Origin of the sequence: Chitinophaga pollutisoli (assembly GCF_038396755.1) — a bacterium.
Classification (GTDB): domain Bacteria; phylum Bacteroidota; class Bacteroidia; order Chitinophagales; family Chitinophagaceae; genus Chitinophaga; species Chitinophaga pollutisoli.
Genome location: NZ_CP149822.1, coordinates 230,044 through 345,386, shown reverse-complemented (window position 1 = coordinate 345,386; position 115,343 = coordinate 230,044). Strand labels below are relative to the sequence as shown.

The 115,343-nt window shown below is 54.1% G+C and carries 104 protein-coding genes and 1 tRNA gene (2 of these 105 only partly in view); 58 read left to right on the top strand and 47 right to left on the bottom strand.

Annotated elements, in window-relative coordinates:
- The 5 genes from WJU16_RS01395 to WJU16_RS01375 form a co-directional block, all read left to right on the top strand.
- On the top strand, positions 1 to 1,718 hold the final stretch of the coding sequence (locus tag WJU16_RS01395; protein WP_341836540.1) for a two-component regulator propeller domain-containing protein. It extends 2,341 nt beyond the left edge of the window; only the last 1,718 of its 4,059 coding nucleotides appear in the window; its start codon lies off the left edge, out of view; it ends in the stop codon at positions 1,716 to 1,718.
- A gap of 198 nt (positions 1,719 to 1,916) precedes the next feature.
- Positions 1,917 to 5,114, top strand: coding sequence for a TonB-dependent receptor (locus tag WJU16_RS01390; RefSeq protein ID WP_341836539.1), 3,198 nt, complete (start codon positions 1,917 to 1,919; stop codon positions 5,112 to 5,114).
- A 19-nt stretch (positions 5,115 to 5,133) separates the two neighbouring features.
- A complete protein-coding gene (locus WJU16_RS01385) occupies positions 5,134 to 6,792 on the top strand; it encodes a RagB/SusD family nutrient uptake outer membrane protein (protein ID WP_341836538.1) in 1,659 nt (552 codons plus the stop codon).
- A 22-nt stretch (positions 6,793 to 6,814) separates the two neighbouring features.
- Positions 6,815 to 8,044: a glycan-binding surface protein gene (locus tag WJU16_RS01380; protein WP_341836537.1), complete on the top strand. Its 1,230-nt coding sequence runs from the start codon at positions 6,815 to 6,817 to the stop codon at positions 8,042 to 8,044.
- A 2-nt stretch (positions 8,045 to 8,046) separates the two neighbouring features.
- A complete protein-coding gene (locus WJU16_RS01375; protein WP_341836536.1) occupies positions 8,047 to 9,798 on the top strand; it encodes an alpha-L-arabinofuranosidase in 1,752 nt (583 codons plus the stop codon).
- Between the two features lie 45 nt (positions 9,799 to 9,843).
- Here WJU16_RS01375 and WJU16_RS01370 read toward each other — a convergent pair whose 3' ends face one another.
- The 8 genes from WJU16_RS01370 to sufB all read right to left on the bottom strand — a co-directional run bounded on the left by WJU16_RS01370 (position 9,844) and on the right by sufB (position 16,789).
- Positions 9,844 to 10,521 (bottom strand): hypothetical protein, encoded by a 678-nt coding sequence (locus WJU16_RS01370; RefSeq protein ID WP_341836535.1) that lies wholly within the window; start codon positions 10,519 to 10,521, stop codon positions 9,844 to 9,846.
- Positions 10,522 to 10,688: 167 nt separating this feature from the next.
- Positions 10,689 to 11,165 (bottom strand): GAF domain-containing protein, encoded by a 477-nt coding sequence (locus WJU16_RS01365; RefSeq protein ID WP_341836534.1) that lies wholly within the window; start codon positions 11,163 to 11,165, stop codon positions 10,689 to 10,691.
- A 55-nt stretch (positions 11,166 to 11,220) separates the two neighbouring features.
- Positions 11,221 to 11,529, bottom strand: coding sequence for an SUF system Fe-S cluster assembly protein (locus WJU16_RS01360; protein WP_341836533.1), 309 nt, complete (start codon positions 11,527 to 11,529; stop codon positions 11,221 to 11,223).
- A 6-nt stretch (positions 11,530 to 11,535) separates the two neighbouring features.
- A complete protein-coding gene (locus WJU16_RS01355) occupies positions 11,536 to 11,964 on the bottom strand; it encodes a SufE family protein (protein ID WP_341836532.1) in 429 nt (142 codons plus the stop codon).
- Positions 11,965 to 11,975: 11 nt separating this feature from the next.
- A complete protein-coding gene (locus tag WJU16_RS01350; protein ID WP_341836531.1) occupies positions 11,976 to 13,220 on the bottom strand; it encodes a cysteine desulfurase in 1,245 nt (414 codons plus the stop codon).
- Between the two features lie 27 nt (positions 13,221 to 13,247).
- A complete protein-coding gene (gene sufD, locus WJU16_RS01345) occupies positions 13,248 to 14,555 on the bottom strand; it encodes a Fe-S cluster assembly protein SufD (protein WP_341836530.1) in 1,308 nt (435 codons plus the stop codon).
- Positions 14,556 to 14,558: 3 nt separating this feature from the next.
- Positions 14,559 to 15,326 carry a Fe-S cluster assembly ATPase SufC gene (gene sufC, locus WJU16_RS01340; RefSeq protein ID WP_298708904.1) on the bottom strand — a complete coding sequence of 256 codons (768 nt, stop codon included), beginning with the start codon at positions 15,324 to 15,326 and terminating at the stop codon, positions 14,559 to 14,561.
- A gap of 17 nt (positions 15,327 to 15,343) precedes the next feature.
- Positions 15,344 to 16,789, bottom strand: a complete 1,446-nt coding sequence (gene sufB, locus WJU16_RS01335; RefSeq protein ID WP_341836529.1) for a Fe-S cluster assembly protein SufB — start codon at positions 16,787 to 16,789, stop codon at positions 15,344 to 15,346.
- 172 nt (positions 16,790 to 16,961) lie between these two features.
- Between sufB and WJU16_RS01330 the strand changes: the two genes are divergently transcribed.
- A complete protein-coding gene (locus tag WJU16_RS01330; protein ID WP_341836528.1) occupies positions 16,962 to 17,618 on the top strand; it encodes a metalloregulator ArsR/SmtB family transcription factor in 657 nt (218 codons plus the stop codon).
- Positions 17,619 to 17,679: 61 nt separating this feature from the next.
- Here WJU16_RS01330 and WJU16_RS01325 read toward each other — a convergent pair whose 3' ends face one another.
- Together WJU16_RS01325 and WJU16_RS01320 are read right to left on the bottom strand one after the other, a co-directional pair.
- Complete coding sequence (locus WJU16_RS01325) at positions 17,680 to 17,871, bottom strand: hypothetical protein (protein ID WP_341836527.1); 192 nt, start codon at positions 17,869 to 17,871, stop codon at positions 17,680 to 17,682.
- A 187-nt stretch (positions 17,872 to 18,058) separates the two neighbouring features.
- Positions 18,059 to 18,643, bottom strand: a complete 585-nt coding sequence (locus tag WJU16_RS01320; RefSeq protein WP_341836526.1) for an MCP four helix bundle domain-containing protein — start codon at positions 18,641 to 18,643, stop codon at positions 18,059 to 18,061.
- Between the two features lie 81 nt (positions 18,644 to 18,724).
- Here WJU16_RS01320 and WJU16_RS01315 point away from each other — a divergent pair, with 81 nt between their 5' ends.
- On the top strand, positions 18,725 to 20,455 hold the full coding sequence (locus WJU16_RS01315) for a glycoside hydrolase family 9 protein (protein ID WP_341836525.1): 1,731 nt from the start codon (positions 18,725 to 18,727) through the stop codon (positions 20,453 to 20,455).
- Between the two features lie 106 nt (positions 20,456 to 20,561).
- On the opposite strand, the gene WJU16_RS01310 is transcribed toward WJU16_RS01315, so the two are convergent.
- The 3 genes from WJU16_RS01310 to WJU16_RS01300 form a co-directional block, all read right to left on the bottom strand.
- The gene (locus WJU16_RS01310) at positions 20,562 to 21,584 is read right to left on the bottom strand and encodes a phytase (protein WP_341836524.1); all 1,023 of its coding nucleotides are present in this window, start codon (positions 21,582 to 21,584) and stop codon (positions 20,562 to 20,564) included.
- Positions 21,585 to 21,600: 16 nt separating this feature from the next.
- The gene (locus WJU16_RS01305) at positions 21,601 to 24,414 is read right to left on the bottom strand and encodes a TonB-dependent receptor (RefSeq protein WP_341836523.1); all 2,814 of its coding nucleotides are present in this window, start codon (positions 24,412 to 24,414) and stop codon (positions 21,601 to 21,603) included.
- A 253-nt stretch (positions 24,415 to 24,667) separates the two neighbouring features.
- Entirely contained in the window at positions 24,668 to 26,245 is a 1,578-nt protein-coding gene (locus WJU16_RS01300) for a tetratricopeptide repeat protein (RefSeq protein ID WP_341836522.1), read from the bottom strand.
- A gap of 97 nt (positions 26,246 to 26,342) precedes the next feature.
- Here WJU16_RS01300 and WJU16_RS01295 point away from each other — a divergent pair, with 97 nt between their 5' ends.
- Positions 26,343 to 27,227, top strand: a complete 885-nt coding sequence (locus tag WJU16_RS01295; protein WP_341836521.1) for a retropepsin-like aspartic protease — start codon at positions 26,343 to 26,345, stop codon at positions 27,225 to 27,227.
- Positions 27,228 to 27,364: 137 nt separating this feature from the next.
- On the top strand, positions 27,365 to 27,868 hold the full coding sequence (locus tag WJU16_RS01290; RefSeq protein ID WP_341836520.1) for a hypothetical protein: 504 nt from the start codon (positions 27,365 to 27,367) through the stop codon (positions 27,866 to 27,868).
- A 78-nt stretch (positions 27,869 to 27,946) separates the two neighbouring features.
- Here the strand turns inward: WJU16_RS01290 and WJU16_RS01285 are convergent, their stop codons facing one another.
- Positions 27,947 to 28,729 (bottom strand): hypothetical protein, encoded by a 783-nt coding sequence (locus tag WJU16_RS01285; RefSeq protein WP_341836519.1) that lies wholly within the window; start codon positions 28,727 to 28,729, stop codon positions 27,947 to 27,949.
- A 166-nt stretch (positions 28,730 to 28,895) separates the two neighbouring features.
- Entirely contained in the window at positions 28,896 to 29,342 is a 447-nt protein-coding gene (locus WJU16_RS01280; protein ID WP_341836518.1) for a GNAT family N-acetyltransferase, read from the bottom strand.
- Between the two features lie 15 nt (positions 29,343 to 29,357).
- On the opposite strand from WJU16_RS01280, the gene WJU16_RS01275 reads away from it, so the two are divergent.
- From WJU16_RS01275 to WJU16_RS01230, 10 genes are all read left to right on the top strand, one after another.
- Positions 29,358 to 29,597 carry a hypothetical protein gene (locus WJU16_RS01275; RefSeq protein WP_341836517.1) on the top strand — a complete coding sequence of 80 codons (240 nt, stop codon included), beginning with the start codon at positions 29,358 to 29,360 and terminating at the stop codon, positions 29,595 to 29,597.
- A gap of 124 nt (positions 29,598 to 29,721) precedes the next feature.
- Entirely contained in the window at positions 29,722 to 30,207 is a 486-nt protein-coding gene (locus WJU16_RS01270) for a Crp/Fnr family transcriptional regulator (RefSeq protein ID WP_341836516.1), read from the top strand.
- Positions 30,208 to 30,359: 152 nt separating this feature from the next.
- Positions 30,360 to 30,767 carry a RidA family protein gene (locus WJU16_RS01265; RefSeq protein ID WP_341836515.1) on the top strand — a complete coding sequence of 136 codons (408 nt, stop codon included), beginning with the start codon at positions 30,360 to 30,362 and terminating at the stop codon, positions 30,765 to 30,767.
- 396 nt (positions 30,768 to 31,163) lie between these two features.
- Entirely contained in the window at positions 31,164 to 31,802 is a 639-nt protein-coding gene (locus WJU16_RS01260) for a hypothetical protein (protein ID WP_341836514.1), read from the top strand.
- A gap of 31 nt (positions 31,803 to 31,833) precedes the next feature.
- A complete protein-coding gene (locus WJU16_RS01255) occupies positions 31,834 to 32,286 on the top strand; it encodes a DoxX family protein (RefSeq protein ID WP_341836513.1) in 453 nt (150 codons plus the stop codon).
- 12 nt (positions 32,287 to 32,298) lie between these two features.
- Positions 32,299 to 32,463 carry a hypothetical protein gene (locus WJU16_RS01250; RefSeq protein WP_341836512.1) on the top strand — a complete coding sequence of 55 codons (165 nt, stop codon included), beginning with the start codon at positions 32,299 to 32,301 and terminating at the stop codon, positions 32,461 to 32,463.
- A gap of 11 nt (positions 32,464 to 32,474) precedes the next feature.
- Positions 32,475 to 32,912 (top strand): antibiotic biosynthesis monooxygenase, encoded by a 438-nt coding sequence (locus tag WJU16_RS01245; protein WP_341836511.1) that lies wholly within the window; start codon positions 32,475 to 32,477, stop codon positions 32,910 to 32,912.
- A gap of 58 nt (positions 32,913 to 32,970) precedes the next feature.
- On the top strand, positions 32,971 to 33,819 hold the full coding sequence (locus WJU16_RS01240) for a sigma-70 family RNA polymerase sigma factor (RefSeq protein WP_341836510.1): 849 nt from the start codon (positions 32,971 to 32,973) through the stop codon (positions 33,817 to 33,819).
- A gap of 35 nt (positions 33,820 to 33,854) precedes the next feature.
- Positions 33,855 to 34,439: an NAD(P)H-dependent oxidoreductase gene (locus WJU16_RS01235; protein WP_341836509.1), complete on the top strand. Its 585-nt coding sequence runs from the start codon at positions 33,855 to 33,857 to the stop codon at positions 34,437 to 34,439.
- A gap of 2 nt (positions 34,440 to 34,441) precedes the next feature.
- Complete coding sequence (locus WJU16_RS01230; RefSeq protein ID WP_341836508.1) at positions 34,442 to 34,798, top strand: nuclear transport factor 2 family protein; 357 nt, start codon at positions 34,442 to 34,444, stop codon at positions 34,796 to 34,798.
- 122 nt (positions 34,799 to 34,920) lie between these two features.
- Here WJU16_RS01230 and WJU16_RS01225 read toward each other — a convergent pair.
- Positions 34,921 to 34,993 (bottom strand) — tRNA-Lys (locus tag WJU16_RS01225).
- 141 nt (positions 34,994 to 35,134) lie between these two features.
- Here WJU16_RS01225 and WJU16_RS01220 point away from each other — a divergent pair.
- A complete protein-coding gene (locus tag WJU16_RS01220) occupies positions 35,135 to 36,328 on the top strand; it encodes a sialidase family protein (protein ID WP_341836507.1) in 1,194 nt (397 codons plus the stop codon).
- Between the two features lie 73 nt (positions 36,329 to 36,401).
- Here the strand turns inward: WJU16_RS01220 and WJU16_RS01215 are convergent, their stop codons facing one another.
- The 6 genes from WJU16_RS01215 to WJU16_RS01190 all read right to left on the bottom strand — a co-directional run bounded on the left by WJU16_RS01215 (position 36,402) and on the right by WJU16_RS01190 (position 45,758).
- Positions 36,402 to 38,471: a S8 family serine peptidase gene (locus tag WJU16_RS01215; protein ID WP_341836506.1), complete on the bottom strand. Its 2,070-nt coding sequence runs from the start codon at positions 38,469 to 38,471 to the stop codon at positions 36,402 to 36,404.
- Between the two features lie 228 nt (positions 38,472 to 38,699).
- A complete protein-coding gene (locus WJU16_RS01210; protein WP_341836505.1) occupies positions 38,700 to 39,638 on the bottom strand; it encodes a PQQ-dependent sugar dehydrogenase in 939 nt (312 codons plus the stop codon).
- A gap of 20 nt (positions 39,639 to 39,658) precedes the next feature.
- Positions 39,659 to 39,961, bottom strand: coding sequence for a hypothetical protein (locus WJU16_RS01205; protein WP_341836504.1), 303 nt, complete (start codon positions 39,959 to 39,961; stop codon positions 39,659 to 39,661).
- A gap of 79 nt (positions 39,962 to 40,040) precedes the next feature.
- Positions 40,041 to 43,445, bottom strand: a complete 3,405-nt coding sequence (locus tag WJU16_RS01200) for a PVC-type heme-binding CxxCH protein (RefSeq protein ID WP_341836503.1) — start codon at positions 43,443 to 43,445, stop codon at positions 40,041 to 40,043.
- 150 nt (positions 43,446 to 43,595) lie between these two features.
- Positions 43,596 to 45,158: an SPFH domain-containing protein gene (locus WJU16_RS01195; protein WP_341836502.1), complete on the bottom strand. Its 1,563-nt coding sequence runs from the start codon at positions 45,156 to 45,158 to the stop codon at positions 43,596 to 43,598.
- Positions 45,159 to 45,161: 3 nt separating this feature from the next.
- Positions 45,162 to 45,758, bottom strand: a complete 597-nt coding sequence (locus WJU16_RS01190; RefSeq protein ID WP_341836501.1) for a hypothetical protein — start codon at positions 45,756 to 45,758, stop codon at positions 45,162 to 45,164.
- Positions 45,759 to 45,856: 98 nt separating this feature from the next.
- Between WJU16_RS01190 and WJU16_RS01185 the strand changes: the two genes are divergently transcribed.
- From WJU16_RS01185 to WJU16_RS01175, 3 genes are read left to right on the top strand one after another with little or no spacing between them, the layout of a single operon-like run.
- On the top strand, positions 45,857 to 46,042 hold the full coding sequence (locus WJU16_RS01185) for a hypothetical protein (RefSeq protein ID WP_341836500.1): 186 nt from the start codon (positions 45,857 to 45,859) through the stop codon (positions 46,040 to 46,042).
- A gap of 44 nt (positions 46,043 to 46,086) precedes the next feature.
- Positions 46,087 to 46,497, top strand: a complete 411-nt coding sequence (locus tag WJU16_RS01180; RefSeq protein ID WP_341836499.1) for a hypothetical protein — start codon at positions 46,087 to 46,089, stop codon at positions 46,495 to 46,497.
- Positions 46,498 to 46,509: 12 nt separating this feature from the next.
- The gene (locus tag WJU16_RS01175; protein ID WP_341838636.1) at positions 46,510 to 46,950 is read left to right on the top strand and encodes a sulfatase-like hydrolase/transferase; all 441 of its coding nucleotides are present in this window, start codon (positions 46,510 to 46,512) and stop codon (positions 46,948 to 46,950) included.
- Here WJU16_RS01175 and WJU16_RS01170 read toward each other — a convergent pair.
- Positions 46,947 to 48,407, bottom strand: coding sequence for a hypothetical protein (locus WJU16_RS01170; protein ID WP_341836498.1), 1,461 nt, complete (start codon positions 48,405 to 48,407; stop codon positions 46,947 to 46,949). The genes WJU16_RS01175 and WJU16_RS01170 overlap by 4 nt on opposite strands.
- Before the next feature lie 217 nt (positions 48,408 to 48,624).
- Between WJU16_RS01170 and WJU16_RS01165 the strand changes: the two genes are divergently transcribed.
- From WJU16_RS01165 to WJU16_RS01150, 4 genes are all read left to right on the top strand, one after another.
- Positions 48,625 to 48,846, top strand: a complete 222-nt coding sequence (locus tag WJU16_RS01165) for a hypothetical protein (RefSeq protein ID WP_341836497.1) — start codon at positions 48,625 to 48,627, stop codon at positions 48,844 to 48,846.
- A gap of 44 nt (positions 48,847 to 48,890) precedes the next feature.
- Positions 48,891 to 49,646: a YgaP-like transmembrane domain gene (locus tag WJU16_RS01160; protein ID WP_341836496.1), complete on the top strand. Its 756-nt coding sequence runs from the start codon at positions 48,891 to 48,893 to the stop codon at positions 49,644 to 49,646.
- A gap of 39 nt (positions 49,647 to 49,685) precedes the next feature.
- The gene (locus tag WJU16_RS01155) at positions 49,686 to 50,462 is read left to right on the top strand and encodes an SDR family oxidoreductase (protein WP_341836495.1); all 777 of its coding nucleotides are present in this window, start codon (positions 49,686 to 49,688) and stop codon (positions 50,460 to 50,462) included.
- Between the two features lie 140 nt (positions 50,463 to 50,602).
- Positions 50,603 to 52,795 carry a hypothetical protein gene (locus WJU16_RS01150; protein ID WP_341836494.1) on the top strand — a complete coding sequence of 731 codons (2,193 nt, stop codon included), beginning with the start codon at positions 50,603 to 50,605 and terminating at the stop codon, positions 52,793 to 52,795.
- Here WJU16_RS01150 and WJU16_RS01145 read toward each other — a convergent pair.
- Positions 52,773 to 53,672: an AraC family transcriptional regulator gene (locus WJU16_RS01145; protein WP_341836493.1), complete on the bottom strand. Its 900-nt coding sequence runs from the start codon at positions 53,670 to 53,672 to the stop codon at positions 52,773 to 52,775. The genes WJU16_RS01150 and WJU16_RS01145 overlap by 23 nt on opposite strands.
- Before the next feature lie 128 nt (positions 53,673 to 53,800).
- On the opposite strand from WJU16_RS01145, the gene WJU16_RS01140 reads away from it, so the two are divergent.
- The 8 genes from WJU16_RS01140 (at position 53,801) to WJU16_RS01105 (ending at position 61,923) form a co-directional block, all read left to right on the top strand.
- Entirely contained in the window at positions 53,801 to 57,232 is a 3,432-nt protein-coding gene (locus WJU16_RS01140) for a PVC-type heme-binding CxxCH protein (protein WP_341836492.1), read from the top strand.
- A 170-nt stretch (positions 57,233 to 57,402) separates the two neighbouring features.
- Positions 57,403 to 58,188, top strand: coding sequence for a sugar phosphate isomerase/epimerase family protein (locus WJU16_RS01135; RefSeq protein WP_341836491.1), 786 nt, complete (start codon positions 57,403 to 57,405; stop codon positions 58,186 to 58,188).
- 3 nt (positions 58,189 to 58,191) lie between these two features.
- A complete protein-coding gene (locus WJU16_RS01130; RefSeq protein ID WP_341836490.1) occupies positions 58,192 to 58,554 on the top strand; it encodes a Gfo/Idh/MocA family oxidoreductase in 363 nt (120 codons plus the stop codon).
- The gene (locus WJU16_RS01125; RefSeq protein ID WP_341836489.1) at positions 58,551 to 59,321 is read left to right on the top strand and encodes a hypothetical protein; all 771 of its coding nucleotides are present in this window, start codon (positions 58,551 to 58,553) and stop codon (positions 59,319 to 59,321) included. Before WJU16_RS01130 ends, WJU16_RS01125 begins: the two co-directional genes overlap by 4 nt.
- 618 nt (positions 59,322 to 59,939) lie before the next feature.
- On the top strand, positions 59,940 to 60,563 hold the full coding sequence (locus WJU16_RS01120) for a hypothetical protein (protein ID WP_341836488.1): 624 nt from the start codon (positions 59,940 to 59,942) through the stop codon (positions 60,561 to 60,563).
- Between the two features lie 56 nt (positions 60,564 to 60,619).
- A complete protein-coding gene (locus tag WJU16_RS01115; protein WP_341836487.1) occupies positions 60,620 to 61,036 on the top strand; it encodes a YciI family protein in 417 nt (138 codons plus the stop codon).
- A gap of 171 nt (positions 61,037 to 61,207) precedes the next feature.
- On the top strand, positions 61,208 to 61,675 hold the full coding sequence (locus WJU16_RS01110) for a hypothetical protein (RefSeq protein ID WP_341836486.1): 468 nt from the start codon (positions 61,208 to 61,210) through the stop codon (positions 61,673 to 61,675).
- Positions 61,676 to 61,686: 11 nt separating this feature from the next.
- Complete coding sequence (locus tag WJU16_RS01105) at positions 61,687 to 61,923, top strand: hypothetical protein (RefSeq protein ID WP_341836485.1); 237 nt, start codon at positions 61,687 to 61,689, stop codon at positions 61,921 to 61,923.
- 107 nt (positions 61,924 to 62,030) lie between these two features.
- On the opposite strand, the gene WJU16_RS01100 is transcribed toward WJU16_RS01105, so the two are convergent.
- Positions 62,031 to 62,468 carry a DUF2147 domain-containing protein gene (locus tag WJU16_RS01100; protein ID WP_341836484.1) on the bottom strand — a complete coding sequence of 146 codons (438 nt, stop codon included), beginning with the start codon at positions 62,466 to 62,468 and terminating at the stop codon, positions 62,031 to 62,033.
- 127 nt (positions 62,469 to 62,595) lie between these two features.
- Here WJU16_RS01100 and WJU16_RS01095 point away from each other — a divergent pair, with 127 nt between their 5' ends.
- Positions 62,596 to 65,331: a glycoside hydrolase family 78 protein gene (locus WJU16_RS01095; protein ID WP_341836483.1), complete on the top strand. Its 2,736-nt coding sequence runs from the start codon at positions 62,596 to 62,598 to the stop codon at positions 65,329 to 65,331.
- A 68-nt stretch (positions 65,332 to 65,399) separates the two neighbouring features.
- Here WJU16_RS01095 and WJU16_RS01090 read toward each other — a convergent pair whose 3' ends face one another.
- The 3 genes from WJU16_RS01090 to WJU16_RS01080 all read right to left on the bottom strand — a co-directional run bounded on the left by WJU16_RS01090 (position 65,400) and on the right by WJU16_RS01080 (position 67,772).
- A complete protein-coding gene (locus WJU16_RS01090; RefSeq protein ID WP_341836482.1) occupies positions 65,400 to 65,609 on the bottom strand; it encodes a helix-turn-helix transcriptional regulator in 210 nt (69 codons plus the stop codon).
- Complete coding sequence (locus tag WJU16_RS01085; RefSeq protein WP_341836481.1) at positions 65,609 to 66,223, bottom strand: DUF2975 domain-containing protein; 615 nt, start codon at positions 66,221 to 66,223, stop codon at positions 65,609 to 65,611. Before WJU16_RS01085 ends, WJU16_RS01090 begins: the two co-directional genes overlap by 1 nt.
- 358 nt (positions 66,224 to 66,581) lie before the next feature.
- The gene (locus WJU16_RS01080) at positions 66,582 to 67,772 is read right to left on the bottom strand and encodes a hypothetical protein (protein ID WP_341836480.1); all 1,191 of its coding nucleotides are present in this window, start codon (positions 67,770 to 67,772) and stop codon (positions 66,582 to 66,584) included.
- A gap of 216 nt (positions 67,773 to 67,988) precedes the next feature.
- On the opposite strand from WJU16_RS01080, the gene WJU16_RS01075 reads away from it, so the two are divergent.
- On the top strand, positions 67,989 to 68,387 hold the full coding sequence (locus WJU16_RS01075) for a hotdog domain-containing protein (protein ID WP_341836479.1): 399 nt from the start codon (positions 67,989 to 67,991) through the stop codon (positions 68,385 to 68,387).
- On the opposite strand, the gene WJU16_RS01070 is transcribed toward WJU16_RS01075, so the two are convergent.
- Positions 68,351 to 68,596, bottom strand: a complete 246-nt coding sequence (locus WJU16_RS01070) for a hypothetical protein (RefSeq protein WP_341836478.1) — start codon at positions 68,594 to 68,596, stop codon at positions 68,351 to 68,353. The genes WJU16_RS01075 and WJU16_RS01070 overlap by 37 nt on opposite strands.
- A 213-nt stretch (positions 68,597 to 68,809) precedes the next feature.
- Here WJU16_RS01070 and WJU16_RS01065 point away from each other — a divergent pair, with 213 nt between their 5' ends.
- Positions 68,810 to 70,675 carry a heparinase II/III family protein gene (locus WJU16_RS01065; protein WP_341836477.1) on the top strand — a complete coding sequence of 622 codons (1,866 nt, stop codon included), beginning with the start codon at positions 68,810 to 68,812 and terminating at the stop codon, positions 70,673 to 70,675.
- A gap of 370 nt (positions 70,676 to 71,045) precedes the next feature.
- Here the strand turns inward: WJU16_RS01065 and WJU16_RS01060 are convergent, their stop codons facing one another.
- On the bottom strand, positions 71,046 to 71,780 hold the full coding sequence (locus WJU16_RS01060) for a class I SAM-dependent methyltransferase (RefSeq protein ID WP_341836476.1): 735 nt from the start codon (positions 71,778 to 71,780) through the stop codon (positions 71,046 to 71,048).
- Positions 71,781 to 71,903: 123 nt separating this feature from the next.
- Here WJU16_RS01060 and WJU16_RS01055 point away from each other — a divergent pair, with 123 nt between their 5' ends.
- Entirely contained in the window at positions 71,904 to 72,965 is a 1,062-nt protein-coding gene (locus WJU16_RS01055) for a nitronate monooxygenase (protein WP_341836475.1), read from the top strand.
- A 91-nt stretch (positions 72,966 to 73,056) separates the two neighbouring features.
- Here the strand turns inward: WJU16_RS01055 and WJU16_RS01050 are convergent, their stop codons facing one another.
- Positions 73,057 to 74,046 carry an alpha/beta hydrolase gene (locus WJU16_RS01050; protein ID WP_341836474.1) on the bottom strand — a complete coding sequence of 330 codons (990 nt, stop codon included), beginning with the start codon at positions 74,044 to 74,046 and terminating at the stop codon, positions 73,057 to 73,059.
- 222 nt (positions 74,047 to 74,268) lie between these two features.
- On the opposite strand from WJU16_RS01050, the gene WJU16_RS01045 reads away from it, so the two are divergent.
- The 6 genes from WJU16_RS01045 to WJU16_RS01020 all read left to right on the top strand — a co-directional run bounded on the left by WJU16_RS01045 (position 74,269) and on the right by WJU16_RS01020 (position 85,445).
- A complete protein-coding gene (locus WJU16_RS01045) occupies positions 74,269 to 75,903 on the top strand; it encodes a hypothetical protein (RefSeq protein ID WP_341836473.1) in 1,635 nt (544 codons plus the stop codon).
- A 287-nt stretch (positions 75,904 to 76,190) separates the two neighbouring features.
- Entirely contained in the window at positions 76,191 to 76,460 is a 270-nt protein-coding gene (locus WJU16_RS01040) for a hypothetical protein (protein ID WP_341836472.1), read from the top strand.
- 66 nt (positions 76,461 to 76,526) lie between these two features.
- Positions 76,527 to 79,031: an excinuclease ABC subunit UvrA gene (uvrA, locus tag WJU16_RS01035; RefSeq protein WP_341836471.1), complete on the top strand. Its 2,505-nt coding sequence runs from the start codon at positions 76,527 to 76,529 to the stop codon at positions 79,029 to 79,031.
- A 201-nt stretch (positions 79,032 to 79,232) separates the two neighbouring features.
- A complete protein-coding gene (locus WJU16_RS01030) occupies positions 79,233 to 79,628 on the top strand; it encodes a hypothetical protein (protein WP_341836470.1) in 396 nt (131 codons plus the stop codon).
- A 124-nt stretch (positions 79,629 to 79,752) separates the two neighbouring features.
- A complete protein-coding gene (locus tag WJU16_RS01025; RefSeq protein WP_341836469.1) occupies positions 79,753 to 80,868 on the top strand; it encodes an efflux RND transporter periplasmic adaptor subunit in 1,116 nt (371 codons plus the stop codon).
- Positions 80,869 to 80,900: 32 nt separating this feature from the next.
- Complete coding sequence (locus WJU16_RS01020; protein WP_341836468.1) at positions 80,901 to 85,445, top strand: efflux RND transporter permease subunit; 4,545 nt, start codon at positions 80,901 to 80,903, stop codon at positions 85,443 to 85,445.
- Between the two features lie 57 nt (positions 85,446 to 85,502).
- Here WJU16_RS01020 and WJU16_RS01015 read toward each other — a convergent pair whose 3' ends face one another.
- The 9 genes from WJU16_RS01015 to WJU16_RS00975 all read right to left on the bottom strand — a co-directional run bounded on the left by WJU16_RS01015 (position 85,503) and on the right by WJU16_RS00975 (position 94,226).
- Positions 85,503 to 86,180 (bottom strand): hypothetical protein, encoded by a 678-nt coding sequence (locus WJU16_RS01015; RefSeq protein WP_341836467.1) that lies wholly within the window; start codon positions 86,178 to 86,180, stop codon positions 85,503 to 85,505.
- A 43-nt stretch (positions 86,181 to 86,223) separates the two neighbouring features.
- Positions 86,224 to 86,832, bottom strand: coding sequence for a hypothetical protein (locus tag WJU16_RS01010; RefSeq protein WP_341836466.1), 609 nt, complete (start codon positions 86,830 to 86,832; stop codon positions 86,224 to 86,226).
- A gap of 60 nt (positions 86,833 to 86,892) precedes the next feature.
- Positions 86,893 to 87,105, bottom strand: a complete 213-nt coding sequence (locus WJU16_RS01005; RefSeq protein ID WP_341836465.1) for a hypothetical protein — start codon at positions 87,103 to 87,105, stop codon at positions 86,893 to 86,895.
- A gap of 56 nt (positions 87,106 to 87,161) precedes the next feature.
- Entirely contained in the window at positions 87,162 to 87,431 is a 270-nt protein-coding gene (locus WJU16_RS01000) for a UBP-type zinc finger domain-containing protein (protein WP_341836464.1), read from the bottom strand.
- Positions 87,432 to 87,453: 22 nt separating this feature from the next.
- Positions 87,454 to 89,115, bottom strand: a complete 1,662-nt coding sequence (locus tag WJU16_RS00995; RefSeq protein WP_341836463.1) for an FAD-dependent oxidoreductase — start codon at positions 89,113 to 89,115, stop codon at positions 87,454 to 87,456.
- 7 nt (positions 89,116 to 89,122) lie between these two features.
- Entirely contained in the window at positions 89,123 to 90,523 is a 1,401-nt protein-coding gene (locus WJU16_RS00990; protein WP_341836462.1) for an ATP-binding protein, read from the bottom strand.
- 91 nt (positions 90,524 to 90,614) lie between these two features.
- Positions 90,615 to 91,853, bottom strand: a complete 1,239-nt coding sequence (locus WJU16_RS00985) for an ATP-binding protein (protein ID WP_341836461.1) — start codon at positions 91,851 to 91,853, stop codon at positions 90,615 to 90,617.
- Positions 91,837 to 93,213, bottom strand: coding sequence for a sigma-54 dependent transcriptional regulator (locus tag WJU16_RS00980; protein ID WP_341836460.1), 1,377 nt, complete (start codon positions 93,211 to 93,213; stop codon positions 91,837 to 91,839). The genes WJU16_RS00985 and WJU16_RS00980 overlap by 17 nt, the downstream gene beginning before the upstream one ends.
- 35 nt (positions 93,214 to 93,248) lie before the next feature.
- The gene (locus tag WJU16_RS00975) at positions 93,249 to 94,226 is read right to left on the bottom strand and encodes a helix-turn-helix domain-containing protein (RefSeq protein WP_341836459.1); all 978 of its coding nucleotides are present in this window, start codon (positions 94,224 to 94,226) and stop codon (positions 93,249 to 93,251) included.
- Between the two features lie 139 nt (positions 94,227 to 94,365).
- Between WJU16_RS00975 and WJU16_RS00970 the strand changes: the two genes are divergently transcribed.
- Genes WJU16_RS00970 through WJU16_RS00960 form a run of 3 tightly spaced genes read left to right on the top strand, consistent with a single transcriptional unit; the run spans position 94,366 to position 95,607 of the window.
- Positions 94,366 to 94,770, top strand: coding sequence for a VOC family protein (locus WJU16_RS00970; protein WP_341836458.1), 405 nt, complete (start codon positions 94,366 to 94,368; stop codon positions 94,768 to 94,770).
- A 2-nt stretch (positions 94,771 to 94,772) separates the two neighbouring features.
- The gene (locus WJU16_RS00965) at positions 94,773 to 95,174 is read left to right on the top strand and encodes a hypothetical protein (RefSeq protein ID WP_341836457.1); all 402 of its coding nucleotides are present in this window, start codon (positions 94,773 to 94,775) and stop codon (positions 95,172 to 95,174) included.
- 16 nt (positions 95,175 to 95,190) lie between these two features.
- On the top strand, positions 95,191 to 95,607 hold the full coding sequence (locus WJU16_RS00960; RefSeq protein ID WP_341836456.1) for a DoxX family protein: 417 nt from the start codon (positions 95,191 to 95,193) through the stop codon (positions 95,605 to 95,607).
- Between the two features lie 63 nt (positions 95,608 to 95,670).
- Here WJU16_RS00960 and WJU16_RS00955 read toward each other — a convergent pair whose 3' ends face one another.
- The 5 genes from WJU16_RS00955 to WJU16_RS00935 are packed head-to-tail and all read right to left on the bottom strand — an operon-like array spanning position 95,671 to position 101,459.
- On the bottom strand, positions 95,671 to 96,831 hold the full coding sequence (locus tag WJU16_RS00955) for an FtsX-like permease family protein (RefSeq protein ID WP_341836455.1): 1,161 nt from the start codon (positions 96,829 to 96,831) through the stop codon (positions 95,671 to 95,673).
- A 9-nt stretch (positions 96,832 to 96,840) separates the two neighbouring features.
- Positions 96,841 to 98,079: an ABC transporter permease gene (locus WJU16_RS00950; RefSeq protein WP_341836454.1), complete on the bottom strand. Its 1,239-nt coding sequence runs from the start codon at positions 98,077 to 98,079 to the stop codon at positions 96,841 to 96,843.
- Positions 98,080 to 98,099: 20 nt separating this feature from the next.
- Positions 98,100 to 98,765, bottom strand: a complete 666-nt coding sequence (locus tag WJU16_RS00945; RefSeq protein ID WP_341836453.1) for an ABC transporter ATP-binding protein — start codon at positions 98,763 to 98,765, stop codon at positions 98,100 to 98,102.
- On the bottom strand, positions 98,743 to 100,218 hold the full coding sequence (locus WJU16_RS00940; RefSeq protein ID WP_341836452.1) for a TolC family protein: 1,476 nt from the start codon (positions 100,216 to 100,218) through the stop codon (positions 98,743 to 98,745). Before WJU16_RS00940 ends, WJU16_RS00945 begins: the two co-directional genes overlap by 23 nt.
- Positions 100,215 to 101,459: an HlyD family efflux transporter periplasmic adaptor subunit gene (locus WJU16_RS00935; protein ID WP_341836451.1), complete on the bottom strand. Its 1,245-nt coding sequence runs from the start codon at positions 101,457 to 101,459 to the stop codon at positions 100,215 to 100,217. Before WJU16_RS00935 ends, WJU16_RS00940 begins: the two co-directional genes overlap by 4 nt.
- 205 nt (positions 101,460 to 101,664) lie before the next feature.
- On the opposite strand from WJU16_RS00935, the gene WJU16_RS00930 reads away from it, so the two are divergent.
- From WJU16_RS00930 to WJU16_RS00915, 4 genes are all read left to right on the top strand, one after another.
- Positions 101,665 to 103,395 carry a cellulase family glycosylhydrolase gene (locus tag WJU16_RS00930; protein ID WP_341836450.1) on the top strand — a complete coding sequence of 577 codons (1,731 nt, stop codon included), beginning with the start codon at positions 101,665 to 101,667 and terminating at the stop codon, positions 103,393 to 103,395.
- 58 nt (positions 103,396 to 103,453) lie between these two features.
- On the top strand, positions 103,454 to 104,083 hold the full coding sequence (locus WJU16_RS00925) for a hypothetical protein (RefSeq protein WP_341836449.1): 630 nt from the start codon (positions 103,454 to 103,456) through the stop codon (positions 104,081 to 104,083).
- 18 nt (positions 104,084 to 104,101) lie between these two features.
- The gene (locus WJU16_RS00920; RefSeq protein WP_341836448.1) at positions 104,102 to 104,566 is read left to right on the top strand and encodes a hypothetical protein; all 465 of its coding nucleotides are present in this window, start codon (positions 104,102 to 104,104) and stop codon (positions 104,564 to 104,566) included.
- A 122-nt stretch (positions 104,567 to 104,688) separates the two neighbouring features.
- Complete coding sequence (locus tag WJU16_RS00915; RefSeq protein ID WP_341836447.1) at positions 104,689 to 105,159, top strand: hypothetical protein; 471 nt, start codon at positions 104,689 to 104,691, stop codon at positions 105,157 to 105,159.
- Between the two features lie 81 nt (positions 105,160 to 105,240).
- Here the strand turns inward: WJU16_RS00915 and ggpS are convergent, their stop codons facing one another.
- Positions 105,241 to 107,499, bottom strand: coding sequence for a glucosylglycerol-phosphate synthase (ggpS, locus tag WJU16_RS00910; RefSeq protein WP_341836446.1), 2,259 nt, complete (start codon positions 107,497 to 107,499; stop codon positions 105,241 to 105,243).
- 259 nt (positions 107,500 to 107,758) lie between these two features.
- Here ggpS and WJU16_RS00905 point away from each other — a divergent pair, with 259 nt between their 5' ends.
- The 6 genes from WJU16_RS00905 (at position 107,759) to WJU16_RS00880 (ending at position 115,129) form a co-directional block, all read left to right on the top strand.
- Entirely contained in the window at positions 107,759 to 109,486 is a 1,728-nt protein-coding gene (locus tag WJU16_RS00905; protein WP_341836445.1) for a long-chain fatty acid--CoA ligase, read from the top strand.
- 83 nt (positions 109,487 to 109,569) lie between these two features.
- Positions 109,570 to 110,133 (top strand): GNAT family N-acetyltransferase, encoded by a 564-nt coding sequence (locus WJU16_RS00900; protein WP_341836444.1) that lies wholly within the window; start codon positions 109,570 to 109,572, stop codon positions 110,131 to 110,133.
- A gap of 48 nt (positions 110,134 to 110,181) precedes the next feature.
- Positions 110,182 to 110,868 (top strand): DUF1349 domain-containing protein, encoded by a 687-nt coding sequence (locus WJU16_RS00895; protein ID WP_341836443.1) that lies wholly within the window; start codon positions 110,182 to 110,184, stop codon positions 110,866 to 110,868.
- Between the two features lie 110 nt (positions 110,869 to 110,978).
- Positions 110,979 to 113,417, top strand: a complete 2,439-nt coding sequence (locus tag WJU16_RS00890; protein WP_341836442.1) for a TonB-dependent receptor domain-containing protein — start codon at positions 110,979 to 110,981, stop codon at positions 113,415 to 113,417.
- Between the two features lie 124 nt (positions 113,418 to 113,541).
- Positions 113,542 to 113,970, top strand: a complete 429-nt coding sequence (locus WJU16_RS00885) for a JAB domain-containing protein (RefSeq protein ID WP_341836441.1) — start codon at positions 113,542 to 113,544, stop codon at positions 113,968 to 113,970.
- 97 nt (positions 113,971 to 114,067) lie between these two features.
- Positions 114,068 to 115,129, top strand: a complete 1,062-nt coding sequence (locus WJU16_RS00880; RefSeq protein WP_341836440.1) for a fatty acid desaturase — start codon at positions 114,068 to 114,070, stop codon at positions 115,127 to 115,129.
- Between the two features lie 192 nt (positions 115,130 to 115,321).
- Here the strand turns inward: WJU16_RS00880 and WJU16_RS00875 are convergent, their stop codons facing one another.
- Positions 115,322 to 115,343, bottom strand: partial view of an RNA polymerase alpha subunit C-terminal domain-containing protein gene (locus tag WJU16_RS00875; RefSeq protein ID WP_341836439.1) — the end only. Its footprint extends 269 nt past the window's final position; 22 of the gene's 291 nt are visible here — the last part of the coding sequence; its start codon lies beyond the right edge, outside the window — the gene reads right to left on this strand; its stop codon occupies positions 115,322 to 115,324.

Genomic DNA, 115,343 nt, shown 5'->3' with positions numbered 1-115,343 from the left:
CGGGCGGAGGGATCTCGTTGCTGATCCGCATCCTGCCGCCATGGTGGGCTACCGGTTGGGCATACACAGCGTATGTGCTGCTCCTGCTGGCCGCGCTGTACCTGGGGCGGAGGGCCATTATCCGCCGGGCGCACCGCCGGTTTGCATTGCAAAACGAAAGAAAGGAAGCGCAACGGCTGCATGAACTGGATATGATGAAAATCAAGTTGCTGACCAATGTGAGCCACGAACTGCGGACCCCCGTTTCCCTCATCCTTTCCCCCATCGAAGATTTCATCCGGCGGACGGATGACGAAAGCGAGCGCCGCCAGTTCCAGCTCATCCGGCGCAATGCGCGGCGGCTTCTCAACCTGGTGAACCAGTTGATGGATTTCCGGAAGATGGAAATGCGCGAACTGCGGACGGACCCCGTGCCGGGGGAGCTCATGGGCTTCCTCCGCGAATCCGTGCAGTCGTTCTCCGATCTGGCCGAACGAAAGGGCGTGACGCTGGAGTATTCCGCCGGTACAAAACCTATCAACGCCTGCTTCGACCACGATAAACTGGAACGCATCATTTTCAACCTGTTGTCCAACGCGTTTAAATTCACACCCGCCGGTGGAAAGGTCAGGGTAACATCCGGAGTAAATATAGAACAGGAGCGCGCCTGGCTCGAAATAAAAATCAGCGATACGGGGATCGGTATCGCGCCCGATCGCATTGGGAAGATATTCGAGCGCTACTTCCAGGCCGATCAGCGCAGTGCGTTCGTGAGCCCGGGCAGCGGCATCGGACTGGCCATCACCCGCGAGTTTGTGACTATGCAGCAGGGCACCATTGATGTGGATAGTGCGCCCGGACAAGGGAGCACCTTTATCGTCCGGATTCCTTATGATTTGGTTTCCGGTGATGGTAAGGCCGCGCCGGTCGCGCCCTTCGTTCCCGTCCCTGTGAAATCGCCCGACGACCGCGCCGCCCGGAAAGGCAAACGCAAACCCACGATCCTGCTGGTGGAAGACACGGAAGATTTTCGCTTCTACCTGAAAGAAAACCTCCAGGAGCATTACCACGTACTGGAAGCCGCCAGCGGCGACGCCGGCTGGCAGGCGGCACTGTCTGCCCAGCCCGATCTCGTGGTAAGCGATATCAATATGCCGGGGATGGATGGGCTGGCACTCTGCCGCAAGATCCGTAGCAACGCCCGTACGCGCCAGATCCCCGTGATCCTGCTCACCGCCATGGGAGAGGAGGCCGTTCAGCTTGAAGGGCTCGATGCCGGGGCGGACGATTATCTGGTCAAACCCTTCAGCTTCGAAATCATGCTTTCACGTGTGCGCAACCTGCTAGAAAGAAAGGCGCCCGTTCAATACCTCATTCCGAAAGATGCCGAGCCGGCGCAGCTGTCGGCCGACGAAAAATTCATGCAGCGCGCCCTCGAAATCGTGGAAACGCATTTGTCCGACGCCGATTTCTCGGTGGAAGCCCTCAGCCGGGAGCTGCACATGAACAGGGTTTCTGTTTACAAAAGGGTTTACGCAATTACCGGCCAGCCGCCCATCGAATTCATCCGTTCGGTGCGTTTGCGCAAGGCCGCCGACCTGCTTTTAAAAACGGAAATGAATATCGCCGAGGTGGCCTATGAAGTCGGATTCAACAACCCGAAATATTTCACGCGATATTTCAAGATGGCATACCACATGCTGCCATCAGCCTATGCCACAGCCATGCGCAAGGAGTGAAGGCAACAATTTATACCTATGGAATTAACATTTTGACCCTCCTGCGGCAACATTCCTTACCTGTAATTTAAACAATGCGCTACCCTATGTCTGGGGTAATCGGGATACTTTTATCCCGGGCTTGCGTAATGGAGCCCTGTTTACAAAGTCAACCAAAAGTGTAACGCGCATTTCATTCCACAAACTAACATTCTACGTATGAAAAAAATCAGTTTAGCGGGCAAGTCCGGCCCGGCCTGGTGGATGTTCCTCTGCCTATGGCTGGCGCAGGCTACGGTGCTTGCCCAGAATCCCCCTGACCAACGGCGAACCATCACCGGCATCGTGACCGACCAGGAATCGCGGCAACCTATACCCGGCGCCACCGTGGCCATCAAGGGAAGCTCCCAGGGCGTAGCCACCGATCACCAGGGGAAATACTCCATCCAGGCGAAAGCGGGAGATATCATCGGTATCTCTTTCGTAGGTATGACGTCCCAGGAAATCAGGGTAGGCAATGCTTCTGTTTATAACGTATCCCTCGTTGTTGACAGCAGAACGCTGAGCGACGTGGTGGTGGTGGGTTATGGCAAGATGAAGAAAACCGACCAGAGCAGTGCCCAGGTGTCTGTTTCGGCGGCGGATATCGGGCGGACGGTCAACACCACCATCGACCAGGCGCTCCAGGGGCGTGCGGCTGGTGTGTACGTAACGCAGAACTCCGGCCAGCCCGGCGGCGGTGTATCCGTGGTGATCCGCGGGGTAAATACCCTTAGCGGCACCAACGAACCGCTGTATGTGATCGACGGGGTGCAAATCCAGCCGGCCACCGTTTCTTATGGCAATACAAGTTCCATGAACCCGCTGGCGGGGATCAACTCCAATGACATCGAATCCATGGAAATCCTGCAGGGGCCTTCCGCTACGGCCATTTACGGCTCCCGCGCCACCAACGGCGTAGTGCTGGTAACTACCAAACGCGGCAGGCAGGGGCAGATGAAAGTAGGATATAATTATTTATATACACTACAAGACAAACCGAAGGAAGTGTCGGTACTAAGCCTGCAACAATATGCGATCATGAACAATGAAATCGCAGCGTTGCTGAACCGTACGCCAACGGCGGAATTCAAGAATCTTCCGGTATTGGGGCAGGGAACGCAGTGGCAGCGCGAACTGTTTAAGACCGCGCCATTGCAGCGCCATCAGCTCACGGTGAGCGGCGGCACGGAGCGCACGGGTTATTATCTCTCCGGTGAATATTTCGACCAGGACGGTGTGGCCGTAGGGTCCAACTTCAAACGGTATAGTTTCCGGCTGAATATGGACAACAAATTGTTCAAATGGCTCACGCTCAATTCCAACGTCAACTTTTATCAGACCAAGGAAAAACTGTCTTCCACCAGCGAAGACGTGATCCGCAATGCCATCAACCTGGCTCCTAACATCGCGGTGAAGAACCCCGACGGCAGTTGGGCCGGCGCTACCACCAACGAATATGGCAGCAACGCAAGATATGCACCCCTCAATCCCGTGGCCATCGCCAATCTGATCGACAACGATCTGAAAAGAACGGGCGGTATGGGCGGCCTGACGGCGGAAGTTACCATCCTGAAAGGGCTGACGTTCCGCACGAGCTTTAACGGCAACTTCGAATTCTCCGATGGCAAGAAGTTTACGCCTACCTATCAACTCGGTTTCCTTTCCAACGAAAAAGCAAGCCTGAACGTCTCCAACAACAGGAATTTTTACTGGAACCTGAACGAGTTGCTGCAATACAATACCAACCTCGGTAAGCTCGCGCTCAATGTGATGGCGAGCCACGAAGCCCAGGCCTGGAACTACGAAGGATCGAACATCACCCGCATCGGGTTTGCCAGTAATGATATCCCTTCCATCAATCTCGGCGACGTGCAGGGGCAGACCACTGGCGGCTCCAAAGGCTCCGGCGCACTGGAATCCTGGCTGGGCCGCGCGATCCTGACCTGGGACGAAAAGTATATCCTGCAAATAGCCGGCCGGGCCGACGGCTCATCCAACTTCGGCGTCAACAACCGCTGGGCTTATTATCCCTCTGTTTCAGCCGCATGGCGTGTTTCGAGCGAGCCATGGATGCATCAGTTCGACCAGGTCAGCGACCTGAAATTGCGGGCGGAAGTGGGGTATACCGGGAACAGCGGCAACAGCGGCGGGCAATACAGCAACCTCGTTTCAGTGACAACACCCTGGGGCGCGGGTTTCCGCACCGGGCAATACGGCAATGCCGACCTGAAATGGGAAAACACGCTGACCCAAAACATCGGCTTGAATCTCGGGTTGCTGAAAGACAGGATCCAGCTGGAAGTAGATTACTACATCCGCAAAACCAACAACCTGCTCATGCCCAACCCACTGCCCGCTTACATGGGTACCCAGGGCGAAGGCGCCATCAGCGCGCCGACCGTCAATATCGGCAAGCTGGAAAACCGCGGCTTTGGCATCACGCTTAACACCACCAATATCACCCGTAACGGTTTCACCTGGAAAACCAACTTCAATATTTCTTCCTTCAAAACGGAAATCACCAAATTCTATTCCGACGCTGCATTCCTGAGCCGCAGCGCATGGTACATGGATAATTTCACTTCCCGCTCCGCCCTCCACCAGGCGCCCTGGATGTTCTGGGGATATGTTTCGGATGGAATTTTCGAGTCGGAAGCTGAAATCCGTAAAAGTGCCATCCCTACACAATCCGACGGCAGCCCGTTGCCGATTGCGAGAGACGGTGGCGTTTGGGTAGGCGACATTAAATACAAAGACCTCAACAGCGATGGCAAAATCGATTCCCGCGACCAGACGTTCATCGGCAACCCCTGGCCCAAATTGACCTTCGGGCTTACCAATACCGTTTCCTGGAAAGGGTTTGACCTGAGCGTACTGCTGACCGGCGCTTCCGGGAACGATATCTACAATTACGTCCGCTACAATAACTCCAATCCCAACAACATCAACCTGGGGCGCAACCTGATGTCCGACGCATTTGAATATGCGCGTATCCGGAAAGATGCCAACGGAAACGATGTGCTGGCCAATCCCGGGACCAAAGTGCCGCGGATCGTGGGCACGGATGTGAATGGAAACGGTAACCGCTTCACGGATGTGTTTGTGGAGGACGGTTCCTACATCCGCATCAAAAACGTATCGCTGGGGTACATGGTACCGGCGGAATGGATCAGCCGCCAGCGGGTGGTGCGTGCAGTCCGTTTGACGTTCGGCGCGCAGAACCTGCACACCTTCACTAAATACAGCGGCTTCGATCCGGAAGTAGGCGCGTACCTCGGGAAAGAAGTACAACTCAGCAGCCAGGTGATCGCCGTCGACGCGGGCCGTTATCCGCTTACCCGCATGTATAACGCTGCCGTACAGGTGGATTTCTAAGCACATTAAATTCCGAATTATGAAAAAGCAATCCTTCATCCGAAATATATTACTCCTTTGCTGCGGTGCCCTCCTGGCATCATGCAGTAAAGATTTCCTGAACCGTCCGCCCGAAGATGCGATTGTGGACGTCAACTTCTACCAGTCCAGAGAACAGGTGCTCGCATCCACGGCGCCTTTATACAACATCGTTTGGTTCGCCTACAACGACAAGGCTTCCCACGGCATCGGCGACGGGCGCGCGGGCATCCTCATGTCGGGCTCTTACCAGGTGGAGAATATCCGCCTGCAAACCACGGACGTAACTCCCGAAGTGTACAGTTCCTGGACGGCGTTCTTCAACGTGGTGGCGCAAGCCAACATGGTGATTTACAATGTTGAGAAGTATACCGGTCCTGCCGTACCCGCGAACGTTAAACAAATGGCCCTGGCGGAAGGGCGGTTTATGCGGGGGATGGCCTATTACTACCTCGTGCAAAACTGGGGAGCCGTTCCGATTATCACCAATAACAACGTATTGCTGACTGATACGACCATCACCCGGAACACCGTGGAAAGCGTGTGGGAGTTTATCGTGCGGGAGTTCCAGTTTGCGGTAGACAACCTGCCGCCGTCGCCCGCGCAGAAAGGGCGGTTGACGAGCTGGGCGGCCAAAGGCATGCTGGCGAAGGCATACCTTACCCGTTCGGGACTTGGCGGCACGGGGCAGCGCAAGCAGGAAGACCTGGATAAAGCCAAGGCGCTGGCGCTCGATGTCATCACCAACAGCGGCGCGCAACTCATGCCAAATTACGAGGACCTTTTCCTCATGAAGAACAATAACAACACCGAAAGCCTGTTTGCCCTGCAATGGAAATACGACGGCGACTGGGGAACCCAGAACAGCGTGCAGGCGTTCCTGGCCTACGGTAGCGAGATCACTGGTTTCGGTGACGGCTGGGGCGGCGACCTCGGTGCGTCGGTGGATCAGCTGAGATTATATGCTCCCGGCGACAAACGCCTGAAAGCGACCTTCATGCTGCCCGGCATGCATTATTCCTACATCCACCAGGCGATCGACGATCCGAACAACCCCGGCAGAAAAATCATCCAGGAGCTGCAGGTGCCCTGGAACTGGGTTAACCGGGATTTAAACGAGCGCTGGAATACGCGGGCATGGGTAAAGAAATACGTGGTAGGTAGACCGGAAGACAATGAAGGGAAGGTAACACAGCAACATACGGAGATGAATACCTACATGCTCCGGCTGGCGGATATCTACCTGGTTTATGCAGAGGCTGTGCTGGGGAACAATGCGTCCACGGCAGATGGTACCGCATTGCAATACTTCAATGCCATCCGCAGGAGAGCGGATGTCCCGGAGAAGCAGGTAATCACAGCGGATGATATTTATGTAGAACGCAGGTTGGAACTGGCGATGGAAGGGCAGGCATGGTACGACCTGGTGCGGATGTATTACCATTCTCCCGCCAAAACCAAAGCTCTGATTTCAGACCAGAACCGCGGCAATTACCGTATAATCCCCAATGCCGAACGCTTTGCTTCGCAATGGGCGATTGCGGCCGTAGACACGATCAAGTATTCCGTGACCGACGGTAACTTCTTCCTGCCAATTCCGGCAGTGGAAATGTCGGCCGCACCGAATCTACGGAAAACGCCTGTTCCTTATACCTTCTAATCATCCCAAAAAACGCAAACTCATGATTAAAAATATCCGATTGCTGCTGGCGGGAATGCTCCTGGTGCTGGCGGCGGCATGCAGCAAAGATGACGGAGTATCCGGCCCGCCGGTAATCCACCGCGTCACCCTGCTGGACTCCTCGAAAATGGACAGCGCCTTCACGCGCGCCTATCCCGGCATCATGATCCTGATTACGGGCGAAAACCTGGCAGGCGCCACACGCATCACGTTCAACAATTTCAATGCTTACTTCAATCCCGCTTACAATACCAACACGCACATTATCATGAATATCCCGGGAGACGCTACCACCGAGGCAACGGACCCGGATGTGCCAAATGAGCTGCGCATCAAAACGGACAGGGGCGATGCGGTGCACCAGTTCGTCCTTGACATCCCACCGCCGTCCATTTCATGGATTGAGAACGAAAATGCACTGGCGGGAGATTCCATGGTGATTTACGGATCGGCGCTCTGGCTGGTGAATAAGATCACCTTGCCTGGCGGCCGGGATATCACGGAATATAAAGGCAACCTCGAAGGAGACCGCCTGGCATTCGTGATGCCGGATCTGCAGGGCGATACAGGCAGGCTCGCCGTTGTTGCCAAATACGGCACAGCTTACAGTGTTGGCCCGCTGAACGACCATGAAAGCGGGGATGTGATCAGCAATCTCACCAATGCAGGCGAAACAGGCGAAGCGCCCCGCTTCAACTGGCAGTGGTGGGGGGCAGACCGCTCCAACGACGCTGCGCGGTTCCCCGGCACCAGGGGACATTATCTCATCAGCGTGTTCGGCGCAGTGCCCGCGGGTGACGGTGCCTGGTGGAATAGCGGGCGCTCCGGCCAGTTCGACGACGTGCAGCTCTTCGACCCCGCCGTGCGTTCACGGCCCACAGACCAATATGCATTGAAATTCGAATTCAATACCAAAGAGCCCTGGACCGCCGGCGTGCTGCTGCTGCGCTTCAACAACGGTTATTCCATCCGCTGGACGCCCTTCAAGGATACGGAAAGCCAGGCGTTCCATACCAACAACAAATGGATAACCGTCACCTTCCCGCTCAATGCCGTGCGGCAGACCGGCGACGAGGGCGATGGTACAGGGCCTTCCATTATGTCGATGGGCGACCTCGTATTGGCAGACGGGAAAGTGCCGTTCAAATATTGGTTCATTGCCGAGGAGGAAATTCCCATCGATATTTTCCACGCAGCATTCGACAATTTCAGGATCGTCAAGATAAAATAGGAATGAAAAAAACGGTAAGAGGGATCTGTTTACTGAGCATGATCGTTTGCGCGCTGATAGGCTGCAACAAGAAATCCGGCGACCGTGTGAACGGAGACGGTGACGGGAATGGCGGCGATACTACCGGTCCGGTGGTATCGCCGCAGGACCCGGCCACAGCGGCAACCATAGGATTTTTTATGGATGGATGGAAGGAAAAGACGTTCGTGGCCCCGGCTTTCGACGAGAAGGCTCCGCCTGCTTCCGCGCAGGTGACCATCACGGCGGATGCGTCTAAAATCCTCACGAAAATTCCACCCACGCTGCTGGGCAACAACACCAATATTTACATGACGCAAATGGTGACGGAACCGAAGCTGCTGCAACAAATTCAGCAACTACAGCCGCGCCTGCTGCGATTTCCCGGAGGCAACCTCAGCAGCATTTTCTTCTGGAATGCAGCACCCGGCAATGCTCCGGCCGACGCTCCGCCGCAACTAATAGACGCAGACGGCAAAACCAACCCTGCGGGATATTGGTTCGGCGGCAATACCGACGGCTGGACGATGAGCACCGCCAATTACTACAACATGCTCCGGCAAACCGGTACCGAAGGCGTGATCACGGTGAATTACGCATATGCGCGCTATGGTACCGGTCCTGATCCCGTAGCCGCCGCGGCACACCTGGCGGCGGAGTGGGTCCGGCACGACAAGGGCAGGACGCGGTATTGGGAAATCGGTAATGAAAGTAACGGCACGTGGCAGGCGGGGTATCGCATCGATCCTTCCGCCAACCGCGACGGGCAGCCAGAATTCATTACCGGGGAATTGTATGGCCGCCACTGGCGCGTTTTCGCCGATTCTATGCGAAAAGCGGCGGCGGAAACAGGGCATAACATTCAAATCGGCGCCCAATTGCTGGAGCACGATCCGCCCACCTGGGCCACGGCTACGGATAAGGGATGGAATGCCGGTGTATTGAAAGAAGCAGGTGCTTCGGCAGATTTCTATATCGTACACAGTTATTTCACGCCGTACAACACGAATTCCAATCCACCTGAAGTGCTCGCTTCCGCGGAAGCCGTTTCCAAAGCGATGATGGAGTACCTCAGAACGACGGTGCAGCGCAACGGCGGCACCATGAAGCCTGTCGCGTTAACGGAATGGAACATTTTCGCGGTGGGATCGCAACAGATGGTTTCGCAGGTAGCGGGCATGCATGCCGTGCTCGTGATCGGGGAGTTGCTCAAAAATGGATTTGGGATGGCTTGCCGCTGGGATCTCGCGAATGCGTGGGAGAACGGGAACGATCATGGATTGTTCAGCCAGGGTGAAGGGGCTTCCGGCGAGGATAAATGGAATGCGCGGCCGGCGTTTTTCTACCTGTATTATTTGCAGCAATGCATGGGCAACCGGTTGGTGGAATCTACACTGCCGGCCTCGAATCATAATTTGAATGCTTACACCACCACGTTCAGCAGCGGTCATGCCGGCATAGCGTTGGTTAACCGCGCCGCCTCCGCGCAAACGGTTTCGCTGAACCTGAAGAACTTCCGGGCGGGGGAGCGGTATTACTGGTACGAGCTGACGGGCGGAGATGGTGTCAGTCATTTTTCCCGGAAAGTATTTGTCAATGGCAACGGCCCTTCCGGCATAGCCGGCGGACCGGCGGACCTGGGGCGCGTTCGGGCCTTCTCCGCCAAAACGAAGGACGGACTTCGCTTTACGTTGCCGCCGATGTCTGTAGTGTTCATCGTGGTTGAGCGTCAGTAGTATAACTTGATGCTACGTGTTATGTAATCATATACGCCGCTGTTTTCAGCGGCGTTTTGATTTACTGGTTACCAGCTTCCGGATGATCGGCAGCATTACCAATAATGATGATGTTTGAATTAGAGAGTTCAATATATAATTCCAGTGCCAATTGTTATCTACTACAGGTATGTTACTGCAAAGCAACATTACAACGACGCCTGATATCAACAATATCAAACTGATTATGGGAATATAGTAGCGACTGGAAATGGGTACTTCATGATTTTTGAAAAATAGCATGAGGAAAGTTATGAATGCTGAAATAAAGTATATTCCCGCCGAAGATGATATAAACAACATCTGGTTTTTTATGGAAGTAGTTTCAGTATTGTTTATCGTTGCTACAACACTGGGATTCTTTTGGTGGTTTTTTATGTGGGAAGATGAGTCTCCCGCCAAAAAATCCAACAATATCAAGGAATAAGGCTTTCTTTCCATTATTTCTTTTCTCAGGCTGATGGCTATACTTCTGCTCATACTGTCGGTTTCCGGCGAACTGATGATAGTGGTCAATTGGCTGAAGTGCTCGGTTTTCCGGTGCATGACGTAGTAATAACCGAGCCCTAGTGCATCATTCACTAATACCAGGATTGAAATGACAAACAGGACAACGATAGTTCTTTGTTGTACAGTTCTTTCCGGGCTGAATAGCCATTCTGCAAAATGATTGTAGTAACTCATGTAGAAAAGATTTGGGTTAACAAATGAAATCCATTGTGAAGGTGTATCCCCGATGAAATTTCTCCAATACGGGAATAGCCAAATGAAAAAATGCGGTTGGAATCATGAAATCATTCATTATTCCAACCGCATTCAATGTACGGAAAAGAAGTACGTAAAAATTTTTATCAGGATGCGAAAATCCAGTTGGAAATTTCTTCGAGATAACGTTTGTCGGTTTCGTCGAAAGTATTGAGATCGGTGCTGTCGACGTCCAGTACGCCTTGCACTTCTCCGTTATGGAAGAGCGGAACAACGATCTCCGAACGGGAGAGGCTGCTGCAGGCGATGTGCCCGGGAAAAGCCTCCACATCCGCGACCACCAGCGTTTCCGCCCGTTCCCAGGCCGCACCGCAAACACCGCGCCCTTTCCGGATGCGCGTACAAGCCACCGGCCCCTGGAAAGGCCCCAGCACCAGTTCTCCGTTTTTCACCAGGTAAAATCCCACCCAGAGCCATCCGAATTGTTCTTTCAAAGCAGCGGCGATATTCGCCAGGTTAGCCGTCTGGTCCGGCTCTCCGGTAATCAGCGCCTTGATCTGCGGAAGGAGCGCTTCGTATTGTTCGGCTTTCGTACCTTTGATGATTGCTAAGTCTTCTGCCATATGCTTCAGGTATTAAAAAAAGACGCCGCTTTGCAGGGGCGTCTTTCAACATTTTTTACAAAAATCCTAATTCGAGTTTCGCTTCTTCGCTCATCATGTCCTTCGTCCAGGGGGGATCGAAAGTCAGGCGCACATCCGCGTCCGTAACTCCGGGAATAGCGGATACTTTTTGATTCACCTCTTCCATGATGGAGCCTGCCACGGGGCATCCGGGAGCGGTAAGGGTCATTACCACCAGCACTTTGCCTTCGTCCTTCACCTCGATCTGGTATACCAGCCCAAGGTCGAAAATGTTCACGGGGATCTCGGGATCATACACCGTGCGCAGCGCTTCCTCCACCTGGTCTCTCATCGTTATTTCCATGTTGCATCAGTTTTGCATTGATTTCGCCTGAAAGGCAACGGCATACAATTTTATCTGTTTCAGCATCGACAGCAGCCCGTTGGAGCGTGTAGGGGAGAGGTGGCTGGTTAAACCGATGGCGTCGATGAAGTAGATGTCCGCTTCCGCGATGTCTTTCGGTGCATGGCCGCTCAATACCTGTACCACCAGGCTCACGAGCCCTTTGGTGATCACGGCGTCGCTGTCGGCTGTAAATACGAGTTTGCCGTCCTTCAGCTCCGCGTGAAGCCAAACTTTACTCTGGCATCCGCGGATCAGGTTGTCGTCTGTCTTATACTGCGGGTCAATGAGCGGCAGGTCTTTGCCTAACTGAATGATGTACTCGTACTTCTCCATCCAGTCGCCAAACACTTCGAAATCTTCAATGATCCTGTCCTGTTGCTCTTTGATTGTCATGTCGTCTTGATTTATCCCAGCAAAGTTACGGCTTTCCGCACACCTTCCACCAGCTTGTCGATATCTGCGGTGATATTGTACACGGCCAGCGATGCGCGTACCGTTCCGGGTATGCCGAAGCGGTCGCAAAGCGGCTGGGTGCAATGGTGCCCTGTCCGCACGGCGATGCCCTGCTGGTCGAGCAGTACGCCTACATCTGAAGGATGGGTGTCGCCCACCAGGAACGAGATGGCGCCGCTGCGGTGCCTGGCTTCGCCGATAAAGCGGATGCCTTCCACTTGTTTCAACGCGGCCACTGCGTATTCCGTCAGCTGGTGTTCGTATGCCTGGATCTTATGGATACCGATCTTGTTTACCCAGGCAACGGCGGCGCCGAGACCGATGGCTTCACAGATGGCGGGGGTTCCGGCCTCGAATTTCAGGGGAACGTCGGCATAAGTCGTTTTATCGAAAGTAACTTGTTTGATCATATCGCCGCCGCCCTGGTAGGGAGGCAGTTTTTCCAGCCAGCTTTCTTTTCCGTAAAGGATGCCGATGCCGGTAGGGCCAAAAAGTTTGTGGCCCGACAGTGCGAGAAAATCCACGTCCAGCTCATGCACTTTAATGGGAATGTGCGCGGCGGCCTGCGCGGCGTCGAGCAACACGGGGATGCCCTGTTCGTGCGCGAGGGAGATAATCTCTTTTACGGGGTTCACGGTACCCATGGTGTTGGACACCCAGGTGATGGACACCAGTTTCACCCGGCCGTTCAGCAGGGAGCGGAAGGCGTCCATATCGAGTTCGCCTTTGTCGGTAACGGGCACCACTTTCAGTTTTGCGCCTTTTTCCTCGCAAATGAGTTGCCAGGGTACGATGTTGGAATGGTGCTCCATGCCGGAGATAATGATCTCGTCGCCCTCTTTCAGGATAGCCTTGCGGAAGCCGTTGGCCACCAGGTTGATGGCGTCCGTTGTGCCTTTGGTGAACACCACTTCGTGGTGGTGCGCGCCGATAAAGGCGGCCACGGCGTGACGGGCGGCTTCGTAGGCCGAAGTGGCCTGCTGGCTCAGCGTATGCACCCCGCGGTGCACATTGCTGTTGTATTGGGTATAATATTCCTGCATGGAACGGATCACCGAAACGGGCTTCTGCGTGGTGGCACCATTGTCCAGGTACACGAGGGGCCGCCCGTTCACAGTTTGCTGGAGAATCGGGAATTCATTCCGGATCAGTTCCACTTCGGGCCATAAAATATCTTGTGCAGTAGCTGTTCCCATGATCCTTCCGGGTTTTAAGGGTGAAGGCTAGGCGTTCAGGTATTGTGAAGCGATCTGCTCCACATGCTTGCGCACAGCCGGGATGGTCACCTTGGCGGTGATATCGAATGCGAACGCTTTCACCAGCAGGTTCCGGGCTTCGGCTTCACCGATACCGCGGGCGCGGAGGTAAAAGAGTGCGTCTTCACTCACTTGTCCGATCGTACAACCGTGGCTGCACTTCACGTCGTCCGCAAAAATTTCCAGCTGCGGCTTAGTGAACAGGGTTGCTTCCGGGCTGATCACCAGGTTGTTGTTCTGCTGGAAGGCGTTGGTCTTCTGCGCATCTTCATGCACATAGATCTTGCCGTTGAACACGCCGGTGGCCTTGTCCAGGAGCACGCCGCGGTACAGCTCGTTGCTCTCGCAGTGGGGCATGCGGTGGTCTACGGATGTGTGGTTGTCGATCACCTGTGTGCCTGCGGCGATGTAGAAGCCGTACATATGCGTTTCCGTGCGTTCTTCGTCCAGCGAAATGTTAAGGTTGTTGCGGACGAAGTCGGAATCGGTGAGGGTAAAAGTGTAGTTGTTATAGAGGCTTTTGCCTTTCTGTTCCACCAGGTTCTGGTTGATGAAACGGAGTTGGTTGCCGCCTGTCTGTAATTGGTATTGGCTGAGCTGCGCGCGTTCCGCCACAATAGATTCGGTCACGCTGTTGATGACAACGGTTTCAGTTAAACCGAGTCCTGCGGCGGATTCCACGATCTGCACGCTGGCGCCTTCATTCACTACCACCAGGTGACGGGGATTGAAGAGGCGGGTTTGGCCCGCGGCGTAGAGGTGGATCACCTGGATGGGTTGCTCCACGATCGCTTTGGCTTTCACTTCGATGAACAGGCCGTCGTTAAACAGGGCAGCGTTCAGCTGCGCGAAATGGTGCTCACCGATCTTCGGGCTTTGGTTGAAGTACAGTTCCACGGCGGGTTGTGTACCAGCTTCGCTCAGCCTGCTCACCGTCACCTGAGTGGCGGGGGGCAGTTGGGAAAGGTGCTGCTGGAGCACGCCGTTCACCAGTACGAGGCGATAGGCGTCGGGGAGGAGCATAGCGGCGGCTTCGAGCTGCGCTGCGGTTACCTCCGGTACTTCGGGCAGGGAGATCTGGATGTCGTTCTTGAAGAACGGCACCACATTGGTGTATTTCCAGTCTTCCACTTTTACGGTGGGGATGCCACCGAGGGCGAGGAACTGCTGCAGCGCCGCTTCCCGGCCGGCGAACCAGCCATTGGCGGAGAACTGCGCGCCAAAAAGCGCGGGCAATGCCTCGTTAAATGATATATGCTTCGTTACTGTCGTCATGAGTTATTGTACAGGTTCTTCTAAACGGATGTCTTCTTTCAGCCAGTCGTAGCCTTTCTCTTCCAGTTCCAGCGCCAGTTCCTTGGTGCCGGATTTCACGATGCGGCCGTTGTAGAGCACGTGTACAAAGTCGGGAACGATGTATTCCAGCAGGCGCTGGTAGTGGGTGATGATGACGAATGCGTTGTCTTTGCTGCGCAGCTTGTTCACGCCGGCGGAAACGATGCGGAGCGCGTCGATGTCGAGGCCGGAGTCGGTTTCGTCCATGATCGCGAGCTTGGGCTCGAGCATGGCCATCTGGAAGATGTCGTTGCGTTTCTTCTCACCGCCGGAAAAACCTTCGTTGAGGGAACGGTTCATGAGATTGGCATCGAATTCCATGAGTTTCTGTTTGCTTTTCAGCATATCCAGGAAAGCCTTGGCCTGCATGGGAGGTTCGCCATGGTAGGCGCGGATCTCGTTAACAGCCGTTTTGAGGAAGTTGATGTTGGAAACGCCGGGGATTTCCACCGGGTACTGGAAGGCGAGGAACAGCCCTTCACGCGCGCGCACTTCGGGGCTCATGTCGAGCAGGTCTTTACCCAGGAAGTCCACCGAGCCATCGGTTACTTCGTAGGATTCGCGGCCGGCCAGCACAGAGGCGAGAGAAGATTTGCCGGAGCCGTTGGGGCCCATGATGGCGTGTACTTCGCCCGGTTTCACGGTCAGATTAATGCCTTTCAGAATAGCATTTCCTTCTACTGCAGCATGCAGGTTTTTGATATCTAGCATCTCTTTATTTTTATAGGTTATCCTACACTGCCTTCCAGCGTGATGGATAATAATTTTTGCGCTTCCACGGCAAATTCCATGGGCAGCTGGTTCAATACTTCTTTTGCGTATCCGTTCACAATCATATTCACGGCCTGTTCGTTGTCGATCCCGCGCTGGTTCAGGTAAAACACCTGGTCTTCCCCGATCTTGGACGTGGTGGCTTCGTGCTCCACCATCGCCGAATTGTTCTTGGATTCGATGTAAGGGAAGGTGTGCGCGCCGCAACGGTCGCCGATCAGGAGCGAATCGCACTGCGTGAAGTTACGGGCATTGGTGGCGTTGGGGCCTACCTTCACCAGTCCGCGGTAGGTATTATGCCCATGGCCGGCGGAGATACCTTTGGAAATGATGCGGCTCTTGGTGTTTTTCCCGATATGGACCATCTTGGTACCGGTATCCGCCACCTGTTTGTTGGCGGTAACGGCCACGGAATAAAATTCACCGATGGAATTATCGCCCTGCAGGATTACGCCGGGATATTTCCAGGTGATGGCCGAACCGGTTTCCACCTGCGTCCAGGAGATCTTGGAGTTTTTACCCTTGCAGATCCCCCGTTTGGTCACGAAGTTGTAGATACCGCCCTTGCCGTCTTTATCACCGGGGTACCAGTTTTGTACGGTAGAGTATTTGATTTCCGCGTTGTCCAGCGCGATGAGCTCCACCACCGCGGCGTGCAGCTGGTTCTCGTCGCGCATGGGGGCAGTGCAGCCCTCGAGGTAGCTGACATACGAACTTTCGTCGGCGATGATGAGCGTGCGCTCGAACTGGCCGGTATTTTTCGCGTTGATGCGGAAATAGGTGGAAAGCTCCATGGGGCAGCGAACACCCTTGGGAATATATACAAAAGACCCGTCCGAAAACACGGCGGAGTTCAGGGCGGCGTAAATGTTATCGGATTGCGGAACCACCGTACCCAGGTACTTCTTCACCAGCTCGGGGTGCTCCTGAACGGCTTCGCCGAAAGAACAGAAGATGATCCCCAGCTCATGCAGCTGCGCCTTGAAGGTGGTGGCCACGGAGATGGAGTCAAACACCGCGTCTACCGCCACGCCGGACAGCATTTTCTGCTCTTCCAGCGGAATGCCCAGCTTCTCGAAGGTACGGAGGAGCTCGGGGTCCACTTCGTCAAGACTGTTATATTTCACCTTGTTCTTCGGTGCGGCATAATAGGAAACTCCCTGGAAGTCCACTTCCGGGAGATCGAAATTCTGCCAGTTGGGCATAGTCAGTTTCTGGAAAAGCTGGTACCCCTTCAGCCGCCATTCCAGCAGCCATTCCGGCTCCTGCTTCTTGGCGGAAATGAAGCGGATGATGTCCTCGTTAAGGCCCGGGGGCGCAATATCCATTTCGATCTGCGTCTCAAACCCGAACTCGTACTCCCGGCCCGCCAGTTCCTGTAATATGTCTTGTTCTGCGCTCATAAATAATTATATACTCTACTAATCGTTTATCTCGTTGCGTAAACCAGCTACAAAGATAGCGCGCTAAATGCGGTAAATCCATATCGCCGGCCCTATTTTCAAGCCTGTTTTCGAATTACTTGCTTGAAATCCGGACAAAGTTACGATATTTGCGAATAAAGCAAGTGTAAACTTGGAAAATTATAAAGCACATCATACCTCTTCTGTCGACCGGCTGTTACTGCTGCTCAAAACGAAAGGCCCCCTCACCACGGGCGCCGTTTCCGTAGAGCTGGGCATCACCGCCGAAGGCGCGCGCCAGCAGCTTCAGCGGCTGGCCGAAGAAGGCTGGGTGCTCTTCGAATCCATCTCCCGCGGCGTGGGCCGCCCCTCCCTCGTCTGGAGCGTCTCCGATAAAGGCAACCGCCGCTTCCCCGACTCCCACGCAGAACTCACTGTCCAACTTATAGATACAATTCGTGATGTGTTAGGTGCTGAAGCCCTTAATAATGTGATCTCCGCACGGGAATACAAGGTCTTATTAAGATATTACGATATATTAAAAGAAGAAGAAGGCCTCGAAGCCAAAGTCCGCAAGTTTGCCGAGCTCCGCTCGCGCGACGGCTACCTGGCCGAATACCGTAAGGAAGGAGAGGGCTTTATCATGATCGAGAACCATTGCCCCATCTGCGCCGCCGCCACCGCCTGCCACGATATCTGCAAAGTGGAGCTTCAGACTTTCCAGGAAATCTTCCGGGAATGGGGCACCATCGAACGCCTGGACCACGTCCTGGAAGGCGCCCGCCATTGCGCGTACCGCATCAGCCCCGCTGTACGCCGGGAATCCTGATTTTTATCGTTGTTTATTGAAGGAATGACAAGTCGAACCGGAGCTCCGCCGATCCGCCACATTATTGCCGCGGTGTTTGTTTTTGCAGCATCATGAACATCATCCCCAGCAGGCTGCCACCGAACACGGGCCATACGTAAATGCCGATGGTCATCAGCAGATCGGCCTCGGGCCAGTGGTTGATTTTGAAAAGAATGCTGGTGCCCAGGAGGAGGGAAGACAAAATCAGTAAGGAAACAATGACTTTTTTCATAGCCGCAAGGAAATTGTAACAGGATAAATGTACGGTTTATTGCCCGGTAACTGTAGTCACCTTACCGTTTCTGCATGGCGGAATCCTGCCAGAAAATCCGCAATCCGCAACAGTAATGGTTTTTAAACGGGAACTACCTCTTTACCGCATTGTTGTTTGATCCGGAAGAATTGTAGTAAAGGAATGACTAATTCAGGCTTTGATGATCCGCGGGATTGAAAGCCTTATCCGACAAGCCGAGCAATACGATCGCCAGCACGCCGAGTATGATCAATAGTGTCAGCTCCAGCTGGGAGCTGAGCGAAGATCCGCTTATGATGTCCATGGAGTCGGATTGCAGGATTTTACCTTCCCCGATCTGGATACTGCTGAGTGCGTTGAGGTTGGTGACAGTTTCCTGGAATTGATGCAGCATGGCCAGCGTGTCTCCTGCAATGGCCAGTTGCCGGTAGGCTGACAAATGTGATTTGAATGAAGTCCATTGCTTTTTCTCGTCCGGCGTGAGGTAGGTCGTTTCGTAAGTAGTAATCAGGCTATCGATTGCTTCGGCATGTCCGTCGTTTCCTTTCAGCCTTTGCTCGTACAAATGGTTGGCGATGCCGTAAAGGTAAGTGGCTGGCAACAGGCGATCGTTGTAAATGGAGGTTACAGATTGCTCAAGCCGGTTGATATTTCTCCGTTCCCGGAGGTTGTTGAGCAGCACCAAAACTATAATCACAATAAAAACGCAACATACCTTGAACTTCGTCTTGAGTTGAAAAAAGCGTTTCATTCACGGAATTTACCTTAATATATCACTTTTTGGGGAATAAACAGATCAACAATACTATCTTGTCTTGTAAATTCCACTGTCATGAGAACCATCGCGTGCCTCATCCTTCTCCTGCTCCCAGTCATTGCAAGCCGCGCGCAGGAAAGCCCTGTCCGCCTGAATCAGACGGGTTTTTACACCGCCGGTCCCAAGCGCGCCGCCGTTACGGGGCCCGTTGCTTCCGGCCTGTTTTTCATCACTACGCCGGACGGCAAAGACACCGTGTTCCGAAGCACCCTTCAACCCGAAAAATCTTCCCGATGGTCCAAAACCATCGTACGCATGGCCGATTTCAGCGCCCTGGAAAGGAAGGGGCGCTTCGTACTCCGCGTTCCCGGCCTTCCGCCGTCGTTCCCATTCGAAATTGGCGATGCGCCCTTCCGCGACCTGGCAGCCGCTGCATTAAAAGGGTATTACTTCCAAAGGGCTTCCATGCCGCTGGAAGCTCGGTTTGCCGGCAAATGGAAACGCCCCGCCGGCCACCCGGACACGCGAGTACTGGTACACGCTTCCGCGGCCGACGCCAAACGCCCTGAAGGAACAGTGATTGCTTCGCCCGGTGGTTGGTACGATGCCGGCGACTACAATAAATACATCGTCAATTCCGGGATCACCATGTACATGCTGCTGGCGGCGTACGAAGACTTTCCCGCCTATTTCGATAAATTCGATATCAACATTCCCGAAAGCGGCAACGGCGTCCCCGATATTCTCGACGAAGTGCTGTACAACCTCCGCTGGATGCTCACCATGCAGGACCCCAACGATGGCGGCGTGTACCACAAATGCACCAATGCCGATTTCGATAAGATGGTCATGCCCCACGAAGCGTCAAAATCCCCGCGCTATGTTGTCCAGAAAAGCCTGACCGCCGCATACGATTTCGCGGCGGTGATGGCCATGAGCGCCAGGATCTACGGTAAATTCAGTAAAGCCTTCCCCGGATTGGCCGACAGCTGCCGGCAGGCGGCCGTCCGTGCCTGGGAATGGACTGAACTTCACCCGGACGTGCAAAACGGTTACAGCCAGAAAGCCATCAACGCATGGGTCAAACCACCCATCACGACAGGCGAATATGGCGACAGGGATGCCTCCGACGAAAGAAACTGGGCGATCACCGAACTCTACCTCACTTTACGCAGCGGGAAATTCCAAAACCTCCTGTCGAAGGTTCCAGACGACGCCACCCTGCCCACCTGGTCGAAAGTAGGGATGTTGGGCGGATGGAGCCGCTTCAGGCTGGCATCCACACCCGCATTAAAAACATCCCGCGTGCAACTGGCCGACGCCCTGCTGGATAAGATCGGTGAAAACGCATTCGGCACCGTGATGGGCCGCGCTGCGGGCGACTTCAACTGGGGCGGTAACGCCAACGCCGCCAACCAGGGCGTGATGCTCGTGTACGCGTACATGGCCACCCAAAACCGGAAATATCTCGATCACGCCCTGTCCAACCTCGATTACCTGCTGGGCCGCAACGCCACCGGGTACTGCTTCGTTACCGGCTTCGGCGGCAAATCTCCCATGCATCCCCATCACCGGCCCTCCATCGCCGATGGCGTGAAGGACCCTGTGCCGGGGCTCCTCGCAGGCGGACCGAATATTAAAATGCAGGACAACTGCGACTATCCCTTCAAAGAAATCGAAACCGCGTATGTGGACCACGACTGCTCCTACGCTTCCAACGAAATTGCCATCAACTGGAACGCCCCGTTGGTGTACCTTGTCAATGCCCTGGAGGCGTTGAAAAAAGAAGCAGGTTATGTGAACTGACGACGCGCTATCCTGGGCTGGACAGGATACGTGGGAGAAAAAAGATGATACAATAAGAAACGGCTGACAAATCATGCCAGCCGTTTCAGCGAATTACTTAACCAATTTATTTCAACCGCACAAACAGATCCTGCCAGGCGTAATAGTGGAACACCCGGCCGTTGCTCATCGCCACGAATAATCCCCCCGGGAATTTACCCCCGAAAGTCACCGGCGTGATTTCCGAGCCGTCGCTTTCAATCGTGGAAACAGGCACTTTCCCCAAAAAGTCATTCTTCCCTTCCCGGCGGAAAACCATGAACGAATTCGCCTGCTGGTTGGAAACGATGATATATCCCGTGCTGTCGCCCGTCGGATACACCGAAATCCCCTCGTGATCGGAAGCAAAACCCTCCTGGCCGAAGAACCCCAGCTCCGAATCGTCGTGCTTGTCCGGATCGGCGAAGTACTTCTTCACACCCACCGTTTCATCGGAATAATATACATGCCCCAGCTGGTTGTCGACCGCGATCGCCTCGATCTCCTTCTTGCCGCTGTATTTCCCGAACTTCCGCACCAGCTCCGCTTTTACCTGGCCTTTACCGTCGTCCGACAGCCGGTATTGCCAAAGGTAACCATCGGCAGGACCTTCCTTCCTGCCCACGATCACGAAGATGGCGGAGTCGTGCGGACGGGTATACAACGCCACGCCCATCGGGTCGGCCAGCGCCTCGCTTTCGAAGACGGGAATGCCGCCGTTGTCGATGGGCTGGAGGCCGGGGAGGCGGAAGATGCGGATCTTTTTGGTTTCGCGCTCCGTTGCCACCGCAATGTCGGCCAGCTGGCCGGAAAGCGGCAGGTTATAAGCGATATCCACGTTGTTGGGCCGTTTGAGCGGCTCCGACCTTCCAACGATCTTCCCGTCGAGGTCAAAGGCGTAGAGCGCGCCGTCGGAATCTTTATCGGTACCGATGACGAGGCTTTTAAGCGTATCCGCCCGGTTGATCCAGATGGCGGGATCGTCGGTGTCGTGTTGTGTTGGCTGGGTCACTACCCGGGGTTTGACGGCATTTTCCGCCACTGGCGCAAGCCCTTTGCACGCGGCGCCGCCCAATGCCAGGGCTATGCTGAGTATCGTTAATTGATGCATGATTGAATTGTTCAGGTTACAGATCGAATTTGAAGCCGAAGTTGAAACGCGGGCGATAGAACTCGGCTTGCATGGTTCGCTCGCGGATGCCCTGGTAGTAACGTAACGGCTGGTTGGTCAGATTGTTCGCCTCGCCGAATACGCGCAGCTGGCGGGTCAGCTTCACGGAAGCGTTGGCGTCCAGGAAAAACTGGCGGTCGTAGAAACGGTCTTCGAAATCGTCGCCGCCCAGCTCATCGAGGTAAGCCGCGGCGTAGTTGCCTGACAGGCGGGCGGAGAAGATCTTGTTCTCGAAAGAAAGCGATGCGTTGAACATGTGGGGCGCGGTGCCGGGTAGCGTTACGCCGTTACGCTTCTCGCCGTCGCCGTTGTACACCCCGTCGGCTTTGGATCTGGTGAATGTGTAGTTCAGGTACACGCCAAACCCTTTTGCGAAGCCGGGGAGGAAGTCGAGCTGGCGTTGCAGCGCTGCTTCAAACCCGTATACCTTCACTTTGTTGCCGTTGCGCGCCTGGGTATACGACCAGCTTTCATCAACGGGAATGGGATTGGTCTGCCCGGGGAAATCAGCCGCAAACGCGGCGGTGTTGTACTGTTCGTTCCGGTAGGTGTAGATGAAATCTTTGATGTTTTTGTAAAACACGCCCCCCGACAAAATACCCACCGATTTGAAATATTGCTCCGCCATGAAGTCGAAGTTGGTGGCGTAAGCTGCTTTCAGTGCGGGGTTGCCGGCGCTGATTTCCTCGTCTTCCTGTACGATGTTCAGGTATGGCGCAATGTCGTAATAGTTCGGGCGCGCCAGGGAAGTGGTAGCGGCGAGGCGCAGCACGAGATCTTCCGTGGCGTTATATTTGAAAGTCAGGCCCGGCAGGATGTTGAGATAGCTGTTTTTGATGCTGCGCTTGCCGGTGAGGGTTTCTTCTTCCTCCACCACGTTTCCTTCGTATTTAGTGCTGGTGTTTTCAAAACGGATGCCGGCGATAAACGAAAGCCTTGAGGTGATATCCTGGTCCCAGCGCAGATATCCCGCGACGATCGATTCCCTGGCTTTGTAATTCACGGCGAGGAACTCTGATGGATCCGCCGTTTTTTCGAACAGGGTGGGGTCGCCCAGGTCCAGCCCGCCGAGGAATTCAGGGGCGATGAAGCGGCCGGGAACGTATTGGTTGCCGGGCTGGAAGGGTTGTTTGTTCCATTGGAAACCCGGCATTTTGTCCAGGTGTGCAAATTCGTTGAGAGGCTCGTATTCGAAGAAATCGTTTTCCCGTTCTTTATCTTTCAAACGAAGACGGCCACCCACGCGCATACGCCCTTTCTGCCCGGGTACCACGCTCAGCGGGAAGCGCAGGTTCACCTTCATGCCCAACTCGCTTTCTTTCGTGAAATCATTGTTTTCCGTCAGCGTAGCAAGGCTGTAATCGCCGTCTGTAGCGCCGGGCGCCGTAACGAGCGGGCGACGGGGATTGGTGATGTCCATCGTCAGGGGAACATCTTCATATTCGTATTCGATGTACCGTTCCCGGTCTTTCTTTTCGCTGGCGGTTGACCACGACGCGCCCCAGTTCAGGTCTACCTTCGGGCTCAGCAGGTGATCGCCGCGGAGGGAGTAGTTCTGCACGCGCTGCGTTTCCAGCCTTCTGTTTTTGCCGCGGTTGCCACCCACACCGCCTTTGTTTTCACGGGTAAGTGTGCCGGTGTAGCCGGTGATGTTGTCGTTGGCGTCGTATTCCGGCTCGATGTCTTTGGCGTTGAAGGCGAAACGGTTCTCGCGGTCGTCGCGCCAGGTATACATCGCATTGAAATAAAGGGTGTTGCCGGGATTGATTTTGTAATCCAGCGCAGCGGAAGCATTCCTGCGGACGCGTTGCACAAAGTATTGGCGGATACCCAATTCTTCGAGGTACACATTCCCGAAATCGTCTTTCTTCCAGGTAGGTTCGATGTTATCCGACCCGTAATCGTTGTTGTTGTAGGATGCGCTGAGGATGGCGCCGAGTTTGGAGTGGAAGAAGCGGTTCCCCAGCACGAGGGCGCCGTTATAGATTGGCTTCTCACGGATAGGGTTGTAGCCGGACGACAGCGTGGCAGACACGCGCGGACCATTCGGCGCGGCGCGGGTCATCAGGTTCACCGATCCGCCGATAGCGTCGGCGTCCATGTCGGGCGTGAGGGTTTTATTCAGCTCGATGGTCTGAACCATATCACTGGGGATAAGGTCCATCTGCACGTTGCGGTTATCGCCTTCGGCGGAAGGGATGCGGTCTCCGTTGAGGGTAACGGAATTCAGCTGAGGCGCCAGCCCGCGGATGATGATATTGCGCGCCTCGCCCTGGTCGTTCTGCATGGTAACGCCGGGGATGCGTTTGATGGCGTCGCCGATATTGCCGTCGGGGAAGCGCCCGATCTGGTCGGCGCTCACCACGTTGGTCACATTGGGATTGTTTTTCTGCTGATTGAGGGCTTTCGCCTGTCCGCGGAGCCTGTCGCCCACTACGAGCACTTCTTTCCCTGCGATGCCGCCGGCTTCCAGGGCGAGCGATTGCTCAGGATTGCGCCCGGCGGTAATATGCACATCCTTCGAAATTTTACCGTAGCCGATGTAGGTCACCTCCAGCCGGTAAGCGCCGGCAGGCACGTTGAGGAACTCGAAACGGCCCTGCTGGTCGCTGATGGTATAGTGATTGCCGGGGCTCAGCCGGAGCGTGGCGCCGGGGAGGGAGAGCCGCTGGTTTTTATCCATAATATGGCCGGTCAGTAAACCGGTTTCCTGTGCAAATGCCCAAATGCTGCAACAGCAAAGGATCATTACAGACAGCAATTTTTTCATGGTATCTTTTTTAAGTTTTGCTTGCACCCGGAAGAAAGCGGCCGTCTTTTTTCCAGGCACCCAAAGATGCGCATGAACCCTCCGCCACAGCAAATTTCTACCGTAAACAAAAAGGAAACAGCGTTAACAGGCACGTAAACAATCCGGCAACAGCGTGAACAAATTCCATATAAGTATTTGATTATCAGTTTAAATTACCGTAACAAAATGGCTGTTAAGGAATTATTACCGTAACATGAAGGACGTGTTAACCTCAAATCGATTGTATGAAAGTGGTCAGGTTTTCCCCCTGGCGGAGTTGCAGTTTTTTGCGAAGCCGGTACCTTACCACGCGGAGGCTATCCTGTGAGATCCCCAGCAACACGGCGATGTCGGCCGAGCTGAGGTTCATTTTCAGGAGCGCGACCAGGCGGAGGTCGCCGGGCGTGAGCGACTGGCAATATTCCCTGATCTTATCAAAGAATGATTGGTGGATCTGTTCGAAGGTGCTCCGGAACTCGTCCCAATGTTGGTCGTGGTTGAAATTCTGGTGGATGAGTTGCTGGAGTTGTTTGAGTTGTTTTTTCTGGTCGCGGCGTTCGTCATTGACCATATCCAGTAGTTTCTGCTGGATATCTTCCAGCAATTGGTTTTTCTGGATGATGTGAAGGGTATGGGCGCTGAGGACTTTCGAGCGGGTTTCGAGTTCCTGTTTCAGGCTTTCTTCCTGGTGTTGCAGTAATTCGGTGCGGGTTTTGAATTGCTGCTGCTCCTGCATCCGGAGGAGGGCGGCGTTGCGGATGCGCAACCGTTGCCGGGAAATCACCAGCGCGCCGAGGGTAACGAGCAGGAGCGCGCCGATCACGAGGAAGATGGCGGTGTTGCGGGCGTTCCGGAGGCGGACGATCTCCAGGTCTTTTTTCCCGGTATCGTACATGGCCTGGATGACGGAAAGTTGTTTGCCGCTTTCGCGGGAATAGATATTCAGGAGGCTTTCGCGGCTGAGCTCGCCGTAATGGAAGGCGCTGTCGTTGCGGCCCATCAGGTGATAGGCGCGGGCCATATCGCGGTAGGCGCTGCTGAGCTGGTATTCTTCCCGGGTGGCAAGCGCCAGTTCCAGCGCGTTGCGGGTATAGGCAAGGCTTTCGGCGAAACGGTTGGTTTTGCGGAGGATGTCGCCCAGGTTGTTGTAAATCTCGATGGTGGCGAGGCGGTCCTGGATATGGAGATTGAGCGCCAGGGATTTGTTGAAGTAATGATAGGCGGAGTCGTATTGTTCGAGGTCTTCGTGGATGCTGCCCAGGTTTTCGTATATCTTGGCGATGCCCTGTTGGTCAGCCGTGCGGGTAAAGAGGGCGAGGGCTTTGTGCTGGTAAAACGCGGCGGAATCGTAATCTTCGCGTTTTTCGCAGAGGTGGCCGACGCGGCCGATAGTTTGGGCCATGCCGTTGAAGTTGCCGGCGCGGGTATAAAGGGCGAGGGCTTCATCGTATTGGCGGCGGGCTTCCTGTGGTTGGCGGCTGTAATAATATAAGGTGCCGATGTCGTTGAGGTTTTGGGCGAGCGATGTCCACTGCTGCTCTTTGCGGTAAAGCTTCCCGGCCTGCAGGTGGTAGTCGAGGGCCTGGGGGTAGTACCCGAGGTGATAGCAGGCGTCGCCCATCCGGCTGAGGATCCCTGCGGCGGCGATAGGATCTTTGCGGGAAAGGGCTTGTTCCAGGGAATCCTTCAGTGCAGGGAAGCCAGGTGTGGCGCCGGGTGCCGGCATAACAACGGCCTCGCCCGGTGTTTGTGGCCAGGCGGAAAGGGGAGCGGCGGCAAATAGCATCCCAATCAGGAAGATGTATTTCATCCTGCAAAGGAAATCGTCCCATATTACCGCAATGTTAAGTCCAGGCTCATGCCCCCGTTTTCTACATTTCCTTATCTTCACGCAAATTTTTTAGCTTATGAAACCGTGCTTCCTGGCGTTCCTCTTCGCCTGTGTATTCATTTCGGCCAAAGCCCTACCCGCCGCCAATGAAATTCCCTTCCAATTGCTCGAATCCGGCCATTTGCTCGTGAAAGCCAAAGTAGATGGGATAGAAGGCAATTTTATCTTCGATACCGGCGCGGGGCTGACCGTCTTTACCAAAACCTTTTTCGACAAGCTGAAAAATACCAGGAAGGAAGACGGCGGATACACCGGGTTCAGGGCCACCGGCGAACGGCTCGATATCGACCTGTATGAAGTCCGGAATTTTGAGTTCGGGCCGTTGAAAAACGCCGTGCAGGAAGTGAGCTTCCTGGATGCGAACCTCGGCGGGATCGACGGTATCATCGCTATAAAAGTGCTGGAGCACCAACCGTTCACGATCGATTTCCCAGCGAAAGTGATCCGTTTCGAGGATAAGCAGTCGCTCGCAGGCATTCGCAGGCAGGCAAAATCCATCCCTTTGCAGCTGGAACAATCCCGGAATAAGTCACTGACGATATTCGCCTATTTTATGGTGAACGACAGCCTGCGCCTGCAATGCTCGCTGGACAGCGGCGCGGGCAAGGATGTTTTCCGGCTGAATGCGAAGCATTTGCCGCGCCTGGGTGTGGATGTGCGCGATACGGTGAATGTGCGGAAGATTGAACGGAAAAGCGAATTCAACGAACAATTCAAATCATCAATCTACATCACGAAGTTGCGGAAACTCTCCCCCGACGGCGCCCCTTCCATCCAATCCGGCCCTTTCCCCGTGCAATTCGTGGAAGGGTTGATATATGACGGGATCATGTGGATCAACTGGCTGGGGCAACGCCTCACGTTCGACCTGGATGCGCCGGTCTTGTTGGTGCGGGAGTAGGATGGTAATGCAGGATTTGGTAGAAACGGGAGAAATAATTATTTTCCATGTATGCCGGCGAACGGATCGCCGGCCACAGTGAACGCAGACAATAACCCTTTTTTCACCCTTATTCTCTTACCCTAATTTTTTCAGTTATGAAAAGACTATTCCTGTTGACCTGTTTCAGCATGTGCTGCCTGGGATTGCATGCCCAATTATTGACGCCCGCCCCGGATCCCGGCAAAGCGGCGGTTTGTCCGGTTCCTTCCACAGAGGGAATAAAAGTCATCAAGAACGGTGCTTGCGAATCCGGTACCACCTTCGACGTAGGACTGGCGGATTATTACGCTACAAGTCCCACCAGCGCCTGCAGCATCCTGGCTGCGCGGAGCATCACGGAAGTGGAGTGGCAGGTGTACCCTCCCGGATCGGCGACGTATTCCATCACCTGGAACACGGGGTATTTCGTGTGCAGTGGCGTGAGCAACGCGGGTTTCCGGTTAACGTACAACCCGGCGGACCCCAACCTGCCGATTTCCTTCCTGTTCAGGATTAAAAACAGCTGCGGGCAATGGAGCGACTGGAGCGCGGGATTTGCCGTATTTAAGAATCGTTGCGGCAGCGGCGGATGGGAGCTGGTGGCGGCGGACGCAAAATGAATTACCGGTGATGGCAAAAATGGCCTGTCTTCGGACAGGCCATTTTTTTATACGGTTATCCGTGATGGAAGGTCAATGTCAAAACACCTCTAAAATTTTCGCCGAGCCGTTTTTCTTCATCAGTTCCATCTCCCCAAACCGGTCGGGCCGGCCGGTTTCGATGCCGATACCGAGCACCAGGGACACTTGCTCGGGGATGCCGGGGGCGAGTTGAAGCGGGATCGTGGCGGCATCTGCGGAGTCTTCCATATGCAGCCAGGGGGTGTGGTGATGCGTCATTTGGTATCGATCCTGGCGATGGGGTGTTTTGCCCGAATAAACGACATCGCCCACGGTGGATAGCGTGATAACGAAGCGGGTGAACAATCCTTTTCCTGACAGGAAGAGGTTGACGTCCGGTATTAACGCGGGGATGATGATATTGGCGGAAGCATTGGCCCGGTCGGTTTGTACGGTTACAGGATGTCGCAGGATGCCATCGAAGGGGCGTTCCTGGTGGAGGCTGCATCCTGTCAGCATATGCCGGTGGCGGGACAGGAAAATATTCCGCTCGCCCCGGATCCCTTCGGTATCCAGCGTTTGTATTTTCTTGGCGAGTTTATTCAGCGCGCCCGTGAAATTGGCATCGCCGAGATGCTTCAGGGGGAATATCGCCCTGCGGATGCCCGCGGTCAGCATGGTGCAGGCCCTGAACTCATTGTTGAGCTCCCGGGTCACCTGGAAAGCCGGCGCATGGAGGATTTGCTTCCGGGTAGGCCCGCTGGCCTGGCGCAGATAGGTTTTGCCCGTGCCGTTCCGCTTGAACGCCGTAACATTTCCAATAGTGCCGGTAAAGTCAATCAATGAGTGTAAGGTCGCCATGATAGATAGATTTATGTATTATGAATAAACAATAAACCGGTATCTCACCGTTTAAAAGGCATGCAGGAGCTACCTCCTATATAAGGAGGCTCATAGGTGGCTAAAGGGTGACTAAGAGGTAGGATAGAGGTGGCTTAATTGACAGTAGTGTGACAGGAAGGCCGGTTTATTTCCACCAATAATAGTAGTTATGCGCCCCATCATATTCGAAGCCGCAGCGGGGATAAAGCTTGTTACCGATGTCGTTCGTTTTTTCGGTTTCCAGCATCAGCCCGCAGGCGCCGGTTTCATCGCACCATTGCTTGGCCCGGTCGATCAGCGCCACAGAAAGCCCCCTCCCGCGGAAATCGGGGTGAACGAACAGATCGCTGAGCAACCATTGCTTTCCAAGCCTGATATAATGATAAAGCTCGTACAGCTGGACGAACCCGGCCGGCCGGCCTTCCACGTATACCAAAAAGATATGCGACTGTTCCTGCCGCAAACGGTCATGGATAAATGCTTTACATGTCTCGTAATCCGGCGCCTGGCGGTAGAAAACGCGGTACTGGTTGAATAAATCCGCAGCTATGCCGACATCTTTCAACATAGCTTTTTCGATCTTGAAATCCATAAAATGAACGTATTAATGAACCGCAAAGCTATCGTAAAGTTGGACCAGCTATATCATCCAGAATGTATTAAAATGGGTAGTCCAGGTTGTCGGCGTTTACACGCCGGCTGGAAAAATTTTGAAACCGGAGCCAACAATGTGAAGCAGGTCATGGAAGCCAATTTCAGGCAGTTGACAGATAAAGCATTTGAAAAAGATGGGCAAGATGTAGTGAGCGATTTGAAATCTTTAAAAAAAATACTTGAAGAGCAGTAACGACTTATTAATTGATATTTTGCAAACGAAAAAGGAATGCTTATATGGTCGAAAGTGCTTTATTAGAAAACATATCGAAATATATAAAACTTACGCATGATGAAATCTCAACTTTCGAAGGTTTTTGGACGAAGAAAACATTAGAAAAAGGAGACTATCTCTTACGTACGGCGATACCTGTCGATATGATAGTTATGTCGTTTCGGGTGCCTTGAAAGCATTTTACATCAATACAGACAATGGCAAGGAGGAAATCCTGTTTTTTGCTATCGACGACTGGTGGGCTTCTGACCTGGATAGCTTTTCCAAACAGAAGCCATCCATATACAACATACAAGCCATAGAAAGAACGACCGTTTTACAGATTAGCCATTATGCTTTTCAGCAATTACTGGCTGAACTTCCCTGTTTGGAACGGTACTTTCGGTTAATATTGGAGAGTTATCTGGGCGTATTGCAAAAGAGAATTATCTATAACAATGTGTATGATGCCGAAAGCAGATATGTTGCCTTTTTGGAAAATTACCCAACCATAGCTTCTAAAGTACCCCAATATCTGATTGCCTCCTATTTGGGTGTGTCTGCTGAATTTATAAGCCGCATTAATTAAAAAAAATAAATCGTCTTGACCTAGGTCAATTTTTTCTCCATCAATTACCGTCAACTTTGCTTCATAATATCAAGAAGCAAGGAAACATCATCCTATTTTCCAGAACGCCATTACATGGCAAAGGGAATGCTTATAACTTCAAATAAATAAAAATGAATATTTCACAAATTAAAATTACGCCGGACGCTTATGAACCATTCCGTCTGGCACAGGGACACCGTGTAGGTGATTTATTGTTTATTTCGGGGCAGACCGCTATTGGTAAGGACGGAAAGCTGACAGGCATAGGCGACTTTGATGCCCAGGCACAAATGGCTTTTGAAAACCTGGACAAGGTATTGAAAGCTGGAGGTTCAAGTTTGAAGAACGTGGTTAAGGTCACTATCATGCTCCGGGATATGAAGAACTTTGAGAAGATTGTCGGATTGAGAGGCAAATACTTTACCCCACCATATCCGGCGGATACTATTTTTGAAGTATCCTCATTGTTTTCACCGGATGCATTGATTGAGATAGAAGCCATTGCTGTCGCTGATGCGGCGGCAGATTGGGAGAAGTAATACGAAAATAAAATCCCTCAGAATAAGAAGTGGATAAGTGGTATGTGCTCCCGCGAAGCATCCTATAGGTTGCGTCGCATCTTTCGCGGGCATTCAGAAGCTACGAAGGTCGGCTCCCCGCCGCGTTCAAAAAGACGGTTGAAAATCCTACGTAATTTGTTGATTCTGAATCAAGATAAGATATCGCTATCGGGATGGTAAATGCTATCCTACATGCCGTTTCGCAGCATATCAGTGTTTCTTTCGTTACGAAAAAACAGGACAAATCACCTACGTTATAAAAATATCCTGAATGGTTTGTCACGTTTTCAGCACCTCATGTGTCAATATAGTGAATAGTGGTTGGCTGTAATAATTTTCCGGCCAGAGACTGGCAAAAAATGAAATCTGAAAAGAATGATGAAAGAAACAACGATAATAAAACACTTGTTGGCCTGGTTGTTTATCAATATATGGCACTTGCATAGCCGGGCGCAGATACCTGTTGAAATCAGTGCGGGACATGCCGGGTATTATTATCAGCATTCGTTCGCTACAAGGTTCGATCCCGAGAAATCCCTCGGGTTCTTTCATACCTCGTCGGTTCTTATACCTTATGATAAAAAGCGGGGAAATGAAATCATGAGCCAGTCTTACATTTCCTATGCGATGAGTCAACGATGGACATCAGGAGTTGGAACCATCTTCACGCCCGTGAACCGGGTAAGACCATCTGTATTTTTCCAGTATTTCCATAAAGGGAAAACAACATCTGTGCTGGTTTACCCGAGGATGGATATATGGTCTGACCCCAATCTCGAACTGATGGGCTTTATTGAATATCATGGAGCCGCCAACAGGCCTGTAAACCTATACGCCCGATTTCAATATATGACCACATGGAACCGGGACGGACATAGCCGCAGCTATCAATATGCAAGGGCAGGGATAGATACCGGAAGCAAACAGTTTGGCTTGGCCGCAAATTTTGACCAGTACGGACGTTTTGCCACAAACTACAGCAACTTTGGACTTTTCATGAGAAAAGTATTTTGAATAATGGTAGCATTAAATAACGAAAGAAATCATGAAACATCAAATTTTCAATACGCACAACGATTATACAGGTCTGATTATTCGCCTGACCATAGGCATCGTTATGTTTCCACACGGAGCGCAGGCTATGTTAGGCTGGTTTGGCGGCTTTGGGTTTACCCATACTTTGGAGGGTTTGCAACAGATGGGACACCCATGGCTTGTTGGATTATTAGTTATTTTAATAGAGTTCTTTGCACCCATTTTTATAATAACAGGCTTTGCCTCCCGTTTTTGGGCAATTGCAATGGGAGGCCTTTTTATTGGGATAATTTTATTTGCAGGACATCTTGAGCATGGCTTTTTTATGAACTGGTTTGGCGATAAGGAGGGTGAGGGATTCGAATATCACTTGCTGATGATCGGCTTATGCCTGGCACTATTTATTCAGGGCAGCGGAAAATATTCACTGGACAATCTGATATCCAAGAAAATCAATGCTTAAATTTAAATAGCGATGAATGCTATTCATGAGCTTTTATGGCTTGCTGTAGCAGCTTTTCTGATGTTGATGAGCCCGGGGCCGAATATGATTTATCTTATCATCATGGCAGTTGTTACTCTGGGCAACCCGTCTATCGAAATGTTCGATAAAAACGGTAAACTGAGATGGAAACAATAATTACAAGTTGTATGAAGCAAATATTAAAAACCATAATCCTTATCATGCCTATCCTTATGGCGATGAAAGCATTTGGTCAACATAAAAATCAATTCAAAATGGAACAAAAAAACAGAGAAGAGCGCATTGTTTCAGAACAGGTGGCCGTTATTGATAAAATCAGCATTCCCCAAAAAGCTATTGCGGCGTATGCTGAAAAATCGCTTTTCATCAGGAATACGCTCCGGCAGCAGCCTGGCTTTGTAAAATATGAAATTTTTCAACAGACAGATGATAGTGGAGACCTTCAGGTTATTACGGTTGCCACCTGGGAACACCGACAGCGCATGGAGGATGCCAGCGTAGTCATAAGGGAGGCGATGCAAAGGGCAGGGATTAATTTGCCGGCCTTTTTAGCGCAACATGCTATTACGATGGAAAGGGGTATCTATCAGACGGTCGAGGAGTAATTTAAACCTGCTATCTGCAAACGAGGAAGCGGGTAACTTCAATAAAATTTTAAAGCCAATGCAAAGGTACTATAATAAACTCCTGACCTATGCCTATAATATTGTCGGTTCTTACGAAGATGCAAAGGATTTGGTACAGGATGTACTGGAAAAATACATTACGTTGGATAAATCAAACATTCGCCACGAATCCAACTTTTTGATTAAAAGCACGATTAATCATGCCATAAATTTTAAGACCCGCCAAAGTAAAAAAGAAGTTTTCGGCGAATGGCTCCCCGAACCTGTTTCATTTGAAAATGCCGATGCAAAACTCATAAAAGAGGAGACCGCCACTTATACCATGCTCGTGCTGCTGGAGTACCTGAATCCAAAAGAAAGGGCGGCTTTCATTTTGAAAGAGGGCTTCGATTATTCACATGCAGAGATTGCCGAACTGCTTGAAATAACCATGGAAAATTCACGTCAACTGTTAAGCAGGGCCAATAAACAATTAAAAAATAGTAAATACGCAAGTTATAGCCCACATTCGGATCAATCATTCGAGACCTTGGGCAGGTATCAGAAAGCATTGGCTCAGGCTGACATCGTAGAATTGCAGAACTTATTGGTAAACGATATAAAACTAAGTGCGGACGGGGGCTCTAAAGTGCAGGTAGTGAGCGGTTCGGAGATAGGAAAGACAGCTACGGCCACTTTATTGGTGTATGTACAGCAGCACTTTCTGATGGGAAAAACATTCACCTTTCAATTTTTCAATCATCAGCCTGCTATCTGTTTTTGGGAGCATGAAAAGCTCCATAACTGTCATATCCTCCAATTAAATAAAGATGGATTAATCGAGGAAATATACTCCATTGTAGACCCGGATAAGTTAAGAAATATTACCAGGCTGTCACATATTTAGTACGCAAACTGTCTTCCATAGAAAGCGTAAAAAAGATGAAGACATTATTGAGAATTGACAGCAGCTTACGCCTGAAAAACTCCTATTCCCGCAGTGCGGGAGACAATTTTGTACAGGCATGGAAAGAGCTGAATCCGGGTGGAAGCGTCAATATACGCGAAGTCGGCACCTCGCTCATTCCCCATCTCGAGCAGGAAGTACTTGGGGCATTCTATGCTGCCGGGGATAATTCAGACCGCCTGCAATTGTCTGACCGGTTGATAGCTGAATTATTCGGATGCGATGAAATCCTTATCACGGTTCCTATGTACAATTTTGGTATCCCTTCCTCGCTGAAAGCCTATTTTGACCTGGTGTTGCGCACAGGTAAAACTTTCAGGTACCAGGAGGACGAAGCAATCGGATTACTGCAAAACAAAAAAGCTTACATTCTATCCACGATGGGGGAACTCCAATCAGATATGCCCAATCTGGTAGAAACGCATTTGCAGCAGATGCTGAATTTTATAGGCATAAAGGAGATTTACTGTTATTTATTGGACGGAACGGAAGATAAAGCATATGTCCAACAACAACTAAATCATCAGAAAGAACTATTTACAAACATCTTAAACAAATAAAAATGGAACAGGCAGAGAAAGCAATCGAGGCATTTGTAAAGGCGGGCGACAATCGTGATGTGGCAGCATTGGAAAACATCTTACATCCCTGCTTTCAGAATATACAGGACGGGTTTTTCGATGAAAAGGGGATTTTTGTATTCTCAAAATCTGACTATATCGATCTCATCCGTACCAAGCGGTTCGGAGGCAGCCCAAGGAGCCTGGTCATAAACAGCATGGAACAATCAGGAAATATGGCTATTGCACAAACGACGTTGGAAAGCGCGTATCTTATCTTTCACTCATTGATAATATGCATTCGGGATACTGGAGATTGGAAGATAATAAATAACACCCCTACAATCCAGGTGAAGTAGCCTTCACGGATGGCTGGATATTATTAAGCCATCTTAAGTCACCTTGAAGATTAATTATTTTGATGCCTTATTTCCGCAGTATAAAGGGACAAATCCATTATTTTTAGATTTGTCCCTTCAAGTGACCCTGTAGGGACTCGAACCCTAGGCCCGCTGATTAAGAGTCAGCTGCTCTACCAACTGAGCTACAGAGTCTTAATAGAGTGGGTTCAAATGTAAGTAATAATTGGATATGGCGCAAATTCCGGTTTTCGTATTCTCGCAAAACCATCATAGCCAGGTATTGACGTAGAGAAATAACTTTGACCGGCGTGGAATTTTTACCATCTTGGACGCATGAAAGCCTCCCTCCTGAAATGCTCCCTTTTCCTGGCGCTGCTCCTTGCTTCTGGTGCAGAAGTCCGCGCACAGCAGGCCCCTCCGGGCGCCATCGTCACCTATGTGCCCGCGGAGACGAAAACATATATAGGTTCCCCTTCCCTGGCGATCCTGCCCGATGGCTCCTATGTTGCCTCCCACGACTTCTTCGGGCCGCAAAGCTCGGAATTCGTACAGGCGGTAACGCGGGTGTTCCGTTCGCGCGATAAAGGCAAATCCTGGGAGCAGGTGAGCACCGTAAACGGCGCGTTCTGGTCGAGCCTTTTCGTACATAAAGATACCTTATACCTCCTGGGCCCCGACCGCCATCACGGCACGGTCCTCATCCGGCGGTCGACCGACGCGGGCGCTACCTGGACGCAACCACTCACCCGGGACAACGGGCTGCTCCTGGCCGGGATGTACCATTGCGCACCCATGCCGGTGCTCGTCCATAACGGCCGCATCTGGCGGGCGATGGAAACGGCGCATGGGCCGGTATTGGATTGGGGAAAACGTTATGGCGCCATGATGATGTCGGCCCCGGTGGACGCAGATTTGCTCAAAGCTGCATCATGGACGGTTTCCAATTCGATTTTATATGATTCCACCTGGCTGGACGGCCACTTTACCGGCTGGCTCGAAGGCAATGCCGTAGCGGCGCCGGATGGCAGCATCGTGAATATACTCCGCGTGGATGACCGTTCTTCGCTGGATGAGAAAGCGGCGGTCGTGCGCGTCAGCGCCAATGGCAAGCAGGCTACGTTCGATGCCGCGAACGACTTCATTCCTTTCCCCGGCGGCAGCAAGAAGTTCGTGATACGTTTCGATGAAAAATCCGGCCGCTATTGGACGCTTTCCAACATCATTCCCCAACAGTTCCGCGATCAGTTTCCGAAGCGCAACCCCGCCACCTTCCGGAATACACTGGCCCTGATGAGCTCGGCTGACCTGCGCAACTGGCAAACACATGAAATTATTCTGCAGCATCCGGATGTATTGCATCACGGTTTCCAATATGTTGACTGGCAATTCGAAGGAAATGATATAATTGTCCTATCGCGGACGGCATTCGGAGAAGGAGCGGGAAAGGCGCATAATAACCATGACGCGAATTACCTTACGTTCCACCGGATAAAGAAGTTTCGTAAACTGGAGCGGTTGAATTTATAAAATCAACACCGGCCTGTAAGCATACAGGCCGGCGCAGATTAGTTACAGTAAGGAATTTATCCTTTTTAACCAGCTATCTGCCGATTACAATTTGTTTGGCGAAAATTTCTGTGGATTTATTCTCGTCATCCACCTTCACTACGTAAATATCTGCCGGCAGGTGGGAAATATCTATGGTTACATTGCGCTGTCCTGCAGGAAACCGCCGTACAACCTTTAATAATCCCGTTTTGTCGAAGAGGCTGACTTCCCGGATATCCGAAACTGGTTTCCCGTTTTCCTCATTAATTTTTACCGTCAGCTGTTGGGATGCCGGTACTGGCGAAATAATGTATTGCTCGATGGGGGCGGCTAATGGCACAACGGTATAGATGGTGGGAAGAAAGAGTATCAACTGGGCTACATCGCAAACCCCACGTATAAGTGCCGATAATGTGATCTGTCCGTTAGTCGTTGGTACGATTGTACAAGTTGAACCATTGGGCGAAGTAGGTGTCAGGGTATATTGCGCCGAGCCGGAGTGAAGCCATTCAACGGTAAGCGGGAGATTGGCAGGCAGATTAGTTACGGCGAAGTAGCCACCCATAGTGCCCACATACTGCGGGCCTGTAATCTCGCATTGAACTGCAACGGCAGTGGCAAGCGCGGCACAGCCATTCACCAGCCCCCACCCATAGTCATTATCGAAAAACCAGGGACCGAGGTCGCGGGTACCCGATGTAAGAGCGCTATTGATTCGCACACTTGAAGCATTGGGAGATATGGAAATCGCGCCGGCTGCAATGGCAGCGACCATAGGCGCCGCGGCCGAAGTGCCGCCAAACCAGCGGTAGTCGCCTGAATTGTCTCCCGGCGCACCCTGTAAATCTGTCGTTAATACACTGGTCACCTCGCCGAGCGCCACAACGTCCAATTCGGGCCCGCGACAACTGAAGTACGTTACCACGCCGTTATCATCGATTGCGCCAACGGCTGTCACCGTAGAACGGGTTGCCGGGTATCGAACCGTGAGGTTGGTCATTGTAATGTCATTTCCGGATGATTGGACAATAGCAATCCCCTTGCCGCCACGGCCATGAATAGCAGCATTATCTATCGCCGTATTGATATTATCGAAGTTGGCTCCGGGAGAATAACCCCAGCTTCCGTTGATAACATCCACATTCAGATTGTTCCGCGCATAATTAAATGCGTTGGCGATATCTTGCGCGGTTTCCAATCCGTCCCAAAAAATATTAAGGCTGTACAGCTGGCACGGCCCCTGGTATCCGCCCGCTATCCCTGTATTATTGTTGGCCTTTGCCGCGATGATGCCGGCAACCGATTGTCCATGGCCGACGCCTGTCCTGGAGTAATTGGGCAGCCCGCCGCCACCGGGGTTGCGAGGCGCCCAGCCTGTTTGCAATGCACCTGCCGGAAAGTCGGGGTGGGCTGCTATGCCATCATCCATTACGGCTATTTTGACCAGGTTGGTCGTCAGCGGCCAGGTATCTTCCACATTAATATCGATCAGTGGGTTGGCGGTGTTATTCAGCCAGGTTTGTTGGTTGTACAAAGGGTCATTGGGTGCCTCATTTGAAAAGTGCATCCAGAAATTTGGGGTGGCATATTTTACTCCGCCGCTTTCATAAATGCGGTTGGCGAAGTCAAACAGATCCGCATCGTTGGGAACCACTAATGCAACCGCACCGTCGAGCAAAGGATCTTTTTCTTTAATGATGACATCCAGGTCCAGCTTTTTAACCAGCGTTGCCACGTCGGGGCCTCCGGGTTTGGGCATTACAATTATTTCGCCTGTGGGTATAATGGGTTCATTATCACCTGCCGTAAGCGCCTGCCAGGAGTAGGCAATGGCATTGTTACTGCGGATGGCCGCCATCGCACTGGTTTTACTGTTGGGATCAAGGTGGATTTTCTGCACGGACGGATAACGGGTTTTCTCGGCGCTTACAACACCAGTTGCATGCACAGTTTGTTCAAACGGGACTTTAGCTTCCAGGTCTTTGAATTTTACAAAGATAGCAGTAGTATCCGCATCGAGATACATACGTTTACCATCTGCATAGTAGAAGGGTTTGGTCTGCGCAATCGTGGAGCCTCCTGCAATTGCCAGGGGCAATAGGGCGAGTAACATTTTTTTCATGGAATACGGGTTATGTGTTGGTGAATATTAAGTCGGGTTATGCATGGTGTCATAAAAATAGGGGGGATGGATGCGATAATGCCGCAGTCATATACGAAAGCGCCTTTTCCGTTTATAGCTACAACAGGAAACGGGGTAACATAACCGGAGTTCGCGGGAGTAAATGCCGGAAAACGGAAACGCCCGTGAAACCATGGTTCCGCGGGCGTTTCCTGTATAATCGGGTGATTATTTCTTCGCGATGCGGTACAACCGTCCCTGGTCGGTTACGGTGTACAGGGCGCCATCATTGCCCTGGGTGATATCACGGAAACGCTGGCCTTCTTTCGGAAGGATCAGCTCTTCGCCTACCACTTTGTTATTCTCGATCACGAGGCGCGCGATATGCGTGCTGCTCAGACCGCTAATGAAGAGGTTGTTTTTCCATTCGGGGATGTCGGTTCCGGTGTAGAACGTCATGCCGCTGGGCGAAAGTACCGGATCCCAGTAGTATACGGGTTGCTCCAGTCCTGCTTTCTGCTGGATGCTGTCGCCGATCTTTTTACCGCTGTATTCCAAACCATAGGTGATCGTGGGCCAGCCGTAGTTTTTCCCGGGTTCCACGCGGTTAAGCTCATCGCCGCCGCGGGGGCCAAACTCCGTTTCCCAGAGGTCGCCGGTAACGGGGTGGAATGCCAGGCCCTGCACGTTGCGGTGACCGTAAGAATACAGTTCGGGACGGGCGTCGGCGTTGCCCGCGAAGGGATTGCCTGCCGCAGGTTTGCCGTCTTTCGTAATGCGGACGATTTTACCGAGGCCGGATTTGAGGTCCTGCGCCTGGGGGCGGGTTGCAAGGTCCGACCGTTCGCCGGTGCTCACCAGGAGGTTGCCTTCCTTATCGATGAGGATGCGGCCGCCATAGTGGAGGGTGCCGTCATATTCGGGCGTGGCGCGGTAGATGACGGTAGCGCCTTCGATTTTCTTTTCGTCTGCCGAGAGTTTGCCTTTCGCGACTGAAGTGAGGGTGCCGCCGGGCCTTTGCTCAGAGAATACCCAGTATACCATCCTGTTGGTGGCGAAATCGGGATCCACGCGCAGGCCGAGGAGGCCGCCCTGACCCTTTGCATTCACTTCGGGAAGCCCGGTGATGGGCTCGCTCAGTTTGCCTTCGGTGGTAGCGATGCGCATGGTGCCGGTTTTTTCGGTAATCAGGAGCCGGCCATCAGGCAGGGGGTGATGCCCCAGGGCTTGCTGAGCCCTTCCGCCAGCACCTTGCCTTCGTAGGGGGTAGTGGTGGTTACGCCGGCGATCCTTGTCTGTCCTTCAAAGGCAGGCTTGTAATCGGTGTTGGCGGCACCGGTTTCTACGGGCCCGATGGACGAATCCTTGGGAGCCCCTGCGGCTGTGCTGTCCTGGCTGTTGCCGGAAGTGCCCTGGCCGCAGGATGCGATCACCACGGCGCCACCTACGCAAAGTGTACGGAGGAAGTGGGGAGTCGGATACATGTTCATACGTTATGTTGGATTATTTGCATGGATAATCGGTGCTTAAATATAGTACAAGTTGGCAATATTGCGCGGTTCCGGCCGTCTATTCATCTTTTTTCGATTCCGACAGGAAGCTCACCAGGTCCCGTATCTCCTTCTTCGATAACACGGCCTTCATGTCGGGCATGCTGGAAGGGGAGTAGGTTTTCTTCGCGATGGTATTGGCGGCGATGAGCTTTTCGGGTTCCGTGCCGGTTTTGATTTTCAGTCCGGCAGCGCTTTCTCCGTAGAGTATGCCGGAAATCTTGTTGCCGTCTTTCAGCTCCAGCGTCACCATCCCGAAACCTGGTGCCAGGCGCGCGCTGGGGTTGATGAGGGATTCGAGGATCTGGAGGCGCGTGAGCCTGCCGCCAACGCCGTTGATGCGCGGGCCGGCATTGCCGCCACGGTCGTCATAAGCGTGGCATTTCATGCATTGGGCGTTCTCGTTGCGGAAGAAGATGCGTTGCCCGCGCTGGGGATCGCCACCTTCAAGGCTTCCTGCGTAAAGGGCAAACAGTTCGTCGGGTGCGCGTTTGGCGCTGATGGTTTTGTATCTGCCGGCCAGGTCTTTGGAACCGGTACTGTCGATCGCTTCGCCCAGTTCCAACACAACGCCTGGCGCCAGGGATCCTGCCGCGAGCTGGTCGAGCAGTTTGCCGAGCGGTGCGGCCGCCTGTTCCACCGGCAGCTTGCCCAGCGCCAGTATCGCGGCCTGCTTTTCTTCCAGGGTTTTGGTGGCGATCACGTCGGAGAGCAGGGCCGCCATCGTGGCTTGCGGTACTTTCATTTTGTCGAGCAGATCGAGCCCTGCCACGCGGACATGCTTTTCTTTATCCGTCAATGCCGCGCGGAGTGCGGTTTCCAGCTCGGGCGTTTCCAACGCTACGAGCGCTTTCAGCCCGGCGATGCGCACTTCCGGCGCGGGGTCCGCTTTCACCGCGGCCAGCAGGGCGGAGGATGCACTGGTGATTTTCAGTTTCTCCAATGCCAATGCAGCACTGGTTTTTACCTGGGTTTCTTTGTCGCGCAGAAGCGCTATCAAGGTGGCGGACGATGCCGCGATTACTTTTTTATCGTCGCGCTTTTGCGGGCCGCGCAGGCGCCCGTCTACCCGGTCGAGCACCGAGGGATTGGGCCAGACACCCAGCGCGGCAACTGCTTCGGCCCGCATGGTAGCGGGTTTTGCGGTGTTGTTGGCGTAAGCGGCGAGCGTTTGCAGGAGCGTATCGCTGCCCGACTGCAGGCAGGCATTGATGGCCCTGCGGATGAGCGGTTCGTTTTGGAAAGTGGTGGTGCCCAGGAGGCTGCCGAGTGCGGGCATGGCTGCGGGGATGCCATTGTCGTCGTTGATGGCGCGTGCGGTTTCAGTGACGATGAATTCATCACTGTCCTGCAGGAACCTGGCGACATCCGCATGCTTCATGCTTCGGAGCGCCACTACGGCCGCGATACGTACCGCCCGGGAAGGATGTGTGGCCAATGCCGCTACCGGCGCGGCATCGCCGATGCGCGCCAGCGCCAGCGATCCCGCATGTCGGAGGTATACATCCTGGTCGTTATTGGCTTCCAGCATGGCGATGAGGGGATTTACCGCGGGGGCGTATTCCATCCTGCCCAACGCCTCCGCGGCGAAGAACCTCGCCCTGGCGGACGTGTCTTTCAACAAAGGAACAATTGCCGGAGCGGCGGATTTATATTTGATGTCGCCGAGCCATTTTGCGGCCAGCGCGCGGATTTCGGGATCTTTATCCCCCAGTACGGGAATCAGCAGCGCCGCATGGTCTGCCTGTTTGCGCGCCATCTGGCTGAGGCCCTGGATGGCATGCACGCGCGCCAACTGGTGGGTGTTTTGCCGCAATGCCGCTTCAAACATCTGCACGCCGTCGCTGTCTCTGCCGGCCAATTCGAATTGCGCTTTCAGCCTTATGCGGTAATCGGCATGCTGGAGAAGGGCACCCAGCTCCCGGGGATTCCTCTTCCTGAAATCCGCCACCATCAAAGTTTTGACTTCTTTGCGCATCGCGCTTGCCGCGCCGTCTTTATGATCCAGTTTCCAGATGCGGCCATAGCTGTGGGTATCCCATCCATCTATCCAGTCGGCCACATACAGCGCGCCATCCGGCCCGAAGTCGAGCCCCGTCGCGAGCACGCCGCCGAGCACTTTTTGCTGTTCCCCTAACTCGAAGCCCGCGCCCGATGATTTCAACTTAAAACTATGAATGCCTGACCCAGCGGGGTTGCCCACGAACTCCGCGATGAAAAACGTGTTGTTGTATTCCGGGCCCAACGCCGTGCCGGGATTGTACACCATGCCGGTGGGGCCACTCACGAAATTGGCGATCGGGGGCGTGATGTACGCCGCCTGGCCTTCCCAACGGGGCAGGTACATCTTTTCCGCCATCCAGACTTTATACGTATTATTCTGCGGATCGCGGTATTTGCCGTATTGCCAGTTGCTGCGCCAGCCCGCATCCGAACCATTCACGATATATACCAGGCGCTCTTTCTCGCCAGGATGGTCGCCGTCGTTGTCTTCACTGATAAGATTGCCGTATTCGTCGAATACAAATTCGTGGGTGTTGCGCAGCCCATGCGCGAAAATCTCGAAATCGCTGCCATCCGGGTTCGATCGTGCAATAACCCCGCAGTTGGGATATTCCCATTTCTTTCCCGTTTTGTCGGTACCGTTGAAGCCGATATCGCCAATCTGCCAGTAAATCCTTCCATCCGGCCCCATTTCCACGCCAGACATGCCATGCCCGCTGAACCCGATATGCACCGCATATCCGTGCGACATGGATGTTTTCTCGTCCGCGATCCCATCACCGTTTTTGTCGCGCATCCGCCACATATCCGGCGCTACAGCCACATATAGGTCCTTCCCGTCGATCAGTACGCCGCCTGCCACGTCGGTCACTTCGTCGTGGAAATCATCGACAACGAGCTGCGATTGCTCGGCACGGCCGTCGCCATCCCGGTCGTCGAGGCGGTACACATGTTCTGTTTCGATGGCCAGGTCGCGCCAGTCGTGGGAACTGTCACCGTTGAGGTCGGCGAGCCATTTGTTGCGATGGCTGTTTTCTGGCGAAAGCTCTTCGTGCAGGAATTTCCGGCGGTCTTCCACGGTGGCCAGGCTGATGGAAGGGATTTCCCATTCCCGGTGCCCGCGGATATCGAATTCGGAATTGTTCTGCCGGTTGGTGGTGGTGTAATAGATGCTGCCGTTGTCGTCGATATCGATAGCGATAGGCGACACCACCAGCGAATCGATCCCCCAGAGGCTGAGCGTCAATCCTTCCGCCAGTTCCGGCTTCACTGTGGCTTCAATACCAGCGGCGATCTTCGCCGTTTGGGCGGAATCCATTTTTTTGATCCGCAAATCAACGGGCTTTTGGCCGCAACCGGCCAGGAGTGTGGCAAAGACAAGGGCGCAGGACGATGCCAGGCGCAATTCGGGTTGTTTCATACTAGCAATCTTGACGTGGAAGAAAATTACCGGGCTCATCCCGGCGGCCAGTCAAAATAGGCAAATTCGCCATAAAACGCAACGCCGTTCATCCATTTGCGGACGGATAGGGAAAAGAAGAAGCCATCCGGGGAGGATGGCTTCAAAAAACTATTGCACTTCTTCTTCCGTAATGGCCGGCAACGTGGTGTCGCCGTTTTTATTTTTACCGAGGAAGTTGGGGAGATCCATCCCGGCCATGTTGAACATGTCCTGCAGGGGCGGAACTGCTTTATAGAGGCCGCTGATGAAACCTGCGGTGGACGATTGTCCGTTCTGGCCGTTGGCGCCGTCCCATACGGTCACTTTATCGATTTTAATATTCTTGATGGCTTCGGTCTGCATTTTTACCAGCTCCGGCAGTTTATCGGCGATGAGCAGGAGCACGGCGTCTTTCGAATTATTACCGGCGGCCTGTACGATTTTATCCAGGCCTTCCGCCTGTTTGGTGAGAATTTCGAACATACCTTTCGCTTCCGCTTCCATTTTGGCGAAGATTGCGTCGGCCTCGCCTTTGGCTTTTTCACGGATTTTTTCCGCTTCGGCCTGCGCTTCGATGATAGCTTTCTGTTTCTGGATTTCGGCGGTCACCACGATATTGGCGTTTTGGGAAGCGCGTTCGCGGTCGGCGCGGGCGTCTTCCGCTCTTCTTTCCGCCACATAAGCTTCTTCGAGGGCTTTTGCAGACTGGATTTTTTCCGCGGCCACGGCGCGTTTGGCGGCTTCCGCTTCTTTTTCACGGCGTTCCGCTTCCGATTGCGCGATGTGCACGCGGGCGGTGTTTTCACCTTCTACGGCCAGGGCGTTGGCCTGGGAGGCGCGGATACGTGTGTCTCTTTCCGCTTCGGCTTTACCGATGGCTTCGTCGCGGTTGGCGGCGGCGATGAGGATGGCTTTGTCTTTATTGGCCGTGGCGATCTGGGTGTCCCTGTCACGCTGTGTTTCTGCGATGCTGACGTCACGGTTTTTCAGCGTTTGCTGGATGGTGATATCCTTTTCGCGGTCAGCCTCCGCTTTACCGGTTTCACCGAGTTTTTCCTGCTCGGCCACGCTTTTCTTCGCTTCGTTGATGGCCTTGGCGGCGGCTTCTTTACCCAGGGCCTCGATGTAGCCGGATTCGTCCTTGATGTCGGTTACGTTTACGTTGATCAGTTTCATGCCGATCTTCTTGATTTCGGCTTCTACGTTTGATGCAACGTTGGCGAGGAATTTATCGCGGTTGTTATTGATCTCTTCGATGTCCATGGTAGCCACCACGAGGCGGAGCTGGCCGAAGATGATGTCTTTGGCGAGGTCGTGGATGGCGGAGCGCTGCAGGCCCAGGAGGCGTTCTGCGGCGTTGGTCATGGTGCCGGGCTCGGTGGAGATGGCCACGGTGAAGCGGGAAGGTACGTCCACGCGGATGTTCTGCCGGCTCAGGGCGTTGGTCAGGTTTACTTCGATGGAGATCGGTGTAAGCTCCATGAAAGCGTAATCCTGGATCACAGGCCAGATGAAGGCGGCGCCGCCGTGGATGCATTTGGCGGAATGCGACCCGTCGGGACCTTTACCTACTTTACCATATACCACGAGGATCTGGTCGGAAGGGCATCGCTTATACCTTTTGAAGAGGGCATAGAGCAGGGTGAAAACGAAAAAGACCGCCACAAGGACGGCAATCAGCATAAAATCCATGTACTATCGGGTTTGTTTGGTGACGATTAAAACCTGGTTGTCGAGGAGGGAGGTAACGGTGACGAGCGCCCCGGTGGGGATGGGCTCGGCATCGTCGGTGATGGCGTCGAGCTCGCGCCAGGCGCCCTGGATCTGAAGGGTGACTTTCCCCATGCCGGTCCTGGCGGCGGGAATGGCGAGGTATACCGTACCGCTGGCTTTTACGGCGTTCTGCATTTTAAGCGTTCCGTCATAAGCGAGGCGCCCGGTATAGTAAAACATGGCAGCCATGATGAGCATCATGCCCAAACCTGCCACGGTAGCGGTGAGAACGGTTACGGTAGGGGAGAATCCGTTGTGGATGCCGGCCAGTCCTACCCATCCGAAAATGGTGAAGAAGCCAAACATGTTGCGGATGGTGAAAAACTGGAACCCGATGCCGTCATCCGCCTCCAGCATATCTGTGACGTCGCCGGTAGCGCCGTCGTGTTCGCTGCCGAACATGCTCATTACGTTCTGGAAAAGAAATAACAGGGAGAATAATAAAGCGACGGTCCAAAATACCTTCTCGAATACCGGAAGAGGGCTGAACCAGTCCATAATGCTTAACAAACGAGTCATTGGCTAGGGATATGTTAGGAGGGAAGATAATGAAAATCTGCCGCTTCGGGAACGAAAGGCACAAATATTGATCCTGGAACGTTAAAAAACTGTTGCATATGAACCTCAAACGGACATTTGGCACCCTGCTGACCATCCTCGGCATCGTCGGGATGCTGTACACCGGTTACGGTTTTATCCGTCAAAATGCCAACTGGCGCGAAATCCTGGTTGTAGGGGTCATCGGGGTGGTGTTCTTTTCCGCCGGCATCGGCCTGGTGCGCAACACGCGTGACGAGGGTTGAGGGCGGGATTTTCCCGTCCACCCAAAAAGCGCTAAATTCCGGTCATGATTGAAGCAACGGACATCAGGATCGGAAATCTGCTTTGGTATTACGATTATCATATGGTCGAAACCGTGTTCCGCGTGGAGGGGATTCACGAAGGATGTGTATTCAACACCGGCCTCCCGCGCAGTAAGCTCCCGCTGGACAAAATCAATCCCCTTGACCTGGAGGTTCAATTTCTCTTCCAGTTCGGATTCCTCGCCGGCGACCCGGATTACGGGGAAGACCCGAATGTTTATACGTACAAGTACAACCGGACCGACAGCATTTACATTCGTGACGAAGGCGACAAATTCCAGCCATTGGCAGCGCATGACGGGGGATTTGTGCCTTATGGCCGCCCCGTTGTCCACCTCCACCAGTTGCAGAATCTATTCTACGATCTGACGCGCGATGATGTGTTTATACAGTAATCATTTAGCAGACTGCTGCTGGCGACAAGCCTTCCGGCCGCCGCGCAAACCTCCCAAAGGCCCAATATTATTTTCATCTTCTCCGACGACCATGCCTTCCAGGCCGTAAGTGCTTACGGTGGCAAGTTGGCCCAAACACAGAATATCGACCGCATCGCGCGGAAAGGCGCTATTTTCCGGCACGCCCTCGTCACCCATTCCATCTGCGGCCCCAGCCGCGCCACCTTGCTGACGGGCAAATACAGCCACCGCAACGGCTATCCGCGCAATGAGCAGAAGTTCGATGTGACGCAGGTTCTCTTCCTCCGCGTGCTCCAGCCATCACCGCGGAGCTCAACGCCGAACTTCGCCGCCAGATTCTCCAATACAACGACGATGACGCACTGCGGACGGTCGACAAAGGATAACCGAAAAAAGCCCGGTTCAATTCTGACCGGGCTTTTTGATTGTTAAATCTGCTGATACCGCATCACGGCTGCCATGACGGCGCCGGACGGCATTTTATCCGGATCTACCACATGCACTTCCGCGCCGTTCAGCAATGCCTGTGTAACCGCCGCGTTCACCATGCATTCGTCGCCTTCCTGTTCCTGGTCGTGCAGTTGCAGCTGATTGGTTTCTTTCACGAAAGCGCCCCAGAGATGTGCGCCCTCCGCCACGAGCAGGAGGGCCGTCCGCGCATAAAAGCATGCCGGAATAATCTCCGCCGGGTCCGTGGTGCTGAGGTTATTGCCGGTGTTGTTGTTGAAACGCTCGATGGCTTTGTCGCATTTTCCGCAGAAATAGGGCTCCATCGCCTGGCGGGCGCTGCGGAACAGGTCGTTGACCGGCACATGTTCCATGTTGCCGGTGAGTGCAGCGTCTGCCATGTGGCGGTATTTGGTGCGTTGGCGGAATATAGGATGAAGATACTCCACACCGGCCAGCATGAGGGGTACATTACTGGTGTGAAGTATCTCTTTCCAAAGGGTTTCGTCGACTTCATCGAGGTACATGGAGATGTTCGCTTTGTCGTCGGGCTTGCCGGCGCCGATGCCGTGGTAATTCGCGCCCTGGCCGGCCCCGGAGCTGCTGGTGCGAAATAATTTCTGGTCGTCTTTTTCTTCGAAATGAACCACATCTTCCACGCCTTCCGGCATGCCGGGCACTTCCACTTCATGCATACCCCAGGCGTCCGCTTCGTAAAGCGTTGCGCGGTGTTTGCTGAGGGCGAGGAGGTAAAAGCGCTCATCCGCGGTAAGGAGCGGCAGGAGGGGGCTGAGGTAAAAAGTATGATTGATGTAGAATTCCTGTTTTACCGGATAAGGCAGCCTGATGAATCGGCAATTGCCCGGTGCGAGGAAGATGGCGAGCCCTTCGCGCTGGTTGCGCCAGAACTGGTCGTCGTGCACAATGATGCGGGCGCATTCCATGAGCGGCCCCAGTTCGTGTCGTGGCGCGCCGTTGCTGAGGAGCGCCAGTTCCACCTGGCGGACCAGGTGCTTCAGCGCGATGCTGTCTTGCTGCTCGTTCACTTCCACGCCGCGGCTGTGGGTGGGAAGATATAAAGAAATGGTCCAGGGCGCGCGATGGCCCGACATTTCCGTGAAGGTTTCGCGGTCGATGGATTTGAGTTCCGTGATCCCTTCCGGCGAAAGGCCCTTGCCGGAATGGAAAGGCGCTCCCGCCGCGGGGCGCGGCTTGGGGGCGGACAGTTCATCTTCTCCCTTCATGACGTTGCGGTTGGGATGGAGCACGCGCACGTTGGCCGCCGGCTTCTCCTCATTTTCCGTATATCGCTGCGTGATGTCGCCGTCTTGTTCAAGTGTGGTGCCTTCCAGGTTGGGGTGGAGCCCAAGCTCGTCTTCATCGCCTTTTCCCGAGGGTTTTCCTTTTGGTGGGATGTATTTCCCGTCTCTGTCTTTTCCCATGATGAATTGAATTGGTGATCAGGATATACGGGTACAAACTCCATACCTCCGGGATCTCCCGCCCGAATCCAACCGCGGCCCTGCGGCTGTTTCCACGCTAATCCTCACTTTGCGGAAGGTTTACACGAAGCCACACCGGTTTCTCCTGCTGTTACGATCCGCACGGCGTTTGCAGTTGTTATCGACATAATGCATTTCATCTTTTTAAAAACATTTTATGATGCAAAACGAACAACAGGAAATCCACGGCACCACAGTGCCCGTAAAGCGTGAGGAAGCCGAACGCGGCTCCGTTGACCCGCAAAACATCCCCGGAGACACCGTTCGGGAAGAAGATGGCTCACCGGTGATCGACGAGCAGGACCGGGTAGATAACAGCCTTGCCGAAGAGCAGGACGATGACACGGACAGGCATCCCGATACCGAAGGCCAGCCCTGAGGCCAGGCGCGGCGATTATTCATCTACACCAAATCAACAACCGTATGAACGAAAATGCATGTACAGGGCCTAAACCACCTGTGAACGTAGGGAACATGGAGCGCGTGCTATCCGCTGCGGCGGGTGCCGTGCTCGTATGGAAGGCTTTAATGAACCCTGGCGCCAGGGCGCTGAAAGGCGCGGCAGGCGCTTACCTGCTTTACCGCGCCATATCCGGCAATTGCCCGCTTTATACCGCCGCCGGCAAGCAACGGCTCCCGGATCCTGTCCGGAATATCAATATCCGCAGCACGATCACCGTTAACAAGCCGCGGGAAGTCGTGTACGCCTTCTGGCGCAAGTTGGAAAACCTGCCGTTGTTCATGAAACACCTGCAATCCGTGGAAGAGCGCGATGGCGGGCAGTCGCATTGGGTGGCGCAATTCCCCGGGTTCCCGGCGATCCTGTCATGGGACGCGGAAATCGTGAAAGAGGAAGACGGTACTTTCCTGGGCTGGAATTCGCTCCCCGGCAGCGTGCTGGACAATGCAGGGAAAGTGGAATTCCGCGATGCGGGGGACGGGCAGACCGAAATCCAGGCGGTGATCACTTACCGCGCGCCCCTGGGACCGGCCGGGGAATCCGTGGCACGGTTGTTTACACCGATGTTCAGGGATATGCTCCGCGAGGAACTCCTCAGCTTTGCCTACTTTATGGAAACAGGTAATCTTCCGGTTGAAAGCAGCCAGCCTGGCAGGCGGAACCGTCAAAAAACACATTTTACGAAACCCGCATCCGGCGGGAAGGAATCCGAGTGGTGATGTTACATCATGCTATTTTTAATTTTAAAATATCCGGTTATGCAGGAACAACAAACCGCCCGAAAAACATTGCAGGGGCAATACATCTCATTGGAAGGGAAGAAAGTCCTCATTACCGGGGGCACTACTGGTATCGGGCGCGAAATTGCGCGCATGCTGGCGGCGGAAGGCGCGGGCGTGTTGATTTTCGGAAGGGATGAAAAGGCCATGAACGAAGCGCTGGAAGATATCCGCGCTTCCGCTTCCGGCAGCGATCCCGTCGGTTTCACGGCGGATGTTGCCACGGAAGATGGTATTAAAAAGATCTTCTCCGAAGTGGATGCCAACGGCGGCATCGATATACTGGTCAACAATGCTGCAATTGGGTACCAGGGCGTCATGGAAGGCAACTACCAGGAGCTGCAGTATATCGTCAATGTAAACATACTTGGTTATCTCGCCTGCACGCAGGAAGCGGCAAAGAGAATGGAAGCCGCAGGCACGAGAGGGCAGATTATTTTCATTGGTTCGATGAGTGCAGACACCCGGGAACCGAAGAGTTCGGTGTACGTGGCCACAAAATCAAGCATACAGGGGTTTGCCGTGGCTGTCAGGAAGGAATTGAACCCTAAGGGCATAAGCGTGTCGCTGATTGAGCCCGGCGCCGTTGATACCGACATGCAGGAACAATCTGCCGAAGAGAAGCTGAAGAAAATCGAAGCGGAGGAAATGCTTATGGCGGAAGATATCGCCGAAGCTGTGCTTTTCGTGGTCACCCGACCGGAGCGTTGCGATGTGGTGGAGATGAAAATTCGGCCGCATAAACAGCTGATTTAATACAGGGCGCCAAAAGTTAAGAAGCGTCTACACAACCATATCGTTTAGGGACAGGGTACCGCCGCATCTTGCGCGTTTTCGCCGGCAAAGAGGCGGTGAAATGAAACGGCTGTGTCCCGGTTAACTCAAAATTGTTACGCATGAAAGGCTTTTCTCCCTGGTATCATTTCGACGGAAGGCCCGAAACCGGGGCGTTGTGGCATAGGAAAACAGGCAATATCGAATACGAGGCACATGTTTCGGACGACTCGTTGTGGTTGAAAATTTCCGTCAGGAACCAAACGGTGCTGGCGCTGCGATCCGGTTATTTCCCAGGCAATGGTTTCAAGTTATTGCATACGGATGCAGGGGGCGATTCGTTCCGGATGCAGGCGGAATGCTCCGTGGGCCGTTATCATATCCATATCTCCCTTCCCGACCCTTCCGTTCCCATCATCCGCTGCACCACCAAGCTGACACCGAAAACCGCGCTGCGCATACCTTTCTGGCCCCGGGACCTGATGGTTTGCCGGCCTTCCCTGACAAATGAGCCCTTCAAAGGCAAATTGTATGTGCAGCAGGAAGGCATCCGCACGGGATGGCTCTTTGGTGGGATCGAGAGCACCGATCCCTGCGCGTTCCTGTATCTGCAAAATCTCACGGCACTGAACGACTATGCCAGCTATACGCGCAAAAGCCTGGGCGGCACCGTTGGCGGCGCATGGCCCGAACTGGGCTTCGGCCTTCCGCCTGCGCCGGACGATCCGCTGCCTGTGGATACGGAAATTACGATTAATGACGCATTCCTGATGATGCAGGAGAACAAACCGGAAGATGAAAACGACATGGCCGCGCTTTTCCTGCAAATGCTGGGCAGGTTGTATCTCCAACTGCCGTTACCGGCAACGAGTTACAAGCCCTGGGACAATGTGCTGCAGGGCACGCTCAGGGATCTGCAGGTAAACCCCGGCTGCTGGTACCGCTCCGGCGGACAATCCTACCTGAACGCCTACCTCTGCGATTACGACACCGCGCCGGAAATTATGGTGCAACTCGCCGTGCTATTGCCGTTAATGGAATACGAAAAGTGGACAGAGGGGCCGAAACTGAAAATCGTTGAAACGATCCAGCAAAACCTGCATGCTTTCTACGATGAAAAGATCGAATCCATCGGCCGGTGGCTCCCGTCGGCCTCGCACAAGCTGGACCGTTCGGAAGAGCAGAAGCACCCCCGCACGATGGATTCCTGGTACCTGCACCATCCGCTCGTGAACCTGGCGCGGATGGTGATGCAGGGCGTGGAAGAAGTGAAGGAAATGCTCGTCCATTCCGTGGAGTATGCCATCAAGGTAGCGCACCATTTCAATTATGAATGGCCGGTGTTCTATCATGTAGACACGCTGGAAGTACTGAAGGCTGAAACGGAGCCCGGCAAAGGCGGAGAACACGACGTGGCGGGGATTTACGCGCACCTGATGTTGTTGATGTACGAAATATCAGGGGAGGAGCGATATCTTGAAGAAGCCGCCGCCGCGGGGCGTTCGCTGGAAAACAAAGGCTTCAGCCTGTTCTACCAGGCAAACGTAACCGCTTTCGGCGCCAAAGCACTGCTGCGGTTGTATCTCATCAAAAAGGAAAAGGTATTTCTGAAAACCAGCCTCACAGCCCTGGCTACCATCATACGCAACACCTCCCTGTGGGATTGCGATTACGGTCATGGCAAACAATACCCGACCTTTTTCATGCTTTTCCCGCTGAAGGATGCGCCGTATGCCGCGGTGTATGAAGAAATAGAGGTGCTTTCCGCTATGCACGACTATCTGAAAATGGCGAAGGAAGCGAAATTGCCGGAACACATCACCCTGCTGCTGTCGGAATTCATCCGGTTCATGATCCATCGCTGCGCATTTTATTTCCCGCCGATGGTCAGGAAGGAAATGTTGGTCGAAACACCCAAAACCGGCGAGATCGAAACGGATACCTGGATACCCATCGAAGATCTGCAGGACGGGTGGAACCAGTCTGGTACCGTGGGACAGGAAGTGTATGGCGCCGGCGTTCCCTTCGGGATCGTATCGCGGCATTACAAAGTCCTCAAAAAATGGAACTGCTCCGTTTTCATCGATTACCCCACAGAAGATGCGGTAAAATCACTGGAAAACGGCGTAGAAATAGCGGTTACAGGTCACCCCGCCATGTTTTGCAGGATGCGCCTGCTGCCGCATGAGAATGCATCGCTGCCTGCATGCCGCGTGGCTATCGGCGGTACGGAAATCAAAGGGAAGAAACAGGACGATGGCAGCAAGGAGTTTTCCATACCCGGCAAATGCGTCATTGCATTGTATTTCGATTAGTGCCTGGGTAACCAGATTCAGCATAGGCGCGGCGGTAGGCGAGGGGGCTGTAAGAAGTAAGGTCGCGGAATTGTTTGTTGAAGTTGGACAGGGTTTGAAAGCCGCTTTCATACGCGATTTGCGCCACGTCCATTTCTTTTTCCAGCAGTAGCTTGCAGGCATAGCCGATTCGTATTTCGCTCAGGAAATCGGAGAAAGTCTTATTGGCGTGGGTGCGGAAATAGCGGCTGAAGGATGTTGGCGTCATATTAGCGAGGGCGGCGGCAGCTTCCAGGCTGATTTTCTCGCGGAAGTGCTGCATCACGTATGCATGCACGCTATTCATCCGCTCGGTGTCTTCCGCCTTGAGCGCATTCGTATAACCCGCGCCGGCCAGCAGGTGGCAGGATTCGGAATGCGAGAGCAGATCCAGTAATTGTAGCAACGCCAGCACCCGGTCGAAATCGCGCAGCGCTGGCAGCGCCTCCATGCGGCGGGCCGCCTCCAGTTGCGTATGCCCCGTAAACCGGATGCCACGGCGCGACCGGTTCAGCAACTGACGTATGCGCAGGGCTTCATTTTTGGACAGGAGCGCTGGCCCCAGCAAATCTTCATGGAAATAAATCACCACCCCCTCCGTTTGCCGCGAACGGTCGCCCTCGAAATATTCGGGGTCGCTGCGCCAGAGGTGCGGCAGGTCGGGCCCGGTAAACACCAGGTCGCCGGGCGAAAACGGCTCCACATGGTCGCCGATAAAACGCGTTCCCGTCCCCTGCAATACTACAAACAACTGGTACTCCGCATGAAAATGCCAGTTAGGATCGAAGTGCGGCGCATGCAAATGCTGTACGGCAAAGGCGCTGTCCGGTGATATGCGGGCTTTTTGAACGGCTTTCATGTTACCTTTTATTTGTCATTATTAAGATGTAAAGCGGGATTTCATGACAAAATACAGTCTGAATGCGACATAATCGAGGAATGACGCCAATTTTTTATTTCGGAATTTGGGATTGAATTCAGATAAGCATGAAAATTCGATTCCACGTCTTAGTCCTCGTTTTAACCACGATGCTGTTTGCCGCCTGCGGCAAGGAGCAGGAAGGGCCGATGCAGGTGTTATTCCTGGGCCACGCTTCCACCCATCATCATTCCGCGCAATACATGCCGCTGCTGGCCTCCGCGCTCGCTACGGAAGGCATCCAGTTCACGTATGCCGACGATCCGGCCGTCCTCACCGACGAAAACCTCCAACAGTACGATGTATTGATGCTCTACGCCAACCACGATTCCATCACGCCTTCCCAGGAAGCCGCGCTGCTGGGCTTTGTGCGAGGGGGTAAGGGTTTTGTTCCGGTACATTGCGCCAGCTACTGCTTCCGCAATTCCGACGAATTCGTGAAAATGGTGGGCGGGCAGTTCAAATCCCACGACACGGCCACTTTTCACGTTACCACCCTCGATACCACCCACCCCGTAACGCAGGGCCTCACGCCTTTTATTACCTGGGACGAAACCTATGTGCACGATCACCTGTCCGACGACAGGACTGTGCTGCAGGAACGCCCCGAAAACGGCCGCAACGAGCCCTGGACTTGGGTGAAACAATATGGCGCCGGCCGCGTGTTCTACACGGCTTACGGCCACGACGAGCGTACCTGGGGCCACCCTGGTTTCCATCAACTGATGAAAAACGGTATTCTCTGGGCTGCGGGCGACAAAGCCCGCCGCAAATGGGAGGCTTTCCGCAAAACCATGCCCACGCTGCAATACCGCGACGAAGCGAATATTCCCAATTATGAAAAACGTGATCCCGCGCCCCGGTTCCAGCTGCCGCTCAGCCCGGATTCCTCGGCGAAGCTCATACAGGTGCCGCCCGGGTTCGAATTGCAGCTTTTCGCTTCCGAACCGGATATCATCAATCCCATCGCCATGGCCTGGGATGAAAAAGGCCGTCTTTGGGTGATCGAAACCGTGGATTATCCCAATACCGTGCGCGGCACGGAAGGGCAGGGCGACGACCGGATCAAGATCTGCGAGGATACCGACGGCGACGGAAAGGCGGATAAGTTCACCATCTTCGCCGACAAACTGAACATCCCCACCAGCCTCGTTTTTGCGAATGGCGGGGTGATTGTGTCGCAGGCGCCGCATTTTCTGTTTTTGCAGGATACGAATGGCGACGATAAAGCCGATGTGCGCAAAACGCTCATCACGGGATGGGGTACTTTCGATACGCATGCCGGCCCGTCGAACCTGCAATATGGCATGGATAACATGATTTGGGGAACGGTAGGGTATTCCGGCTTCAAAGGCAATGCCGGCGGGCAGTACCAGGAATTCAGCCAGGGCGTGTACCGGTTTGAACCGGATGCGTCGAAATTCGAATTCATGACGCCGACGAGCAACAACACCTGGGGCTTCGGCTTTAATGCGGCGAACGATATTTTTGCATCCACGGCCAATAATACCCACAGCGTTTATATGGGCATTCCGAATGCCGCGTTGAAAGGTGTGGAGGGAGCGGCTATCGCCGGAAGCGTGAAGATAGACGGCCACTATGCCATGCATCCCGTTACAGCGCATGTGCGGCAGGTGGATGTGTTCGGCGGGTTCACCGCGGCATCAGGCCACGCTTTTTATACAGCGGCGCAATATCCGGAAGCATACCAATCCACGGCGTTCGTTTGCGAGCCCACGGGGCACCTCGTGCACGTGGCCCGCATTGTGAAAGACGGCGCCGGTTTCAAGGAAAAAGACGGCTGGAACTTGTTTGCCTCGGCAGACGAATGGGTGAGCCCTGTAGATGCGAGAACCGGGCCGGACGGCGCCGTTTGGGTGCTGGATTGGTATAACTTCATCGTGCAGCACAACCCTACGCCTACTGAAGAACGCGGCGGTTACGCGGCGGTGAACGGCAAGGGGAACGCTTATGAGAACCCCCTGCGCGATAAAAGCCACGGCCGCATCTGGCGCGTCGTACACCGCGGTGCGAAAACTTCGCCCGCTGTTACACTCGATAACACGAATGCATATATTTCGGCACTCAGCCACGATAACCTTTTCTGGCGGATGACCGCCCAGCGGCTGCTGGTAGAAAAGAAAGATTCGGCAGCACTCCCGCAACTGGCGGACCTGACGGCAGGTAAAGCCCCCGCTGCACTGCATGCCCTCTGGGCCATCGAAGGGCTGGGCGCTTCGGGCCGTTACCGCACCCAAATTGAAAAGGCGCTGCAGCACGAAGACGCTGCCGTACGCAAAGCGGCAATCCAGGTACTGGCGCGCCATCGGTGGACGGACAAGCAGGTACTCGCCTCCGGCGCCCTCCGCGACAAAGACCCCAACACGCGCCTGGCCGCCCTTGTGGCGCTGGCCAATGTGCCGGCGTCCGACACGCTGGGGCGCGTTTTGTATGCTATCAGCAAAGAACCTTCCGTGAAAGAGGATGCGTGGTTGCAGAAAGGCGTATATGCGGCGGCGGCGCACCATCGCAAAGGGTTCATCGCGGCATTCCTGTCCGAAAACCCGGGATTCGGGAAAGATGCAGCCAAACCGGCTGACCGTTCCGGGGAAAACGTTGACGACACGAATTGGAAAACCATGCGCCTGCCGCAATACATCGAAAACGCCGGCCTGAACATCGACGGGATCGTCTGGTTCCGGATGGTAGTCGACGTTCCCGCGGATGCAGCAGGCAAGGCAGGCATGTTGTCGCTGGGGCCGATCGATGATTCCGACGACACTTACGTAAACGGAAAGTTCGTGGGCGGGATGGAAAGAAAATGGGCCGATCCGCGGAAATACGCCATCCGCGCGGGCTTGCTGAAGCCCGGACGCAACGTTATCTCCATCAAAGTGACGGACACCGGCGGCGGTGGCGGTATAATCGGCAAACCGGAAAATATGTACCTCGAAGCCGGCGGCAGGAAAATCCCGCTGGCGGGCGAATGGAAATATGAAGTAGAAAAAGTTTTCAACGGCGACGGCACGAAACTGTTCAGCGACCGCAGCCTGGCCGAAACTTTCGTGTTCACTTACCTGAATAAACAGGACGCCGCTCCCGAAGCACCCACCGGCAAATCCGACCAAACGGTAACGCTCAAGGTGATCCAGAACGAAATGAAATACGATCAGGCCACTTTTACAGTGAAAGCCGGAACAGTGGTGGACGTGGTGCTGGAGAATCCCGATTTCATGCAGCACAATCTCGTGATCGTGAAGCCGGGTTCATTGCAATCCGTGGGGCAGGCCGCCAATAAACTGGCCGCGGACCCGCATGGCGCAGAAATGAATTATGTACCCGACATGCCCGAAGTGCTGTTTGCCACCCGCCTCGTGAACCCGCAGGAAACGGTGGTACTGCGCTTCAAGGTGCCCGACGAAGCGGGAGATTATCCCTTTGTTTGCACCTTCCCCGGTCATTGGTCGATTATGAACGGGGTAATGAAAGTGATCCGTTGACGCACATTTTGATATTCCACGTTAAAGGTTGCCCGGAAGAGCGGGAGCGTGCCGAAGAACGCTCCCGGTTCCGCCGGGTTATGGCGAAAAAAGATGAACATGAATGACATTACGTTGGGCGCGAGCACCTGGCTCTGGACTTCCCCTTCAACACCGCATCCATCCCGCTTTTGTACAAAATCCGCGACATGGGATTCGGGGCGGTGGAAATACCGGTAGAGTACCCGGAGTTGATTGATGGGGAAGCGGTACGCCGGGCACTGGAGGAAACCGGCCTGAAAGCCATTGTTTGCGGTGCTTTCGGCCCTTCGAGAGACCTGACGCACCCCGACGCCGCCATCCGCGCCGGCAGCACCGCCTACATGCGGCAGTGCCTGGAGCTTTGCGCGGAATGGAATGCGCCCGTGTTTGCGGGACCCATGTATTCGGCGGTGGGTAAGGCCCGGCAATTGCCGGAAGCGGAAAGGAAGGCAGAATGGAAACTGGCGGTGAAGGGCCTTCGGGAAGTGTGCGCGATCGCGGAGCAACATGGTGTTCGCCTGGCCATAGAGCCGCTGAACCGATTTGAATCTGACCTGGTTAATACCGCGGCAGACGCGCGCAGGATGGCCGAAGAGCTGGATCACCCGTCGGCAGGTGTAGGGCTCGATAGTTTTCATATGTCGATAGAAGAGAAAGACCCGGGCGAAGCGATCCGGACGGCGGGAAAATGGCTGGTGCACGTCCAGGTATCGGAAAACCACCGGGGTATTCCGGGAACGGGGCAAACGCCCTGGGCGTCGCTGCGGGATGCGATCCGCGAAGTAGGGTACAGCGGCGTGGTGTCGATCGAGAGCTTTACGCCTGAAGTAGTGGAACTGGCCGGTGCCGTGTGTATCTGGAAGCAGCTGGCGCCGGACCAGGATACTTTCGGCCGCGAAGGCATCCGTTTTTTACAACAACTTTTCAAATCATGAGTCATGGATAAACGAACGATCAATGTAGCCATCGCCGGACTGGGGTTCGGTGCGGAATTCATCCCCATCTATCTGAAACACCCCGACGCAAAGCTCGTCGCCATTTGCCAGCGTACCCGCTCGCGGCTCGACGAAATTGGGGATGCCTTCAACATCGCAGGCCGGTATACGGATTTTGACGAAATGCTCCTCAACCCCGACATCGATGCCGTGCATATCAACACGCCGATTCCCGATCACGGGCAGCAGACCATCAAAGCCCTCCGCGCCGGCAAGCACGTAGCCTGTACCGTACCCATGGCCACAACGGTGGAGGAATGCGAGGAGATCGTAGCCATCAGCAAGGAAAAAAACTTACATACATGATGATGGAAACCGTTGTATACGCACGCGAGTTCCTGTTCATGAAAGAATTATATGATAAAGGCGAACTGGGCAAGGTGCAGTTCCTCAAAGCCAGCCACCAGCAGGATATGGACGGCTGGCCGGGATATTGGCCGGGCCTCCCGCCCATGTACTACGCCACCCATTGCGTGGGGCCGGTTTTGGGTTTGATGCGCAGCGAAGCGGAGTATGTGTCCTGCTTCGGCTCGGGTACTATCCGCGAGGAAATGCACGGATTTTACAATTCGCCCTACGCTGTGGAAACCACGCACATCAAATTCCGCGACAGCGACCTCAGCGCGCATATCTACCGTTCTTTGTTCGATGTGGCGCGCCAGTATCGGGAAAGCTTCGAAGTGTACGGCTCGAAACAGTCGGTGGAATGGCCCCTGATCGAAGGGCGCCCGCTGGTGGTCCATACCGCCAAGCGCCCCGAGCCCGAGATCCCTTCGGAAACAGAAAGCCCCGATTATGCGCATCTGTTGCCCGAGCCCATCCGCGCTTTCACGAAGCAAGGGGTGTACGATGCAGACGAGCACCAGCATCTTTCCTTCACCCAGGGCGGTGGCCACGGCGGTTCGCATCCGCACCTGGTGCACGCATTCCTGGATGCGCTGAAAAACAATACACAACCTTATCCCAACGCCGTTCAGTCGGCCAATATTACCTGCGTGGGCATCCTGGCGCACGAATCCGCCAAACAAGGCGGCGCCGTAATCAAACTGCCGGAGTTCACTTTGTTGAAATAGTAAATCGTTGAATTAGCGAGGAGCAGGCGCGGCGAATGCCCGGCAATAGCCTTCTCCCGGCTCAAAATTCCATCCTTTCGGACGATTCAGATTCAGATACAGACAAAAAGGAGATGCGGAACACAATGGTGTTCCGCTTTTTTATTTCATAAAGTATATGTAATATTCAAGTCTATATTTAAACAAAATCTCATTTATAAAATCCCTTACCGTACTTGTTAGCCTGTTATGCTTGGCCTGCGTTCCCGCCTTTTCACAAGCAACATCTGGAACTTTTACCGTTGGAGGCCAAATTAATAAGTTTTACCCTGTGGTATTTATCGATGGCGGGTGGTTGAATCATTCTCCAACCATTCTTAATATCGGCAGATCAGACACGCATCGTGATTCTGTAGCGCCCAATCATCGCGGCGCCTTAATGGCCACATTCACTTTTCACCTAACGAATTGGGGGCATGGTGCAAATTACATTGATGCAACGATACGGCAAACCAACCCAAAACAAGTGAATTTTTTTCGAATTGGAGAGATGCGTCAGCAAGTAACAGTACACGGCAATTTCTGGTTTGGATGCGAGGATCTACTTCGTACTCATAGAATTCCAACTATGCTACTACTGTGACCGTATATGATGCTGCTCCTTTTGTTGAGCCTGTTGGTTCAGGATCGTTAACTCATAATGCGCTTGACACGATCCACCAGGGAGTAAATCAATATGGGTATAATATGTCTATGCCCTTGTATTTAACCAGTCCTGGAACGCACTTCGTAAATGGCAATATAGGAATTGGAACATCTAACACTGGCGACAACCGCCTCGCCGTCAACGGTACCATTTCCGCGAAAAAAGTGAAAGTTACCGCAACCGGCTGGCCGGACTATGTGTTTGAACAAGATTATTCGCTCATGCGGCCAGAGGATCTCGCTGATTATATTCGTCAAAATAAACACCTCCCGGATGTGCCCTCCGCCGATTCCATTCACCGTACCGGACAGGATGTAGGGGAAATGAATAAAATTCTGATGAAGAAAGTAGAAGAATTGACGCTTTACATGCTGCAACAGCAGCAACAACTAATACAACAATCTGCTAAAATAGCTGCGTTGGAGAAAAAGCTGGAAAGCGGGAAGAATAATACAGTGTTTTTACTGTTACCAGCGATCCCACGATGGAGATCTTCTTTTGCTTTGTATAACCCACAACCACTACTTCTTCCAGTCCGCCCGCGCTGTTCTTCATGAGAATATTCACCGTGGTTTCTCATTCCAGCGCGATTTCCTGCTTTTCATATCCCACATTGGAAAAAATAAGCACGGCATTGGCCGGCGCGGAAATACTGAAACTGGCTGACTCCCTCGGCGCCGATCCCTACGGGATGAAGTACTACGTGCTCGTGATACTCAAAACCGGCCCGCACCCTGCGGATAACAAAGATACGGTGGCCGCCCTGTTTAAGGGGCATATGGAGAACATCGGGCGCCTGGTGAAAGACGGCAAGCTGGCCGTGGCCGGCCCCATGGCCCAAAACGACCGTAACTGGCGTGGGATTTTCATCCTCAACGTGCCCACTGTAGAGGAAGTCCGGGCTTTGCTGCAAACCGACCCCTCCATTTCCGGCGGCCTCCTGGAAGCCGATTGCTTCCGCTGGTACGGCTCCGCCGCCCTGCCCTTGTACCTGCCTTACCACGATAAATTGCAGGAAAAGAAAATGTAATACGTTTACGGCAACGACCTCTCGTGGCGGCCTCCCCGGCTGTTCGTGCCGCTATGCCTCCAATCGTGTATGTTGGGGTGGAATCTGTGGCAATTGCGCTACAGCAAAGGCCTGCGGCTTCCCGTTGTTCACCGTGGCATGGTTCTTTCACCGGTATTGGAAACATGCACCATGAAAAAAGATCAAACCATTCCCGATAACCGGAAAGAGGAACCGCTCCCGCCTTCCGAAGACATCATCATGGACCTTCCCGAAGTAAAAGACATCCCGGGACAGGAACATATCCACGTTCCCCCGGCCGGAGAACTGGCCGACACCACCGCATCCTCCGCGGATGAGGAAGGAGAAGGCCTGCTGGACGACGTGAACGAAGAAGATGATGAACTCGACCTCGAAGGCGAGGATAACGTCAGCGACACCGAACGCCAACTCCTCGACGACGCGGCCACCATCGACCCGCTCGACGAAGAAGAACAAAACCTCCGCAACGCCCTGCCCGACGATACAGACGACGATGGCGACCCGCTCAACGAAGACGAGCTCGACGTGCCCGGCGCGGAGGATGATGACGAAGAACAGGAAATGGGCGCCGAGGACGAGGAAAACAATGAATTCAGCATAGACAAAAACAGCGACTAAAACATATTCATATGGGAAAGCTAACAAACAGTCATGAAGAAGGAAAAGTGGCGGAAATGATTGAAGAACAGACGGCGAAACTGCCTTCCGACACCTTTTTATGGGCTTCAGTCGGAGCCATGAGCATTTCGCTGGCTTTACAACTGATGGGTAAGAAGCATGCCGGACTGTTCGTAGGGCAATGGGCGGCGCCGTTCCTGCTTTTCGGGATTTACAACAAACTCGTAAAGCAGCAGGGGCACGATTGATGGGTTTGGTTAGGATGCCCCCTGCGGACAAACGCATCGCATAGCGTGTACGGTCGCCACGCCAACAGGCTGGCGGAAAAGGCTGGACGGATTCCGTTCAGCCTTTTTTATTCTGAGCGCGTCCAGTAAGTGGTGCGGCCGAACATGGGAGCCCCCACATACCCGCGGATGTCCAGCATATTGCCTTTGAGTTTCAATTTGCTGCTGTAGGTTTTGCCGCTTTTGGGGTCGTAGATCTTGCCGTCATCCCATACTTTATCACCCGCATCATATTCGAAACCGGTCAGGATAATGAGGTTGAGCAACGGGCGGGAGCGAAGGGACGTGGTGGTGTTCTTCGCGTCGCGCCGCGGTGTTTTGCCGTCATCCTCCAGAGAGTGCTTGATCCAGATGAGTTTTCCGAAGAACTTGTCGCCATTCCGGTAAATCTGCACTTTCGCGTCTTTTTCTTCATTCAGCCATATGCCGTTGACGGCATCCGCCTGGGCGATGGCTGCAGCGGGAATAGCCAGCAGCAGGAGAAAGGCGGCGATGTATGTTTTCATGGTAGTTATATTGGTGATCGGTATTTGTAATTTAAAGAAAAAATGTGGAACAGGCAGGTGAGTGCAGGATAGTGGTTCCGGATGAAAATTATATTTTGGACGGTACCGCTTGAAAACTGAATACGACATGCATAAAAGATCCTATCTATTCCACGTTATGGCCTCCGCGGCTTTCGCGGCGGCCTTGCCCTGTTCTGTGCAGGCGCAATCGTTCCTGCCAGAAAAGCTCACCACCGAATACCGGACTTCGCCGCTGGGCGTTGCCACCGCGCAACCAAGAATGAGCTGGCAGATCAAATCCACCGGCCGCGATTTCATGCAATCCGCCTATGAAGTACGTACCGGCTCCAATGCAGCTGCATTGGCGAAAGGAAAAGAAATCGGTTGGCAAAGCGGCAAGGTAAGCTCCGGCGAATCGCTGCACATTCCTTATGGCGGCGGCGCCCTCAGCTCGCGCCAGCGCGTGTTCTGGCAGGTGCGCGTGTATGACCGCAACGGCAAGGCGTCGCCCTGGAGCCAGGTCGCTTCCTGGGAAATGGGGCTGCTGCAACCGTCTGACTGGTCGGCCCAATGGATTGGCCGGGCAAACGATACTACCGGCAAACCCGGTCCCAGCCCCATCTTCCGCAAACCTTTCCATTTGGCCAAACCCGTACAAAGCGCCCGCCTTTTTGTGACGGCGCACGGCTTGTACGAAGCGCATATCAATGGTAAAAGAGTAGGGGAAGACCACCTAACTCCCGGCTGGACCGCCTACGACAAGCGCCTCCAATACCAGGTGTATGACATCACGCCGCTGCTGCAATACGGCAATAACGTGATCGGCGCCACGCTGGGCGACGGCTGGTACCGCGGCAACCTCGTTTTCCTCAACCAGCGCAACACCTATGGCAAAACCGCCGCGCTATTGCTCCAGATGGAAGTCACCTACCGTGACGGCTCCAAAGAAACCATCGCATCCGATGGCTCCTGGAAAACCGCCGATTCCGGCCCCGTGCGTTACTCCGATATCTACAACGGCGAAACCGTGGACGCGCGCATGGAAATGAACGGATGGGCAAGTCCCGGATTCAACGATGCAGGATGGCAATCCGCCGCCGTGCTGCCGCTCACGAAAAATAACATCGTGGCGCAGGAAGGCCCGGGCGTTCGTCAGAAAGAAAGACTAAAGCCCATTAAATTCATCACCACGCCCCAGGGCGAAGCGGTGGTGGACTTCGGCCAGAATATGGTGGGTTGGGTAGAACTGAAAGTAAAAGGCAATGCCGGCGACACCATCACGATCCATCACGCGGAAGTGCTCGACAAAGATGGCAATTTCTACACCGCCAATCTCCGTGCAGCCAAACAGGAAAATAAATATGTCCTGAAAGGCGGCGGCACCGAAACTTTCGCGCCGCGGTTCACTTTCCAGGGCTTCCGGTACATCCGCGTGAAAGGCATCCGCCAGCCGCTGGATACCAGCCTGTTTACAGGCGTTGCCGTGTATTCCGATATGGGTGAAACAGGTAGCTTCACCTGCTCGCATCCCCTGATCAACCAGTTGCAACAGAATATCCAGTGGGGACAAAAAGGCAACTTCGTGGATGTGCCTACCGATTGCCCGCAGCGCGACGAGCGCCTCGGCTGGACGGGCGACGCGCAGGTGTTCTTCAATACCGCATCGTACAACATGAATGTGACCGGATTTTTCACTAAATGGATGAAAGACGTGGCGGCGGACCAGCGCCCCAATGGCGACATTCCCGTTGTGATCCCCGATGTAAAATCGATCCCTTCGCCGGGTTCGGCGGGATGGGGTGACGTGGTGACCATCATACCCTGGCAATTTTATCAAAACTACGGCGACCGCCGCATGCTTGAGGTGCAATATGAAAGCATGAAGAAGTGGGTGGATTACATCACGAAAATCAGCCGCAACGAGCTCTGGAACCACGGGCCGCATTTCGGCGACTGGCTTTTCTATTCCGCGCCGTACGACAACGACGGGCGTTCCGCCATCACAGATAAATACCTCATTGCCCAGGCGTTTTATATTCATTCTACCCAAAACCTCATCAACGCGGCGAAAGTACTCGGCAACAGCGGCGATGTGGCGAAATATGAAGAACTGATCAAAAGGCTGAAAAACGCATTCCTCCGCGAATACGTAACACCGAACGGCCGCCTGGTATCAAGCACGCAAACGGCGTATGTGCTGGCCCTGAATTTCGACATCCTGCCTGAAGAACAGCGCGCCACTGCCGCCCAGCGCCTCGTCGACAACATCGGCGCATATGGCAACCACCTCACCACCGGTTTCCTCGGCACGCCGTATCTCTGCCATGTGCTGACCCGCTTCGGCCATACCGATGTGGCGTACAAGTTGCTGATGCAGCAAAGTTACCCTTCGTGGCTGTACCCTGTGAAAATGGGCGCCACCACCATTTGGGAGCGCTGGGATGGCATCAAGCCCGACGGTACTTTCCAGGATGTGGGGATGAACTCCTTCAACCACTACGCATACGGCGCCATCGGTGACTGGATGTACAAAACCGTGACCGGCATCCAGCCCGATCCGGCGGCACCCGGCTATAAACAATTCCGTATCCAGCCCAGGCCCGGCGGCGGACTGACACATGCCAGCGCGGAATTCAAATCGCTGTATGGCACCATCGCTTCCAAATGGAAAATCGACGGTGGCAAACTGAAGCTGGAAGTATCTGTTCCCGCCAATACTTCCGCCAAAATCGTGCTGCCGGGCGCGGCTTCGGCTACGGTAACGGAAAGCGGCAAAGTGGTGCAGGCAACAGCGGAAGGAAATGACGCTTCCCTGCAGGTGGGTTCCGGCAACTATGCATTCGAGTATAGTTACTCCAAATAGCAAACTACCTTTTTCCCATAACTGTAACAATCATATGCAATAGGCCGCCATTGAGGCGGCCTTTGCTGTTATTCGCCAGGCGTATAATCGAGGATGTCTCCCGGCTTGCAATGAAGTTCCCGGCAGAGTGCCTCCAGCGTCTCGAAACGAACGCCTTTTACCTTACCCGTTTTAAGCAGGCTGAGATTGGTGACGGATATGCCGATCCTCGCCGCCAGGTCTTTCAGCGAGATTTTATTCTTGGCCATTTCCACGTCCAGGTTTACAATGATTGCCATTATACAAAAGCTTCGTTTTCCTTTTGCAGCCGCATTCCGTACCTGAAAACATCCACGAGGATATAAATGACGGCGGCAACAATAATATAAGGCAGGCCAATATTCCAATGCATCCTAAATGCATGCTCCGCCTGCGGCGCATAGGCATGTATGATTTCTCCCCGCAATATGCTCAGGAGCAGGTTGTATGGCGCGAGCAGCGCGATAAAAAGCGCCGTGTAGCGCAGCCTCCTGATGGCTTCGTTCGTGAAGGGGCTTTGCCGTTTGATTGAGCGCAGCACTTTGCGGAGGTTGAACAGTACCGCTATCACGATGAACTCGAAAAGGAATAAAAAGAAAAATGCGGAAATCTGCTGGAACGTGTTAATCGGTACGCGCATGTGGATGATGGCTGCTTTCGCCTCCAGGGTGGCGCCCGTTGCGGGTATCGAAGACAGTGGCGTAGTCAGGTCTACCATTGCGCTGAAGTGCGTGTCGGTGTCGAAAAACATGACCAAACTGAGGATAGTTATGGCGATGGCGATTAGGGCGAAGTTCGTGTACCAGGCTATTTCCACGAGCCATCGGAAAGTGTGGAAAATACGGCCGTTTAAGGAAGGGTTATTTCCAGGCATAATTAATAAATGAAGGTGAAAAATTAATCAGTGTAAAAGTGTAGCAACCCGCCAGGAACCACCGGAACCGGAAGAATTGCATCTACCACTACCGATAAATTTCCGTCACCGGCCTGTTGGCCGGATGTGCAGCCATGTGGCTATTTAGGTGAGCTTACATGGCGAGGAAGTTTGTTCGTTTACCTTTCGAAGATATCTACATTTATTCAAAAAACAAAAATTAATTTACGTAAAACGTAAATAATAGTATGAAAAGCATAAATAAGCAAGCCGGATGTTTTGGCCAATTAAAAGAAAAGCCCCTGTGAATACAGGGGCTCTCATTTTTCAGCTTCATAACCATTTAAAGATATTATTGCTATTTGTTGTTGTAGGGAGTGAACACGAATGTGACCATCGTTGAATACGCTCCGCCAGACGCGAGGGGATGGAATTTCCCGTCTTTCCAGAAGCAGGCGTGCGAGCCGTTGGTGCCCGTGGCGTAAAGGGTATTGCCGACTTTGGCGATCTGCCGTGAACGCACGTATTGCGCGTTGGCGGGGAGTTCCAGCGTATGTTTGTCGGCTGTGAGGCGGTTGATGTTTGCTGACGGTAAGGTTACCGTATAATAATAAGGCGCGTTGCCGGAGCGGCTGTTGCCGGGTAAATAGAACCTGCCGTCGGCGATCGTGGCGCCATAGAGGTCGTCTTGCAGTGGATCGTGGACGAGGTTCACCGGCACAAAACGCACATCTTCTTCCTTCATGTTCTCCGGCAAGTATAACGTGAACCATTCCACTGCACCCGTGGCAATATTGACACAATTACCCAGTATATAGCCGGTGGCATCTTCGTTTACATGCGTTGCGTTGATCTTGAAAGCGTTGTAACCCTCGCGGCGGAGAAACCTTTCCTTCAGGGTGCCGCCTTCGCGGCCGAGGGCGGTATAAATTCCGTCGTTGTATTGAAGGGTCTTGAAACCGAAAGCCTTGCCGTCTTTGAAGCCGGAGGCGTTGTATCCGCCGTAGGTGGTCCAGGCGCCGGAAGTATGGGCAAACGCATCGGGCATCCCATGCTTCGTCACCTCCCCGGACTTGCTGATCCGGTAGTAATAACTTTTAAAGACGCCGCGGTCGTTCATCCCGTACACCTGGAGCATCAGGTCGAAGTTGCCATTGTCGTTGTTATAATACGCGCTGCTGATCGTTTCCTCGACCATAGGGGAGCCCGTTGCCTCGTTGAGCAGCTGCTCGCCGCCGCCGGTCCAGTAAGCCGCTACCGGCCTGCTGTTGACGTAGCGCACGCCGTAGAGGTTGTTGTAGGCGATGTTGAGATGGCTGCCGCCGTGAACGCCCATGACGCCGTAAACACCGTCTGGTATATTGTCGGCCAGCACGGAGGAATCGATCTGGTCTTTTTCGGGAAGATTGGGATTCCAGCGGATGATTTTAGACTGCGCGTCGCGACTGTTGAATTTGATGCCCATAAACGCGGGATATTCCGTTGCGTTACCGCCGCCGGGCGACGGAGGATCCGGTGTGGGGTCGGATGGCCGGTCTTTTTGGAGCATCCTGCCGTTAGCACGGCTGCTGCGAAAACAACTTTAAAGAGATTGGATTTCATGCATTGATGATGTAGTACGACGCAATACTACAGCCGCAGTAAAGGATAATCAATCCGCGAGGAGCGAAAGGATGTTTGATGGGGTTTAACTGCAAATTAGCAAGTCCGAAGCGGGAGAGAATCCGGTTGATTTTACTAATTTCGCGGCTAAACCGGAGCGTACATGAATTTTTATACCAGAAAATGGGTGAAACCGGAAGACCTCAACGCCCACGGCACCCTCTTCGGCGGAAGTCTCCTCCGTTGGATCGATGAAGAAGCGGCCATTTATGCCATCATTCAACTCGGGACCAACAGCTGCGTCACTAAGTACATGTCAGAAATCAATTTTATCAACTCCGCCAAACAGGGTGATATCGTGGAACTGGGCATTAAAGCTACCCATTTCGGGCGTACTTCCATCACGCTGAGCTGCGAAGTCCGCAATAAGATCACCCAGAAAACCATTCTCACCATCGACAAAATCGTGTTTGTCAGCGTCGATGAAAACGGCGTCCCCAAACCCCACGGCCGCACGCACATCACTTACACCGACGAGCGCCTGCGCGAAGATCCCATCTGATCTTCCACCGCTACCGCGCCCAAATGTCGTTGCCTTTGCATCAGCCATTGCTCGATTTGTTTTAGATCATCGCCAAGCGTATACACGGCTGCTTTTACTTTTTGCAGCGATACGTTGAACTTAACCGCCAGGTGCATGAGGTCTGGCTGGTGGATACCTTGTGGCGGATTTTTATGCCTGTTGTTCATAACCAGTCTGTTTCCTTCCATATAAGGAAAATTCATGCCAGCCTGCGCCCGCCGCCGCTTGCGGCGACTCCCCGGATTGTTTGTGGATTTCCCGGGGCATTGCGGGGAAGCGGGAGCCACACCTGCCGCAGGTACGGCGGCGAAAACGGTGGAATTTGATCCTCCGGCCGCTCGTCACATTGTCGGGAGGGGGTATCGCTAAAGCCGTATTTTACCCCGCTGAAAAATTCCGTTATGAAGCTATCCTGGCTTTTCCTTTGCCTGGGCCTGTCGTTGGCGGCCCATGGCCAAACCGATTCTTTGCCCGCCGGTTTCCGCATGCCCGCACATCCGCGCATCCTCTGGAAAACGGCGGATGATCCACTTATCCTCCAACAAATCTCCCGGCCCGGGCCATTCCGGGAAGTGCACCGCACCATCCTCGGCGCGTCCGAAAAAATAATCGCACAGCCGGTGCTGGAGCGGCAAATGACGGGCAGGCGACTGCTGGGAATTTCCCGGGAATGCCTGCGGCGGGTGTTTTACCTGTCATATGCCTGGCGTACTACCAAAGACGCCCGTTTTGCCGACAGGGCTATCCGGGAAATGATGGCGGTTTCCGCCTTCACCGACTGGAACCCATCCCACTTCCTCGACGTCGCAGAAATGACGATGGGCGTGGCCATCGGGTACGACTGGCTGTTCGACCGCCTCACGCCCGGACAGCGCGCCGTGATCACCGCCGCGATCCTGGAAAAAGGAATGCGGCCGTCGCTGGAAAAGAAAAACAGCAACTGGCTGAGAGATCATCACAACTGGAACCAGGTCTGCAACGCCGGCATGCTGTTCGGGTCGATGGCGGTGTATGAAGACGCGCCGGAGCTTGGTTTGCACCTCATCAACCGTGGTATCCGGAGCATTCTCTTGCCGATGGAGGCTTATCAACCCTCGGGCGCCTATCCCGAAGGTTATAGTTACTGGGGATATGGTACAGCGTTCAACGTGCTTTTCATCAGCGCGCTGGAGAACCTAACAGGCAGCGACTTCGGGCTTTCCCGTCAACCCGGTTTCCTCGCAACCGCTTCGTATTTTCAGCATATGGCCGGCCCATCCGGCCTGCCTTTCAACTTCTCAGACGCCGGCAACGGCGGCAGCCTCGAACCGGCGATGTGCTGGTTTGCGGAGAAAACAGGGGATCCGTCGCTGTTGTTCGTGGAAAAACAACGCCTGCAAAGGCCCGGCGCGCATGCCAACAACCGCTTGCTGCCCGCCATGTTGTTGTGGGGGAAAAAGATCGACCTGAACGCCATTCCAACGCCGGCAAACACTTTCTGGACCGGCGAAGGCGAAACGCCCGTGGCGCTCATGCGCAGCCAATGGGGCGACAGCTCCGCCATGTTCATCGGATTCAAAGCAGGCTCGCCCGGCATCGCGCACGCGCATATGGACGTGGGGTCTTTCGTGCTCGATTGGGGCGGCGTGCGTTGGGCATCCGACCTGGGGATGCAGGATTACAATTCCCTCGAATCCCGAGGCCTCAGTATCTGGAACCGGGCGCAGAACGGGCAGCGCTGGCAGGTGATGCGCTACAACAACCTCGTGCATAATACGCTCACGGTGAACGGCGCTTTCCAAAGAGTGGAAAGCCATGCGGACCTCACGGTCACGGGCAACGCCAAAAACAAACAATTCGCCATCGCCGACATGTCTGCCGCTTATGCCGGCCAGCTCGCTAAAGCCCGCAGGGGCATGGCATTGGTCAATGGTAAGCGCGCTATTATCCGCGACGAAGTGGAGGCGGGCAGCGGTCCGGATACCTTGCAATGGCGTTGGCTGACGACGGCCGAGGTGGAGATGGAGGGGCAGCGGACCATCGTGCTCCGCAAGAACGGCAAATCCCTGCGGCTGGTGATTGACGCGCCGGTTCCCGTGAAACTGCAAACCTGGTCCACGGCGCCGGTACACGACTGGGACGCCGCCAATCCCGGGACCACGCTCGCCGGTTTCGAAGCCATCCTGCCGGAAGGGTTCAAAGGAGCGTTTACGGTGCATGTGCTGCCGGAAGGAGGGCGGTTGAATAAAGTTCCGAAACTGGATGACTGGCGCACCTGGAAACCCTGATTGCCTGCTGACATCCTGCTGACATCCTTCAATGATCCTCCAAGTGGCTCCAATGCTGGCTTAGGTTTGAGGGTGTTTACCTGAAGGATGACTGAAGGATCATTGGAGGATTGCAGCAAGCAGGATCTCAAATGCTGCTGACATCCTACTGACATCCTTCGTTCATCCTTCGAACGTGTTCGCTCGTGGTACGGGTATGAGGGTGTTTGGACGAAGGATGAACGAAGGATGAGCGAAGGATGAACGCAGGAAAATCCGCTTACCCCAACATTTACGCATACTCACCCCACGTTTGAACGGCGGTGGCCACATAATTTAACTGCGGACGGTAGTTCAATGTATTTTTGAGATATAGTTTGGCCATACGGGATCAAACCTGCCCGATGCGCAACAGGATGGGGAAATGCACTTCCCGTTCCGGGGTATCGCCCCAGGCAGCATGCAGCGCTTCTGCGATGAGGGCCACGGGGTCGCGGTGTTCTTCCTTCATGTAATGCTGTACGGCTGACCAGGTGGAAAGGTAGCCGGTTAGATGCTCCCGGCTCCAGGTCTCCTTGTGCGCAAAATAGGGTGTCGGAACGGGCGGATAGGGAAAGGGGATAGTGAGGTAATTTTCGTCGACGTACTTGCGCTCGCGGTCCCAGTATTTTCCCACGATCTCAACATACAGTTGCCGGATGACGGTATCGATTTCAGGGGTAATGTGCAGCAGTCCGTACCCGATAACTGCCAGGATGCCCCCGGGTTTGAGGGTGCGGTTCACTTCCTTGTAAAACGCGTCGAAGTCGAACCAGTGGATGGCCTGCGCTACGGTCACCAGGTCGAACGAACCATCCGCGAAATCCGTTTTTTCCGCCGGCTGGAGAGTGTATCGGATATGCGGATTGGGCCGCGCCTTGTCGAGTTGCTGGCGGCTGATATCCGTGGCTTCCACTTTTGCGAAAAATGCGGCGAGTTGTTCGGCGACTTGTCCGTTTCCCGTACCGCAATCCCAGGCGAGGTTGGTGGCGGGAACGATCGAGCGGAGGTATTCGAATAGCGCTCCGGGGTAGTGGGGGCGGAATTTCACATAGTCCCCGGACTGTTCTGAGAAAACATCTTTCATGGGGCGGGCGGTTTCTGCAAAAGTAACTATTCCTGCCCGATAAAACGCCGCGGAGGAAAAGGTGACTTCCGTCACATGCCGGAACCGCAAAGCGCGCTAACTTGGTGGTATAAACGGCGTTATATGCACCCCAATACGATTACAGACATGCTGGCGATCCGCTATCCCATTTTCCAGGGCCCGATGGGAGCGGGATTATCCACCCCGGCCCTTGTGGCGGCGGTTTCCGAAGCGGGTGGCCTGGGCGGCTACGGCGCGTATACGCTCCGGCCGGAAGAAATACACTCCCTGGCCGCTGATATCCGGAAACTGACGGCGCAACCCTGGAACCTTAATCTGTGGGTTTCTGACGTGGACGATGCATTGTCCACCTACACGGACGCGGATTTCGACGGGGTGAAAGCATTGTTCGGACCGGTTTTCGTTGAGCTGGGGATCCCCGTTCCCGCGCCTGCCATCTCCATAGAAAGCAAGTTCGAAGTGCAAGCGGAAGCCATGCTGGCCGTGAAGCCCGCGGTGTTCTCCTTCGTATTCGGGATTCCGGATAAAAAGATACTGGAAGAATGCCGGCGTCAGGGGATCGTAACTGCGGGCGCGGCTACAACCCTGGAAGAGGGCCTTGCCCTCGAAGCGGCGGATGTGGATGTGATTGTGGCGGCGGGGTTTGAGGCGGGCGGCCACCGGCCTAGTTTCCTCCGGAGGCCGGAAGATTCGCTGACGGGTGTTTTTACGCTCACGCAGCAACTGGCGAAATCGGTGCGCAAGCCTATCGTGGCCGCCGGCGGTATTGCGGACGCGGCTGGCGTGGAAGCGGCGCTGCGGCTGGGAGCTTCCGCCGTGCAAATCGGAACAGCGTTCCTGGCCTGCGAAGAATCAGGCGCCACCGCGCCTTACAGAACACGCCTGTTTTCGCCGGCGGCGCGCTTTACCGAACTCACCCGCATCTATACCGGCCGCCTCGCCCGCGCGGTGCGCACGGAAATGGCCGGAAGATTTGCGGGAATGGAATGCGAACTGGCGCCTTTCCCACTGCAATCACAATTGATGGCGCCCGTCAGGCAGGCGGCGCTGGAGTCCGGACAGTGGGAATATTCCGCCGTTTGGGCCGGACAGGCCGCCGGGCACCTGCATCACCGGCATGCCGCTGCGCTGATGGAGGAGCTCTCCGCATGCTGGCGAAAGTGACACCCTAACATTTTATTTATCTGCACCAGCTCATAATCAGAAAATGGTTGCCTTGCGAAAGGCAACCATTTTATTATACAGCAGGATAGTATTACATCCCGAGATGATATCGCAGTTCCGCCGCCGCATGCAGCACGAGGGAGCGGGTTTCGGGAAGATGAGCGAGACCGTTCAGCAAGCCCCAGTCGTGGATAACGCCCAGGTACCGGATAGTAGTGGCCTGCACGCCGGCTTCGGAGAGCTTCCGGCCGTAGGCTTCTCCTTCAGAGCGGAGGATATCGTTTTCCGCCACCTGGATGAGCGTGGGCGGGAGGCCCCTGAGCTGTTTTTCATCAGCCTGCAGGGGAGAAGCATAGGGCTCATCGCGCTGCGCGTCTTTCGTGGTGTAGAGGCTCCACATCCATTTCATGAGCGATGCGGTGAGAAAACGCTGCTCGCCATACCGGCGCCAGGATTTGGTCTCGAAATCCGCATTGGTAACCGGCCACATCAGCACCTGGCACTTCAGCTTCGGGCCGCCTTTTTCGTTGCAGCGGATGGCGGTGACCGCGCTCATATTGCCGCCCACGCTGTTGCCCACGATAGCGATATTGTTACCATCCACCCCTATTTCCCGGCCGTTTTCGGCGAGCCATTGCGTGGCGGCGAAGATTTCGTCGATCGCGCGGGGATAGTGTTGGTCAGGCGTAGGGGTGTAATTTACGAACACCGCCGCCGCGCCGGAATGAACGACGAGGTCGCGCACGAGGCGCTGGTGCGTGGGGAAGTCGCCCAATACCCAACCGCCGCCGTGGATGAACAGGAATCCCGGGAGGAGCGGGGCGGCGCCTTCGGGCTTTACAATGTGCAGGAGCAACGTGAAATCGCCGGCAGTGATGGTTTTTTCGGTGATGGTTACGCTGGAAAGGTCCGTTTTGACCGATTGCTGGGCGCCCGTGAGCACTTGCCGGGCTTCCGGGACGGGAAGGCTTTCGACGGGTACATTGCCGGGAGCATTCAGGATGTCCAGGAATTTTTTGACTGCAGGCGTCAGGTGAGGGTCAGCGGAATAATCGGCCGCATTGTCGTTTTTATGGCTCATGGTGAATTGAATTTGAGGGGTAAAGACGAATTGCATGCCGGGATATAACATCCTGATCCTGAAATAGTTTGATGAGAAGTCAGGAATGAGGCCACTTGGGGGCGTGGTGAAACCGCGAAATATCGCCAGCCGGATAACACGAAAATTCCCGTGGCAATCCGGTGCGGCTACGTATCTTTGCCTTCCCAAAACCATGTGAGTGTACAAATAATCCCTTGCTATATGAAATTAATACTCAGCAGCCTATTGGTGCTGCTCCAACTTGCAGCGTTCGCCCAATTCAAGGAAATCGCCAAAAGCAATTCGTTCCAGGAACCGGAAGACGGTTTCGCCCGGATTATCCAGATGAAAAACGGTTATACCGTGCTGGCTGTCATCAATCTGAAAACCGGTATTGATATTAAAATATTTGATGAAAAGCATAAGCAGAAAACGGCTAAAAATCTCCGTCCAAAACTTGGCAAAATCAAAGCCGGGAATGTGGAAGCGATGTTTGAAGCGAAAGGTAATGTGGTAATGCTCATTAATGAAGTGGAAGCCAAGGTGCCGGTACTTCACCGCCTGGTCATTGATGGTGTGAAAGGTACTATCATCAGCGAAGCAGTAATCGGTGAACTGAAGAAGCTCAACCTGGGCCAAGGATATGCCATGGCTTTCGGCGGCGTTTCACCACCGGGATTTTATGCGGAGAAAGATCCCAACAGCGATCAATATGCCGTAGCCATGTTCAATAGCTTCGAAAGTGACCGCAACAAGCGGCTCGAATTGGTGCTCTACGACGGAGATCATAAAGAAATCGCACGTTCTTATTATAAATCGCCCCAGGATAAATACAAGTATATCAACTTCATGGATATGACTTTCGTTGGGTCTACTGTATATTGCCTGGGATATGCCCGTAATACACGCGCCAGCGGCGGTAAGGAAAATACGGTCGTGATGGCAGAACTGGCGGCAGGAGACGCGGACATGAAAATGACGGAATTGAAATTCACGCACGACCAGGACCTGAAGAGAGGTATCCTGCGGTATAATGCCGCCACGGGAAAGATCATGCTGCTGGCCTTCGCGCCCTACAAAAACAGCAACGGCCGCGGGGAGCTCTGGCTGTTCCATATGGATCCCAAAAAACTAGATGCAAAAAAACATGATGAGATCGTGCCGAATGCCATACAGGAAAAGGCAACAGCAGTTTTTGGCTCCAGGGAAAAGTTCACTGCTACACCTGTCAACATGTTCGTGTATAAAGACGGCAGCTACACTGTAGCCATGGAGGAAATCCGGGTGGTAACACATACTACAGGCGGATTGCCTACCGGCGGTACCAATGGCGTGCCTGCTGGTTTCAGCCGGATGTCCAGCCGGTCGTACACTATCGTGGAGCACCTTGGCCTGATGCACTACGACGCAAACAGTGACCTCATCAATAGCTGGTATCTTCCAAAAGATCATTATATGTGGACCGCCCATCCGCCTACGTTTTACCATCGCCAGCGCGAGGGACGCGCAGTACTGCTGAACGATGGTGACCAATATAAAACATTTGTTCTCCTGCGCTCCAAGGGCAAGGAATACGTGTTATACAATGATGTGGAAGAAAATGACAAGCGAATCGCGAAAGGAAAGGATCCTCAGCAGGTGAAGGGCCTCAAAGCTTGCGACGCCTTTTATTTCCCGCTTGAAAAAGAGATGATTCCTGCGAGATCCTGGCTTTTTGGAGAAAGCAAAGGCCGGAAAGACCATCACCTGGCACTGCTTCCCGTTTCGGACTTCAACGAAGACCAAAACCTATTCGTTACCCTTCGCCTGGATATCCACAAAGCCAAGCAGGTACACCTGGTTTGGATGGAACCTTAATCTACCTTTTTAATACCCTGACAAGCCGGCGGACTCCCCAGTTCCGCCGGCTTTTTTCTTGTTTCAAATGGCTATTTCACACCTCGGAAAACGAGGCCTATGAATTCAAAAAAAGATTGCCTATTTTTAAATCAAAGGCAACAGTGTGGACATTTTTTCACAGCTGTGGCTACGGTGTTATATCCTTTGTAAAAAAGTTAACCAATTAATTTTCAAATATTTAAATATTCACCCCAATATTCAGGCCTACATTTTGATATTTATCGTACAACACAACGCTGAACCATATGATACACGAGCAGTATACCATCATCCGCAACCTAATCTGGGAAAACAAGATCACGACATTTCAGGAGTTATACCTGGCGGTTCCGCTGCATGAACTCAGCCGCGACACGCATATTTCAGAAGCGCAGTTGCGGGAGTGGTTCACGGATATCGGCAGTGTTTCCGTGGAGGATGTAAAGCAGCTGGCAGAGCTGTTGGAAATCCCGGAATACCGCATGATGCGGATTATCGTGGCCACGCAAAGATTACAAAGTTCGCAACTGAACTAGCGAATATAAAGACGGGCCGGGGCTATCTCCCGGCCCGTTCGTATTTTTGCGGGGAATACATTTGATATGACGCACTATTCACCGAAGCCCGGATTCGTAACCGTCCGCGGCGCCAGAGAGCACAACCTTAAAAACGTAGACCTGGAAATCCCGCGGGACGCACTCGTGGTTTTCACCGGCGTTTCGGGGTCGGGAAAATCTTCCCTCGCATTCGGCACCCTCTACGCTGAAGCGCAAAGGCGTTACCTGGAATCCGTTTCGCCATATGCGAGAAGGCTTTTCCATCAATTGTCGGTGCCGGATGTGGATGACATCGATGGCCTCCCGCCGGCGGTAGCGCTCCAGCAACAACGCGGCGCGCCTACCACGCGGTCGTCCGTCGGCAGCGTAACCACCCTCGGCAACCTGATGCGCATGCTGTATTCCCGCGCAGGCCAATATCCCCGCAACCAACCCATTATCCACGCAGAGGCATTTTCTCCCAATACGCCGGAAGGCGCCTGCCCGACTTGTCATGGTATGGGCATGATCTACGACGCCACCGAAGCTTCCATGGTCCCCGATCCCACGCTCACGATCCGCGGGCGCGCAATTGCCGCATGGCCGCAGGCCTGGTACGGCCAGAACCTCCGCGACATCCTGGTAACGCTTGGCTACGATGTGGACCGCCCCTGGAAGGAATTGCCGAAAAAAGTCCGTGACTGGATACTTTTCACGGAAGAACAACCCACGGTGCCCGTATACGCCGGATTTACACCGGAGGAAACGAAGCAGGCGCTGAAATTGAAAACAGAGCCCAGCTACATGGGAACCTTCAGCGGCGCGCGCCGGTACCTGTTGCATACGTTCTCCCACACGCAGAGCGCCATGATGAAAAAACGGGTGCAGCAATACATGGTGAGCACGCCATGCCCCTCCTGCAAAGGCAAACGCCTCCGCAAGGAATCGCTCTCTGTGAAGTTCGCCGGGCTCGATATCGCGGAGATCGCGCATCTTTCGCTGGAAAAGCTCGCGGGCATCCTGGAGCCATTCGCCCATAACCGTCAATTGGCGGATGTTTCCCATCCGGAACGCAATATCGTGGCGCAACGCATTACGGCGGACATCTGCGCCCGCCTGCAGGTACTGCTCGACCTCGGCCTGGGTTACCTCACGCCCGACCGCAGCACGCCCACGCTGTCGCCCGGTGAGCTGCAGCGGCTGCGCCTGGCCACACAGGTCCGGAGCAATCTCTTTGGCGTGGTGTATGTGCTCGACGAGCCCTCCGCCGGTCTGCACCCCGCGGATACGGAAGCGCTCCTGCGCGCGCTCAAGGGCCTAAAAGCCGCAGGGAACACGATTTTTGTGGTGGAACACGAAACCGACGTCATCCGCGAAGCCGATTGGATTGTGGATGTGGGCCCGGCCGCGGGTACCAATGGGGGAGAGATATTGTACAGCGGTCCGCCCGAGGGTTTGACAGCCATCTCCGGTTCCGCAACCCGGCACTACCTTTTCGGCCGTCAATCCATCCCCATGCGCCCGCAGCGCACGGCGGAACGTTGGCTGGAGCTGAAAGGCATCACCCGCAACAATCTCCACGGACTCGACGCGCGTTTCCCATTGGGTGTGCTCACGGCGGTGACGGGCATTTCCGGCTCGGGGAAGTCGAGCCTCGTGAGCCAGGCGCTGGTGGAACTGGTGGCCGAAACGCTGGGGCATTCCGCGGAAGCGGAGAACGATGAAGAACCCCGGCTGACGGGTGTTTCGGGCGGTCAGATCTTTGCCGGCATGGAACACATCGCTCGGCTGGTGCAGGTGAACCAGGCGCCCATCGGGCGCACGCCGCGCTCGAACCTTGCTACCTATACAGGGCTCTTCGATCATGTGCGGAAAATATTCGCAGAAACGCCCATGGCGCGCAGCCGCAAATACGACGCGGGGCGATTTTCCTTTAACGTTGCCAAAGGCCGATGCAAAACCTGCGAGGGCGAAGGGTTTGTGATGGTGGAATTACTTTTCCTGCCGAGTGTGTATTCTCCTTGTCCCGCCTGCCAGGGTGCGCGGTATAACGAGAAAACGTTGGAAGTGCAGTTCCGTGGGAAGAATATCGCCGAAGTGCTGGGTATGACGGTAGACCAGGCTTTCACCTTCTTCGACGGCGCCGAAAACGTGCAGCGCCCGCTGGGGGTGTTGCGGGATGTGGGGCTGGGTTACCTGCGGCTCGGCCAGCCGGCCACCGAACTTTCGGGCGGAGAGGCGCAGCGCATCAAACTGGCCACAGAGTTGCAACGTACGGGCCGTGGGAATACATTATATGTCCTGGATGAGCCCACTACCGGCCTGCACCCTTCTGATGTAGACAAGCTCGTGCTGCAGCTGGAAAGGCTCGTGGCGGCGGGGAACACGGTGATCGTTGTGGAGCACGACATGCGCGTGATCGCGGGGAGTGATTGGGTCATCGATATGGGACCGGGCGCGGGGGAGAAAGGAGGGAGCATCGTGGCGGAAGGGCCGCCGTCCACGGTAGCGAAAACAAAAAACAGTAAAACCGCTCCCTATCTGTCGGCATTCTTCGACACCATGCAATAAAATAGTGGTACTTATTACCGGATGCCAGTCATCATGATGCAGGACGAATGTGCTATTGTCCGTGAAAACCTTTCCTGTAGCGGCATTCATATATATGATCATTTTAACTTTATGTTAAAAGGCTGACCGTTGATCCTCATTTGATAGGATTTTTTGTCTTCTTGTGTATTTTTGCAGTTGGATGAATTGCATCGCATACTCATGAGGATCAACAGACAAATATTGTTTTTACTTTTTCTTGTTTGTATCCAGCACCTGGCGGGATTCAGCATGCAGGCGCGTGCCGGCGTGATGCCCGTTGAGATGGACATGATCGAGCTCGATCTGCATCCGGGGGTGGAAGTGCCGTCGGCATTCCTGACCAATGCATTGGAAGATGATGATGCCAGCGTTCGGGCGAAGCAATCCCGGCGACGCGGCAGGTTCTACATCAGCTCGCCTTCCAAGCAGTTCAATTTCACCCCGCAGGTGGCGCCTGATCAGACAAGCAGGACCTTCGCACCGGTGACCGAGGAAAAGAAAACTGGCGTCTATCTCCAACAAGACGCATTCCTCCCGGCTTATTACAATTTCCTCTTCCGGTTCACATTGTTTTGAATTACCCAACTCCCTGACTTTACTTCATTGATCACACCCGCCCCAACAGGGCGTTAGTTCTGCATTTTTTACATAGCGGCCGGCAATTCATTTTGCTCCGGCCTGCAAAATCTTTTTACCTATTATGCACCAGATAACAGGAGGCATCGCAATTGCCCTTGTGGCCGCAACATTGGGCGGCTGCGTTACGAAAGGAGATTCCGGCAACCAGGACAGCGACGTGCAGTCGTTTCCCGTTTTAAAACTCGAACAGACCGACACCGTGCTGCACCGCCATTACGTGGCCGATATCCAGGCCGTCCGCAACGTGGAAGTAAGGGCGCGCATCAACGGTTTTCTCAATAAAATTCATGTCGATGAAGGCCAGCAGGTGAAGAAAGGGCAGTTGCTTTTCAGCCTGAACGAAGAAGAACACCGGGCGGAGCTGGCCCGCGCCAAAGCCGCGCTCAGTAGCGCCATCGCCGAGGCCAAAGCCGCCAGCCTGGAAGTGGACCGCGTGAAAGTGCTCGTGACGAAGAAAGTGATTTCCGCGACGGAGCTGGAAGTGGCCCAGGCCAAGCTCGCCGCTTATAACGCGAAGATCGACGAAGCCCGCAGCGCTGAAACCAATGCCGCCACGCAATTGTCGTACGCCAGCATCCGCGCGCCGTTCGACGGGTTCATCGACCGTATTCCCCTGAAAGCAGGCAGCTTTGTCAGTGAAGGCAACCTGCTGACTACGGTTTCCGACATTCACAATGTGTATGCTTACTTCAACGTATCGGAAACCGAATACCTCGAATTTATGAGGAACGGCCGCGACGCGCGCCGGAAAGTGGCGCTGGAACTGGCCGACGGGTCGCATTATGTGCACGAAGGCCATGTAGAAACCGTGGAAAGCGAGTTCGAGGAGAACACGGGCTCCATCGCATTCCGCGCGCGCTTCCCGAACCCGCAGCAGGTGCTCAAACATGGCGCCAGCGGCAAAGTGACGCTTACCAACCGGATCGACAGCTGCCTGCTGCTGCCGCAGAAAGCAGTATTCGAGATGCAGGATAAAAACTATGTGTACGTAGTGGATACAGGCAATACCGTGAAGATGCGCAGCTTCGAACCGGGCGCAAGGGTTTCCCATTCTTACCTCGTACAGGGAGGGTTAAAGCCCGGCGAGCGCGTCGTTTTCGAAGGCGTCCGCAACCTGCGCGAAGGCATGAAGATCGACCCGAAACTTGTGCCGGCCGATCAACTGAAAGGATTGTAAGAAATATCGCTTTGTAACCAGAAACAAAACTCATGTTCGATACTTTTATCAGGCGGCCCGTGTTGTCGCTGGTGATCTCTTTGTTTATAGTGCTGCTGGGTCTATTGGCGCTCTTCACCCTGCCGGTGACCCAGTTCCCCGATATCGTACCGCCCTCGGTAACGGTAACGGCAAAATATACCGGCGCCAACGCCGAAGTGTGCGCCAACGCCGTGGCCATTCCCCTGGAAAGGGCCATCAACGGCGTTCCGGGTATGACGTACATGACGTCCGTATCCTCCAACAACGGTAACACGCTCATTACCATCTTCTTCAAAGTAGGGACAGATCCCGATCAGGCCGCGGTGAACGTACAGAACCGCGTGTCTACCATTATCGACGAATTGCCGGAAGAAGTAATCAAAGCCGGGGTTACAACGGAGAAGGAAGTAAACTCCATGCTGTTGTACCTCAACGTGATGAGCGAAGACTCCACGCTTGACGAGAATTTCATCTACAACTTCGCCGACATCAACGTGCTGAAGGAGCTGAAACGTATTGACGGGGTGGGATTCGCGGAAATCATGGGCGCCAAGGAATATGCCATGCGCGTATGGCTGCAGCCCGACCGGATGCTCGCCTACAACGTATCGGCCGATGAAGTGGTACAGGCCATCCGCCGCCAGAACATTGAAGCGGCACCGGGGAAGACCGGTGAAAGCTCTGATAAGGAAGCGCAACTGCTGCAATATGTACTCCGGTATACCGGGAAATATTTCGAGCCGCAGCAATACGCCGATATCATCATCCGCGCCAACCCCGACGGGTCGGTGCTGCGGCTGAAGGAAATTGCGGAAGTGGAGTTTGGCGCTTTGACATATGGTATGGTGTCGAAAACAGATGGCAAGCCATCGGCCTCTATCATGCTCAAGCAGCGTCCGGGTTCCAATGCGCAGGATGTGATCGATAATGTGAAGGCAAGGATGGAGGAACTGAAGGCATCATCTTTCCCGCCGGGTATGACCTACAATTTCAACTACGACGTTTCCCGCTTTCTGGATGCTTCCATCGCGGAAGTGGTGCGTACGTTGTTCGAGGCGTTTATCCTCGTGGGGATCGTGGTATTCCTCTTCCTGCAGGACTGGCGTTCGACCCTGATCCCTATCCTGGCGATTCCGGTGGCGTTGATCGGTACATTTGCGTTTATGCAGCTGATGGGCTTCTCCATCAACCTGCTGACGCTGTTCGCGCTGGTGCTCTCGATCGGGATTGTGGTGGATAATGCCATTGTGGTGGTGGAAGCGGTGCATGCGAAGATGACGGAAACGCATTTGCCCGCCATGCAGGCCACGCTGGCATCCATGAAGGAGATCAGTGGCGCGGTGGTGGCCATTACGCTCGTGATGTCGGCGGTATTTATCCCCGTGGCATTCTTAAGCGGCCCCGTGGGCGTGTTCTACCGGCAATTCTCGCTGACGCTGGCATTCGCCATCATCATTTCCGGGATCAACGCCTTGACGCTGACGCCCGCGCTTTGCGCGCTCATGCTGAAGCATGACCCCAACGGCCACATGCGCACCAACCCGCTGCAACGTTTCTTCAACGCTTTCAACCGCGGATACAACAAAACGGAAAATAAATACAAAGGCTTCGTGGGCGCCATCGCAGGTAAGCGATTACTGACGCTGGCCATGCTCATCGCGTTCTTTGTGCTCACATGGGGCGCGGCGGCGATCCTGCCAGGGGGCTTCATTCCCATGGAGGACCAGGGCATGGTATACGTGAACGTGACCACACCGAACGGCGCTACCGTAGAACGTACCGAAAAGGTACTCGATTCGGTGCAGGCAGTTGCGGCTAACATGGATGCCGTGGAATCCGTATCCACGCTCGCCGGCTATAGCCTGGTGAACGAGGTGGCCGGTGCTTCGTATGGTATGGGGATGATCAACCTCAAATCCTGGAGCGACCGGAAGCAGTCCGTCGACGATATCATCGCGGACCTGAAAAAGCAGACGCGCCATATCGCGGACGCATCCATCGAATACTTCCCGCCGCCCACGGTGCCGGGCTTCGGTAACGCCAGCGGCTTCGAGCTGCGTGTGCTTGACCGCACCGGCGCCGACGACCTGGAGCAGGTGTCGGAGATAACGAACAAATTCATCGCCGAGCTGGAACAACGCCCCGAAATCGGGAGCGCCTTCACCAGCTTCGACCCGGCTTTCCCGCAATACATGATTCATGTGGACCAGGCCATGGCGGCGAAAAAAGGCGTGAGCATCGACAATGCGATGAGCACCCTGCAAACGCTCCTCGGCAGCTTCTACGCCAGCAACTTCATCCGTTTCGGGCAGATGTACAAGGTGATGGTACAGGCCTCGCCGCAGTACCGCACCAAGCCGGAAGATGTGCTGCTGCTGCATGTAAAGAACGATCATGGCGAAATGGTGCCTTTCTCCAACTTCGTCCGCCTCGAAAGGGTATACGGACCGGAAACACTCACGCGCTACAACATGTACACCTCCGCCATGATCAATGGTGACGCGGCGCCAGGCTTCTCCAGCGGCGACGCCATCAAGGCGATCGAGGAAACGGCGGCGAAAGTGCTGCCGCGCGGCTTCTCCTACGAATGGAGCGGGATGACGCGCGAACAGGTGCTGTCTGGCAACCAGGCGATTTACATTTTCGGCATCTGCCTGTTATTCGTATACCTGTTGCTGGCCGCGCAGTATGAGAGCTTCATGCTGCCGCTTCCGGTATTGTTATCGCTGCCTGCGGGGATATTCGGGGCATTCCTTTCGCTGAAGCTCGCCGGGCTGGAGAACAACATTTACGCACAGGTGGCGTTGGTGATGCTGATCGGTTTGCTGGGCAAGAACGCGATCCTGATCGTGGAATTCGCGATTCAAAGGCAGAAGCAGGGCCTCACTGTGGTGAAGTCCGCCATAGAAGGCGGCGTGAGCCGTCTACGCCCGATCCTTATGACGAGCTTCGCGTTCATCGCGGGTCTGATCCCGCTGGTGATCGCCAGTGGCGCCGGCGCCATGGGGAACCGCTCCATCGGTACGGCCGCAGCAGGCGGGATGCTTATCGGGACCATCTTCGGGGTGCTCGTCATTCCCGGTTTGTACGTCCTTTTCTCCCGCATTAAAGTGAAAAGAAAGCAACCAAAACCAGCGGTGGTGGCGGTAGCGGTATTGCTGGTATTTATCGGCGCCTGTAAGGCTCCCCAGCCCCTCGTGACGCCGGAACTGCCCGCGATTCCGCAAGCAGCGCAGGATACGGTGGCGCCCGTGGCGTTGCTGCCGGTGAAGGAATTTTTCTCCGATCCTTACCTGCAAAAACTGCTCGATACCGCACGCTGCAATAACGTGGATGCGCTCATCGCCATGCAGAAAATGGAAACGGTGGAGGCGCAACTGGCCATGGCGCGCCGCGCCTGGCTGCCTTCGGTCAACGCAGGTGTGCATGCCGGTACGGAGAAATTCGGGAAATATACGATCGACGGGGTGGGGAATTTCGATACCAATCTGTCGCCCAATATCGATAAAGACCAGCGCATCCCCACGCCGGCGGTTCCGGATTATTTCGCAGGACTGCGCAGCGCCTGGGAAATCGACCTGTGGGGTAAGCTGAAGCAGCAGAAAGAAGCCGCCTATGCGCGGTTCCTGGCTACCGGAGAAGGCCGCAGGCTCGTATTTACGCAGCTGACGGCCCAGATCGCTTCACTGTATTATCATTTGTTGGAACTCGATTATGAATTGTCGGTAGTGGAGAAGAACGTGATACTGCAGGAATCCGCGTTGGAAACCGTTAAGATCCAGCAGGAAGCGGGCAGGGCCACTTCGCTGGCTGTGCAGCAATTCCATGCGCAGCTGCTCAATACCAAAAGCCTGGCTTTCCGTATCCGGCAGCAGCGAAGCGATATCGAAAACCAGCTGAACGCGCTGGCGGGCCGTTTCCCGCAACATATTGAAAGATCGAAAAACCTGCTGGAGGCGCCCATCCCCGCGAAAGTGGCGGAAGGCATCCCCGCGAAGCTTCTGCTGGCGCGGCCGGATATCCGGCAGGCGGAACTGGAGCTTACGGCGGCAAAAGCGGATGTAAGAGCGGCGCGCGCGTCGTTTTTCCCGGCGCTGACGCTGAGCGCCTCGGTAGGGTACAACGCTTTCGAACCGGGATTGCTCTTCAAAAGCCCCGCGTCTATCGCGTATACGGCGCTGGGAGGGCTCACGGCGCCGGTGTTCAGTCAAAACCAGATCCGGTCGAGATACCGGATCGCGACTGCCGAGGGCATGACCGCGTTTTACGCGTATCGCCAGGCCATCGTAAACGGATACCAGGAAGTATCCACCTCGCTGCAAAAAGTCGGCAACAGCGAGCAGGCATATAAGCTGAAAGAAGCGGAAGTGCTGATGCTGCAAAACGGCGTATCTACGTCCCGCGATCTGTTCGCGACAGGGTATGCCAATTATTTGGAAGTGATCAATGCCCAGAAGAACGTCCTCGATGCAGAACTGGCTCTGGCGCAGCACCGGCGTGAAGTGTTCGACGGTGTAATTGCGCTATACAGAGCCTTGGGCGGAGGTGCGGAATAGGGCAAGGGCCGGTCATCTGACCGGCCCTTTTACTTTATATCTGCAACGTTTCCGTTATTATTTCTTTTTGAGACGGGTGATGGCAACGCCCGTTTGCTTTATCTGAGCCGAAACTCCGCCCATATCTTCCGTTCTGGATTGGTTGATCGTTGCGGTGATGATCAATTCGCCGTTCTTTACTTCGTATTTGGAGGTGTTGGGCGTAGATGGGAATTGCTGGCCGGTGGATGGGATTTCCATAAAACCGCCTTCCATGTACAGCTCATTCGTACCAACATATTTGAAGGTGCCTTCGCTGTTGGAAGAAGGCATCGTATAATTGAAAGGCATTTCTACCCCGGTTCCCGGAACGCCGGCAGTGTACACTTGGGTTTTAACTTTTGTTTCAATGGTATAACTGAAGTCAGTCGACGTTATTTTATTGCCGTCAATCACAACAGTGCCGGTGTTGTCTTTGGAAGTATAATCCACATCCGTTACGGTTCTGACTGTTACGCCCATGGGTTTCATTGTATTTTCGGTTCTGGCATTCAATGACACGGAGATAAACTGGTAAGTACCGTCGAGATTGCCGGAACCGGTGCCGGGATTCCCGCCAGGATTCCCGCCTGGGTTACCGCCGGGGATTCCATCGATGTTAGTGCCCGCAGGTACCGGGATATCATCTGATCCGCTACAACCTGCAAAAAAGATGGCCGCGGAAAGGAGATAGGCCAGGGATGAAATTTTACGCATGGGGATAAGTATTTGAAGACCAAATATAATACAAGTTTCCGTTCTACCGCTTTTTCAGCCGCGTGATCATCACGAAGGTCTGTTTTTGGGTCGCAGGAACGCCTTCCTGCATCAGAGGCGAAGCGATGGAAATCGTACTGATAATGCTCAGGTCGTCGTTTGACAGTGCGAATTTAGCTCCAACGGGGATAGCAGGGATCTGGCCTGGTTGGCCTCCCGTGCCAGGGAGATGGTTGAAAGCTTTGTCCAGGAACACTGAATCCCCCGCAATGCGGTATTTCGAAACACCGTTGGTTTTGGGGGTGGAAAACTGGAACGGATAAGACTGCGCCGGCCCGTCCGCCTTGCCATTCGTGAAGCTTTGGAAGTTGTAGTCGGAATTTACCTTATATGTGTATCCCGAAGTAATCATGGAACCCTGTTCAAACAGGACCATGCCGGCCGTTTCCCTGGAAGTGTATTCCATTTCGCTGACCAGGTTCATATTGTCATTGCCGTCTTTGTAAGTGATTTCCGACTTTCCTTTCACATATAAGGAAACGTACTCATAGGTGCCGGACAATGCGTCCATCTGCTTCAATTCTTCATTATTTTCCTTTCCGCAAGCGGTGAAAATGAGGACGGAAGCAATGGCAAGGGATGAAATTCTCATATCGCAACTCTAAAATTGAGCCGCAAGTTACTGACATATCCCCAATTGGATATAACATCTTTATTCCACTTTCCCGAACACCGCTTCCATGAGCCGGGACAGCAAAAGGTAACCGGCGCAGGTTGCTGCGCCCCACGAAAACAGGAACATGAGGGCGCCTTTCAGGCTCGAAGGATCGATCCAGTTATAAGCCAGGATACCGCAGAAAAAACTGTTGGAAACGGTGGCAAACAGCAGCAACACCGCAAGGGTAGTAGCGGAAACGTTTTTCATAGGTTAGGAGGTTTACCCTAAATATATGTTGTATTTATAACATATGCAAATATTCATTAATAATCGGCAAAACTTTCGTCTTCGTAGCACCAGATCCACCTTTCTCCAGGCTCCGCGGAAATCACCACGGGATGCCCTGTAGCATGAAAGTGTGCCGTCATATGGCGGGAAGGGGAACTATCGCAACAGAAAGTACCGCCGCATGTCTGGCAGGTGCGCAGGTGCAGCCAGGTTCCGCCATGTTTCACGCATTCTTCACATTCGTATTTTTTAGGATGGATGAGCGTTTCCAGCTCCTTAATATGGTGGCAGGGTTGTTTTGACATATGCCTGTTTTTTACTGGGTAATCAGGTTTCTGAGAGATATTTATGCACGAAGCTGATCGACATTGATCCTTCGCCTACCGCGGCCGCCACACGATTCATGGCCCCTGCGCGGACGTCGCCCGCCGCAAAGATCCCCGGGCAACTCGTTTCCAGCATGTAAGGGTCGCGCGCTGATTTCCACAATTGCCGGAACGCCGGGTATTGTTGCAGGTCGCGCCCTGTTTCGATGAACCCCTTGTCGTTTTTGATAATTTTATCGCAGATCCATTCCGTGTAGGGTTTGGCGCCGATAAAAATATACAACGCATCCGCAGGCATTTCGGTTTCATTGCCGGAATTGAGGTCGCGCAGGCGGAGCGCCGCCAGCTTCGATTCCCCGATTCCTTCCACCACTTCGGCGCAAGGCAGCAGGTGGATATTGGGCGTTTGCGCGATTTGTTCGATCAGGTACGCGCTCATCGACGAACGCAGATCCGGTTTGCGGACCACGATATGTACGTTCCTGGCGAATTTCGACAGGTACATCGCGGCCTGCCCGGCCGAGTTGCCGCCCCCCAGTACAAACACTTCTTTGTCCCGGCAAGAAGCCGCTTCCGTGCTCGCGGCGCCATAGTACACGCCCGCACCCGTGAAATCTCCGATCCCGCGGGTTTCCAGCTTCCGGTAATCCACCCCGGTTGTGATCACCAGCGCCCTGCAATAGATTTCGGTACCATCATCCAGCCGGATGATCTTGTATTGGTTTTTTACTTCAATCCCGGCTACCGATTGCGGCGACAGAAATTCCGTCCCGAAGCGCGTGGCTTGCGTGATGGCGCGCCGCGTGAGGTCGGCGCCGCTCAGTCCCGTGGGGAATCCCAGGTAATTCTCGATCCGCGAGCTGGTGCCCGCCTGGCCGCCCGGCGCCCGCCGTTCGATCAGCAGAGTACTCAGCCCCTCGGAAGCGCCGTACACCGAAGCAGCCAGCCCCGCGGGCCCGGCGCCTATTATCGCCACGTCGTACACCTGGTTGCGGACGGTAGGGTTCAGCCCGATGCGCGAGGCAATGTCTTTGAGCGCGGGTTTCGTAAAGAGTGCGCCGTCTTCGAATATGATCGCGGGGAGGTCTTGCGCGGCCAGCTTGTTGGAGGCTGCGAGCTGTTTACCCTGTTCATTGCTTTCCATGTCCATCCATTGGTAAGGGATGAGATTACCGGCCAGGAAGTCCTTGATTTCATGGCTGCGCGGCGAAAACTGGTACCCGATCACGCGGATGCCTTTGAAATCAGGCCGGTAATTGGCCTGCCAGTCGCCCAGGATTTCCTCCATGACAGGGTAGAGCTTCTCTTCCGGCGGGTCCCAGGGTTTCATGAGATAATAATCCAGTTTCACTTCGTTGATCGCCCTGATGGCAGCTTCCGTGTCGGAATAAGCCGTCAGCAGCACGCGTTTCGCTTCCGGGAAAATCTTCATCGCCCGCTCCAGGAAATGAACGCCGTCCATTTCGGGCATGCGCTGATCGGAAAGGAACATGGCGATCTCTTCGCCTTTGTTCTGCAGTTCGGTAAGGCTTTGCAGCGCTTCCGCCACGGAGGAAGTAGACAGTACGCGGTAGCGGTCGCGGTATTGGTTGCGCAGGTCGCGGCTGATGGCGCGTAGCACCTGCGGGTCGTCGTCGATAAGAAATATGATAGGCTGGTTCATGTAATAGTTAATGCGCTTCGCCGTTGATGGGGAAGCAAATGGTAAAAACGGTATGCCCGGGCTCCGATGTGGCTTTCACGCTGCCGTGATGCTGCCGGATGATGTTCATCACCGCATCCAACCCCAGGCCGGTGCCTTTGCCGATCTCTTTGGTTGTGAAAAAAGGGTCGAAGATGCGGGTGAGGTTTTCCGGCGGGATACCGGGGCCGTTATCCGACACGGTCACTTTCACGAATGCGCCGTCGCGCGCTGTGCGGATGCTGAGGACGCCATTGCCCTGGGGTTCCAGCGCGTCGGCGGCATTGTCGATCAGGTTGGTCCATACCTGGTTCAATTCCCCGGACAAGGCCAACACCGGCGGCAACGTGAGATCGAAATCTTCCGTCACTTCCACCTTTCCTTTCTTCAATTTATACTGCATCATCACCAGCGTGTTGCGGATACCGGTGTGAATGTCGATGTACTGCTTATCCGTGCCGCCGTCCATATGCGTGAAGATCTTGACGGATTTCACGAGCCCGGAAATGCGCTGCGAGGCTTCCCGGATGTCGGACAGCATGCGCTCGGTGGTGAAATGGCTGCTCATCCAGGAGAGCACGGTGCCGAGATATTCCGCGGGTAATTTTTTAACAAATTCGTCCAGTACGGAGGGATGCAGGCCGTAATGCCGGAAATTCTCTGCCATGTCGGCTGCTTCGGGTATGTTGTGATCGTGCAGCCAGTCGCTGATGGCGTCTTCCTGGCTGCTGCGTTCCAGCATGCCGGGCACGGGCCTTTCCGCGGCAGTCAGCGATTGCCGGATATGATCGCAAACAAAGTCCGCTTCTTCCAGCGAAAGCCTGGTCAGCATCATTTTCCGGAAAGTCTCCGGCGCGCCGCGCAAATGTTCGCCCAATGTATCCGAACCGCGGACGATCGCCGCCGCCGGGTTGTTCAGTTCATGCGCGAGGCCTGCCGCCAGCTTCCCGAGCGCCATCATTTTTTCGTTCTGCTGCGTGGTGATGGCGAAATCCCGCACGCGGTTGGTCATCACAAAAACCAGCGCCTGTGTAAGTTCATAATGCTGCGCGATCATCTCGCGGATACCGGCCTTCGGAAAAGTGATCATCTCCACATCGGTCCTGCAATGCGTGAAGGCAATGGCGCCGCGTGCGCGGGAGTAGGGCAGGATGCCCGTTACCTGGCGCGCAGAGAATTCCGTTACAGGCAGCTTGCTGCCAGCCTGGATGCGGTAAAACTCGATGGTGCCGGAAAGGATGAAGTGGATGCCGCGGATCTCATCGCCGGGCTTGTAAATATAATCGCCCTCGGCGAAACGCTCGTTTTCGCTGTGGTCGATCAGCCATTGCAATTGCGATTCTGGCACTTCCTGAAGGGCGTCGAACAGTAGCAGGTCCTGGGTATTCACGTTAATTATCCGCTGTTTGCTTAAAGATAATTATTATCAGTGAATTGCGATCGTGGTAACCATGAGGTAACCAACAGAACGGAGGATGCTGTTAACGCGGGAACCGGATGGTAAAACGTGTGTCGCCCGGGACGGGCGTTTCGAGGGAGAACTGCCAGCCGTGCGCCATGAGGATGTCGCGCACGAGCATAAGGCCAATGCCCTGGCCGTCGGGCTTGGTGGAAAAGAAGGGCGTGAACACATCGGCCGGTGTAGCCACGCCATGGCCGGTGTCGGCAACCACGATGGCGCCGGCTTGCTGGATGAGGCGGATGTCTCCGTCCTGACCGATGGCCTCCATACTGTTTTTGATGAGGTTGATGAGGACCTGCTCCAGTTGCAGTCGGTCGCCGGTAATGGTGGTGTCGTGCGGGAGGAAGGAAAGCTGTATCCGGATATTCTTTTCCGCCGCCCGGGCCTCGTGGAGTTGGGCCGCATGTTGGAGAAGGGATTGGATGGAAAGGGGCTTCCTGTCCGGCGGCGGCACTTTCACCAGGTCGGCGAAATTGCGCATGAACCCGTTCAGGTGTTGGTTGCGTTCCGCAGCCACTTCCAGGGCGCCCCGGTGCGCGGGGTCGAGTTCATGGGCTTTGAGCGTGCTGCCGATGATGCTGTTGACGGGCCCGATGGTATTATTTACCTCATGCGCCATCATCCGGATCACTTTGCCGTATACCTTTTTCTCCGCCGCGAGGATCTCCGTCGTCAGCTCTTCCATCATCACAAAATGCCGCGCAAATCCCCGGTCGATGAAATGGGACTTCTGCATCTTGAAGGTATTCACGCCGTTGACGGTCAACGTTCTCGACTCGCCGCTTCCCAGCGCCTGCACATCTTCCAGCAGCCGGGGCATCTGGGCGAGCAATGCTTCAGCCTTGGGGTTGGTTTGCTGTACATCGCCGTCGTAATCGAGGATAATGATGCCGGTGGGGGAAGTGTGGATGAGTTTTTCGAGGAAGAAATGCTGCTGTTCCTGCATGGTGCGCTCGTGGCGCAGCTGGTCGAGCATCTGGTTGTACACTTCAATGAGCGCATCCATTTCGATTTGCCCCGTTTTCAGCAACCTGACGCTGAAATCCTTGTCCTTCAGCGCTTCCGCGCCCTGGGTCAACATCTTGAGTGGCCGCAGCAATTGCAGGTACAGGCTCCGCGAAAACCAGAGCGACGCGAATATGAGCAATTCACTTCCCAGGAAAATCCATCGGTTCTCCCGGAACACGAACCACGACAGCGTGAGCGCCACTGCATGCAGCACGATCACGAACAACAGGAATTTAGTCCGAAGTTTCATCGTAGGGGATATTGTATTTTTCCAGTCTGCGGTATAGTGCGCTCCGCGTCAGTCCCAGCGCCGCCGCCGCCCTGGCGATCTTGTTCTGGTGGAAGGCCAGCGCTTTGCGGATCATTTCCACTTCGAGGTCTTCCAGCGTAATGGTGCCCACGCCCGGCAGTTGCAGTTGTCCCTTGGCGGCGGGAGAAAGCTCCAGCTGCCCGCGGAAGTGCGCTATTTCGAGCAGGTCGGTGTTGTGCACCAGCATCGTCCGTTCGGTGAGGTTTTTGAGCTGGCGGATATTTCCCGGCAGGGGCAGGGATTGCAGCCATTTGAGTGCTTCTTTCGAAACGGTAAGGTTGGGCCGGTTGTAGATATCGCGGAGGTTGCGGACGAAGTGGTTCACCAGCAGCGGGATGTCGCCCGGCCGGTCGCGGAGGGCGGGGAGGTGGATGGTGATGAGGTTGATGCGGTAGAGGAGGTCTTCGCGGAATGTGCCGTCGGCCACCATCTGGTGGAGGTTTTTGTTGGTGGCGCAAACTACGCGCACGTCCACCGTTTTGGTGCGGCTGCTGCCCAGCACTTCGTAGGTGCGGTCCTGCAGCACGCGCAGGAGCTTCACCTGGCTGGAGGGCTCGAGGTCGCCGGTTTCGTCGAGGAAGATGGTGCCTTTGTTCGCCAGTTCGAAGCGGCCGGTGCGGTCGAACCGGGCGTCGGTGAATGCGCCGCGCACGTGCCCGAACATTTCGCTTTCGAACAGGGAGGCGGAGATGCCGCCGAGGTTTACTTTTACGAAGGGGCGCATTTTCCGGCGCGAGTTCTGGTGGATGGCTTCCGCGATCAGCTCTTTGCCGGTGCCGCTTTCGCCGGTGATGAGCACTGATGCGTCTGTGGCGGCCACGCGCCCGATGGTTTCGAGGACTTGCAAGATGGCGGGGTCTTCCCCGATGATCTGCCGGAAATCGAAATCTTTGTCGAGCTGCCTGCGTGTTACCCCGCGTTGTGGTTTCTTCGTTTGCAGCGCCATCACCGTGCGGGCGGATTGCAGGAGCGCTTCGTTGCTCCAGGGCTTGGTGATGAAATCGGCCGCGCCGAGCTTCATGCCCTGCACCGCCAGTTCTATGCTGCCCCATCCCGTGATGAGGATCACGGGAATGGTGTGGTCGTAAGTTTTAATTCGCTGCAACAAGGCCATGCCTTCTTCGCCGGTGGTGCGGTTGGAGAAATTGAGGTCAAGCAGGATAAGCGCGGGCCTCGTGGCGGAAATGGCTTCCATGGCCTGCTCCGGCGTTCCGGCGGCGGAGGCTTCGAGCCCTTCCTGCCGCAGGAGCAACAGCAGGGAGGTGCGCACCGCGATATCGTCGTCTATTATCAGGATCATTTGCCTGGATGTGAATAAGTGAATGGTGGCGCCGGTCAGACTTCCGCGGCAACCCTGGCATATTTGTTCCTGTATTCCACGGGCGTCAGCCCCGTTACTTTCTTGAAAGTGATCCGGAACGCCCGGGTGTCCGTATACCCTACGTCGAACATCACTTCGGTTACATTTTTCCGGGAGGCTTCGAAGAAGCGTTTGGCCGCCTCGATCCGCACGCGCTGGATGTATTCCAAAGGAGTGTTGTTGGTGGCCTGGCGGAACCTCCGCTCGAAGGTCCTTCGGCCGGAATTTACGATCGTCGCCAGGTCGTCTATCGTCATTTTTTCGGTATAATTTTTCTCGATGTAATCCTGGACTTTAATGATTTCCTCATCGGCATGCCGCTTTTGCCCTTTAAACACGGTAAATACCGCCTGGCTGCTCCGCCCGATATCCAGCGCGAAGTTCTTGGAAATCAGCACTGCCGTTTCCCTGTCGGAAAACTTCTCGATGAGGTATAAAATGAGGTTCCACAGACTGCTGGCGCCGCCGCTGCTGTAGATATTCCCTACTTCCGTAATAATCGCGCCGTCCACCACCTCAATACCCGGGTACCGCGTCCTGAATTCGTCAAGGTAAGCCCAGTGCGTAGAGCATTTCTTGCCTTCCAGCAAACCGGTTTCCGCGAGCAGAAAGGCGCCCAGGCACAAGCTGGCCACGCTACAGCCATTGGCGTACAATTGCCGGATGTGGGGAATGGCTGCACTGTTGATCCGGATGCCGTCGGCGATGTCGCCATACACGGGCGGAACAATCAGCAAATCGGTTTTCCCAACGTCCTGCAACAGGCGGTCTGTCTTGATCGTGTACTCCCCGTCGTTGGCGGATACATACTCGGATAGACCAGCATACTCCACCTCGAACAAGGGGTCTTTTCCCAATGCCACCAGCATGTCATTCGCCGTCTTGAATGAGCGGTAGGGGGGCGTTACCGCTTCAATTACCCCTTTCTCGGGTGCGAAAACTGTTACTAACATAGATTTTAAAATCTTATAAGTAAAGATAAGGCAAGCCTGTCATTTTCACCCCCTTTATTTGACGCAATCGGGATGCATGGATTTCAGTTTATTGAAGCACTTTTGTTTCATCAAACCATTAACCTGAAAACACACACAAATGGCAAAGAAAATCTTTATCAACCTCCCGGTAGCCGACCTGAACAAAGCGATGGCGTTCTATACGAATATCGGTTTTACCAACAACCCCGTCTTCACCGACGAAACGGCTGCCTGCATGGTGCTCAGCGATGAAATTTACGCAATGCTCCTGACGCACGATAAGTTCTCCGAGTTCACCAACAAAATGATCATCGACGCCAAAACGGGCATCGGCGTCATCAACTCCATTTCCGTCGACAGCCTGGACGAAGTGAATACCATGGCCGATGCAGCCCTGAAAAGCGGCGGCACCGAGCCCACGCCGCCGAAAGACTACGGCTTTATGCAACAAAGGAGCTTCCACGACCTGGATGGCCACCATTGGGAAGTGCTTTACATGGATATGAGCAAGATGCCCGGTTAAACATGACGCGCCCCGTATCCGCTTTCGCCGTCCACCTTTCCTTCAACGGAAACTGCAGACAGGCTTTCGACTATTACAGGAACTGTTTTGGCGGAGCGTTAAGGGTGCAAACCCTGGCGGACACGCCGCATGGTAATGAAATGGATGAAGATATGCGCAATGCGGTGGTCTGGGCCACCCTGGAAAACGAGTATTTTAAACTGGTAGGAACAGATCTCACGGAAGACGGCAGTATTATTTCTGGCAATAACGTCAGCATCCTGGTCGAGTGCCCGTCGTTCACCGAACGGACCCGGCTGATCAACAAGCTCATCAACAGGAATATCTGCGCGTTCGAATATAATAACCCGCTCATCAATGTGGTCGATATGTACCGCGTATGTTGGATATTAAGTGTTCACTAATAAAAAATCAATCAATATGAAAAAAACTAAAATCATTTTCTGGATAGCTACCGTTTTTATCTTTCTGTTTGAAGGCGTTATGCCCCTCAGTTCCCTGGTGTTTACACCGGAATATACTTACATTGGCACAAGACCGCTCGGGTATCCCGACTATTTTGCCCTCGCACTGATCTTTTGCAAAGTGGCCGGTTCTTTGGCGATATTGTTGCCCCAGGTAACCGGGCGGCTGAAAGAATGGGCCTACGCGGGGCTTACCTTCAATCTCGTATTCGCCGCTTTCAGCCACATCGTAGTAGACGGGAACATCGCTTACATCCTCACGCCGTTGGTGGTGCTGGCGGTGTTGGCCACATCTTACATCTGCTGGCACAAATTGCAGGTGGCCAAAGACAGGCGGAAGGAAGATGGTGTTTTTATGCGAAGCATGGCTTAACCGGTCACCTATCCATCCAAAATTGTAACGTGTTGTGCGGGATAAGCACAACACGTTTTTTATTTAATCTTCATGCAAAGCAACGGCAGGATAGATTTTCGCAGCCTGCCTGCCGGGGTACAGGGCGCAAAGGGTAACGAGCAGGTATAGAAATGCTGAAGCCAGCAGTATCGCGATGATATACGTTACCGCCGGAAGGTCGAAGAGCCGGAGCAGGGGGAACTGAACCGCCAGGATGATCCCTAGCAGGAGCGGAAGCGTAGTAAGTACGAAAACTTCACCCAGTATCTGCCGCGTGATACCCCCGGCAGTGGCTCCCACGGCTTTGCGCAGGCCTATTTCCGCCCGCCGCTTATTAATACTGTACCATACCACACCGTAAATCCCCAGTGCAACGTTGAGTACAAGGAATCCGCTGATCACCAGCATGAGGATCACGGGAATCAGCGACAGACGGTTGCGCGCGATCCGCTTGTCTTCCAGCTTTTCGATCTCCGTACTGGAACCGGGAAGGTGGTGCATGATGGTTTTGTAGATCTGGCTTTCGGTGGAAGGGGCGGCGCCGGCCGTTAGTTTTACCAGGAACATGTCCTGGAACCCGCTGTCGATGCGCTGGTATATGCCGGGTGTAATTTCCGCATAGTCGCCTTTGTCTTTCAGGTTATGCACAACGCCAACGATCAGCTTGTCGCCGGGGAGTATTTTGCCGAGCGGATCTGCCATTCCAAAGAATTTTTCGGCAAGCGCTTCGTTGATGACCACCGGCCGGCGCCCGGAGACGGCGTCTTGCCGGGAAAACCACTTGCCCCGCACCATTTTTGCCTCCACTGCGGCGGCAAAATCATCGTCGGCCCAGTACGACTGGGGCATGAGGGAAATATTGTTGTAGGTGAGGTTGTCGCTCATGGAGCTCATGGTATATGGACTGTTGGAGCTGACGTACGATACGGCCGCTACACCGGGCATATCTTTCAGTGATCGTTTGAGCTGTTCCGAAATCATGGTCAGCGAATCGCGGGAGGTGCCCTCGGGGAAGGTAGCGGATGCCGTCACCGACAGCACCTGTTTGTATTCGAAGCCACGCGGCGTGCGGAGATTGCCGTAATTATACACCAGCATGGTGAATACGGCGAATAGCACGATGAAGGAGACGAACAGCTCCAGGAACAGCAGGAAATGCTGTCTTTTTTTATTCCAGATGAGGGTGAGCAAATGTTGCAGCATACGGTTGTTTTAAGCGTTTTTCAATGCGGTGGCGATTTGCATGCGGCTCATCCGCCAGGCGGGGTACACGCCGGACATGCAGCCGAAAAACAGGCAAATGAGCAGGCTGACGCCCAATACTTTGTAATTGAGTGTGAGCTGGACATGGTTGAGCAATTCCGCCTTGTTCAAAATCGCGATCACGATAAATGACAACAACACGCCGATGAGCCCGCCGATCAGTGTCAGGATCACGTTTTCCACGACGAATTGTACCACCAGCGTGCCGGATGAAGCGCCAAAAGCCTTGCGCACCCCGATCTCCGAAGCCCTTTCCAGGATGCGGCTCAGGTTGAGGTTGACGAGGTTGAGCGTGGGCAGCAGCAAAAAGAACAGCAGGAAGGCGCCTATATAGATCATGAGCGTGGACGTGCCGTCAGTATCGTGGTTGCCCAGCATCATGCGGGTAAACGACGTCAGGTAGGGCTTGGCAAAACTTTCCATCTCGGTGAAGTTCTCTAGCGGCATCGGCACCTTCGACATTTGGTGCTGATATTCCGTCTGCATGGCCGGGACATCGGCCCTGGAAGGGGCCAGTAATATGGGGATAAACAGGCCATTGTATCCTTTGTTGGCGGCATGCTGCGCGGAAACCGTCCAGGGCAGGAACATATCGCCGTAAGCGAAGATCTGGGTGATGGGAACGCTTTTCACGACGCCCGCCACGCGGTATTGCACATTATCTGTTTCCAGCATTTTTCCAACCGCAGGTATGCCTTTCCCGAAGTACTTATCGCGGGTGCTTTCCGTGATCACGGCCACCCGTTCGCCTGCGTCGATTTGCGCCTGTGTATAGGGTTTGCCTTCCAGGAATTCGAACTGCAGCACTTTCCAGAACCCGGCATTGGTATATTTAATATCAATGACCAGTTTCTGATTGTTTACGTAAGTGTTGGAAGGGGAGAAGATGGAAGAAATAGCTACGGCCTCCGGCGTTTTCATGCTTTCCACATACGTATGGAGAAAGTGGTAGCTGAAAGGGCCTGTCCGCTGGCCCTGCTCCTTGGGGTCGGTTAGCTTGAGGGTCATAGAGTAAAGGCTCCGGTCGCGGTGGACGTCGGGGTAGGAGGGGCTCACCAGGTGGTCCATCACGGAAGTGAGCACCATAAGGATGGTAAGGGAAAAGCTGATGCCGAACAGCGAGATGAAAGTGAAGAATTTGCGGCGTTTCAGCACGGCTATGGCGATTTTTAAATAGTTCCTGAGCATGGGTAAAGGATTGAAGGGTTTTATTGAACCTGCGCGCCGTCGAAGAGGCGGACGAGCCGGTGCGTCTTGCGGGCCATTTGTTCGTCGTGCGTCACCATCACGATGGTGGTGCCGTCTTCCTTGTTCAGGCGCAACAGGATCTCCATCACCTCGTTGCCCATGGCGCTATCGAGGTTGCCGGTGGGCTCGTCGGCGAGAATGATGGAAGGTTTCCCTACAATGGCTCTGGCGATGGCCACGCGTTGCTTCTGGCCGCCGGACAGCTGGGAGGGGAAGTGCTTCATACGGTTGCCGAGGCCCACCTTGCCGAGGGCCTCCGCCGCCAGGCTACGCCTTTCTTTAGCGGATGATTTTCGGTACAACAGCGGCAGTTCCACGTTGTCGAGCACACGGAGGTCGTTGATCAGGTGGTAGCTTTGGAATATGAAGCCGATGCGTTGGTTGCGGAACTGCGCCAGCTGTTTGTCACGCAGCTGGCGGGTGTCGCTGCCGGCGATGGAAAGCGCTCCGCCGCTGGGCGCGTCGAGCAGGCCCATGATATTGAGCAGCGTGCTCTTCCCGCAGCCGGAAGGGCCCATGATGCTGAGGAATTCCCCTTTCGGCACGGTGAGGTTAATGCCGCTGAGAGCTTGCGTTTCTACCGTGTCGGTCCGATAGACTTTCTCAATTTGTTGCAAGTGTATCATAAGTTATCTTTTTATTTTGTTCGAAATCATATAGGGATAAATAGCGCAATTCATAATAGGCGCCCCAGAAATCCCGCAGCGCCAGGATGTAATCTCGTTTGGCCTGGTCCTTCTCCGAGAAGGCGATGCTGAGGTCGGTGATACTCAGGTTGCCGAGCACGTACCGCTGCCTTGCAATTTCGTATTTCTCCGAAGCAATGCTGTCGGCCGATGCGCTCAGTTTTACCTGTTCCTTCATCATATCATACAGTGTTACCTGCGTGGCTACCGCCTGCGCGAAGTTCTGCCGGTCCTGTTCCACCGCGTATTGCGTGAATTCCAGGTTGGCTTCCGCCGTTTTGGTGCGCGACCGCTGCCGGCCCCAGTCGAGCACGGGAATGGTGAATTTCAGCTCCACCAGCTGTTGGTTCTGCGGGTCGCGGTATACTTTTCCCAGGTCGGCGGCGCTATTGGAATAGCCGAGGTTCGCGTTGAGCGACGCATTCAGTCCGTTTTCGCCTTTCGCCTTCGCTACATCGCGGCGTGCTTCACGGATGCGGCGCTCATAAGCCAGCGATTGCGCATTGTTGGCGTACGCTTCTTCCAGCACACGGTCGGCCTGCACGATCATGTTTATCACCGCGGGCGGCAATTCGAGCTGTATGCGCCCGGCGTCTTGCATGCCGGCGTAGGCCCGCAGGTTCATGGCGGCGATTTCCATGTCGCGGCGCGCCGTGCCGGCGGACTTCTCCGCTTTCAGGTATTCCAGTTGCAATTGTAATATTTCGTTGCGGGATATTTTCCCCAACTGGAATTTTTCATCCGCGATCCGCTGGATCTGCCGTGTATTTTCCAGGTTGGTGGTGGCGATCTGGTGGTTCACCTGCGCCAGCAGCAAGTCGAAAAAATAAGCGCTCGCCTGCACGCCAACGAATTCCATGTCGGATATATACTGTTGCTTGCTTTCGGCGTACTTTACGGGCGCAATCCGGTTGTCCCACTTCATCTGGTTAAACTGGAACAGCGGCTGCGAAAAGCCGATGGTGTAAGGGATGGCGTTGTACAGTTTGGTTTTGGCATCGAAATCGTCGAAGCGCTGGAGCTGCGTGGCGCCGTAAATACGCCCTCCTGTAGCCGTGATCCCCTGGCTGAACGACAGGTTCAGCGCCGAGTTGTTATAATGCACCGGCTCGAATTTTATTGTTCCGTTTGGCTGCGTCACGGGGTTGAAGGTTTTCTGGAACCCCGGCAAAGTGCCTTCCAGCGCCAGCTGCGGCTGGTAATTCGAACGATGCGTGCGCCATTCCCAGTATTTCGTTTTGCGGACGGTTATAGCCTGCTTCGCGGCGATGGAGCCCCTGCGGGCCATGTCCACCACTTCAGCGAGCGTAAGGCGCAGGGTGTCCTGCCCGTCCGCGAAAGCAGGTAAAAGGATAAACAGGAACATGATGATGGCGGAAGGACGCGATTTCATTGGAGCGTGATTTCTTTGGCGTGTTTGAAGGCGGACATGTCGGTCAGGATGATGGTTTCCCCGGGCCGCAGCCCTTCCCTGATTTCCACGAAATCGAAATTGGCCATACCGGTGTGTACCATCCGGCGGACCGCCTTATCACCCTGCACTACGAACACCGCTACGGGCGACACGCCGTTGAAGGCGGGCCCGTTTGGTGCGCGCACCACGCGGTGTCCGGAGGCGGTTACAGGATACACGTCTACTTTCAGATGGGGGCGGAGGGAGGCGTGATGTTGTTCGTTGAGGCGGATATCGAACGTAACGGTATTGTTCTGCACAGCGGGGTGGATGGTTTGCACGCTGCCGCGGATAGTGGAATCCTGGATGCGGATGATGACGGGCATCCCGGCCTGCAGCTTGTCGGAATAGTTGTCGGCGATGGTGCCCGTCACCTTGAAACTTTGCAGATCCGCAATCCGTACCAGCGGCTCTCCCTCTCGCACGGTAGCGCCGATGTTACGGTTCACCCAGGTAACCACCCCGCCGCGGGGCGCTACAATGCCGGCGCGGTCGAGCTTCCGTTGCAGCTCGCCCAGCGCCTGCGCCTGGATGGCGGATTCCAGCTCCGATTCCCGCATTTCCACCTGCATGGCTTCCTGTTTGTTTTTTATCTCGTATTCCAATTGTGCTTTTTCATGTTTCGCCACGCGGAGATTGGTTTCCGCCTGCTCCACACTTTCGCGGGTGCCGCCTCCAGCCTTGAAAAGCCGCCGTGCGTTCTCCACGTCGGCCTGCAGCGCCTGGATGCGCAGCTGCTTGATGTTATTGCCGGTTTGCAGGTCAAAGTAACTTTTGTCGAGCTGTAGGCGCAATTTGCGGATATTATTGCGGCTCTGCTCCAGCTGAAATTTCCCTCTTTCGTATTCGGATTCAACGGCGGCTTTGTCGAGCTTCAGCAGCGGCTGGCCGGCCTGCACCGTGGCGCCTGCAGCTATCGACACTTCTAGGATAGAAGCGCTCACGGGGCTGGCGATCACCGCTTCGAACTCCGGCAATACTTCGCCGGAGGCGGTCAGGGTGTTTTCGATATCTCCTGTGCCGGTTTGCCCCGTAAGGACGGCGGCGCGGGATATGGAAGCGTGGAAGAACATGCGCACCAGCAGTAGGAGAATGACGAGGGCGGAAAGGATGCCTGCAGCGATAAGCCAGTGCTTGCGCCGGCGGATTTGTTTGACGGATGGAGGCAGTGATCTGTCCATAGGGAGTTTGAAAAATTTGACTTTCTCTTTCCAATCCGGATGCCAAACGGAATTATCTCATTATCAACCACATGTGAAATTTCATTTCGCAAAAAGCGTTCGATATCGGACAGAATTTCCGGAATCGGAACAAAAGGAAGCGGGGATGTTGCGGGAGGGAAAACAATTGGCTAATTTGACGGATCAAATCATTCCATGTTATCGTATGAAAACGTTTGTCTTATCATGCTGGCTCGTGCTGACGGGCTATTGCGCCCTGGCCCAGGGTTTTCTTAAAAGATCGGGCGGAATAATCGTCAATGAGAAAGGGGAAAACGTGCTGCTGCGGGGTTTTGGCCTGGGGGGCTGGATGTTGCAGGAAGGGTATATGCTGAAAGTTTACCGGGAAGGGCAGCAGTACCGCATCCGCGAGCGCATCCAGGAATTGGTGGGGGAGGAACGCACAGCTGCGTTTTATGACCTTTGGCTTGCCAATCACACCACCCGCGCGGATATCGACGCGCTGAAGAAATGGGGCTTCAATTCCGTCCGCCTGCCCATGCATTTTAACCTCTATACTTTGCCGGTAGATAAAGAACCAGTTAAAGGACAGGACACATGGTTGGAAAAAGGCTTCGCGATGACCGACGAATTGCTGGCCTGGTGCAAAGCCAACGGCCTCTACCTCATTCTGGATCTCCACGCTGCGCCAGGCGGCCAGGGAAACGATCTCAACATCTCCGACCGCGACCCGTCCAAACCCTCGCTTTGGGAAGACCCCGAAAACCAACGTAAAACCGTAGCGCTGTGGCGCAAACTGGCGGAACGATATAATAACGAGCCCTGGATCGGCGCTTACGACATCATCAACGAACCCAACTGGGGTTTCACCGATCCGCAAAACGACCGCAATGGCACAAAAGAGAAAAACAATGCCCCGTTGCGCAAGCTCATGGTGGATATCACCCGTGCCATCCGCGAGGTGGACAACAATCACATCGTCATCATCGAAGGCAATGGCTGGGGAAATAATTACAGCGGCGTTTTCCCGCCGTGGGACAGCAATATGGTGCTCAGTTATCACAAATACTGGAATTACAACAACGAAGGGAGCATCCGCCACATGCTGGAAGCCCGCGACAAATACAACATTCCGATCTGGCTGGGCGAAACCGGCGAAAATTCGAATGTCTGGTTCACCGAAGCCATCCGCCTGCTGGAAAAGCATAATATCGGCTGGGCCTGGTGGCCGTTGAAGAAGATCGGGATCAATAATCCGGTGGAGATCGTTGCTCCGAAGGGGTATGATAAAATCCTGCGGTACTGGTCAGACAGTGCCGCGCCACGACCGGATGCTGAAGAAGCCTGGGTAACGCTGCAAAAGCTGGCGGAAGCCACGAAGTTCAGTTGGGATCATGTGCATATGGATGTGGTGGACGCGATGATGCGCCAGCCTTCCGATCCGTCTGCAAAGCCTTTGAAGGAAATCCGCCTGGGCTTGCATACGCGGATCGGGGCGGACGTGTACGACCTGGGCGCCAACGGGTATGCTTATTACGACACCGATACGGCGAACTACCGGGTGTCTGACCCTAAGCATACGGGCGGTAACCGGGGCGGCGCTTCACGGAACGACGGGGTAGACATCTCCGCGGGAGCGGATGGCGTATACATCACCCAAATTGCGGACGGGGAATGGCAGCAATATACCATCACCTTCCCGGACCGGGCGTTTACCGTGTCTATGACCGCCCGCGGCGGGGAAAATGGCGGCAAGGTGACGATGCTGCTGGATGGCAAGCCGGTGGCGCAAAGCGTGCCAGTCCCGCCCGGGAAAGAATGGACCGACGTGCCCCTCGGCACCCTGAAGCCCGGCAAAGGAAAGCATGTGATCCGCATTTTGGCCAATACGGGCGGGTTTGAGTGGAGTTTCTTAAATTTGCAGCGGGTAAAATAATAATTATCTTAATGTTACGAAATAACAATAATAATATATATATTCGGCCCGGAATCATATGCCTCAGCAGTCAACAAAGAAGCGGTTCGAATCCTGCTGCGTAGCCTGCGACACCTGGATCGTCGCCTACCAGTCTTCTGCGCTCCCGCATCCGGTATACCTAGTTTGGTATACGGACAGGGCGAGTGGAGACCGGCTGCTTATGCACAGGAGCGGTACTGTTTTTACGGCGGAAGATGCGGCGGGAGTGGCCGCAGCCGCGGATGCGCAGTTGACGGCGCTCGTCTATCATCCGCGCTTTCCGCAGTGGCTGGAGCGGGTAGTGGAATTAACCCCGACGATCAGTAACGTGTATGATACCGATTACATCGAGCAGGCGCTGAGCAGCAAGCGAAAGCTGAGCCTCAAGGCAATGGATGCCCTGTCCAACTTCATCGATCTTTTCGGCGACTACGCCAACAGCCTGGAGAATGTCGCGCACCTGCAGGCATTCAGAGAGAACCCCGTGATCGAATCGTATATTTCCCACTATTACCGTTTCATTTTCTGGCCGCGCCTGCAACAGGGTGAGCGTTTTAAAGACGCGGAACGCCCCGCGCTGGAGACCGACCACAGCGCTTTGCTGGGCGTTTTCCGGGAAATGAAAGCCCACTTCGAAGCAGGCCTTACCCGCTTAACCGGAAACTGATCTATAAAACCTACAAAAATGCAAAACCAAAACCTGTTCGAACTGCACATCGATGATGAAAGTGCCAGTTACCTGAGAGAAACCGCCAAATGGGGCCGTTTTCTTTCCATCTTCGGATTCATCTGCCTTGGATTCTACGTACTGTTAACCCTTTTCCTGGCGTTGGTTACCAGCAGTTCCACCCGGGAAATGGAAGCGGTTTATGGCGCCAATCCTATGATGTCGTTTTACTCCTCAGGTATCGGGATGGTAGTCATGTTGGCTTACATGGGCCTGCTGTTCATCCCGCTGATGTACATGTACCGCTTTTCCACCCGCATGAAGACGGCGCTGGCGGGTAACGACCAGATCACGCTGACCAATGCGCTCGGCAACCTGAAATCGATGTTCAAGTTCTGGGGCATCTTCACCATCGTGGTTTTGAGCCTGGTAGTACTGGGTTTCATCCTCATGATGTTCGTTCTGGGCGCCAATATCGGATAATTACACAATGAGCTTTACAGGGAGCTTCCGGCCGGAGGCTCCCTTTGTTTTTTCACAAGTCCCGTTTTGCATTTCGACATACAACCTTTCTCAGGCTTCCGGTTTCGCTGTACTTTTACTGCATGACGCACGTTACCTCAAAGTTCAATTCCTACGCCTATACTGTAATGTTGACGCCGGTGTTCCTTCCCGCTCTGGGAGTGGCTTTTGTCTTTTTTATGTCGCACCGCAGCATATTGTTCCCTTTGTTTGATGGCTATGTACCGGATACTACAATGCTTTTCTATGTGACGACTGTTTTCTGTTTGGTGATGTGGTATTTCGGCGGGCGCAAATGGACCGTGCGCGTGGAGATCAGTGATTACAGCATCAGGAAAACAACTTTTTATGGTTTAGGAAAAAGCCGGGAATGGCCGTTGAAGGAGCTTGAAGGGTATGTCATCAGGGAACGGCATGTTAAGGGGTACGGGATGGTGGAAGATCTGTTGGTGAAGAAGGACGGAAGAACGGTATTGAGGATTGTGCAGCCTGTATTCCGCAATTACGGCGCATTGCGGGAAGCCGTTACAACCCAGTTAAAAAGGACTTACTAAAAGTGATGATTGCCGAATGAAAATAAAAGGCCGCCCCACTACCGGGCGGCCTTTTGCTATTTTTCATTCTTCAATACAAATTTATGATGTCTGCGCCAGTTGCAGGTTGTAGGCATGTACGCCACTGAGTTCCTGCATGAATTCGTCGGCCCAGTATTCGATATTGTAATGGCTCACGTTTTCGAATAAACGTTGCATGCGGATCTGTCGCTCCTGTTTGTTCATGGCGATCGCGCGCAGGAGGGAATCGGTCATGGAAACGTTGTCGTAGGGGTTCGTCATGATCGCATCCCCCAGTTCCACGGAGGCGCCGGCAAATTCGGACAGCACCAGCACGCCGTCTGAATTCGGCAGCTGGCCCTGTGCGGCCACGTATTCCTTGGCTACGAGGTTCAGCCCGTCGCGCAGCGGCGTGATCCAGGCGATGTCGGCGATGGCGTAGTAGGCCACCACTTCCTCGAAAGTAAACGAACGGAAGAAGAAGTGGATGGGTACCCAGTCGATCGTTGAATATTGCCCGTTGATCTTGCCGATGAGCTGTTCCAGTTCCTGCTGCACCTGCTCGTAGATCTTCATTCCTTTCGCCGGCGGTGTACAGATATTGATCAGTTCCACCTTGCCATGCAGGTTGGGATGTTCTTCCAGGAACTGCGCGTAGGCTTTGATCTTTTCCAGCGGGCCTTTTACATAATCGAGCCTTTCGATGCTGAGGATCGTCTTTTTACCGTGCGTGTTTTTCTTCAGCTGTGTGATCAGTTCTTTGGTGCTGTCTTGCTGCAGCAATTCGCCGATGTAGTCGACATGCACGCCCACGGGATTGGCGCCTAGCCTCACTTTCCGGCGGCCGGTATCGATCTCGCGGGTCATGGTGCCCGTTCCCATCGCGGAGCTGTAGGTGAGGAAGCGCGGGGCGCAGTTCACGGTTTCGGTGATCTTCACCGGCATAAGGCTTTTCACCACGTCCACGAAATTCTCCACGTAACGGGGAATGTGGAAGCTGACGTAATCGCACTGCAGCAGGCTGTGGATGATTTCAGAGCGCCACGGGATCACGTTGAAGGTGTTGGCCGCGGGGAAGGCGGTATGATGGAAGAAGCCGATTTTCAGGTCGGGGCGCAGCTGGCGGAGAAAACCCGGCACCATCCACAAATTGTAATCGTGGATCCAGATCATGGCATTGGGCGCGGCTTCCTTCGCGGCTTTTTCCGCGAAAATGCGGTTCACTTTCAGGTAGTGTTCCCAATGTTCGTGATTGAACTGGGCTTTCTCCACGAATGCGAAGATCGCAGGCCAGAAGGCTTCTTTGGAAAAAACTTTATAGAAAATGTCGATGTCATCTTTCTGCAGCATCACCGGGCTGGCTTCGAGATTCGGATATTCTTCCCTGTCGATGTAAAAGTTATCTTCCGGAGCCGGATTCTCTTCGTCCGCTTCCTGCCAGGCGATCCACAATCCGGGACGCCCGCTTTTGAAGAAGTTGGTGAGGGTAGGGAGGATGCCGTTGGGTGATTTGGGTTTCCTGCGCACCAGCTCGCCGTCTTCCACTACTGTTTCAAACGGGAAGCGGTGGTAAAGCATCACCAGCTGCGTGGATTCCGCAGGCGGTGCGGCGGGTTCGGCATGACCGTAAAACGGCCTGAAATCATCGAAATGCCGCAGTGCTTCCAGGATACCGCCCGCCCCGGGGGCGTTGGCGGTGTAAGTGTCTTCTCGGCCTTGCGCTGCGCGTACCAGTGCGGGTTCGGCGGCGCCTACTACCACACCGCGGAAGCCGCGGCCGTAGAGGGAGAGATCGTTTAAGGTATCGCCTGCTACGAGGATGTCGCTATCGGGGACCTGCAGGAGATCGGCAAGCTGCCGCAATGTGGCGCCCTTGTTGACGGAGGGGGGCAGCACGTCGAGGAACTTGTTGGCCGATAGGATAATATCGCAGCCAAGGGCCGCTTCGAGGCGGGAAACTTCCGCTTTCACGGAAGGGTCGTCAAAGAAAAAGGAGCAACGGCGTTGCTGGGGCACCGGCTGAAGGCGGATGCCTTTTACTTCGTTCATCTGGTCCATCACGGCCTGCTTGCCCGGCCATTTCAGTTCGATATTGTTCTGAATAGGTTGCACGGGTAGAAGGGTATGGCCGTCGAGAATCGTAGCGCCCACATCGCAGATGATGTAATCGGGCGTAGGTATAACAGGGTCTGCCAGGAGCGGGAGAACGGTTTCTACACCGCGGCCTGTTACAAAGATGAGACGGAAGTCAGCGTTTTGCCGGATCAGGGCATACAGTTGTTCTTTGTGGGTTTGACTTCCTCCCAGAAATGTTCCGTCTAAATCGGTCGCAAGGATCATACTAGTGTTTTTGGTGATAGAATATGTGTGAAAGCCATTAACTGGCTGAATGTGAGCGGGGTTACGGGTTGGATAGCGATCACAAAGGTACGGAATTATGCCCAAGGGGCGGGGTGACAACTTGGCGAAAATGGTGACGATTAGTCACCCGAAACGCTTGTTTCATCCATTGTTTTTTATTATATTGGCCTTAATGATACAGCCAAAACGATTATTTGACGCGGTAGCTTACCAGCAGGAAAAATTTCCGAAACCGGACATGCTTGCCTGCAAGATTGATGGAAATTGGAAACCGTTCAGCACAACAGCTGTAGCGGAAAACGCCCTTCGCCTCGCCGCAGGTCTCGCGGATCTCGGCGTCAGCGGCAACGATTTCACGCCCGAAGGGGCGGACAAGATCGGCATCATTTCCAACAACAGGCCGGAATGGATTTTTACAGATCTCGCCGTTCAACAGACCGGCGCGGTGCTCGTCCCGCTTTATCCCACTACCAACCCGCTTGAAGTGAAGTTCATCCTGAACGACGCCGCGGTGAAATACATCTTCGTCAGCAGCCAGGAGATGTACGACAAGATTCATGAACTGATGCCGGAAGTGCCCTCGCTCAAAGGCATCTACTCTTTTGACAAACTGCCCGGCGTACCGCATTGGTCGGACCTTACCGCCAAAGCCACTCCCGAGCTGGAAGCGAAGGTGAAAGAACGCGCCGCCGGCATTCCGGAAGAGCATCTTGCCACCATCATCTACACCAGCGGCACCACCGGCACGCCCAAAGGCGTGATGCTCACGCACAAAAACATCGTAAGCAACGTGAAGTTCTCCAAAGCGAGCTTCCCCTTCCCGGACGCGCCGGAAACTCGGGTGCTGAGCTTCCTGCCCCTCAATCACATCTTCGAAAAAACCGTTACTTATATCTACCTGTTCAGCGGCATCAGCATTTATTACGCCGAAAGCATGGACAAGATCGCTGATAACCTCCGCGAAGTAAAGCCCGATGGCTTCACCACCGTGCCCCGCCTCCTGGAGAAAGTGTACGAGAAGATCATGAGCAAGGGCAACGAGCTCACCGGTATCAAGCGCGGGCTGTTCTTCTGGGCGGTTGCCCTCGGCAAACAATACGACAACAACATCAGTGGCGGCGCCTGGTACAATCTCCAGCTGGCCATCGCCAATAAACTCATTTTCAGCAAATGGCGCGAAGCCCTCGGTGGTAAAATCTCCTTCATCGTCACGGGCGGCGCCGCTGCCTCGGAGAACCTTCTCCGGATTTTTAACGCGGCTAAAATTCCGGTGTACGAAGGGTATGGCCCCACCGAAAACAGCCCCGTGATCAGCGTAAACCGCCGCCACCCTGGAGGCCTGACGAAATTCGGCACCACTGGCCCGCTGCTCGATGGCGTCCACCTCAAATTCACAGAAGAAGGAGAAATCTGCGTGAGCGGCGATTCCGTCATGAAAGGTTATTACAAACGCCCCGATCTTACCGCAGAAACCGTTATTGACGGATGGCTGCATACAGGAGACATCGGCACGCTGGTCGACGGCAAATTCCTCAAGATCACAGACCGCAAGAAAGAACTGTTCAAAACCAGCGGCGGCAAATACGTAGCGCCGCAGCCGATCGAGAACAAGATGAAGGAAAGCCCTTTCATCGAACAGATCATGGTGGTGGGCAATGAACGCAAGTTCGTGAGCGCGCTCATCGTGCCTTCGTTCTCGCTGCTCAAACAATGGATGGGACAGAATAACCTACCGTTCAAATCCAACGAAGACGCCGTGAAAAATCCGCAGGTGCTGGAGATGTACCAGAAAGTGATCGACCGTTACAACGCCAATTTCAATCACGTGGAACAGGTGAAGAAATTCGCCCTGATGTCCGCCGAATGGGGCGTGGATACAGGGGAGATGACGCCGAAGCTCAGCCTTCGCCGCAAAATTATCCTCGACAAGTATAAAGACATCATCGAAAATATTTACAACGTCTGACAAGCATTTGTCAGGGCCGGCGGAACTCCGCCGGCCCTTTTTCCCTATTGTCCCCCTACCGGTAAACCCGTTAACTTAGTGACATGATACGCCCGGCTACCCCCAATGACGCACCCGTAGCGGTGCCGCTGCTGTTCCTCGCCATGGAGGAAATCGCCCGCAAGATTTCCGGCACCAACGATATGCAGGTGGTGACCCATATTTTCGAGCATCTTTTCCGCGAGCCCGGCAACCAGTATAGTTTCGAAAACACATTGATTTACGAAAGCGACAATGGCGTGTCCGGCATGATCATCGGGTACGATGGCGGCAAGCTCCACCAGCTGCGCAAGCCTGTGCTCGACTACATCCGCTGGCAAACCGGCGCGGGCGTATGCCCGGAAGACGAAACGCAGCCGGGTGAATTTTACCTCGACAGCATCGCCGTGGCACCGGGGAACCAGGGCAAAGGGATCGGCGGACAGCTCATCAATGCCGCTGTGGAAAGAGCGGCAGGCGAGGGGATTCCCAAAGCCGGGCTCCTCGTGAGCACAGACAATCCCGCCGCGCAAAGATTGTACGAGCGGATGGGCTTCCAGGTGGAATATACGATCCCCTTCGCCGGCGGGCGTTATCATCACCTCGTTAAAAAATTGCAAACGGCATAGTACCTTTTGGGGAACCTTGCGTCTTCCCTGCTCACCTGACTATTTCTCATGCTGCAACCCATCATTTCCATCCTTTTGGCAGCCATCGCGCTGCCGGCGTTTGCCGCTCATCCGGAAACGTTTGCATCGGAGGATTCCCTCCGCCTGAAAGCGCTGCCCCGCGCCCTCACTTTCGACCCCTCCAAAGGGAACCTGAAAGCCACGTCCGACGATGGGTTCATTCTTCACGCCAACAAGAATACCGACCTCTATTCCTTCGTAGACAGCAGTTTCTACGTGCACCAGGTGCCCATGGCCACCTTCCCGGCAGGCGAACAGTTCATTTTATCCGCCCGCCTGCGGCCGGAAGCCAAAGCCCTGTTCGACGGCGGCGCCCTGCTGCTGTATACCGATTCCTCCAACTGGGCCAAACTGCTGGTGGAAAGGATGGACGACGGCCGCATCATGCTCGGCTCCTCCCTCATTACCGATCGCGTGACCGACGACAGCTATCACCGCGCCGTAAATGCGCCGGCTGTCTATGTGAAAGTGGCCAGATCCGGCAATATTTTTGGCTTTTACTTCTCCGAAGACGGTAAGAAATGGCAAATCCTGCGCACATTCCGTTACCGCCGGCCACAGGGACTGAGGATAGGATTCTACGCCCAGTCGCCTAAGGGCGAGGGGATGGACCTGCACATAACCGATGTGAAATTCAGGGCGGAAGCCTTCAGGGATTTCTATTCCGGGGAGTAATATCCCATTGCCATTCATCCATTAATTCGATGTCTGAATGACAATTATCCTATTTTGTCACGATAACTTTGTAAATCAGAGACGAAACTAGGATGAGGAAACCAGGTTTTTTGATATGGAGCATCTTCTTGCTCGCAGGAACAGTCGCCAGGGCACAGCAGCAACCGGGCGGTCAACAACAACAGGCGGAGATTCTCGGAAAATTGCTCGACAATCAGACAGGCAAACCGGTTGAATATGCATCGGTGGCGCTCCTGAAATCTACGGATTCTTCCGTGGTAACGGGCATGTTGTCGAAAGGGAACGGCGATTTCGATTTCCGGAATATCGCACCGGGGAAATACATTCTGAAGATTTATTTTATCGGATATGAGACTTTCTTCAAACCCGTAACTGTCCGCCAGAGCAGCGACGTCGGCAATATCCGTCTGAAAACCACAGCTACGGCGCTGAAAGGGGTAGAGGTCGTGGGTGAGAAGCCGGCTTTCACCATGGAAATCGACAAGCGGGTGTTTAACGTCGATAAGAACTTGGCAAGCGTGGGCGGCACGGCTACCGATGTGTTGCGCCAGGTGCCTTCGGTGAATGTGGACATCGACGGGAATGTGAGCGTGCGTAACGGCAGTCCTACCATATTTATCGATGGCCGCCCCAGTACGCTGACGCTGGATCAGATACCCGCGGATGCGATCCAGAGCGTAGAAGTGGTGACGAACCCTTCCGCGAAGTATGATGCGGAAGGGATGAGCGGTATTTTAAATATCGTTTTGAAGAAAAACCGCAAAGCTGGTATCAACGGGCTAATCCAGGGTGGATATACCAGCACGAAAAGCGCCAATGCCGGTGTGGATCTGAATGCGCGGCAGGGGAAGGTCAATGTATTCCTGAATTACAGCCTGCGCGACCGCCGCTCGCCCATGAAGCAGCATATGTTCCGCAAAAACATCGACGGCAATAATATTTCATATCTGGACCAATACCAGGATGGCGAGTTTGGCCGCCGTTTCCAGAACGGTCGCCTGGGCTTCGATTGGTTCATCGACAACCGCAATACGATTACTTTATCACAGGGCATTACCGCCGGCGATTTCAACAACCTGAATACACAGGAGATTTTTGACCTGAACGGCAACCAGGAGCGCATCCAGCGCGGGGTAGGCCGTAACGATAACAAGCATAATTTCCGCAATTACGCCACGCAAATGGGGTATAAACGGACGTTTGCGAAAGAAGGACAGGAATTGACAGCCGATGTAACGTATAACCGCGCCAACAGCCGGAATAATAACGATTACAGTTTGGAATACTTTGATATGGCGGGGCAGCCGAGCAACACAAGTGCGTCGGAGCTTCGTTATGGAAAGGGGAGCGGCACCACCACATACCTCACGGCGCAGGTGGATTTTGTAACGCCGCTTTCGGAGAAATCGAAGCTGGAAGCGGGTTTGCGGAGTAACAACCGCAAGTTTAACAATGTGCTCAATACTTTCGGGAAGGATTTTTCGACCGGGGAGTTTGCGTATGATTCCAGCCTGTCGAACGATTACCGGTATACCGAGCAGATCAACGCAGCATATGTGAGCTACACGGGCGGGTACGGGAACTTCGGTTTCCAGACGGGATTGCGCGCGGAGCAATCATTTTACAGCGGCGAGATGCGGAATATAAAGGGAGCGTCTTATGAAATTGACTACCCTATCAGCCTGTTTCCCAGTATTTTCCTGTCGCAGAAACTGAGAGGCGACCATGAATTGCAATTGAATTACAGCCGGCGAATCCAGCGGCCGTGGTTCCGGGACCTGTTGCCCAATATTGAATACAACGCGAATTCTGCGCGGAGGGGTAACCCAACGCTGACGCCGGAATTCACGAATTCTTTTGAATTGTCGTATCTGAAAGATTTCGACCGGAAGGTGAATGTATTGGCTTCTGTGTATTTCCGGAATACGAACAATGCGATCACGAATTTTTATGTGGATACGACGCTGGTGCTGGACGGGCAGGAGCGCAAAGTGTTGCTGAACTACCCGATCAATGCGGACCGCAGGAATTCCTATGGCGCAGAGCTGACCGTACGCACGCAGGTGACGAAGGGATGGGATATTACCACCAACGTAAACCTGGCGCAAACAAGTGTAAGCGCGCAGAACCTGGACAACAGCGGGTTTATTTGGTTTGGAAAGGTGAACAGCAATACGAAACTGCCCTGGAACCTCACGTTGCAGGTAACGGGCGAGTATGAGTCGAAGCAGATATTGCCGCAGGGTGAGGAAGCGCCTGAGTACCAGATAGACCTGGGTTTGAAGAAAGATTTTTTAAAGAAGAAGAATTTGTCGGTGATGGTGGGATTGAATGATATTTTCAATACGGACAGGGATTTGAGCTGGACGAAGACGTCGTTTTCTGAATCGGAACGTTACCGGAAGCGTGTTTCGCGGGAGTTGCGGGTGAATGTGAGTTGGCGTTTCGGTAAAATGGAAGCGAAGATATTCAAGAAAAAGCGTGGTGAAGAAGGCAGTGGCGGCGATATGGGCGGCGGCGATTTCTGATTTCTCCGATTTTGCGAGATATTCTCTTCTAATACTGAGATATTCCCGGCCTTTTTTCGAGGGCCGGGATTTTTTTTGTTTTAGTTTTACGGCCATTGTTTGAAAAACCAATTAATTGTTTGTTATGCCAGGAGTATTTACGGCGGCGCAATGCGCTGAGCGGCCCGGGAATGGGCAGATGGGAGCATTAATATTGCAGCTCCAGCTATTTTCTAACAAGTTTGCGTGCGACCGGAGTAAGATTTGGGTGATCGGGATGAGCCGGGGAGAGGAAGTGTTGTTTACGGAGTTGATTCATGTGTCGGATAGGGACCGTCCGTTTCCGCCGGCCACGCCGGTGTTTTGGCAGGCGGTGCAGAAGCGGAGTGCGGGGGTGATTTTGGCGAAGAGCGGGTTGCCGGGGATTCCGGGGCCGCAGGAAGGGGATGTGCGGTTTATGGATAGGATGGCGGGAGCGGGGCTGAAGAAGGAATGCCCTTTGCTCGATTACTTGTTGGTAGGGGAAGCATCGTGGTATAGCATGAAGGCGCAGCAGTTGTTTGTGGTAGCGTGAATGCGGTGATTGCGTCTTATTTATGATTTAATCGGTTGATAATGACGGGAAGTCGTGAAAAAGGGTTAACTTTTTAATCAAAACCCATCAAATTACTATGCTGACGCTCCAGAACATTACCGATCCAGTGTACATCCAGCAGGAAAAAGCCAGTTATTTCGAGCGGTTTATCCGCGATCCGAGGGACGTGCCCTTTGTTCACCTGACGATCCAGATTACGTTAGTACTGGGCGTTACGGCAATACTGCTGTATATGCCATTCGTGACGGGCTGGGTTTGGGGCGTAGTTGCGGCGGTGTACCTGGTTTTCAATAACTTTATCTTCAAGGGGCCGTTTGGGTTGATGCTGCATTGCACGTCGCACCGGGTGTTTTTCAGGAAGGAATATGGGTTTATGAACCATTACCTGCCCTGGGTACTGGGACCGTTATTTGGGCAAACGCCGGAGACGTATTACAGCCACCACATCGGGATGCACCATGCGGAAAATAATATGCCGGAAGATGAGAGCAGCACGATGAAGTATCAGCGCGATTCGATGCGCGGGTTCGGCATGTACCTGTTATCTTTCTTTTTCGCGGGCGTATACCACCTGTGCACTTACTTCCACCGGAAGAACCGCAAAAAACTGCTGTACCGTTCCGTGCGCGGCGAGTTCCTGTTCATTGCGATGTGCGTGGGATTGTCGTTTGTGAACTGGCCGGCTACCCTCGTTGTTTTTATTTTACCTTTTGTTATTTCGAGGATCATCATGATGGTGGGTAACTGGGCGCAGCATGCCTTTATCGACGGCAGCGATCCATCAAACCATTACAAAAATTCCATCACCTGCATCAATACGAAGTATAACCACAAATGCTGGAACGACGGCTACCACATCAGCCATCACGTAAAACCGAATATGCACTGGACGGAGCACCCCATATTCTTCCGGAAAACACTCCAGGAGTATATCGACAACGAGGCGATCGTATTCGACGGGATCCACTTCCTGCATGTATGGCTCTGGCTGGTAACCAGGCGGTACGATAAGCTGGCCCGCCATTTCGTGAACATCGGCGACCGTTTCGCCAGCGACGAGGAAGTAATCGCTTTCCTGAAGCAGCGGACGAAGAAAATCACCGTGAGCGAGATGGAGCTGGGCGTGCTGCGGGCGTAGTGTATCGTGCAGAGTAGTAGGCGCTTCACCTTGCGTAGCGAACGAAGCCCCGCCGAGCGGGATACCCGCGCATACCGCGGGTGTCGCGCTAATGTGCACGATGCAGTGAGCTTGCATTTCCGGTGAAGCCGGTTTTCGGCCAACAAATTATAAGAATTCCAATACCGGGTGCTACTGCTGTGCAGGGGTGGGTTATTGCCTGAATGCAAGCCCC

Coding starts and splice junctions, on each gene's coding strand:
- WJU16_RS01390 (WP_341836539.1), top strand. CDS start 1,917: ATGAAAAAAATCAGTTTAGCGGGCAAGTCCGGCCCGGCCTGGTGGATG.
- WJU16_RS01385 (WP_341836538.1), top strand. CDS start 5,134: ATGAAAAAGCAATCCTTCATCCGAAATATATTACTCCTTTGCTGCGGT.
- WJU16_RS01380 (WP_341836537.1), top strand. CDS start 6,815: ATGATTAAAAATATCCGATTGCTGCTGGCGGGAATGCTCCTGGTGCTG.
- WJU16_RS01375 (WP_341836536.1), top strand. CDS start 8,047: ATGAAAAAAACGGTAAGAGGGATCTGTTTACTGAGCATGATCGTTTGC.
- WJU16_RS01370 (WP_341836535.1), bottom strand. CDS start 10,521: ATGAGTTACTACAATCATTTTGCAGAATGGCTATTCAGCCCGGAAAGA.
- WJU16_RS01365 (WP_341836534.1), bottom strand. CDS start 11,165: ATGGCAGAAGACTTAGCAATCATCAAAGGTACGAAAGCCGAACAATAC.
- WJU16_RS01360 (WP_341836533.1), bottom strand. CDS start 11,529: ATGGAAATAACGATGAGAGACCAGGTGGAGGAAGCGCTGCGCACGGTG.
- WJU16_RS01355 (WP_341836532.1), bottom strand. CDS start 11,964: ATGACAATCAAAGAGCAACAGGACAGGATCATTGAAGATTTCGAAGTG.
- WJU16_RS01350 (WP_341836531.1), bottom strand. CDS start 13,220: ATGGGAACAGCTACTGCACAAGATATTTTATGGCCCGAAGTGGAACTG.
- sufD (WP_341836530.1), bottom strand. CDS start 14,555: ATGACGACAGTAACGAAGCATATATCATTTAACGAGGCATTGCCCGCG.
- sufC (WP_298708904.1), bottom strand. CDS start 15,326: ATGCTAGATATCAAAAACCTGCATGCTGCAGTAGAAGGAAATGCTATT.
- sufB (WP_341836529.1), bottom strand. CDS start 16,789: ATGAGCGCAGAACAAGACATATTACAGGAACTGGCGGGCCGGGAGTAC.
- WJU16_RS01325 (WP_341836527.1), bottom strand. CDS start 17,871: ATGAAAAAAGTCATTGTTTCCTTACTGATTTTGTCTTCCCTCCTCCTG.
- WJU16_RS01320 (WP_341836526.1), bottom strand. CDS start 18,643: ATGAAACGCTTTTTTCAACTCAAGACGAAGTTCAAGGTATGTTGCGTT.
- WJU16_RS01315 (WP_341836525.1), top strand. CDS start 18,725: ATGAGAACCATCGCGTGCCTCATCCTTCTCCTGCTCCCAGTCATTGCA.
- WJU16_RS01310 (WP_341836524.1), bottom strand. CDS start 21,584: ATGCATCAATTAACGATACTCAGCATAGCCCTGGCATTGGGCGGCGCC.
- WJU16_RS01305 (WP_341836523.1), bottom strand. CDS start 24,414: ATGAAAAAATTGCTGTCTGTAATGATCCTTTGCTGTTGCAGCATTTGG.
- WJU16_RS01300 (WP_341836522.1), bottom strand. CDS start 26,245: ATGAAATACATCTTCCTGATTGGGATGCTATTTGCCGCCGCTCCCCTT.
- WJU16_RS01295 (WP_341836521.1), top strand. CDS start 26,343: ATGAAACCGTGCTTCCTGGCGTTCCTCTTCGCCTGTGTATTCATTTCG.
- WJU16_RS01290 (WP_341836520.1), top strand. CDS start 27,365: ATGAAAAGACTATTCCTGTTGACCTGTTTCAGCATGTGCTGCCTGGGA.
- WJU16_RS01285 (WP_341836519.1), bottom strand. CDS start 28,729: ATGGCGACCTTACACTCATTGATTGACTTTACCGGCACTATTGGAAAT.
- WJU16_RS01280 (WP_341836518.1), bottom strand. CDS start 29,342: ATGGATTTCAAGATCGAAAAAGCTATGTTGAAAGATGTCGGCATAGCT.
- WJU16_RS01275 (WP_341836517.1), top strand. CDS start 29,358: ATGAACCGCAAAGCTATCGTAAAGTTGGACCAGCTATATCATCCAGAA.
- WJU16_RS01265 (WP_341836515.1), top strand. CDS start 30,360: ATGAATATTTCACAAATTAAAATTACGCCGGACGCTTATGAACCATTC.
- WJU16_RS01260 (WP_341836514.1), top strand. CDS start 31,164: ATGATGAAAGAAACAACGATAATAAAACACTTGTTGGCCTGGTTGTTT.
- WJU16_RS01255 (WP_341836513.1), top strand. CDS start 31,834: ATGAAACATCAAATTTTCAATACGCACAACGATTATACAGGTCTGATT.
- WJU16_RS01250 (WP_341836512.1), top strand. CDS start 32,299: ATGAATGCTATTCATGAGCTTTTATGGCTTGCTGTAGCAGCTTTTCTG.
- WJU16_RS01245 (WP_341836511.1), top strand. CDS start 32,475: ATGAAGCAAATATTAAAAACCATAATCCTTATCATGCCTATCCTTATG.
- WJU16_RS01240 (WP_341836510.1), top strand. CDS start 32,971: ATGCAAAGGTACTATAATAAACTCCTGACCTATGCCTATAATATTGTC.
- WJU16_RS01235 (WP_341836509.1), top strand. CDS start 33,855: ATGAAGACATTATTGAGAATTGACAGCAGCTTACGCCTGAAAAACTCC.
- WJU16_RS01230 (WP_341836508.1), top strand. CDS start 34,442: ATGGAACAGGCAGAGAAAGCAATCGAGGCATTTGTAAAGGCGGGCGAC.
- WJU16_RS01220 (WP_341836507.1), top strand. CDS start 35,135: ATGAAAGCCTCCCTCCTGAAATGCTCCCTTTTCCTGGCGCTGCTCCTT.
- WJU16_RS01215 (WP_341836506.1), bottom strand. CDS start 38,471: ATGAAAAAAATGTTACTCGCCCTATTGCCCCTGGCAATTGCAGGAGGC.
- WJU16_RS01210 (WP_341836505.1), bottom strand. CDS start 39,638: ATGCGCATCGCTACCACCGAAGGCAAACTGAGCGAGCCCATCACCGGG.
- WJU16_RS01205 (WP_341836504.1), bottom strand. CDS start 39,961: ATGAACATGTATCCGACTCCCCACTTCCTCCGTACACTTTGCGTAGGT.
- WJU16_RS01200 (WP_341836503.1), bottom strand. CDS start 43,445: ATGAAACAACCCGAATTGCGCCTGGCATCGTCCTGCGCCCTTGTCTTT.
- WJU16_RS01195 (WP_341836502.1), bottom strand. CDS start 45,158: ATGGATTTTATGCTGATTGCCGTCCTTGTGGCGGTCTTTTTCGTTTTC.
- WJU16_RS01190 (WP_341836501.1), bottom strand. CDS start 45,758: ATGACTCGTTTGTTAAGCATTATGGACTGGTTCAGCCCTCTTCCGGTA.
- WJU16_RS01185 (WP_341836500.1), top strand. CDS start 45,857: ATGAACCTCAAACGGACATTTGGCACCCTGCTGACCATCCTCGGCATC.
- WJU16_RS01180 (WP_341836499.1), top strand. CDS start 46,087: ATGATTGAAGCAACGGACATCAGGATCGGAAATCTGCTTTGGTATTAC.
- WJU16_RS01170 (WP_341836498.1), bottom strand. CDS start 48,407: ATGGGAAAAGACAGAGACGGGAAATACATCCCACCAAAAGGAAAACCC.
- WJU16_RS01165 (WP_341836497.1), top strand. CDS start 48,625: ATGATGCAAAACGAACAACAGGAAATCCACGGCACCACAGTGCCCGTA.
- WJU16_RS01160 (WP_341836496.1), top strand. CDS start 48,891: ATGAACGAAAATGCATGTACAGGGCCTAAACCACCTGTGAACGTAGGG.
- WJU16_RS01155 (WP_341836495.1), top strand. CDS start 49,686: ATGCAGGAACAACAAACCGCCCGAAAAACATTGCAGGGGCAATACATC.
- WJU16_RS01150 (WP_341836494.1), top strand. CDS start 50,603: ATGAAAGGCTTTTCTCCCTGGTATCATTTCGACGGAAGGCCCGAAACC.
- WJU16_RS01145 (WP_341836493.1), bottom strand. CDS start 53,672: ATGAAAGCCGTTCAAAAAGCCCGCATATCACCGGACAGCGCCTTTGCC.
- WJU16_RS01140 (WP_341836492.1), top strand. CDS start 53,801: ATGAAAATTCGATTCCACGTCTTAGTCCTCGTTTTAACCACGATGCTG.
- WJU16_RS01130 (WP_341836490.1), top strand. CDS start 58,192: ATGGATAAACGAACGATCAATGTAGCCATCGCCGGACTGGGGTTCGGT.
- WJU16_RS01125 (WP_341836489.1), top strand. CDS start 58,551: ATGATGATGGAAACCGTTGTATACGCACGCGAGTTCCTGTTCATGAAA.
- WJU16_RS01110 (WP_341836486.1), top strand. CDS start 61,208: ATGAAAAAAGATCAAACCATTCCCGATAACCGGAAAGAGGAACCGCTC.
- WJU16_RS01105 (WP_341836485.1), top strand. CDS start 61,687: ATGGGAAAGCTAACAAACAGTCATGAAGAAGGAAAAGTGGCGGAAATG.
- WJU16_RS01100 (WP_341836484.1), bottom strand. CDS start 62,468: ATGAAAACATACATCGCCGCCTTTCTCCTGCTGCTGGCTATTCCCGCT.
- WJU16_RS01095 (WP_341836483.1), top strand. CDS start 62,596: ATGCATAAAAGATCCTATCTATTCCACGTTATGGCCTCCGCGGCTTTC.
- WJU16_RS01090 (WP_341836482.1), bottom strand. CDS start 65,609: ATGGCAATCATTGTAAACCTGGACGTGGAAATGGCCAAGAATAAAATC.
- WJU16_RS01085 (WP_341836481.1), bottom strand. CDS start 66,223: ATGCCTGGAAATAACCCTTCCTTAAACGGCCGTATTTTCCACACTTTC.
- WJU16_RS01080 (WP_341836480.1), bottom strand. CDS start 67,772: ATGCTCCAAAAAGACCGGCCATCCGACCCCACACCGGATCCTCCGTCG.
- WJU16_RS01075 (WP_341836479.1), top strand. CDS start 67,989: ATGAATTTTTATACCAGAAAATGGGTGAAACCGGAAGACCTCAACGCC.
- WJU16_RS01070 (WP_341836478.1), bottom strand. CDS start 68,596: ATGGAAGGAAACAGACTGGTTATGAACAACAGGCATAAAAATCCGCCA.
- WJU16_RS01065 (WP_341836477.1), top strand. CDS start 68,810: ATGAAGCTATCCTGGCTTTTCCTTTGCCTGGGCCTGTCGTTGGCGGCC.
- WJU16_RS01060 (WP_341836476.1), bottom strand. CDS start 71,780: ATGAAAGATGTTTTCTCAGAACAGTCCGGGGACTATGTGAAATTCCGC.
- WJU16_RS01055 (WP_341836475.1), top strand. CDS start 71,904: ATGCACCCCAATACGATTACAGACATGCTGGCGATCCGCTATCCCATT.
- WJU16_RS01050 (WP_341836474.1), bottom strand. CDS start 74,046: ATGAGCCATAAAAACGACAATGCGGCCGATTATTCCGCTGACCCTCAC.
- WJU16_RS01045 (WP_341836473.1), top strand. CDS start 74,269: ATGAAATTAATACTCAGCAGCCTATTGGTGCTGCTCCAACTTGCAGCG.
- WJU16_RS01040 (WP_341836472.1), top strand. CDS start 76,191: ATGATACACGAGCAGTATACCATCATCCGCAACCTAATCTGGGAAAAC.
- uvrA (WP_341836471.1), top strand. CDS start 76,527: ATGACGCACTATTCACCGAAGCCCGGATTCGTAACCGTCCGCGGCGCC.
- WJU16_RS01030 (WP_341836470.1), top strand. CDS start 79,233: ATGAGGATCAACAGACAAATATTGTTTTTACTTTTTCTTGTTTGTATC.
- WJU16_RS01025 (WP_341836469.1), top strand. CDS start 79,753: ATGCACCAGATAACAGGAGGCATCGCAATTGCCCTTGTGGCCGCAACA.
- WJU16_RS01020 (WP_341836468.1), top strand. CDS start 80,901: ATGTTCGATACTTTTATCAGGCGGCCCGTGTTGTCGCTGGTGATCTCT.
- WJU16_RS01015 (WP_341836467.1), bottom strand. CDS start 86,180: ATGCGTAAAATTTCATCCCTGGCCTATCTCCTTTCCGCGGCCATCTTT.
- WJU16_RS01010 (WP_341836466.1), bottom strand. CDS start 86,832: ATGAGAATTTCATCCCTTGCCATTGCTTCCGTCCTCATTTTCACCGCT.
- WJU16_RS01005 (WP_341836465.1), bottom strand. CDS start 87,105: ATGAAAAACGTTTCCGCTACTACCCTTGCGGTGTTGCTGCTGTTTGCC.
- WJU16_RS01000 (WP_341836464.1), bottom strand. CDS start 87,431: ATGTCAAAACAACCCTGCCACCATATTAAGGAGCTGGAAACGCTCATC.
- WJU16_RS00995 (WP_341836463.1), bottom strand. CDS start 89,115: ATGAACCAGCCTATCATATTTCTTATCGACGACGACCCGCAGGTGCTA.
- WJU16_RS00985 (WP_341836461.1), bottom strand. CDS start 91,853: ATGAAACTTCGGACTAAATTCCTGTTGTTCGTGATCGTGCTGCATGCA.
- WJU16_RS00980 (WP_341836460.1), bottom strand. CDS start 93,213: ATGATCCTGATAATAGACGACGATATCGCGGTGCGCACCTCCCTGCTG.
- WJU16_RS00975 (WP_341836459.1), bottom strand. CDS start 94,226: ATGTTAGTAACAGTTTTCGCACCCGAGAAAGGGGTAATTGAAGCGGTA.
- WJU16_RS00970 (WP_341836458.1), top strand. CDS start 94,366: ATGGCAAAGAAAATCTTTATCAACCTCCCGGTAGCCGACCTGAACAAA.
- WJU16_RS00965 (WP_341836457.1), top strand. CDS start 94,773: ATGACGCGCCCCGTATCCGCTTTCGCCGTCCACCTTTCCTTCAACGGA.
- WJU16_RS00960 (WP_341836456.1), top strand. CDS start 95,191: ATGAAAAAAACTAAAATCATTTTCTGGATAGCTACCGTTTTTATCTTT.
- WJU16_RS00955 (WP_341836455.1), bottom strand. CDS start 96,831: ATGCTGCAACATTTGCTCACCCTCATCTGGAATAAAAAAAGACAGCAT.
- WJU16_RS00950 (WP_341836454.1), bottom strand. CDS start 98,079: ATGCTCAGGAACTATTTAAAAATCGCCATAGCCGTGCTGAAACGCCGC.
- WJU16_RS00945 (WP_341836453.1), bottom strand. CDS start 98,765: ATGATACACTTGCAACAAATTGAGAAAGTCTATCGGACCGACACGGTA.
- WJU16_RS00940 (WP_341836452.1), bottom strand. CDS start 100,218: ATGAAATCGCGTCCTTCCGCCATCATCATGTTCCTGTTTATCCTTTTA.
- WJU16_RS00935 (WP_341836451.1), bottom strand. CDS start 101,459: ATGGACAGATCACTGCCTCCATCCGTCAAACAAATCCGCCGGCGCAAG.
- WJU16_RS00930 (WP_341836450.1), top strand. CDS start 101,665: ATGAAAACGTTTGTCTTATCATGCTGGCTCGTGCTGACGGGCTATTGC.
- WJU16_RS00925 (WP_341836449.1), top strand. CDS start 103,454: ATGCCTCAGCAGTCAACAAAGAAGCGGTTCGAATCCTGCTGCGTAGCC.
- WJU16_RS00920 (WP_341836448.1), top strand. CDS start 104,102: ATGCAAAACCAAAACCTGTTCGAACTGCACATCGATGATGAAAGTGCC.
- WJU16_RS00915 (WP_341836447.1), top strand. CDS start 104,689: ATGACGCACGTTACCTCAAAGTTCAATTCCTACGCCTATACTGTAATG.
- ggpS (WP_341836446.1), bottom strand. CDS start 107,499: ATGATCCTTGCGACCGATTTAGACGGAACATTTCTGGGAGGAAGTCAA.
- WJU16_RS00905 (WP_341836445.1), top strand. CDS start 107,759: ATGCTTGCCTGCAAGATTGATGGAAATTGGAAACCGTTCAGCACAACA.
- WJU16_RS00900 (WP_341836444.1), top strand. CDS start 109,570: ATGATACGCCCGGCTACCCCCAATGACGCACCCGTAGCGGTGCCGCTG.
- WJU16_RS00895 (WP_341836443.1), top strand. CDS start 110,182: ATGCTGCAACCCATCATTTCCATCCTTTTGGCAGCCATCGCGCTGCCG.
- WJU16_RS00885 (WP_341836441.1), top strand. CDS start 113,542: ATGCCAGGAGTATTTACGGCGGCGCAATGCGCTGAGCGGCCCGGGAAT.
- WJU16_RS00880 (WP_341836440.1), top strand. CDS start 114,068: ATGCTGACGCTCCAGAACATTACCGATCCAGTGTACATCCAGCAGGAA.